Genomic DNA, 109938 nt, shown 5'->3' with positions numbered 1-109938 from the left:
CGCCGAGCAGCGCCTTGGCCGGGTCCGACTCGCTGTAGAAGGTGGTGATCCGAACGTCCGAGGGCGTACCGCCGCAGAAGGGATGGACGCTCTCGTCGAGTCGCGAGTGATCCGCCTCCAGGCCGATCCGCAGCGAGAGGCGGCGGCACAGCTCGCGCTGCTTCTCGATCGGGAAGGGGCCGGGCAGCGGGATGGGCGCGCCGCGGCGCGCCTGGATCTCCTCGGCGCGGGGCAGGGCGTCGCGCAGGGAGGCCTCGTAGGCGTCGAAGACGGGCTCGACCTCGGCGGAGGTGACGCCGCGCTGGTAGCCCTCCATCAGCGAATCATAGGGGGAGAGGCCGGTGACCGCCGAGAGAGCCTGCGCCGTCTCGCGCTGGAGCCGCAGCACCTCCTCCAGATAGGGGCGCACCATGGCGAAGTCCGATTGCGCCTTGGCCTCGCGCCAGACCTTCTCGCAGGCGGAGTTGGCGCGGGTGCTGGCCTCGACCAGCGCGGTGGACAGCGCGGCGGAGCGGGCGTGGCTGCGGCGGATGAGCTCCAGATTGGCCGCGGCCCAGGGCTCTTCGGCGGAAGCCTCCGCGAGGTCCGCTGCCATCCCGGGCGCGGTGAAGAGCTCGTGCGAGAGGCCGGCCAGCGCCGCCAGCTGCTCCCCGCGAGCGGCCCCGCCGCCGCGCGGCATCATGGCACTGGCGTCCCAGTGCAGCATCGCCGCGGCCTCCCCCAGCGCGCCGAGGCGCGACATGCGGTGGGCCAGGCGCTGGTAGGCGGCGTTGCTCATGTCTCGCTCAATCGCTTCCGGGACCAGAGGACGAAGATGGCCACCCAGGCGGCCGCGAGGGCGAACCAGGTGATCGCATAGCCCAGATGGGAATTGGCCGGCTCGGGAAAGGCCGCGGCCGGCTCGGGCAGCGGCCCGCGCGAGGGCGCCGGCGTGGAGCCGAGGCCGGTGGGCGCGGCCGCGACCGCGCGGGGAACGACGACGGTCAGCGCATAGGGCAGGGCGTCCGGAGCCCCGAGCGCAAGCGCGATCGCCCGCGCGTCGAAGGTGTAGAAGCGGCGGCGCGCGGGGTCGTCGGCGGCGGCGAGGGGGTTGTGCTCCGTCGGGCGGGCATAGCCGCTGACGGCGACCTCGCCCTCGGGCCGCTCGACATGGCCGCCCTCCAAGGGCGCCCAGCCCCGGTCGACGAGGAGCGGCGCGGCGCCCGGGCGATCGAGCACGGCGATCAGCCCGGCCCCGAGCACCGTGCCGCGCACTTCCAGCCCGAGCATGGCTTCGGCGCCGGGGCGGAAGCGGCCGGTGGCGGCGATGCGGGCGAAGGGCGGCGTGTCGGCGGCGGGCTCCACGGGCGGCCGCGCCGCGGCGGCCTGCAGCTCGGACAGGATGCTGAGCTTCCATTGCAGCCGCTGGAGCTGCCAGGAGCCCAGGCCGAGCAGGACGGCCAGGATGGGAAGGGCGATGAAGCTCGGCAGGACAATGCGCGGCCAGGGGACGGGACGGCTCACAGGAGGATGTCCGCTGGAAGGGCCGAAGCGCCCTTCGGGTATCCGGCCGCAACGCGGCCGGCGCCGCCCGAACTACGTTTCAGTCCGCGCGACAGCCGCGCGGCGAAGGCAAGGCGGCGGAGCCGCCGCCCGCCGTCTGAGGGCAAGACTAATGCGCCGCGATCTCGCCGACGCCCCACCAGTAGATGGAGACGAAGAGGAAGAGCCACACCACGTCCACGAAATGCCAGTACCAGGCCGCCGCCTCGAGGCCGAAATGCCGCTCCGCCGTGAAGCCGCCGCCCATGGCGCGGAACAGGCAGACCGCCAGGAAGATGGTGCCGACGATCACGTGGAAGCCGTGGAAGCCCGTGGCCAGGAAGAAGGTCGAGGGGTACACGCCGCCGCCGCTGAAGGGGAAGGGCGCGATCGAGTACTCCCAGGCCTGCAGGCTGGTGAAGAGGACGCCCAGGAGCACCGTGAGCGCGAGGCCCTGCACCAGGCCCTTGCGGTTGCCTTCCAGCAGCGAGTGGTGCGCCCAGGTCACCGTGCAGCCCGAGAGCAGCAGGATCATGGTGTTCAGGAAGGGCAGGCTCCAGGGATCGAAGGTGTGGATCCCCGCCGGCGGCCAGATGTTCGCCGTCGAATTGAGAACGTGCTCCGGATAGAGCGCGAAGTGGAAATAGGCCCAGAAGAAGGCGACGAAGAACATCACCTCGGAGGCGATGAAGAGCAGCATGCCGTAGCGCAGGCCGAGGCGCACGACGGGGGTGTGGAAGAAGGGGTTCTTGCTCTCCTTCAGCACGTCGCGCCACCAGCCGAACATGCAGGTGAGCACGCCGAGGACACCGAGGCCCAGGACCCAATGGATGTTGCTATGGGCGAAGAGCACGATGCCGAAAAGCATCGTCCCCGCCGCGAAGGCGGTGATCAGCGGCCAGGGGGAAGGGTCCACCAGGTGGTAGGGGTGCTTGTAAGGGGCGTGCCCCTCGACGTTGCTGGCCATGCTCGATCCTGCGCAGTAGTGGTCCGGCGCGCCTCAGCAGCCGGCGGATTGCGTCGCACCATCCATGGAAACGCCCGGCGAATCAAGGTGCGGGGGCGTGGATATGCGGTCCGGAAGAAGGGCTGGACGCGGTCGCCTCGCGCCCGCTCCGCGGATCTGCCGGGCCCAGGAGCTGGGCCCGGAGGCTGGGCCTATCTCTGGAAGCGCCCGCGTCCCACATGCTCGCCCGCATTGGCCAGCGCGCCCGAGCGCTCCGCGTCGTTCAGGCTGCGGTAGAAGGTGTAGTTGACCGTGATCGTGCGGACCTCCCGCGCCTGCGCGTCGTCCATGATCTTCGGGTCGACCCAGAAGGCGAGCGGCATGTCGACGCGCTGATGCGGCTCCAGCACCTGCTCCTCGAAGCAGAAGCAGGCCGTTTTGTGGAAGTAGCGGCCCACGATCTCGGGCGTGACGTTGTAGGTCGAGACGCCGCTGATCGCCTGCCCGGTCAGGTTCCGCGCCTCGTAGAAGGCCATCCCCTCCTCGCCGAGCCGCAGCTGCATCGACGCCTGCTGCGGGGCGAAGTGCCACGGCAGGGCCGGGTTCGTGTTGGCGTTGAAGCGGATGGTGACGGTGCGCGCCTCGGGCGTCGCGCCGGGGGCCGCCGCGCCCAGCATCGGCTGGCCGCCATAGCCGGTGAGCTGGCAGAACATTGTGTAGAGCGGCACGGCGGCGAAGGAGAGGCCGACCATGAAGGTGACGAAGCCGGCCGCGGCCAGCCCCACGCGCTTGTTTCGCCTTGCCAGGATCGCGGGGTCCGGACGGGGGATCATTGCAGCAGCCTCACCATGGAGACGAGGTAGAACAGCCCGGCGAGCGCGGTGAGCGCGGCCAGGATGGCCCAGTTCCGTCCGCGGCGCCGGCGCTCGAAGACTGCCTTCTCTTCCGGTGTCATGCGAGGAGCAGCCGGTCGGCCGCGAGCGCGCCGAAAAGCAGGAAAAGGTAGAAGATGCTGTACTTGAAGCACTTCCGCGCCGGCGCGTCGCCGGTCAGCGAGACGCCCGCCCCATCCTGCTCGTCGCGCCAGACCAGCCAGGCATGGCGCAGGAAGTTCGCGCCGAGCAGCGCCGCGACGGCGCCGTAGGCGGCCGTGTTGAAGCCCATCCACCAGGGCGCGAGGGTCAGCGGCACCAGCAGGACCGTGTAGATCACCACCTGGCGCCGCGTCTCGCGGGCGCCGGAGATGACCGGCAGCATGGGCACGCCCGCGCGCTCGTAGTCCTGGTGCGCCCAGAGGGACAGGGCCCAGAAATGCGGCGGCGTCCACATGAAGATCATGGCGAAGAGGACCAGCGGCACGGCGTCGATCTGCCCCGTGACGGCGACCCAGCCGATCAGCGGCGGGAAGGCGCCCGCGGCGCCGCCGATGACGATGTTCTGGGGCGTCCGGCGCTTCAGCCACATGGTGTAGATGAAGACGTAGAAGCCGACCGAGCCGGCCAGCACGGCGGCGGCGAGCCAGTTCGTGGCCAGGCCCATCAGCACCACCGAGCCGATGGCGAGCATCACGCCATAGGCCAGCGCCGCGTCGGCGCCGATCCGGCCCATCGGGATGGGCCGCCTCTGCGTGCGCCGCATCACGGCGTCGATGTCGCGGTCGTACCACATGTTGATGGCGCCCGCCGCGCCGGCCGCGATGGTGATGCAGAGGATGGCCGTGGCGGCAAGGATCGGGTGCAGGTGGCCCGGCGCCACCGCCAGCCCGATGATCCCGGTGAAGACGACGAGGGTCAGCACGCGCGGCTTCAGCAGCGTGAACCAGTCCCGCACCTCCGATCCGCCGAACTCCGCGGACGCATCAAAGGGGGCCTGGGCCCCCCCTCCACCGATTGCCGTCATGTCGCTCATATCGGGTTCCGTCAGCCGCCCTGCAATCCGGGGGCGCAATCCGGCGGCACCCTAAAACAGAACGCCCCCGGCGGGAACCGCCGGGGGCGTGGAGCTGCCCTGACCAAAGCTGCAGGATCGGGAGTTACCGGATGCGCGGCAGCTCGTCGAAGGTGTGGAACGGCGGCGGGCTGCTGACCTGCCATTCCAGCGTCGTCGCGCCCTCGCCCCAGTAGTTGGCGCTGGCGGGCACCTTGCGGCGGAAGGTGTCGTACATGACGTAGAAGAAGAACAGGAAGGCCGCGATCGAGATATAGCTGCCCACCGACGCCACCAGATTCCAGCCCCAGAAAGCGTCAGGGTAGTCGGGATAGCGGCGCGGCATGCCCTGGTTGCCCAGGAAGTGCATCGGGAAGAAGGTCAGGTTCACGCCGATGAAGGTGAGCCAGAAATGCAGCTTGCCCAGCTTCTCCGAGTACTGGTAGCCGCTCATCTTGCCGATCCAGTAGTAGATGCCGGCATAGATGCCGAACACCGCGCCCAGGCTCAGCACGTAGTGGAAATGCGCCACGACGTAGTAGGTGTTGTGCAGGATCTGCGTCACGCCGGCATTGGCCAGCACCACGCCCGTCACGCCGCCCACCGTGAAGAGGAAGATGAAGCCGACGGCGAAGAGCATCGGCGTCTCGAGCCGGATGGAGCCGCCCCACATGGTCGCGATCCAGGAGAAGATCTTCACGCCCGTCGGCACGGCGATGACCATCGTCGCGGCCATGAAGTAAGCGCGCGTGTCGACGTCGATGCCCGACTGGTACATGTGGTGCGCCCAGACCACGAAGCCGACCACGCCGATGGCGACCATGGCGTAGGCCATGCCGAGATAGCCGAAGACCGGCTTCTTCGAGAAGGTCGAGATCACGTGGCTGACGATGCCGAAGGCCGGCAGGATCATGATGTACACTTCGGGGTGGCCGAAGAACCAGAACAGGTGCTGGAACAGCACCGGGTCGCCGCCGCCCTCGGGCTTGAAGAAGGCCGTGCCGAAGTTGCGGTCGGTGATCAGCATGGTGATCGCGCCGCCGAGGACGGGCACCGCGAGCAGCAGCAGGAAGGCCGTCACCAGCATCGACCAGACGAAGAGCGGCATCTTATGCAGCGTCATGCCCGGGGCGCGCATGTTGAAGATGGTCGTGATGAAGTTGGCCGCGCCCAGGATCGACGAGGCGCCGGCGAGGTGCAGCGCGAAGAGGGCCATGTCCATCGACATGCCGGGCTGGTACTGGTCGTCCGAGAGCGGCGTGTAGATCGTCCAGCCGGCGCCCGCGCCCTGGCCCACGAACATCGAGCCGCCGAGCAGCAGGAAGGCCGGAACCAGCAGCCAGAAGCTGATGTTGTTCAGGCGGGGGAAGGCCATGTCCGGCGCGCCGATCATGATCGGCACGAACCAGTTGCCGAATCCGCCGATCAGCGCCGGCATGATCACGAAGAACACCATGATCAGGCCGTGGGCCGAGACGTAGACGTTCCACATCTGCCCATCGGAGAAGATCTGCATGCCCGGGCTCTGCAGCTCGAGGCGCATCAGGAAGGAGAGCCCGATGCCGATGATCGCCGCGAAGAGCGAGAAGATGATGTAGAGGGTGCCGATGTCCTTGTGGTTCGTGCTGAAGAACCAGCGGCTCACAAAGCCCGGCGTGTGGTGGTCGTGATCGTCATGCCCATGCGCATCGGCAGAATATGCCATGTCCGGGATTGCCTTTCCTGCTCAGTATCCCGCCCTGGGGACGGGTGAAGCTGATCTGTGTCTGAACCTTGAGGCCGCGCGTCACTGACGCGCGGCGAACTGGACTTCCGTGGGCGCGGCGGCGACGGCGGCGGCGATGGCGGCCGGGGCAGGCGCGGCGCCGGTCGAATCCGCGAAGCGCGTGCGGGCGCTCGCCACCCAGGCGTCGAACTCGGCCTGCGGGACGGCCCGGATCACGATCGGCATATAGGCGTGGTTGGTGCCGCAGATCTGGTTGCACTGGCCGTAGAAGGTGCCGGTGTGGTCGGCGCGCATCCAGGTCTCGATGGTGCGGCCCGGGATGGAATAGCGCTGCACGCCCAGCGAGGGGATGAAGAAGCTGTGGATCACGTCCTGGCCATGCGTCATCACGCGGATCGTGCGGTTAACCGGAATCACCAGCGGCTCGTCGACTTCGAGGTTGCGCAGCTGGCCGGGCTTCAGGTCGGCATCGGCGACCATGCGGCTGTCGAAGTTGAAGTTGCCGTTGTCCGGGAAGGCGTAGTTCCAGTACCACTGCCGTCCGGTCACGTTGATGGTGAGATCGGCGTCGCGGGCGCGATCCTGGTAGTAGATGAGCCGGAAGGACGGGATCGCGATCACCAGCAGGATCAGCACCGGGATGACCGTCCAGGCGATCTCAAGCACGGTGTTGTGGCTGTTCTGCGACGGGACCGGGTTCGCCTTGGCGTTGTACTTCCACAGGCACCAGGCGAGCAGAGCCGCCACGAAGATCGTGATGATCACGATGATCCAGAGCAGCAGATCGTTGAAGTCGTGGATGCGCTCCTTGATGGGGCCGGCCGCGGCCTGCAGGCCGATCCCCCAGTTGTGAGGAGCGCCGACCATGTCCTGCGCCTGAGCCGTCCCCAGCTTGGCGATTCCCAGGCTCGCTGCCGCGAGCATGGCCAATCCGAAATTCCGTCCGATACGCCCGATCACGCCGTCGCACCCTGCCTTCAACTGGAGGCGGCACCCGGGAGGGGCCGCCCGGCAACCCCATTGGCCGCCTTTTTCAAGCGTATCGCGTCCCTTCGCTCCGAGGAAACCCGGGGGGATTCCAGGGGCGAACGGCAGCACGCCGCGCGCGGACCATAGAAGCTCGAAAAAGCGGCCACAAGCCTCGCTGCGCCGCGGAAGCATTGAATTTCCGCGAATTCAGCCCGCCTCGATCAGCTCGCTCTCGCCGCCCTCGGCCACATGGTCGACCATGTCGGTCAGCATGGATCGGATGTGGGGATCGCCGACCATGTAGAACACTTGCCGGCCCCGCCGGTCGGCCTGGAGGAGGCGCGCCGCGCGCAGCAGCCGCAGGTGGTGCGAGACCAGGCTGGGCGAGATGGACAGCATCTCCGCCGTCGCGCCGACCGAAACCGGCTGGTCCAGGCAGGCGAGGATGATCTTCAGCCGCGTGGGGTCGCTCATCAGGCGGAACATCTCCGCGAGCTCCACCACCTCGTCCTCGTCGATGCGCACGCCTGTCGCCATGGCGACAGCTTCGTCCGCGCGGCCGCGCATTACAAGCCTGAACGTAGCAAAGGCTTGATTTGATTAGGGATGAAGAGATGAATACCTGTTCAGGGATCGCTCTATTTCGCCAGCGGCCCCGCGCGCGTGGGCCCGATAACGTCGGGGTCAGCCCGGGTTCTTGACCTCGACGAGCGTGAAGAGCGACAGCGGCCGGCAGGATTCCATCCGCTCGATCGTCACTTCCGAACGGTCGAGCAGGTCGCTCAGCATGAAGTCGGGATGCCAGCCCAGGATCCGCGCCAGCGGAGCGGTGCTGCGCTCCAGCCACCAGCGGAAGCCGGAATCCGCGGCAAAATGATTCACGAAGAGCAGATGCCCGCCCGGCCGCACCACGCGCGACATCTCGGCGAAGAGCTTCTTCGCGTCGGGAACGACGGAGGCGGTGAACATGGCCACCGCGATGTCGAAGCTGCCATCGGCGAAGGCGGTGTTCTCCGCATCCATCTCGAGCAGCCCATGGACCGCCGTCAGGCGATCCTGTGTCACGCGCTCCTGCGCCTTCAGCAGCATCTCGCGGGAAAGGTCGATGCCCACCACGTCGAGGTCGCGGCGGTAATGCGGCAGAGCCAGCCCGGTCCCGACGCCGACCTCGAGCACGCGCCGGCCCGCCGTCTGCGACAGGCGATTGACGGCGGCCACGGCGCTGCGCCGTCCAAAGGCGGAAACACCACCGAAAACAACGTCGTAGACACCTGCCCAGCGGCGGTACGCATCGCGCACGGAAGCCGCGTCCAGCGACGCGCGAGGGTGGGCACGCTCACCCTCCGAAAGGCCGATGATGGAAATGTGACTCGTCCCTCTGGTCCTCGGTTGCCGGGTTACTCCTCGCCCCCCGCACACGCAACCGCTTTGTGTCCGTCAGGTTTCCGTCCCGCTGCCGCGCCGCTGCGGCAAGGCCGTGAGCACGCCGCCCGCCGCGATGATCGCCGCGCCCAGCAGCGTCAGAGCATCCGGCCAGTCGGCGAAGACCAGCACCCCGGCCACGCTCGCCCAGACGAGCTGGGTGTAGGACAGCGGCGCCAGCAGGCTCGCCGGCGCGCGGGCATAGGCCAGCACCAGGAGCCCATGGCCGATGCCGCCCATCACGCCCACGGCCATCAGGGCCGTCCATTCCCAGGCGCTGGGCGCGACGAAGACGAAGGGCTGCATCAGGGAGGTCGCGAGGCTGGCCGCGACGCCGGTGTGCAGGATCGTGACGCGGCTGTCGTCCAGCGCCGCCAGCCTGCGGGTGAGGATCTGGTAGAAGCCGAACAGGGTCGCCGTGCCGAGCGGCAGGAGATAGGCCCAGTGCAGCGGCGCGCCGGTCAGGAAGGGCGGCCGGAGCGCGACCATCACGCCCAGGAACCCGAGCGCCACGCCGCACCAGCGCCGCGCCGAGACGCGCTCGCGGAGGAGGATCGCGGCCAGGGCCACGGTGATCAGCGGCGAGGCGAAGCCCACCGCCGTCGCGTCCACCAGCGGGATATGGGCCAACGCCTCGGTGAAGAGGAGGCTGCAGGCCATCAGGATCAGCGAGCGCAGCGCCTGCAGGCCGGGCGCCCGCGAGCGCCAGGGCAGCCGGCCGGAGGTGACCCGGAGCAGCAGCGCGACGGTGAGGAAGGAGAAGAAGAACCGCGCCCAGATGATCTGCACGACCGAGAACTGGACGGTCATGAGCTTCAGCGTGGTGTCCATCACCACGAAGATCATCAGGGCACAAAGCTGTAGAATCACGCCCTTGAGGGTCATGGGTCGCTCTCAGGCGCAGAGGATCGCGCTCACCTCGGATGGAGCGACCGTAACAAGGCCCGAGGTCGAATGGCAGGCGCGCGGAGCGCGCGCCCGCCGCTCGAGGGCGTGAATTACGCCGCGTCCTCGCGGCGATCCTTCACGCGGACATAGGCCAGCGCCGCGTGCTCGGTGCAGTAGGGCTTGCCGGGCATCGCGCCGGCGCAGCAGAAATGGAAGCCTTCGGTGCCCGGCTCGCCCAGGGGCCAGCAGCAGGTCTTGGCGCTGACGCGGGGAAAAGCCCGCACCACCGCGACCGGCTTCGGCACCGGAGCCACCGCGACGGGCGCCGCCGCGATGACGATCCGGGGCTCCTCTCGCCGGGGCATCGACGGCATGGCTGCGCGCAGCGGCGGCAGGGTCGGCCGCCGGCCGGTCGCGACAGGCCGCGGCGCGGCAGGGTCCCGCCGGATCGGGCTGGGCCGGGCCGGCAGCTGGAGCCGGTGCGCCTTGCCGACCACGGCGTTCTTCGAGACGCCCATCCGGCGCCCGATCTCCGCGGTCGAATGCCCCTCGGCCCAGAGAGCCCGGAGGCGGTCGATCGATTCCGTCGTCCAGTCCATTGCGTTAGTCCCCTGCCTGACACCATATAGAGTATTCAAACTGGGGCTTGACACACAAGCCCTGGATTATGCCGAGTCGCCAGAAACTTGTGGAAAAGCCTTGGCATCAAGCTTTCAAGTCAGCGTCGAGGAATTTGCGCGGGTTATGAATCACTTGGCGCCCGCCGCCCAGTCTTGACGGCGCCCGAACCGCCTCGGCAGAGCGCCCGAAGGTCTCTAGCGGCCCCGGATCAGGACGTAGTTGACCGTCAGGTCGATGACGACATTGGGGTCGGAACCGGGCGGGAAGGTGGGCAGCCGCGCCCCGTTGAAGGGATAGGTCGTCCCGAAGTTCAGCGAGGGCGAGGTGGAGGGCCCCACCAGCTGCACGTTGCGCACCGTGCCGTCCGCCGCGGCCGTGATCCGCACGCGCACCTGCCCGTCCTCGCCCCGCATGATGGCTTGCTGCGAATAATGGATGTTCTGGTCCAGCCAGCGCCGGAAGGCCGCGCGCCAGTCGGCGCCCACATTCGCGCCGGTCACGCGCACGGACGGGTCGCGCGTCGCCCGGCCCTCCATCATCCGCGGATCGACCCGGAGATCGAGCCCGCGCGACTGCTGGCGCCCTGCCGGCGGCGTCTGGGGCCGGCCGAGCTGCACGCCGCCCGGGGCCCAGATGCCCGGAAGGCTGGGTCGGGGCGGCTGCGCCTGCTGCGCGGGCGGCGTCGGGCGCTGCTGGGGCTGGGGCTGGGGCGGGGCCGGCGGCGGGGGAGGCGGCGGCGGCGGCGGCAGGCTCTCGGACAGGCGATCGGGCAGGCGGATCTCGGTCTGCGGGGCGAAGAGCTCCACCGTCCCCTGCATCTGCGGCATGGGCGCCGGCTCCATTGGCGGCAGCGCGGCCGGCGGCAGGGGTACGTCCTGCGGGATCCGCGGCGTTGGCGGGGGAAGCGGCGGCTGCGGCAGGGCCAGCTGCGCCGGGCTGGGCGGCGGCGGCGCGGGCGGCTGCGGCAGCGACGGCTGTGGAGGCGGCGGCAGGCCGGGCTGAGGCGGCGCGTCCGGCGGCGGCGGCACGTCGGCCGTCGAGGGCGGTTCGGGCGGCACGGGCTCGGTCGGCACGCCTTCGGTCGGATCGGCTTCGGCCTGCTGTGGCTGGCCGCCCTCGAAGACGACATCGAAGCTCGGCGGCGGCAGCTGATCCTGCGGCTTGCGCGGATCGGGCCAGAAATAGAGCGCCAGCGCCAGCAGCACATGCCCGAGCACCGAGCCCAGGAACCAGGCGGGGAAGCCGAGGGGGCTGCGCTCCGGCGGCCGGGTGCTCCAGCGCGGCCTTGCGGCGGCCGGGCGCCAGGCCGGCGGCGCCGGCTCCCGCCGCGCCGTCACGCGCCGCCGCGCACCGAAGCGCGTGCGAGGCCGAAGGCGAGGGGGGCTGTGGTTCGGGCGCGTCACGCCACGGGGCCGGACATCCGCCCGCAATATCGCAAATCCGTCTCCCTGCGAATCGCTGTCAGGTGACGAAGTGTTCCCCATGTCCATCGTGTCACCGGGAGCCCGCACCGTGCCGCTGCATCGCCGAAGCCTTTTCGCCGCCCCCCTGCTCGCGCCCGCCCTCGCGCGGGCGCAGGACTTCGAGACCGTCCCGTCCCGGCGCGGCGCCTTCCGGTTCCGCGTCTTCGCCAGCGGGCTGGAGAACCCCTGGGGCGGCGGCTTCCTGCCGGACGGCCGCCTTCTTGTCACCGAGCGCCCCGGCCGCGTGCGGCTGGTCTCGCCGGAGGGGCAGGTCTCGGCGCCGCTGGCCGGCCTGCCGGAGGTGGAGGATTCCGGCCAGGGCGGCCTGCTGGACATCCAACCCGCGCCGGATTTCGCAGCCACCTCCGAGGTCTTCTTCTCGGCCGCGACGCGGGTGCAGGGCGGGGCGCTGACCCGGCTCTACCGCGCCCGGCTCCGGGGAGACCGCCTCACGCAGGTCCTGGCCGTGGTGGACGCGGCGCCGGCCCAGGCGCGCGGGCGCAACCATTTCGGCGGCCGCATCGCCTTCAGCCCGGACGGCGCGCATCTCTTCCTGACCTGCGGGGACCGCTACAACGAGCGCGGGCGCGCGCAGCAGATGGACGACCTGGCCGGGAAGATCCTGCGGCTCACCCGGGACGGCCGCATCCCGCGCGACAACCCCTTCGCGGGGCGGCCCGGCCATCGGGGGGAGATCTGGACCTACGGCCACCGCAATCCGCAGGGCATCGCCTTCCATCCCGCGACCGGCAGCCTCTTCGCCGCCGAATTCGGCCCGCTCGGCGGCGACGAACTGAACCTGCTGCGGCCCGGCGAGCAATATGGCTGGCCAGAGGTCTCCTACGGCCGGGAATATTCCGGCCGGCCGATCGCGAATGGCCGCACCTCGGGCCCGGGCATCACCGAGCCGGTGAAGTACTGGGCTCCCGCCGTCAGCCCCTCCGGCCTCGCCTTCGCGCCTCCCGACGCGCAGCCGATCTGGCGCGGCAGCCTCTTCATGGCCTGCCTGAACACGCCGGGCCTGCTGCGGATGGAGATGGACGGCGACCGCGTGTCCTCGGAGGAGCGGCTGCTCTGGGGCCGCGCGCGGATGCGCCACGTGATCTTCGCCCCCGATGGCGCGCTGCTGCTGCTCACCGACGAGCCGCGCGGCCGGATCCTGCGGCTGGAGGCGGCGTGACCGGCCCGGCCCGTCTTCCCCTTCTTCCGCTCTCGGGCGAGTGTGCGGCCGTAGCCCCGCAGGAGCCGGCATGACCGACACGCATTTCTACGATCCGCGCCAGGGCCACGGCCTGCCGCACGACCCCTTCAAGGCTATCGTCGCGCCGCGCCCGATCGGCTGGATCACCACCGTCGACAAGCTGGGCCGCGTGAACCTCGCGCCCTACAGCTTCTTCAACGCGCTGAGCGGCCGCCCGCCGATCGTCGCCTATTCGAGCGAGAGCTATAAGGACAGCGTCCGCAACGTCGAGGAGACGGGCGAGTTCGTCTGCAGCTTCGTCACCCGCGAGCTGGCCGAGGCGATGAACGAGACCTGCCGCGGCGTGCCGCATGGCGTGAACGAGATGGAGCTCGCGGACCTCGACGCCGCGCCCTCCACCAGCGTGAAGCCGCCCCGAGTCGCCGCCGCGCCGGCCGCGCTGGAGTGCAAGGTGCTGCAGATCCTGCGCATGAAGGACCTGGAGGGGAAGCAGCTCGAAAGCCATGTCGTCATCGGCCAGGTCACCGGGGTGCACATGCGCCGCGAATTCCTGAAGGACGGCATCTTCGACACGGCCGCCGCGCGCCCGATCGCGCGCTGCGGCTATCGCGGCGACTATGCGGAGGTGACGAGCCTCTTCGAGATGATCCGGCCGGCCGACTGAGCGCCCCTGGCAGAAGACTCAGGCGAGCGGCGCCGCCGGCGTCGCTGCCGCCAGCGCCGCGCGCAGCTCCGCCTCCTTCGTCTCGTCGAAGGAGCTGCGCAGGATGGTGCCGCCGGTGCCCTGCAACTCGGCCATCACCTTGTCGGTCGTCATCTTGCGGATCAGCAGGAAGAGCGCGGCATTGCCCGAATGCAGGGTCTTCGCCGCGTCCTTCATGAAGGCGTCGTTGATGCCGAGGTCGGTGAGCTTGCCGCCCAGCGCGCCCGAGGCGGCGCCGAGAGCCGCACCCGCCAGCGGCATCAGGAAGATCAGCCCGATCAGCGAGCCCCAGAGCGCGCCCGAGGCGGCACCGGCGGCGACGGGCTGGAAGAGCTGGTTCAGCTTCACGCTGCCGTCAGCCTGCTTCACCGCGACCACCGCATCGCCCAGCTCGATCAGGTACTCGCGCTGAAGGCCGAACAGCCTGGTGCGGACTTCCTCGGCCTGGGCCTCGGTGGGAAATTCGATGACGAGAAGATCAGCCATGGGATGCCTTCCTGGGTTTCGTACGGCCCAGTTTAGCATCCCACAGCATCATAGTGGTTTGAAGAATCAGCGCGCCGTCGCCGCCAGCCAGCCGCCGCCCGTCACCAGCAGGAGCGCCGCGGCCACGTTCCAGCTCAGCGCCCCGTTGCCGGCCGCGATCAGCAGCAGCGTGGAGGCCACCGGCACCGCATAGGCGAGCGTGCCGAGCAGGCGCGGGTCACCGCGCTTCATCCCGAAATCCCAGAGGAAGAAGGCCGCGCCGACCGGCCCGAGCCCAAGGACCAGCGCGGCGAGGGCCTGGCGCGCATCGGGCATGACGCTCGGCTCCAAGGCCAGATGCGCGGCCGCCGCCAGCACGGCCGAGGCGGCGCAGAAGCCGGCCACCGCCTCGGTCGGTACGGCGGCGAGGCGCTTGGCCGTCACCGAATAGGTGGACCAGGTGAGCGCGCAGCCCGCCGCGCAGAGAAAGCCGAACCAGGCCTCGGCGGGGAAGCGCGCGCCGCCGCCCAGCAGCACGAGACTGCCGAGGAAGCCGAGCGCCACGCCCGCGAGCCGCCGCGGCCCGAGCCGCATCCCGAGGATCGGCGCGGAGAGCAGCACGATCAGCAGCGGCCACAGATAGTTGAGCAGGTTGGCCTCGACCGCCGGCGCATAGGCCAGCGCCGCGAAGTAGAGCGCGTGATAACCGAAGAGCCCGCCCACCCCATGCAGCCAGACGATCGGCGGCTGGCGCAGCACGCCGAGCTGTCCGCGCAAGGCCAGCATGGCGAGGCCGAGCCCCCCCGCGACGCAGAAGCTCATCGCGGTGAGCTGGAGCGGCGGCACCCCCGCCGCCAGCCGCGACAGCAGCGCCAGGAAGGCCCAGAGGATCAGGGCGCCGACGCCGGCGAGCGTGGCGCTCAAAGGAATCATTCCGGGCGGGGCAGGGGCTTGTAGGGCAGGGGGGCGAAGCGTGTGGTGAAGAACTGCATCTTCTGCCAGACGCCTTCCTTCACATAGGGATCCTCAGCCCAGAAGGCGCGCGCCTCCGCCTCGGTCGCGTGCCTGGTGATAGCGATGGAGCCGACCATCTCGCCCTTCGCATTCAGCAGCGCGCCGCCCAAGGTGAGCGTGCCGTCCTTTGCGAGCCCCGAAACCCGGTCGAAATGCGCGCCGCGCGCGGCAATCCGCTTCGCCACCGCGTTCTCGCCATCCTCGGCGATCACGACGCTGTGCGTGGGCTTGTCCGGCATAGGGCCGCCCGGCAGCGGCTGGTATTCGAGAGGCGCGATGCGGAAGGGCCGCGCCTCGTAGCTCTGCCAGACGCCCTCGCGCGCGAAGGGCTCCTCGGAGAGGTACTCCTTCGCGCCCACCTCGTCCTCGTCGAGGAACATGATGGAGCCAGCGATGGAACCATCCGCGCGGAAGGTCGGGAAGCCGAGCTGCAGCCGCCCTGCCTTCGCCCAGCGCGTGATGACCTCGAGGTGCCGGTCGCGCACGGCCATGCGCCGACCGAGCGCATGCTTGTCCGTGCCGTCCCATGCGATGATGACGTAGCCCATGTTCTTCCGCCCTCACTCGCCGGGCGCCGCCTCCGGCGGCTTGGCTTCGCGCCCTGTCGGGGCGCACCCGGCTTCGTTGTTGGTTGCGGCGCGCCGGCCGCTCGTAGCTGGCGCATTCGCCAGCGAGGCGAACACGACGCGGGCGGATACTCCGTCGCCGGCCTCCATTCTGCAATGGCGCGCTACTTCCGCAGCTCCATCTGGATCGGCCCCTCGCGCTCCCCGCGCGCGAACTGGTCCACCATGGCATTGCCCGTGTCGCCGAGCGCGTTCGCCGGACCGGTCCAGACGATGCGGCCCTTGTGGATCATCGCCGCGTCGTCGCCGATGCGGCGCGCACTGGCCATGTCATGCGTGATGGAGAAGGCGGTCGCGCCCAGCTTCTTCACGCAGTCCACGATCAGCCCGTCGATGACGGCGCCCATGATGGGGTCGAGGCCCGTGGTCGGCTCGTCGAAGAAGATGATGTCGGGCTGCGCCGCGATCGCGCGCGCCAGCGCCACGCGCTTCTGCATGCCGCCCGAGAGCTCGGCGGGCGAGAGGTCGCCCACGCTGGCCGCGAGGCCCACCTGCTCCAGCACCTCGGCGGCCTTCTCGCGCGCGGCGGCGCGCGTGATGCGCCGCTGCGCCAGCAGCTTGAAGCAGACATTCTCCCAGACCGGCAGGCTGTCGAAGAGCGCGCCGTTCTGGAACAGCATTCCCGTGCGGTCGAGGATCGCCGCGCGCTCCTCGCGCGACATCTTCGCGACGTCCCGCCCGTCGATCTCGATGAGCCCCTCATCGGGCCGGATGAGGCCGAGGATGCACTTGATCGTGACCGATTTGCCGGAGCCGGAGCCGCCCAGGATGACCATGGAACGGCCCGCGCGCACGTCGAGGTCGACGCCGTCGAGCACCACCTTGTCGCCGAAGCGCTTCTTCAGTCCGCGCAGGCGGATTTTCAACGCATCGCTCATCGGCTGAAGAACGCCTCGGTGATCACGTAGTCCAGCGCCAGGATCAGGATGGAGGAGGCCACCACCGCCCGCGTCGTCGCCTGGCCCACGCCCTGCGCGCCCCCCTTGCTGTTGTAGCCGCACCAGGTGCCCATCAGCGCGATGAGGAAGCCGAAGACCGCGGCCTTCACCAGCCCGCTCACCACATCCATGGTCTGCAGAACGTCGAAGGTCCGCGCGAGGTAGATCTGCGGCACGAAGCCCAGCTTCACCGTGCCGATCAGGAAGCCGCCGAAGACGCCGAGGATATCCGCCACGACCACGAGCAGCGGCATGGCCAGCGTCGCGGCCAGCAGGCGCGGCGCGACGAGATACTTCATCGGATCGGTGCTGAGGGTGGTCAGCGCGTCGATCTGGTCCGTCACGCGCATGGTGCCGATCTCGGCCGCCATGGCCGCGCCGATGCGCCCGGCCACCATCAGCCCCGCCAGCACCGGCCCCAGCTCGCGCGTCACGGAGAGCACGACGACGGAGGCGATGGCGCTCTCGGCATTGAAGCGGGAGAAGCCGGTGAAGCTCTGCAACGCCAGCACCATGCCGGTGAAGAGCGCCGTCAACGCGACCACGGGGAGCGAGAAATAGCCGATCTCGACGAAGTGGCGCCCGAACTGCCGGAAGGGGAAGCCCGGCCGGACCAGATGCGAGGCGCCGGCCAGCGCGAAGAGCGCGACGTCGCCGAGCGTGCGGCAGGCCGAGATGAGCGCGCGTCCGATCAGCGCGAGGAGGTCCAGGAACCTGGTCATGCCGGAAGGTACCGGCGCTCGTAGCGATTGCCCAGCGAGGTCAGGATCTCGTAGCCGATGGTGCCGCAAATCCGGGCCAGCGCATCGGCATCCTGGGCGGGGCCGATGATCTCGACCAGGTCGCCCACCGCCGCCCCGGGCGCGTCGGTCACGTCGAGGGTGATGAGGTCCATCGAGACGCGGCCCACCATCGGCACGGCTTTCCCGCGGATCACGCCCTTCGCCCTGCCGTCGATGGCGCGCGGCAGCCCGTCCGCATAGCCGGCCGCGATGGTGGCGATGCGGCTCGGCCGCGCGGCCATCCAGGTACCGCCATAGCCCACCGTCTGCCCCGCGGCGATCGTCCGGAGCTGCAGCACCGGCACCTCGAGCCGCACGACCGGCTCCATCGGATTGGGCTTCCCCGGCGTCGGGTTGATGCCGTAGAGGGCGCAGCCCGGCCGGGCGAGGTCGCTCGCATAGCGGCCGCCGAGGAAGATGCCGGAGGAATTGGCGAAGCTGCGCCGGGCGCGCGGGAGCTTGAGGCAGGCCTCGGCGAAGCGGTCGGCCTGCACGGCATTCAGCGGATGGCCCGGCTCGTCGGCCGCGGCGAGGTGCGTCATGACATAGAGCAGCTCCGTCCCCTCCAGCGGCGAGGGATCGCGCGCGAGCGATTCCAGCTCCGAGGCGTCGAGCCCGAGGCGCGACATGCCGGTATCGACCTGCAGGATCGCCTGGCCCTGATGCGCGCGCAGCTCCTCGAGGCTGTTCAGCACCGGCGTCAGGCCGTGGCGGCGCGCGCGGGGGAAGCCGCCCAGCACGGCGATCATCGGCTCCGGCCCGAGCACCTTGCGCAGCGCGATCCCCTCGCGCGGCTGAGCCACGAAGAAATGCCGGCAGCCCGCATCGCGCAGCGCCGTGGCGACCGGGCCGGCGCCGAGCCCATAGGCATTGGCCTTCACCACCCCCGCCACCGCGCCCGAGGCGTGGATCGCGCAAAGCTTCCGCCAGTTGCGCACGATCGCGCCGAGATCGATGGTCAGCAGGCCGCGCGACATTCAGTCGCCATAGCTTTGCACATGCTCGGTGTCGAGGTCGCCGAAGCGGGTGAACTCCGCCTCGAAGAAGAGCGGGATCGTCCCGGTGGGGCCGTGGCGCTGCTTGGCGATGATGAGGTCCGCCTTGTTGTGCGCCCGCTCCATGTCCTGCTGCCAGCGCGTCATGGCGTCCTGGAACTTGGAATCGTCGGGGAAGTTCGTGATCTTGGGCTCGCGCTGCTTGAGGTAGTACTCGTCGCGATAGACGAACATCACGCTGTCGGCGTCCTGCTCGATCGAGCCGGATTCGCGCAGGTCCGACAGCTGGGGCCGCTTGTCCTCGCGCTGCTCCACGGCGCGCGAGAGCTGGGACAGCGCGATGACCGGCAGCGAGAGCTCCTTGGCGATCGCCTTCAGCCCCTGGGTGATCATGCTGATCTCCAGCACGCGCGACTCGGGCCGCGTGCCGGCGGCCGGCCGCATGAGCTGGAGATAGTCCACCACCACCAGCCGCAGCCCGCGCGTGCGCTGGATGCGCCGGCAGCGGGTGCGCAGCGCGGAAAGCGTGATGGCCGGCGTGTCGTCGATCAGCAGTGGGAGCTGAGACAGCTCGCGGCTCACGCCCACGAAGTGGTCGAACTCGCGCTGGCTGATCTCGCCGCGGCGGATGCGGTCGCCCTGGATGCGGCTGGCCTCGGACAGAAGGCGGTTTGCCAGCTGGTCCGAGCTCATTTCCAGTGAGAAGATGGCGACCTGGCCGGTGCGCTGGCCGGTCTCCTCGGCCTCCCGCATGAGGGCCTTGGCCGCCCCATAGGCGATCTTGGTGGCGAGGGCGGTCTTGCCCATGGCCGGGCGCCCGGCCAGGATCATGAGGTCCGAGTCGTGCAGCCCGCCCATCTTGGCGTCGAAGTCGCGCAGGCCCGAGGCGAGGCCCGAGACGCCGCCGCCATTCTCCTTGGCCTTGGCCGCGATCTCCACCGCGCGGGTCAGCGCGCGCTCGAAGGTGATGGCGCCGCCCTCGGCCGCCTTCTCGGTCGCGAGGTCGAAGAGGAGCTGTTCCGCCGCCTCGATCTGCTCCTTGCCCTCCAGCTCGGGCTCCGAGCCGAAGGCGCGGTTCACCACCGTCTCGCCCAGGTCGATGAGCTGGCGCCGGATGTAGCAGTCGTGGATGAGGCGGCCGTACTCGCCGGCATTGACGATGCCGACCATGGCCGAGAGCAGCTGCGCCAGATAGGCCGGGCCGCCCACCTCGGCGAGCTCGCCCGTGTGCTCGAACTCGCGGCGCAGCGTCACGGCGTCGGCGAGCTGGCCGTTCTCCACGCGGCGGCGGATGGCGGTGTAGATGCGGCCATGGATGGCGTCGGCGAAATGCTCGGCCTCCAGGAACTCGCTGACGCGCTCATAAGCCTTGTTGTTGGCCAGCAGCGCGCCGAGCAGCGCCTGCTCGGCCTCGAGGCTGGCCGGGGGCAGGCGCGTGCCGAGGCCGAAGAGGCCCTGGCCCTCCGAAGGGGGGATATTGTTCATGCGGCGGGCATCCTACCCGGGATGGGGGCGCCTCCGCCACCGGACCGGGCTGTGGATAGCGGGGGCGGAAGGTCGATGGCTCCCCCCTTGGTCGCCCGGCAGGAATTTCAGCTTCTCGCATGTCCGGGATCTACGCGGCCGGCCGAATTCGAACGGCCAGCGACATTCCCAGCCCGCACAGCACCGCCATGGCGAGGAAGGCATGCCCGCCCACCGCCGCATAAAGCAGCCCGCTCGCCCACATCAGCCCGCCCGAGGCTGCGCTCACGGCCGAGGCGACCAGCGTCTGCGCCCGCGCGCCGACATGCGCGGGCAGGCCCAGCAACGCCTGCATCGTTGCGAGGTGCATGGCCCCGAAGGTCGCGCCGTGCAGGATCTGGATGGGGAGCAGCAGCGCGGGCTCGGTGGTGACGGCGAAGACGCTCCAGCGCAGCAGGCCGGCGCCGGCGGCCAGCATCACCAGCCCGCGCACGCCCAGCCGCAGCACGAAGGGCTTCCCATAAAGAAAGAGCAGCACCTCCGACACCACGCTGAAGCCCCAGAGCACGCCGATGAAGCCCGTGCCCAGCCCCGCCGCCTGCCAGTGCAGCGTCGAGAAGGCATAATACATCGCGTGGCTGCCCTGGATCAGCGCCGCGATGGCGAGGATCCGCACGAAGCCGGGCTCGCGCAGCGGCGCCCAGAGCGAGCCCTTCGCCACCACGCCCGGCCGCCGCGTATCGGGCAGGCGCAGCGCCAGGATCGCGGTGGCCACCAGCGCCCCGGCCAGGATCCAGGCCGCCATGCGCGGCCCGGCCAGCTGCGCCGCCTGGCCCGCCAGCACGGCGCCCAGGATATAGGTGACCGAGCCCGAGGCCCGGACCCGCGCATAGTCGAAGCCGTGTTTACGGACGGCGCCCACCGCCAGCGCATCCGTCAGGGGGACGACCGGCGCCATGGCGATGCTGTGCGCGACCTGCACCGCCGCCAGCAGCGCCAGCCCCGCCGCCAGCCCGAAGCCCGCCGCCCCCGCCGCCGCGACCAGCGCCGCCGCCGCCAGGATCACCCGCGCATCGCCCATACCGTCGGCGATCCGGCCACCCAGCGGGGCCGCCAGCAGGCGCATGATGGAGCCCGCCGCCATGACGCCGCCGACCTGCCCGGAGGTCAGCCCGCCCTCGGCCAGGATGGCCGGCAGGAAGGGCATCATGGCCCCGATGCCCAGGAATTGGGCGCCGTAGATCAGGGCGAAGCTGCGGGGAGGGGACACCGGCGGCAATCTCTCCCCGGACCCGCCAAGTTGCAATCACCCGCGCTTGGTCCATAAGGCTCCGGACTTTTGCTGGAATACGGTCATGTTCGACGCCCGCGTGAAGGCCATTCTCGGCCCGACCAACACCGGAAAGACCCATCTCGCGATGGAGCGCATGCTCGCGCATTCGTCGGGAATCATCGGCTTCCCGCTCCGCCTCCTGGCGCGCGAGAACTATGACCGCATGGTAGCCCAGAAGGGCGAGGCGAATGTCGCGCTCATCACCGGCGAGGAGAAGATCATCCCGCCGGAGGCGAAGTGGTTCGCCTGCACGGTCGAGGCCATGCCGCTGGACCGCAGGGTGGAGTTCCTCGCCGTCGACGAGATCCAGCTCTGCGCCGACCCCGATCGCGGCCATATCTTCACCGACCGCCTGCTGAATGCGCGCGGCCTGGTCGAGACGATGTTCATGGGCGCCGAGACCATCCGCCCGCTGCTGCAGCGCCTCGTGCCGCAGGTCGAGATCGAGACGCGCCCGCGCCTCTCCAAGCTGGCCTATGCCGGCCCCGTGAAGCTCACCCGCCTGCCGGCCCGCAGCGCCGTCGTCGCCTTCTCCGCGCAGGAGGTCTACGCGATCGCCGAGGCCATCCGCCGCCGCCGGGGCGGCTGCGCGGTCGTGATGGGCCGCCTCAGCCCCCGCACGCGCAATGCCCAGGTGACGATGTACCAGGACCGCGAGGTCGATTTCCTCGTGGCGACGGATGCCATCGGCATGGGCCTCAACATGGATGTCGATCACGTCGCCTTCGCCAGCCTGCAGAAGTTCGACGGCAATTCCCCCCGTGCCTTGTCCGCGCAGGAGGCCGCGCAGATCGCCGGCCGCGCCGGGCGCGGCATGCGCGACGGCACCTTCGGCACCACCGCCGAATGCCCGCCCTTGTCCGACGAGATGGTCTCCAAGATCGAGGGACATCATTTCGAGCCGCTGCAGGCGCTGGTCTGGCGCAACAGCGATCTCGACTTCTCCAGCATCGACGCCCTGCTCGACAGCCTGGGCGCACCCTCGCCCCAGCCCGGCCTGACCAAGGGCAACGACGCGACCGACCATATCGTGCTGAGCCAGCTCGGGCGCGAGGACGCCATCCGCAAGCTCGCCGCGTCGCGGGCCCGGGTCGCGCTGCTGTGGGAGGCCTGCCAGATCCCCGATTTCCGCAAGCTGGCGGACGACACCCATATGCGCCTCGTCGGGCGCATCTTCACGCATCTGGCCGAGGACGGCGTGCTGCCGAGCGACTGGATCGCCTCGCAGATCGCCTCCTGCACCAGCACCGAGGGCGACCTCGACACGCTGATGTCGCGCCTCTCCGCCATCCGCGTCTGGGCCTATATCGCCGCCCGCGCCGACTGGGTCCGGGATGCGGCCGTCCAACAGGAGGCGGCCCGCGCCGCCGAGGACGCCGTCAGCGACGCCCTGCACGAGCGCCTCACCGCCCGCTTCGTGGACCGCCGCGCGGCCCATCTGATCCGCAGCCTCGACAACACGCAGGACGAGCTCCTCTCCGCCGTCACCCGCCAGGGCGAGGTGGTGGTCGAGGGCCACAAGGTCGGCCAGGTCGTCGGCTTCGAATTCGTGCCCGAGCTGGGCGAGGGCGGCGACGAGGAGAAGAAGCTCATCCTCCGCGCCGCGCGCCGCGCGCTCGTGCAGGAGATTCCACGCCGGCTTGCCGCGCTGGAGACCGCCAAGGTCGAGAGCCTGGCCCTGACCTCCGAGCACCGCATCACCTGGGACGGCGCCGAGATCGCCCGCCTCAAGATGGGCAGCGAGCCGGGCAAGCCGCTCATCGAGGTCCATGCCTCCGAATTCCTCGACGGTCCGCAGCGCGAGCGCGTGCGGGCGCGGCTGGCCGGCTGGATCGAGGGCGTGCTTTCCAAGGATCTGGCGGCCATCGCGGCGATCGAGGCCAAGGCCGCCGAGGACAACACGCTGCGCGGGCCGGCCTTCCAGCTGCGCGAGACGCTGGGCCTGAAGCCCGGCGACACGCGCAACAACATCGGCCACGAGCTGCGCGCCAAGCTGAAGGCGATCGGCATCCGCGCCGGCCGCTTCGCGCTCTACGTGCCCGAGGCGCTGAAGCCGCGCCCCATGGCGCTCCGCGCGCAGCTCTGGGCGCTGAGCTACGACCTGCCGACGCCGCCGCTGCCGGCACCGGGCCTGGTCTCGATCCCGGCGGACGGCGTGATGGCGCTGTCCTGGCCCGAGGGCTTCGGCCCCATCATGGGCTGGGTGCCCGCCGGCCCCGTGCTGCTGCGCCTGGACGTGGCGGAGCGCGTGGCGGCCGAGCTGGGCTATCTCACCCGCCGCGCGCCCGCCCCGCTGCCGCCCGAAATCCTGGGCCGATTCGGCATCAAGGGCGACATGCTGGAGCCGGTGCTGAGCGCGCTCGGCTTCCGCCTGATCCCCTCCGAGGTGCTGCCCGAGGACATGCAGGGCCCCGTGCTGCCGGCGATGGTGGCCTGGGCGCGCCCCGCCGCGCCGCCGCGCCGGGATCGCCAGCATCAGCCCAATCGCGGCCGTGGGCCGAATCCGAACCAGCGCCGGGAGCAGGCCGGTGCCGCCGAAGGGACCGCGCCCGCCGCCGGCGAGGGCGCGGCTCCGGCCGAAGGATCGGAGGCGCCGCGCCGCCAGGACGGCCCCCGCCGCGACCGCCATCGCGGGCCTTTCCCCGGCAAGGGCGGCCCGCGCCATGGCCAGGGCCAGGGTGGCGCTCCGCGCGAGCCGCGCGCGGATGCGGGCGCGCCGCGTCCGGCCGGCTCGAACGAGGGCACGCCCCGCCCCGAGGGACAGCGCAACGACGGCCCGCGGCGCGAGGGCGGCGGCAACCGCTGGGACGGCCCCCGCCGCGACGGTCCGCGCCGTGACGACCGCCGCGGCGGCCCGCCGCGCGACCGGGACCGCTCGGGCGGTCCCGAGACCCGGACCTTCCACGAGGACCGGCCCTCCACGAGCGCGGAGGACAGCCCCTTCGCCGCGCTGATGAAGCTCAAGCTGAAATAGCGCATGGAGGCAGGGGCGGATTTCCGGCGCCTCGACACCTGGCTCTGGCATGCGCGCCTGGCCAAGTCCAAGCCGCTCTGCGGCGCGCGCGTCGAGGCCGGTGGCTTCCGCCTCAACCGCCAGCCGGTCACCAAGGCCCATGCGCGAATCCGCGTGGGCGACGTGCTCACCTTCGGGTGGGACGGCCCGGGGGGCGTCGAGGTGCGGGTCTGGCGCGTGCTGGCGCTGGGCGACCGGCGCGGGCCGCCCGCCGAGGCCCGGGCGCTGTACGAGGAAGTCCGGGAGGGGGCGGACGTGACCCGGGCACAGCTATGATCCACCGGCGCTTGTCAACGTGACGCCCCGGCGTCATTTCTACCGCGACTGCGAAGATCGGGAGCTGCCTTCGTGACCTATGTCGTCACCGAAAACTGCATCAAGTGTAAGTTCATGGATTGCGTCGAGGTCTGTCCCGTCGACTGCTTCTACGTGGGCGAGAACTTCCTGGTCATCCATCCGGATGAGTGCATCGACTGCGGCGTCTGCGAGCCGGAATGCCCCGCCGAGGCGATCCTGCCGGACAGCGACGACAAGGCGACGCCCTGGCTGGAGCTCAACCGCAACTACGCCAGGACCTGGCCGAACATCACCCGCAAGGGCGAGCCGCCGGCCGACGCGGAAGAGTGGAAGGGCAAGCCCGGCAAGGCCGAACTCCTGAGCCCGGAGCCGGGCACGCCCTGAGACGAGGAGGCCTGGGCGACGCGGCAATGCCTCTCTCTGCGTGACATGGCGCGTTTTTTGTGCTATATGATCGCGACGGAAGCGCAAATCCCCACGGCGATAAGGCAAAGGCGCCAAGGGGTTCAGCGCGTTCGGCTCCCTCCTCACTGGGTTGCAGGAGTCTCGTCGCACATGGCCACGTCGCCTCGGAGTAAGCCCTCGTCCGCGCGTGCCAGAAAGGCCCCGTCCCCCGTCAAGAAGCCGGCCGCCAAGGCCAAGCCCGTGAAGGCCGCCGCCAAGCCGGCCCCGCAGCGGGCCGCGCCCAAAGCGGCATCCAAGCCGCCGGCGACATCCAGGTCAGGCCCATCCAGGCCGGCGGTCCGGGCGGCGGCCAAGCCGGCTGGGAAAGCGGCGAAGCCGGCGGAGCGGAAGGCGGCCCAGGCCCCCCCGGCTCCAACCCGCGCGGCTCCAACCCGTCCGGCGCCGAAGCCCGTCAAGGCGGCGGCACGCAAGCCGGTTCCGAAGACCGTGGTCAAGCCAGCTTCAAAGGCAGCCGCGAAACCGGTTCCGAAACCCAGGCCGGTGGCCAAGACGGCCGCGGCACCCAAAGCCACTCTTACGAAGGCAGCAACCCGTCCAGTGACCAGCAGCAAGGCCTCCCCGGCCACCAAGTCCCCTCCCAAGGCCCCCGCCAAGCCCCTTTCTGCCGCCGCGAAGCCCGTTCCGGAAGAGGCGCCGAAGCCTGTCGCGGTCGAGAGGCCCGAGCCGGCTCCCGCCGCGCCGGCGCCGGTTGCGCCGGCTGCCCCGCGCCCCAACATCATCGTCGCCGCGCCGCCCAACATGCCCATGCGCAGCGGCGGCAATCCGATGTCCCCGCGCCCGCCCATGGGAAGGCCCAACATGCCGCCATCCTTCGCGGTCCGCAGCCCCGGCCGTCCCGGTTTCGCGGAAGCGCAGTCCGGCCCGCCGCGCCCGCCGGCCGCCAAGATCGAGCTCAAGGCGGGCGACCACGTCGTCTATCCGACCCACGGCGTCGGCACCGTGCAGGGCATCGAGATCATCGAGGCCGCGGGCATGGAACTGCACATGATCGTCGTCACCTTCGAGGAGAACCGCATGACGCTGCGCGTTCCCGTCAACAAGGTGCCCACGGCCGGCCTGCGGAAGCTGTTCACGCAGAAGGAGTTCGAGGCCGCGATCGACACGCTGAAGGGCCGCGCGCGCATCAAGCGCACCATGTGGTCGCGCCGCGCGCAGGAATACGAGGCGAAGATCAACAGTGGCGACCCGATCCAGATCGCCGAGGTCGTGCGCGACCTGCAGCGCAATGCCGGCCAGCCCGACCAGTCCTTCAGCGAGCGCCAGATCTACGAGCAGGCGCTGGAGCGCCTAGCGGCGGAATACGCGGCCATCGAGAAGATCGACAAGCTGACCGCCAGCGACCAGCTCGTCGCCTTCGCCAAGGCCAGCTGAGCGGACCATGACCGTCGAAGCGCCCTCCTCCACCATCGAGGAGGTGATCGCCGATCTCGAGGAGGGATTTTCCCTCTTCGACGATTGGGAGGACCGCTACCGGTATCTGATGGACATGGGGCGGGAGCTTCCCGTGCTCACTCCGGAGGAGAAGGTGGAGGCGAACCTTGTGCCGGGCTGCCAGTCGCGCGTGTGGTTCGTCCCGACGCGCGACGGCGACCGGCTCTTCTTCCGCATCAACAGCGACGCCGCGATCGTGCAGGGGCTGATGGCGCTGGTGCTGCGCGTCTTCAACGGCCGCACGGCCGAGGAGATCCGGGAGGCGGATCCCAACTTCCTCCAGCGCCTGGGCCTGGGCGAGCATATCAGCCTCTCGCGCCGCAACGGCGTGGCCTCCGTTCTGGCCCGCATCCAGGCCGCGGCGCGCGGGTGACGGAGCGCCATCGCTGCCGCTGGTGCGAGAGCGACCCGCTGCTGCGCGCGTACCACGACGGCGAATGGGGCGTCCCCGAGCGCGATTCCCGCGCCTTATGGGAGCTGCTGAATCTGGAGGGCGCGCAGGCCGGGCTGGCCTGGATCACGGTGCTGCGCAAGCGCGAGGGCTATCGCCGCGCCTTCGCGGGCTTCGACCCGGAGAAGGTCGCGGCGTTCGGTCCGGCGGATGTGGAGCGGCTGATGGGCGATGCCGGGATCATCCGCGCCAGGGCGAAGATCGAGGCCACCATCGGCAATGCGCGCGCCTACCTCGCCATGCAGGCCGCCGGCGAGGATTTTTCGGACTTCGCCTGGGACATGGTCGGTGGCGGCACGATCCAGGGCGACGGGGCGACCGTGCCGGCGAAGACCGAGCTTTCGGAGCGGATGTCGAAGGCGCTGAAGAAGCGCGGCTTCAAGTTCGTGGGGCCGGTGATCGTCTATTCCTGGATGCAGGCGGCCGGGATGGTGAACGATCACGCGAGGGATTGCTTCCGGCGCTGAGGGCTCCGCCCGCTGGGCGGCGTCGAGATCCGCAAGGCCCGGCCGTGCTCGCCGGGGATGGCTCACCCTCGGCCGATTTCCTCCAGGTCGAAGGGCGTCGTCTGGTAGAGCTCGTTGATCCAATTGCCGAAGAGCAGGTGCGCATGGCTGCGCCAGCGGTTGCCGGGCGGGCGCGAGGGGTCGTCCTCGGGAAAATAGCCGAGCGGCTTGGCGATCTTCTTCCCCGCGGCGAGATCCCGGAAATACTCCTCCGCCAGCGAGCTGGAATCGTATTCGATGTGGTTGAACATGTGCAGCGCGCGGTGCGCCGGGTCTTCCAGCAGGCAGAGGCCCGCCTCCTCGGATTCCATCAGCACGCGCAGCCCGCTGCCGGGCGGGATGTCCTCCCGCCGCACCTCGGTCCAGCGCGAGACGGGAATCGCGAAATCGTCCGAGAAGCCGCGCAGATAGGGCGAGGCCGGCGCGAGGTTCAGGTGCCGGTGCACGCCGAAGGCCTTCTCCGGCAGCGGGTATTTGGGCATGCCGTGGAAGTGGTGCACCGCCGCCTGCGCGCCCCAGCAGACGTGGAAGCTGTGGTGCACATGGGTCTGCGTCCAGTCGAAGACGCGGCGCAGCTCGTCCCAGTAGGTGACCTGCTCGAAGGGCAGGGTCTCGACCGGCGCGCCGGTGACGATGAAGCCGTCGAAGCGCTCGGCGCGGACATCCTGCCAGTCGCGGTAGAAGGAGAGGATATGCTCGCCCGACGTGTTGCGCGCGACGTGGTTGGTCATCTTCACCAGCGTGAGCTCGACCTGCAGCGGGGTTGCGCCCAGCAGCCGCGCGAACTGCGTCTCGGTCCGCACCTTGTCCGGCATGAGGTTGAGCAGCCCGATGCGCATGGGGCGGATGTCCTGCCGCCGGGCGTCCGCCTCGCGCATCACCATGACGCCCTCGGCCTCCAGCGTGGCGCGGGCGGGCAGGTCGTCGGGAATCCTTATCGGCATCGGCGGGAAAATCCTGAAGCCATGTGCGTCCTCCGTGGCATCGGAGCGGAACGGACGCCGTGGCTGGGACCCGTTGGTTGCCGGTTCGGCCACATCCTCCCTTGCGGGAGCGCCACCTTGCCCGGGAGGCAGGTTGGCGTCGGGCGTCGGCCCAACTCCTGATGTGCCGCCATGCGTAATCGGGGCGCCGCGGATTGGCAACCGGGAGCATGGTCCCGGCCGGCTACTCCCAGATCACCGAACGGTCGATCGCCTCCAGGGACGCACAGCCGGTCAGCGCCATGGCGATCTCCAGCTCGGTGCGCAGGATCTTCATCACATGCGCCACGCCCACCCCGCCGCCGACGGCGAGGCCGTAGAGACAGGGCCGGCCGACCAGCACGGCCTTCGCGCCCAGCGCCAGCGCCTTCAGCACGTCGCTCCCGCGGCGGATGCCGCCGTCCATGAGCACGGGGATGCGGCCCGCCACCGCCTCGGCGACGCGCGGCAATGCCTCGATGCTGGCAGGTGCCGTGTCCAGGGCGCGGCCCCCGTGGTTGGAGACGATGATCCCGTCCACCCCCTCCGCGACGGCGCGGGCGGCATCGGCCGGGGACATGATGCCTTTCAGCACCACCGGCAGGTCCGTGACGGAGCGCAGCCAGGCGATGTCCTTCCAGGTGGCCGCGGGGTCGAGCAGGCCGCGGAACACCTCGCTTTCATGCGGCTCCGCCCGCGGGGGAGGGGGCGCGGCCATGCCGCGCAGGTTCACGGCCTGGATTCCCGGCGGCAGCCGGAAGCCGAGGCGCTGCTCCTGGTTGCGCAGCGTCACGGGGGCGTCGACGGTCAGGACGAGGGCGCGGTAGCCGGCATTGGCGGCGCGCTGGACCAGCGACCTCGTGAACTCCCTGTCATGCTGCAGGTAGAGCTGGAACCACAGCGGCGAGGTCGCCTGGCGCGCCACCTCCTCCAGCGGGACGCTGGCCTGGGTGCTGACCACCATGCCGGCCCGGATCGCGCCGGCCCCGAAGGCGGTCGCCAGCTCGCCCTCGGGGTGCACGAGGCGATGGAAGGCCACGGGCGCCAGCAGCATCGGATAGTCGAAGCTGTCGCCGAAGAGGGTGACGCGCGTCTGCGCGCCGGCCATGTCGGCCAGGACGCGCCCCTGCAGGCGCAGCCGCCCGAAAGCCGCGAGATTGGCGCGCAGGGTCAGCTCGTCGGCCGAGCCGGTGGAGATATAGGCCCAGGCGTTCTCGCCCATGCGCTGGCGCGCGACAGGCTCGTAATCGGCGAGGCTGACGATCCCGGGGGGAATCGGCGAGGACTGGGAAATCGGGCATTTCCTTCCGTCGACAGGCCGCGTGACGGCCGCCGGACGCTAGCGGTGAAGGCCGGGCGTCGCAACGGCTGTGGCTTTTGAGCCACGGCCGAGCCGGGATTCACCAAAACGGAACGTAACGTCCGACTGCGAAGATTGATCCCTTGTCGCGCTGAAATTAAGAATTAGTCGCAACAATCCGGAGAGTCGCATGTCCCGTCGTGCCCTGCTGCAGAGCACCGCTTCCCAGGCCGCCATCACCGCCAGCCTCGCCGTCGCCATCTCGGCCGGGCTGCAGGCCCAGGCCATGGCGCAGGCGCCGGCGCCGACGGCGCCTGTCGAGGTCTCGCCTTCCCTCAACCTTCCCGTGATGGACGTGTCGGGGCAGGCGCCCGAGCCCGCCAACACGCTGCAGCGCCCGACCGGCATCTCGCGCCTGCCCGGCACGGTGCAGGACACGCCGCAGACCATCAACGTGATCCCCCGCGCCATCATGGAGCAGCAGGGCGTGACCACCGTCGACCAGGCGCTGCGCAACGTCCCCGGCATCACGACCTCGATCGGCGAGGGCAATGGCGGCGTCAACGGCGACAGCTTCCGCATCCGTGGCTTCTCCGCCCAGAACGACGTCTATGTCGACGGCCTCCGCGACTTCGGCAGCTACACGCGCGACGCCTTCAACCTGGAGAGCGTCTCGGTCCTGAAGGGTCCCTCGGGCACGACCTTCGGCCAGAACACGGTCGGCGGCGCCATCAACCTGCAGACCCGCACGCCGCACCTGGGCAACGCCTATAGCGGCACGCTCACCACCGGCATGGGCCCGATGGGCCGCGGCACCATCGACATCAACCGGCAGATCGGCGAGACCTCGGCCGTCCGGCTGAACATCATGGGCAACCACACCCAGCTGGTGGACCGCAACGGCGTCTCCTCCGGCCGCTGGGGCATCGCGCCCTCCTTCGCCGTCGGCCTGGGCACCGCGACGACCTTTACGCTCGACTACCTGCACATGCAGGACAACCGGGTCCCCGACTTCGGCGTGCCGACCGTGACGGCGCCCGGCTCCGCCATCGCGCGCCCGGTGACGAATTACGGCGTGAACCGCCGCACCTGGTACGGCTGGGGCCTCGACCGCGACGACACGACGGTCGACCGCGTCACCGCCCGGCTGCAGCACCGCGCGACCGACTGGCTCACCATCTACAACGACACGCGCGTGGGCTTCGTGAACCGCAACTTCGCCACCTCCGTGGTGAGCTGCGGCACCGCGCCCAATTGCGTGAACGCCCTGTTTGACAGCAACCCGCGCACTGTGCCGATGGTGCAGGCGGGCGGCGCGGGCAACCCCTTCCACCAGCAGACCTGGGGCATCCAGAACGTCACCACCGCGGTGGCGCGCTTCAACACCGGGCCGATTCGCCATGAGGCGACGGCGGGCCTCGATGTCTGGGTGCAGAACGACCAGCGCACCGGCTACGGCCTCAACCCCGCCACGCGGCCGACCGTGAGCCTCTTCACGGGCCAGTACTCGTCGGCCGGCTACAGCGTGGTGCCGGGCACGGGCGCCAATGTGCGCGAGACGGACCAGCGCTACATCGGCGGCTTCGCCACCAACCGCATGTGGCTGACGCCGCAGATCTCGGTCGTGGGCGGCGTGCGCGTGAGCAACTACGACATCGACTACAAGACCTATGGCGCCGGCGCGGCGACGACGGCGCTCTCCAGCAACCAGACCTTCGTCGATCCGCGCGCCGCGCTGATCTTCGAGCCGACGCCGCAGCAGAGCTACTACTTCTCCTACGGCCGCTCGACGAGCCCGGCCGGCTCCTTCATCACCACCCAGCCCGGCACCTTCAACACGGGCAACCAGAGCCTCGATCCGGAGCGCAACACGGTCTACGAGCTCGGCGCCAAGTTCAGCCTGCTGAACAACCGCCTCGGCCTCTACGGCGCGCTCTTCCGCATCGAGAAGGAGGGCGCCTTCGTCACCGACCCGCTGCTGGGCACCACCACCCAGTCGGGCGACGACCAGCGCAACCAGGGCGTCGAGATCGGCGTGACCGGCCAGATCACCGACGCCTGGGCGATCAACGCCAACTACACCTACATGGACAGCGAGACGACGCGCTCCGCCACCGCGGGCACGGTCGGCCGCCGCGTGCAATTCGTGCCGCGCCATGCAGCGGCGCTCTGGACCACCTATGAGGCCTTCCGCGACACGCCCTACAACGTGACCTTCGGCGGCGGCTTCACCTGGCGCGACCAGGTGTTCCTGAACAACCAGAACACGGCCGAGGTGGGCGCGAACTTCTCGCTCGACGCCGTGGTCTCGCACCGGTTCGGCTCGCGCAACCAGTGGCGGGTGGCGGTGAACGGCTACAACCTGTCCAACGAGACGAACTTCGACCAGCTCTGGGCGAATCGCGTCATCCCCTCTTCGGGGCGGACGGTGCTGTTCAGCCTCTCGGCGGCCTACTAAGAGGATGCGAGGGGCTTTGCCCCTCGCGCTCCCCGCCAGGGCCTTTGGCCCTGGCCCTTTTGCTCACCAAGGTGCAGGAAACCGAGTTTCCTGCCGGGATGCTCGAGGGGCGGAGCCCCTCGAAGACAGAGGAAGTTCCCATGCTCGTCACCATCCCCCAGGTCCTCACCCCGGAGGAGGTCGCGCATTGCCGCGGGGCCCTGGAGGCGGCCGCCTGGGCCGATGGCCGCGCCACCGCCGGCGAGCAGTCCGCCCTCGTCAAGTTCAACCTCCAGATTCCCGAGAGCAGCCCCGTCGCCCGCGAACTCAGCGAGCTGATCCTGCGTGCCCTCGGGCGCAACGCCATGTTCACCTCGGCGGCGCTGCCCTTCCGGGTCTATCCGCCGATGTTCAACCGCTACGATCTGGGCATGAAGTTCGGCGCCCATGTCGACAACGCCATCCGCGTGGTGCCGAATGCCGGGGGCTTCCGCATGCGCGCCGACGTCTCCTCCACGCTCTTCCTCACCGACCCCTCCGAATACGACGGCGGCGAGCTGGTGGTGGAGGACACCTACGGCCACCAGAAGGTGAAGCTGGAGGCGGGCAGCATGGTCGTCTATCCGGCGACCAGCCTGCACCACGTGACCGAGATCACGCGCGGCAGCCGCTGGTCCTCCTTCTTCTGGTCGCAGTCGCTGGTGAAGGACGACGGGCAGCGCGCCTTCCTGCACGAGATGGATCTCGCCATCATCCGCCTGCGCCAGGAACTGCCGGACGACCACCCGAGCGTGCTCTCGCTGACCGGCGGCTACCACAACCTGCTGCGGCGCTGGTCGGAGATGTGACGCGGCGGGGACAGGCGCGGCGGGAACGGGCGCGACGCCACGGCGCGGCGGAATCCTACCCCGGCGCGTCCAGGTCGGCCCTCACCATCTCGGCGACCATCTCGGCCAGGCCGATGCGCGGCGCCCAGCCCAGCCGCTCGTGAGCGCGGGAGGCATCGCCGATCAGCAGCTCGACCTCGGCCGGACGGAAGAAGGCGGGGTCCACGCGCACCAGCACGCGGCCGGTCGCCGCGCAGCGGCCGATCTCCTCCTCGCCTTCGCCCTCCCAGCCCAGCGTCACGCCGGTCTCGCGGAAGGCGAGCTCGGTGAACTCGCGGACCGTGTGGTTGGTGCCGGTGGCGAGCACGTAGTCGTCGGGCCGCTCCTGCTGGAGCATGCGCCACATCCCCTCGACGTAGTCGCGCGCATGGCCCCAGTCGCGCTTGGCCGAGAGATTGCCGAGGCGCAGGCAGTCCAGCTTCCCGCGATGGATCGACGCCACGGCATGGGTGATCTTGCGCGTCACGAAGCCGAGGCCGCGCCGCGGGCTCTCATGGTTGAACAGGATGCCGTTGGAGGCGTGCATGCCATAGGCTTCGCGGTAGTTCACCGTGATCCAGAAGGCGTAGAGCTTGGCCACCGCATAGGGCGAGCGCGGATGGAAGGGCGTGGCTTCGCTCTGCGGCACGGCCCGCGCCTTGCCGTAGAGCTCGCTGGTCGAGGCCTGGTAGAACCGCGTGGCGTCGAGCTTCAGGATGCGCATGGCCTCCAGCAGCCGCACCACGCCCATCGCGTCGCTGTCGGCCGTGTATTCCGGCACCTCGAAGCTCACCGCCACGTCGCTCTGCGCGGCCAGATTGTAGATCTCGTCGGGCGCGATCGCCTGCAGCAGGCGGATCATCGCCGAACCGTCGGTCAGGTCGCCGTGGTGCAGGCGGAAGCCTTCCGCGCCGCGCAGATGGTCGATGCGGCCGGTCCCCGAGGCCCGGCGGTGCATGCCGTGCACGAGATAGCCCTTCTCCAGCAGCAGCTCGGCCAGGTAGGAACCGTCCTGGCCGGCCACGCCGGTGATCAGGGCTGTCGGTCGCGCCATGCAAATCCCTCTTCGTCCAAGACCATTCAGCCCAGGCCCAATGCCCGCAGCTCCGAGATGGCGGCGCGCACGGGCGTGAAATCCGCCACCGCATCCAGCGCCGCGAGGCGCATCCTCCGCCGCTCGCTCTCCGAAAGCGAGAGCAGCCGCCGCAGCGCGGCGTCGACCGAAGCCTCGTCGCTGGTGTCGGCCAGGAAGCCGCTCACTCCGTCCTCCAGGAAATCCACCGTGCCGCCCAGCCGCGGCGCCAGGGGCAGGCAGCCGCAGGCCATGGCCTCGGCCGCGGTGCGGCCGAAGGCCTGAAAGTCCGAGAGGTCGAGGAAGGCGTCGGCCTCGCGCAGCAGCCCGGCGACGCCGGCCTGGCTGAGCCGGCCGGTCAGCGTCACGCCGGCCGGCGGCTCCATGCCGAGCGCGGCCAGTTCCTCGCCGGAGGCGCCGAAGCCGATGGCCTCCACCGGCCCGAACGCGCCGGCAGCGAGGCGGCCCAGCAGGCGCAGCGTGCGAAGCGGCGCGCGGCGCGGCGTGCCCGGCCGCACCATGGCGACGACGCGCAGCGCGGCGCCTTCCGCGCGGCGGGCCGGGCCAAAGAGCCCGTGGTCGATGCTCGGCACCACCAGCGCGGCGGCATGGCCATGGGCCGAATGCACGATCTCGGCCAGCCAGTTCGACCTGGCGATGTAGGTGCAGCCGCGCAGGAGGGAGAAGCTCGCGAGCGCCTTGTCCTGCTCCATGCTGCCCTCCGGATGGAAGAGCGGCTCGTAGTCCTGCACGCAGTAGCCGGTGCGGAAGGCCGGGCCCTGAAGGGTCTCCGCGGCCCTGGCGATGCAGTGGACGGAGGATGCGGTGGTCGCGACCACCGCACCCTCGCCCGCGATCAGACGGCCCAGCTCCTGCGGTCCGTCGAAGACGCCGACGCCGCCGTCCAGCACCCAGTCGAAGCGCGCGTGGTTCTCGCGGAAGCCTTCGGCATTGGCCGCGTTCACCAGGATGCGCGCCTCGACGCCGAGGTCGCGCATCGCCGACACCTCCTGCACGACGGAATGCGCGCTGCCGGCGCCGCCGCGCACCGGCAGCACGAAGGCGAGCCGCGTCACGCGGACTCCCCCTCGGCCAGGAGCTCCGCGATTCCGGCGAGCCGGCCGCGAAGGCGGCCCAGCACGGCGTTCTCCTGCATCATCCGCTCCAGCACGGGGATCACGACTCCGGGATGCTTGTTGGTCATTTCCAGTCCGCCGGCGCGCGTGAGCTCGGTGCGCCCGGCGCCGAAGGAGACGCTCTTGTGGTGGAAGACGAAGCAGTCGTCCGCGACGACGAGGCGGAAGCCGGCGGCGCGCGCCCGCAGACAGAGGTCGGTCTCCTCGCCGTAGCCCATGGGGAAGGCCTCCTCGTCGTAGAGGCCCACGCGATCGAAGACCTCCCGCGAGATCAGCGTGCAGAAGCCGTTGAGCAGCGGGAAGTCGGGATAGGCCCGCTCGGTCGCGGCATCGAGCAGCGCCTGCACCCGGTCCAGGTGCTCCGGCCGGATGGCGTCGTTCGTGGACCAGCTGCCGTCCGGCCGCTTCACGGCGGGCAGGCTCTGCCAGCTCGCGGCGTTCGAGATGGGGCCCACCATGCCGGCGCCCGGCCGTGCCCGCGCGGCGGCGTGCAACCGGTCCAGCCAGCCCCGGGGCACCACCGTGTCGGAGTTCAGCACCACGACCCAGTCGGCGCCGGTGAGCGCCACGCCCTCGTTGATCGACTTGGTGTAGCCGCGGTTCATCTCGCGCCGGTGCAGGACGATGCGCGGGTCGCGCGCCGCCTCCTCGCGCAGCATTTCGGCGGTGAGGTCGCGGCTGCCATCGTCCACGACGACGACCTGCATGGGCCCCGTCGCGGCGGCGCTGAGGGCGCGCAGGCAGGCGCGCACCTCGTCGCTGCCATTGTGCACGGGCAGCACGACCTGCGTGAACGGATGCGCGCCGGCGGGCAGGCGGCGCGCTGGATCGGGCGCTGGCCCTGGCCGGGGCGCCGCCCCGTGGATGCGGGCGAAGGTCTCCGCCCGCCCGAAGGTCGCCTCTAGCCGCCCATCCTCGAAGCGCGGCGAGGCGTGCATCTGCGGGGCGGCGCGCGGCGCCAGCGCGGCGAGGCCCTTGGCCCCGAGCGCCTCGACGGCGAGCCAGGCGCCGGCTCCCGTCTCCGAGGGCTGGAGCTCGACCGGGATCTCCACCGGGCGCCGGAAGGCGCGCGCCCGGCGCAGCACGCGCAGCGGCCGGAAGCCCGGCCCCTCCCGCGCCTGGATGGAGAGCTCCAGCACCGCATGCATGTTCGGCTCGGTGGCCTCCGGCAGCCAGGCGGTCACCACCAGCCGGCCGGCCGGCACCTCGTCCAGCCGAAAGAGCAGCGAGACCCGCGGGGAGGCCGCGTCCAGCAGCAGCCGCACGCCCGGGCCGGAGGATTGCGATTCCGGCACCATCTCGAAGCGCTGCGTGGCGGCCGGGGGCTGGGCGCCGCCCTGCAGCCCCTCGGCCAGCTCCGCCATCGCGGCCGGCAGCACGCCGGCCAGGCCGCCCGGCCAGCGGGAGAGCGGCGGGAAGCCCGCCGCCGCGGCGGGCCGGGGCGGCGCGGGGGCTTCCCCGGCGGAGCCGGCCTCCAGGCGCAGCGGCGAGCCGGCCAGTTCCCGCCCGGTGACGAGGTGGAAGGCGCGGGCCTCGCGCGGGACGCCGTCGCGCAGCGTCGCCGGCAAGGGCCAGTCGATGACGAAGCCGCCGGCGCCGTCGGCCCGCGCCGTCAGCACGCGCGTGCCGAGTCCCTCGATGTCGAGGCCGATCTCTGGAGGGAAGGAGGGATCGGGCGAAAGCGGTGCCGGACGGGCCCAGCCGCGCAGCGACGGCGGGTCGGGATGAAGGCGCAACGCGCCGTCGCCGGCCTCCTGTCCCGTCTCGGTGCTGCCATCCATGCGGTCGCCAATACCTTCCACGGCCTGCATTCGGCTTAGCATCCGGCAGGAGGCCGAGGAAGCCAAGCTTGAGCGCCGGCGGAACGGGCGATAGAGGTAGAGCCCTGTTCCGCCGATCGAAAGGCCCCTTCGCTGGACCTCGACGCGCTTTCCCGGCCCCGCATCCTGGTGGTGGCCGCCCGCCATCCGGCGCTGGGCGGAAGCCCCGCCGATGCCGCGGCGTTCCGGGCCTTCCGCCTGCTGTCGCGCGTGGCGGAGGCCTGGTTCCTGGCCGGCGCCGGCCCCTCGCGGCCGCCGCCGGGCGTGCGGATCTTCCAGCCCTTCGGCCCGGCCGAGTTCCTGGTGGAGGCCGAGGCGGGCTTCGGGTCGATGGACCTCACCCAGCCCGACCTCCATCTGCTGGACCGGCTGGGCGACCTGCTGCGCCGACTGAGGCCGGAGCTGGTGCACCTGCACGACCTCGCGCCCTTCGGGGTGGAGCTCTTCGCGCTCCTTCGGCGCGAATGCCCCCGGGCGCGGATCGTGGTCACGCTGGATGCCGGGCTCGCGCAGCGGATCGGGCTCGTCTCCGGCGCTCCGGAGGAGGAGGAAGAGAAGGTGCCGCGTTTCTTGGCCGCCGCGCTGCTCCGCCGCTTCCTGCGCGAGGCCACGGTCCTGCTGCCGAACGAGGGGCTGCGCGCCGCCTGCAAGGGTTTCGGGCTCGATCCCGCGCGGCTCGTGGTCTCCCCGCCGCTGCCCCCGGAGGCGGAGGCGGGCGAGCCGCCGCCGTCCCGGCACTTCCTGGTCGCGGCCGCCTTCCCGGGCCCGGGGGATGCGGCTTCTCTCGCTGCGGCGGCCGGGCTGCTGGCCAGCCTGCCGCCGCCTGAGGGCCGCAGGCTGCGGATCGAGGTGCACGGCGGCCCGGACGCGATGCTGGAGCATGCGGCCGGGCAGCCCGGCTCGCCGCTGGTCCTCTCCTCCGCAGGCATGGCGGCGGCGCATCTCGTGCTGCTCCCGTCGCGCGATCCGGAGCCGGTCGTCGCGATGGCGGCCGCGCATCGGCGCCCGACCCTCCGCATCGGCTCCGGCGCCGCCCTGGCCGAGTCGCTGATGCGCCTGCTGGAAGCGCCCGGGGAGCTGGCGGCGCTCCAGGCCGCCCTGGCCCCGCCGGCGAGCGAGGCCGGGGCCGCCGCGGCGCTGCTGTCGCTGTATCGCGGGCTGCCGGCATGAGCGCCTTCCTCCGGCCCCCCTTCGCGCAGAGCCTGTCCTTCGCGCCGCGCGCCATGGCGCAGTCGCAAAGCGCCAATTACCACCAGGGCGAGGACATCCGCCTGCACGTCGTCATCCGCGGCGTGCAGGGCGAGCCGCATCTCATCGTGAACGACTTCCTCGACGGGCAATGGGGCGAGGAGCTGCTGTTTCCGCTCTCCGCGACCGAGGCGCAGGCGCCGAGCGTCGGCGTGGCCTTCGCGGCGGACGGCATCCTGGTCACGCCGCCCGGCGGCGCCCCGGCGCCCTTCCGGCCGGCGCGGCCCGTGCCGGCCTCGGTGGTGCTGCGGCTGGGGCCGGACATCGCGCTGGGCGAAAGCGGGGTTCCGGCCCTGCCCGCCGCCCCTCCGGTCCCGGAAGGCGACGGCACGTTCGATGCCTGCGGGCCGCTGCCCGGGACGGGCCATCGTCTGCTGGTCCTGCGCCTCGCCGACGCGACGCCGGAGGCCGCGCTGACCGCCGCGCCGGTGCCGCTGCGGCTGGGCGGCTCGGGCGCCTCCCCTGTGTCCTTGCTGGCCTTCGACGCCGGGGAGGGCCAGCTCGGTCTGATCGCCGCCGTGCCCGAGTCGGAGATGGAGGCCACCGGCGTGGAGATCCTGCCGCCGGGGCTGCCGCCGCTGCGCTTCTCGCCGCCGGCCGGGTCGCGGATCGCGCCGCGCCCGCTGCCGGAGGATCTGCTGGCGCGCCTGCGCCGCCATCTGGCCGAGGCGCGCGGCGCGGGAAAGCCGGAGCTGGAGCGCCTGCTGCAGCGCGCCTTCACCGGCCGCAGCACCGCCGGCTGGCTCTCCAGTCCGGTGCGGATCCAGGTGGCGCGCGTGGTGCCGACCGAGGCGGGCACGCTGCTGCAGGGCAGCTTCTCCGACCCGCACCAGGCCGTCGCCGCCCTGCGCCTGCGCCACGGCGACGCGCGCTTCGACCTCGCCTGGATCGACGTGCCGGCGAACGACGGCCAGGGCTTCACCGCGCGCGCGCCGGCCTCGGCCTGGACGGGCGAGGCCTGGCTGGAGGTGGAGCTGCATTCGGGCGAGACGGGCACGCTGTCGCTGCCCGCGCCCTCCTGGGGCCTGCCGGCGCTGCGCGGCCTGCTGGAGGGGATCGGCGCGATCCCGGCGGAGCGGCTGGACCAGGCCTTCGACGCGGTGCTCGGCGCGCCGCTGGTCGCGCTGAACCGCGCGCGGCTGGCGCAGCCGATGGCGGTGGAGGAGCGCGTCTTCGGGGCCATGCCGGACGCGCCCCGCGCCAGCCTCGTGATCCCCCTGCACGGAAGGCTCGACCTGCTGACCGCGCAGGCGGCGCTGCTCTCCGACCTGCCGGGCGACGAGGTGATCCTGGTCCTGGACGATCCGCCGCGGCGCGAGGCGGCGGTCCCGCTGGTCGCCGCCCTGTCGCGCCGCTTCGGCCTTGCGGCGCGCCTCCTTCTCCCGGCGGAGCAGCGCGGCTTCGGCCCGGCGAGCAACCTCGGCCTGGAGCGCGCGCGGGGCCGCGTGGTCGTCTTCCTCAATGCCGACGCCTTCCCGGAATCGCCGGGCTGGCTCGACCGCCTCGTCGCCGCGCTCGACGATCCGTCGATCGGCGCGGCTGGCGCGCGGCTGCTCTATCCCGATGGCAGCCTCCAGCATGGCGGCATGGTCCCCGAAGCCGCCGCGGACCGGGCGGGCTGGGTCTTTCCCGAGCATCCCGGCAAGGGCCTGCGCCCGCCGGCCGCCGCGCCGGCGCCGCGCGACGTGCCGGCGCTCACCGGCGCCTGCCTGGCGATGCGGCGCGAGGTCGCGCGGCGCTACGGCGGCTTCGATCCGGCCTATGTCATCGGCGATTTCGAGGATGCCGACCTCTGCGCGAAGCTCGCGCGCGACGGGCTGCGCCGCGTGATGGCGGACACCGCCGAGGTCACGCATCTGGAGCGCCAGTCGCAGGGCCGCTTCGCCGCAGGGCAGGGGCGCTGGAACCTGACGCTGCTCAACGCCTGGACCTACAATCGCCGCTGGCATGGCGGCTGACGCGCCCATCGGCGGGCTGGACTCGCTCCAGCACGGCCCCGGCTTCCTGTGCATCGGCGGCTCGGTCGCAGTGCCGCCGGGCCGCGACTGGCCCGTGCTGACGCTCGAGCTGGACGGCCTCACCCACCGCATCGCGCATGCCTTCGCCTTTCCCGGCGGCGGGGAGGCCCGCGCCTTCCGCGAGGACATTCCCTGGCCCGGCGACGCGCCCGGATTCCAGGTCACGCTCTGCGCCGACGGCCTGCCGCTCGCCACCGCGGACGGGGCGCGCTGGGCCGCCTTCACGCCGATGGGCGCGATCGAGTGGTTCTCGCAGGCGCAGCTCTCGGGCTGGGCCTACGACCCCGCGCAATGGCTCGGCGGGCCCGACCTGGCGCTGCACGCCGATGGCGCGAAGGTCTGCGACATCCCGCTGAACGCGACGCGCACGGACCTCCTCTTCGGCGCGCGATTCCGGGGCGAGCGGCTGGGCTTCTTCCTGCCCGCCGCGGTGCTCGGCCCGATGCTGGACGGGATCCAGCCCTTCGGCGACGGCCTGGTCCGGCGCTGGTCGCTGGTCGCGCGCGGGCAGGAGATCGCGGCCCGGGAGGAGGTGCTGCCCGCCCGCGCTCGCGGCGGGCTCGACGTCTGGGAAGGCGGGGCACTGCGCGGCTGGGCCGAGCTGGAGCCGGAACGCCCGCCGGCCGTGATCCTCGCGCTGGACGGGCGCGAGTTTCCGCCGCTGCGCGCCGATGGCGGCCGCTTCGCACTGCCGCTGCCCCATTCGCCCACGGGCCGCCCGACCCTCGCCGTTTCCGCGCGCATCGCCGGGGAGGCGGGGGCGCTGCCCGGCTCTCCCGTCACCCTGCGGCATCTGCCGCTGGCGCCCGGCTTCGGTGCCGGCGCCTTTCGCGCCCTCTCGCGCGGCCGGCCGCGCGTGGCGGTGGTGATCCCGATCCACAATGCCGCGGAGGCGCTGCGGAACTGCCTGGCCAGCGTGATCGCGCATAGCGCGGCCCCCGCGCGGCTCATCCTGGTGGACGACGCCAGCACCGACCCGGCCGTCGCAGAGATTCTCGGCAAGCTGCAAGGCCGCGCGGGCATCGAAATTCTCCGCAACGACCGGAACCTGGGCTTCACCGCGAGCTGTAACCGAGGCATCGCCGCCGCCGGTCGCGACGACGTGATCCTGCTGAATTCCGACACCGAGGTGCCGGCGCGCTGGATCGAAAACCTGATGGCGGCGGCCTGGTCGACGCCGGAGACCGCCTCGGCCACGCCCTTCTCCGACCGGGCCGGCGCCTTCTCCACCCCGCCCGTGCCGGAGGGGATGAGCACGACGGAACTGTCCCGCCTCTGCGCGCAATCCTCGCTCGCCACCCCGCCCGAGGCGCCCACGGGCCATGGCTTCTGCCTCTACCTCCGCCGCGATGCCATCGACCGCGCCGGGCTGCTCGACGCCGAATCCTTCCCGCGCGGCTATGGCGAGGAGAACGAGTGGTCGATGCGCGCGCTGCGCGCCGGGCTGCGCCATGTGGTGGACGACCGCAGCTTCGTGCGCCACCGCGAGGCGGCCAGCTTCGGCGCGGAGCGCGAGGCGCTCCTGCGGGCCGGCCGCGAGGCGGTGGATGCCCGCTTCCCGGAATATCCCGCGCTGGTCCACGCCTTCCTCGCCGACCCGCAGATGGCGGCCGCGCGCTGGCGTATGGGCGGCGCCTTCGCGCGGCCGGCACCGCGCCCGCGAATCCTCTTCGTCCTCGCCCTGGAGGCGGGCGGCACGCCGCTCACCAACCTCGACCTGATGCGCGCGCTGGAGGACCGCTACGAGCCCTTCCTGCTCGGCAGCGACGGCACCGTGCTGACGCTGAAGCGCCTCGAATCCGGCGCGCTGCGGGAGGTGGAGCAGGTGGCGCTCAACCGGCCCATCCGCCTCGCCGAGCATGCCAGCGCCGAATACGACCGCGCCTTCGCGGGCCTGCTCACCCGCCACGCGATCGAGCTCGTGCATCTGCGCCATTTTGCCTGGCACGGGCTCGGCCTGCCGATGGTGGCTCGGGCGCTGGGCATTCCCGTCGTGGCCTCGCTGCATGATTTCTACATGCTCTGCGCCAGCCTCAAGCTGCTCGACGCCACGGGCGAGCCCTGTCCCGGCTGCTGCACCGACGCGCCCGGGCAATGCCGGGCCGAGCTCTGGCCCGAGGCCGAGGTCCCGCATCTGCGCGGCGCCTGGGCACGGCGCTGGCGCGAGCAGACCGGCGCGGCCCTCGCCGCCGCCGACGCGCTGGTCACGACCGCGCCCCATGTCCGTGCGCGCCACGTCGAGACCTTTCCCGGGCTGGCGCAGGCCGACTTCCGCGTGATCCCGCATGGCCGCGACTTTCCCCGGCTCTCCGCCGCGCGCACGGCGAGCCTCGCGGGCCGTCCCTTGCGCGTGCTCCTGCCCGGCCATCTCGACACGGCCAAGGGCCTCGGGTGGATCCGCGCCATGGCCCTGCTGGACGAGGGCCGGACCGTCGAGTTCCACGTCCTGGGGACGGCGCAGGGCACGTTCTCCATGCCCGGCCTGACGATCCATGGCCCCTATCCGCGGGACGAGTTTTCTGCGCGCGCGCGGGACATCGCGCCCGACATCGGCGCCGTGCTCTCGCGCTGGCCGGAGACGCATTCGCACACGCTGACCGAGCTCTGGGCCGCGGGCCTGCCCGTGCTGGGGATCGATCTCGGCGCCGTGGGCGAGCGGCTGCGCGCGCAGGGCGGCGGCTGGCTGGTGCCGCCGGAATCCTCGCCCCAGGCCGTGCTGGACCGCCTGCGCGCGATCGCCCGCGATCCCGCCGGCCTCAGCCGCCGGCGCATCCAGCTGCGCGCCTGGCAGCAGGGCGAGGGCGCGGCCCGCGACACCGCGGCCATGGCCGCCGATTACGACCGCCTCTATCGCGAGCTGCGCGCCCGCCGCCTCGCCTTCGCGCGGCCCGCGCCGGTCGAGGTCTGGCTGCGGCTGGACCTGCGCGAGAGCCCGCGCGCCGAGGGCTGCGCGAACGACGCGGATTCGGCGGTGATCTACCGCCCCGTCCCGGAATCCCGCCTCGCGGCGGCGCTCGCCGGCGATGTCGCGGGCGTCGCGATCCTCTGCGACAGCCTGGCGAGCCCGGCCCTGGCGCGCGTGCTGCCGCGGCTGCGCGACCGCCGCTGCACCCTCCATCCGCAGGCCCGCGCCGGCGAGATCGATCCCGCACCGGGCTGGGAGGTCAGGGCGCCCGCCACTCCAGCCTGACGCCCGGCGCGCTCGCGGCTCCGGCCACCGCCGCCGCGCGGTGCAGCGCCGAGAGCCAGCCGGCCCCGCCCTCCGGCGGGGCCTCCAGCTGCGCGACCCAGCCCCGGACCGGCGGCGCGCCCTCCGCCAGGATGCGGAGGCGCGGATCGGCCACCGGGGATGCCCCCGCCGCGAGGACGCATTCAAAGGGGGCCGAGGTGCCGTCCAGCACCGCGCGCAAGGTTCCGGCCGGCGCGGCCGGCGCGATCTCGATCGTCGTGAAGGGCACCCCGATTTCCGCCGGCATGTCGCGGCGCGGCGCGCGGTGCGGCGGCAGGGCGAGCCGCGCGGCCAGTCCCGGCGTCTCGAAGTCTCCCGGCACTGCCTGAGCCCCGTCGAGCCGCGCGAGCGGCCGTGGCGGATGCACCACCACCGTGCCTGGCCCCTCCAGCCGGAGCACCAACGCGCCCTCTCGCACGGGCGGCAGGTCGAAGCGGAGCAGCCGCGGGCGCGGCTCGGTCCGGGTCTCCAGAAGCAGGCGGTCCGGCTGGCCCGCGCGCCGCAGGAGCAGCGTCGCCGCCATGCCGGGCCCTTGCCCCTGGGACCCCTCCAGCGCGAGCGCCATGCGCAGGCCGGTGGACACCGGCTCCAGCGCGAATTCCGCCTCGGCCGCGCCCTCCGCCACCGCCAGCCGCAGCCCATAGGCCGGCAGCTCGCCCGGCCGGAGCGCGCGCGGCGCCGCGGCCGCGAAGCGCAGCCCCCGGCCCCGCAGCACGAGCCCCGCCGCGACCCGGGCCTCGCCCTCCACCGCGCCCGAGACGGGCCCGTCCCAGGCCCGCAGAGTCGGGTTCACCAGGGGTGAGGCGAGCCCCGCCGGCCCATGGCCGGGCGGCCGCGGCTCCAGCGGGGCGAGCCGTGCCGGCGCGGCCCGGCTGCCGGGCGCGAGCTCGGCGAGGCGGCGCAGATGGGCGCGGGCGGAGCCGGTGGCGCCCAGCGCCTCGGCTGTATCGGCCAGGCTCCGGGCCAGCGCGGGGTCCTCCGGCCTGTGCCGGGCGGCCAGCGCCAGCTCCGCCAGGACCTCGGCCGTTCGGCCGAGCGCGGCGAGATGGCGTGGCCGGCGCTGCAGCCGCTCGCGCCAGGCGCTGTCCCGGGGCGTGATGCCGGACCAATGCGCGGCCGCCTCGGCGTGGCGCCCCTGTGCCCCGGCGAGGCGGGCCAGCAGCATGGTCGGCGCGGCATGGCCGGGCCGGACGGCCCGGGCCTGCCGGGCGGACTCCTCCGCGGCTTCCCATTGCTGGAGGTCGAGCAGGGCCCGCGCGCGCAGCACCAGCAGGTCGAAATCGCCCGGGTGGAGGCGAAGCCCATGCTCCAGGATGCGCGCTGCGGCGGCGGGCTCCTGCCGGGCCTCCGCCTGGCGCGCCTCTTCGAGGAAGTGCTGTCGCGGCCGGGGGCCCTCCTCGCCGCCGGCGGGCACCACGAGGCGTCCGAGCGACCACTCGCCGAATTCCGGGGCGCAGCGCAGCTCCAGCTCTGACCCCACCGGCGCGACGCCGGCCAGGTCGAGCTCGAAGCCATGCGCGCCGCCGCCGATGCCGCCATGCGCCAGCTCCGGGCGGTGGCGGTCGGCCAGCAGGCGCGCCGCGACCCTGCCGTCGTGCCACAGCTCGAGCGCGACGGCGGCCTCGGGGCGCGACTGGTCCCAGGCCCAGCCCCGCAGCCGACCGCGCGGGGCGCCTTCCAGACGCCCGCGCAGCATGTGCAGCCGTCGCGGGATGCGGGGCGTGACGGCGTCGAGCCGGATGGGCTTGTCGTGCCACCAGGCCTCGATCGCGATCTCATGCGGCGCGCCGTCCTGGAAGCGCAGGGGCAGGGCGAATTCCAGACCGTGGCGGCCGTCGCCCAGGCCGGCCTGCTCGAGGTCGGCGCGCGGCCATGCGGCGGTGACGGGGGCCACCATCTCGCCATCCACCACCAGCCGCAGGGTCAGCCGATGGCCGGGCCGGGCCGGATCCCAGGCCCAGCCGCGCAGGATGCCCTCGGAGACGCCGTCGATCCGCCCGCGCAATCCGGTCTCCGTCGTGAGGATGGGCCGACCGGGCCGATCCGTTGATGAAATCCTAGGCCAGGAGCCGCCGAACCGGCGAATCGCTTCCCCGCCAAAGGCCAGGGCGCGATCCGGCGCGGCGGATCATGCCCGGCCCACCGGCTCCGGCCTCGCGACCCGCGCCAGATCGGCGCGGACCATCTCGGAGACCAGCTCCGCCAGGGTCGCGCGCGGGCGCCAGCCCAGGACGCGCCCCGCCTTGGCCGGATCGCCGACAGGCCGGCTTCCCTCCAGCGGCCGGAAGAGCGCGGGGTCCACGCGCACCAGCACGCGGCCCGTCGCGGCGCAACGGCCGATCTCCTCCTCGCCTTCGCCCTCCCAGTCCAGCGCGATGCCCACCTCGCGGAAGGCGAGCTCGGTGAAGGCGCGCACGGTATGGGAGACGCCGGTGGCGAGCACGTAGTCGTCGGGCCGCTCCTGCTGGAGCATGCGCCACATCCCCTCGACGTAGTCGCGCGCATGGCCCCAGTCGCGCGTCGCATCGAGGTTGCCGAGCACCAGCTCGGGCTGCAGGTCATGACGGATCGCGGCAACCGCGCCGGTGATCTTGCGCGTCACGAAGCCGGGGCCGCGCCGCGGGCTCTCATGGTTGAACAGGATGCCGTTGGAGGCGTGCAGGCCATAGGCTTCGCGGTGGTTCACCGTGATCCAGAAGGCATAGAGCTTGGCCGCGCCATAGGGCGAGCGCGGGCGGAAGGGCGTGGCTTCGTCCTGCGGCGTCTCCACTGCCTGGCCGAACATCTCGCTGCTCGAGGCCTGGAAGAAGCGCATGCGGCGCGCGGGGTCGACGCGGCGGATCGCCTCCAGCAGGCGCAGGACGCCCATCCCGTCCACCTCGGCGGTCTGCTCCGGCGCCTGGAAGCTGAGGCCGACATGGCTCTGCGCCGCGAGGTTGTAGACCTCGTCCGGCCGCGTCCGCTCCAGGACGCGCTGGAGGCTCGGGCCGTCGCCCATGTCGCCGTGATGCAAGGTGATCTGCGCGTTGCCGCCGAGCAGGTGGTCGATATGGGCCGTGTCGGGCGAGGAGCAGCGGCGCCGCAGCCCATGCACGACATAGCCCTTCTCCAGCAGGAATTCCGCGAGGTAGGAGCCGTCCTGGCCGTTGATTCCGGTGATCAGCGCGACAGGGGCAGGCATTGCGGCTCCGGCTTGCCGTCCCGGCAGGGAAGGCGGTGGGTCGGTCAGTCGGGCTTTCGGATAGCTTGCCCTTCGCGATCCTGCCATCCCGTTTCATGCGGCGGAAGGCATAAAGCTGCGGCGCAGCAATTCTGCCCGACCGGCCTTTTCTGTCAGCCTTCGATCGTCACGAGCTGGTCGCGGAAGCTGGCCGCGCAGGCGGGCCAGGAGAAGCGCTCGGCCTGGAGGCGGGCGCGCGGCCTCGGCACGTCCAGCGCGGCGAGGCAGGCGCGCTGGAGGTTCTCGTCCAGCACGCCGCCCGGGCCCACCACGTCGCGCGGGCCCATGACGGGATAGGCGGCGACCGGCGTGCCGCAGGCCATGGCCTCCAGCAGCACGAGGCCGAAGGTGTCGGTCCGCGAGGGGAAGACCATCACGTCGGCACCGCGATAGGCCGCGGCCAGATCCTCGCCGTGGCGCCAGCCGGCGAAGTGGGCGGCCGGGTAGCGCGACTGGAGCGCGGCGCGCTGCGGACCGTCGCCAACCACGACCTTCGTGCCTGGCAGGTCGAGCTCCAGGAAGGCGGCGATGTTCTTCTCGACGGCGATGCGGCCGGCATAGAGGAAGATGGGGCCGGGCAACCCCTTCCAGGCGTCGCGCGCGCCGTCCTGGAACAAGGCGAGGTCCACGCCGCGGGTCCAGGGCAGCACGTGGCGGAAGCCGCGCGTCGCCAGCTCGTCCTGCAGGGTCTGCGTCGCGGCGAAGGTGCCCGCGCCGGCATTGTGGAAGCGGCGCAGCAGCGCCCAGACGAGGCGCGGCGGGATGCCCGTGCGCGCCGCGACGTATTCGGCGAAGCGCGTATGGAAGCTCGTGGTGAAGCGCCAGCCCCGCTCGGCGCAGATGGCGCGCGTGGCGAGGCCGAGCGGCCCCTCCGTGGCGATGTGCAGCGCGTCGGGCCGGGCGGCGTCCAGCATGTCGCGGAGCGCGGGACGCGGCCGATAGGCGAGGCGGATGTCGCGATAGCCGGGCATGGCGAAGCTGCGGAAGCGGTCGGGACCGATCACCTCCACGGCGTCGCCCAGCGCCATCAGCTCGCCGGCGACGCGCTCCAGCGTGCGGACCACGCCGTTGACCTGCGGGCGCCAGGCATCCGAGACGATGGTGAGGTGCATCAGGCCGGCATGGCCTCCCGCATCCTCTGGGGCGCGCGCTGCATCGCGGCCCACTCCAGCAGCTCGAACCGGCCGTCGGCATGCTCGACGAGCGCGGTGCAGCTCTCCACCCAGTCGCCGTCGTTCATGTACATGACGCCGTTCACGACGCGCATCTCGGCATGGTGGATATGGCCGCAGATCACGCCGTCCAGGCCGCGGCGGCGGGCCTCGCCGGCCAGCGCGACCTCGAAGCGGTCGATCGCCTTCACCGCCTCCTTCACCTGACGCTTCAGCCACTGCGAGAGCGACCAGTAGGGATAGCCGAACTTCCGGCGGGCCAGGTTGAACCAGCGGTTCAGGACCAGCGCCGTGTCGTAGGCCCAGTCGCCCAGATAGGCGAGGAACTTGGCGTAGCGGATGACGCCGTCGAACTCGTCGCCATGGATGACGAGGAAGCGGCGGCCATCCGCGCCGTGATGGACGGCCTCGCGCATCAGCCTCACGCCGGCGATCTCGAGGCCGAGCCATTCGCGAAACATCTCGTCGTGGTTGCCGGGAATGTAGGTGACCCTGGTGCCGTTCTGGGCGAGGCCGAGCACGACGCGCATCACCTGGTCGAACTCGTCGTGCCAGTACCAGGACTTGCGAAGCCGCCAGCCGTCGATGACGTCGCCGACGAGGTAGAGCTGCTCGCACTGCACCCTGGCAAGGAAGTCGAGCAGCATGTCGGCGCGCGCGCCCCGCGTGCCGATGTGCATGTCGGAGATGAAGATGCTCCGCACGCGCATGGTTCCGGCTTCCGCTCCGACGATGTTACTTGGCGCCATGAGCCCGCTCCGTCTGTGAATACGCCGGGAATGCGTGCGCCTGCCTGGGTTTGCACGTGAATCTTCCATGACCCCCGCGCGGGTGGCATGTCTCGTTCCTGCCGCGGAGGATTCGCTGGGCCGTCACGGCGCGGGTGATAGGCTGCTCGCGTCGGGCCCCTTCGGCGTGGGCGTGAATCAGGCGGGCCCGACCCGGTACCCCGGATCGAGGAGGCTGCGGCCCCGCTGCGGCAGTGGATGACCTAAGCGCGATGATCCATCCGGCGGGCGGCCGTCGCCGCGCCGAAGTGGAACGGCCGGGGCACCGCCCGCTCCAGGCGCGGCGTCCCGGCCTTGCGCGACGCCAGCGCCAGGATGCCTGGCAGGATGCCGAGCGCCGCCATCATCTCCGCCAGGCCGAGCAGTCCCCCGTCGATCGCAGCGAACATCCAAATCTCCTGGCGCCGGTCACCGGCCTGGGCGTTTATGGTCGGCGCGTTTATGGCGGGGGCGCGATGAACCGGCAGTGACCCTCCTGTTCATCCTGAGTTTAGGAGCGGCATCCTAAGGCGATGGCATGAACCGGCGCGACCTGCTCGAAAAAGGCCTTCTTCTCACCGCCCTCGGGCTGATGGTGGCCGGCGAGCCCATGCCCGGCGCCCGGGCCGGGGACGACGACGACGATGACGAGGACAACCGGCGCAGGGCTGCGCGGCTCGCCCGGGAATCCGGCCAGATCATGGGCCTGGCCGAGCTGATGGCGCGGGTAGAGCGGCGCTACGTCGGCCGCATCGTGAAGGTGGAGCTTGATCGCGAGGACGGCCGCTGGGTCTACGAGTTCCGTTTCCTGCCGCCGGACGGCCGGATGTTCGAGGTGGAGCTCTTCGCCGAGAACGGCGAGCTCCGGCGGACCAAGGGCCGCGTCCAGGAAAGGGCGAACTAGTGCGCGCCCTCCTGGTCGAGGACAATGCCACGCTCGCGACGAAGATCCGCGCCGCCCTGCTGGAGGCGCGCTTCGCCGTGGACCACGCGGCGGACGGCGAGGAGGCCCTCTTCCTCGGCGAGACCGAGCCCTATGACGTGGTCGTGCTCGATCTCGGCCTGCCCCGCCTGGACGGGCTGAGCGTTCTGCGCCGCTGGCGCGCCGCCGGGCTCACCGTACCGGTCCTCGTGCTCACCGCCCGGGGCGCCTGGACCGAGAAGGTGGAGGGGCTGAACGCCGGCGCGGACGACTACATGGCCAAGCCCTTCGCCATCGGCGAGCTGGTGGCGCGGATGCAGGCGCTGATCCGCCGCGCCCGGGGCGTCGCCCGGCCCGAGATCAGCCTGGGCCACGGCGGCGAGGTGGCGCTCGACACCGTGTCCGCCGCGGTGAGCCTCCAGGGGACGCCGGTGCGGCTGACCGGGCTGGAATTCCGCCTCCTGGCCTATATGGCCCAGTGCGGGGCCCGGCCGGTCTCCAAGACGGAGCTGACGGAGCACCTCTACGACCAGGACTTCGACCGCGACTCCAACACGATCGAGGTCGTGATCGGGCGCATCCGCCGCAAGCTCGGCGCCGCGATCATCGAGACCGAGCGCGGCCTCGGCTATCGCATCGCCTTGCCCCCGGGGAAGGCCAGCCGCGGCGCATGAGCTTTCCGCTGCGCTCGCTCACGCTGCGCCTGACGCTCATTTCGGCCATCTGGGTGGGCGGCGGGCTTTCGCTCGCGGGATGGCTGGCCTTCACCGTGCTGACCCGGCAGGTCGAGGCCGCCTTCGACAGCCGCCTCGCGGCGCAGCTCGACGCCCTGGTCGCGGCGCTTTCAGTGTCGGCGGATGCGAGGCCCCGCGTCGCGTCGCGCGCGCTGTCGGACCCGGAGTTCCAGCGGCCGCTCTCGGGCCACTACTGGCAGGTGACCGCCGGCGACGGCCGCATGGCCACGTCGCCGTCCCTCTGGGACGCCCGGCTGCCGCCGCCGCCCGCATCGACGGGCCGGCAGGGCCAGGTGCAGGTCTATTCCGCGGCCGGGCCGCGCGGCGAGGAGATGCGCGTCCTCGCCCGCGTCGTGACCCCCAGCGAGGAGACGCGCTCCTCCCTCAACGGCACGGCGCCCCTGCTCGTGCAGGTCGCCTCCACGACGGCGGAAGCGCAGGAGGGCATCGCGCAAACCAGCCGCATCCTCCTGCTCGTCTTCACGATCCTCGGCCTCGGCCTGGTGGCCGGTGCCGTGGGCCAGGTGCTCTGGGCGCTGATGCCGCTGCGGCGTGTGCGCCGGGCGCTGGCCGAGGTGCGCGACGGGTCGCGCGAGACGCTGCAGCCCTTGCAGGCTCCGCTGGAGGTCGCGCCGCTCGTTGTCGAGATCGACGAGCTGGTGGCCCAGAACCGCGCCACGATCGAGCGCGCGCGCACCCATGTCGGCAATCTGGCCCATGCGCTGAAGACGCCCATCGCCGTGCTGCGCGTCTCGCTCCAGCAGGACGAGCCGGACGTGGAGGGCGCGCTGGGGGAGGCGGCGGCCATGGAACGGCTGGTGGACCACCATCTCGCCCGCGCCCGGGTCGGCGCGCTGGCCGGCGCGGCGGCGGTGGACACGCCCGCGCTGGCGGTGGCGGAGGAGATCGCGACCGCCATGGCGCGCCTGCCGGCGGCGGCGCATCTCGAGCTGCGCGCGGTCGGGGATTCCGCGGCGACGGCCCGCGTGGATCGCCAGGACCTGGCCGAGATGATCGGCAACCTTGCCGAGAACGCCTGCAAATGGGCGCGCTCGCGGGTGAGCATCGCGGTGTCGCTGAGCCGCAACCCGGCGCCGGACGGCGAGGCGCGGCCGGTCGTCCTGATCGCCGTCGAGGATGACGGGGCCGGGATGGGCGTCGAGCAGCGCGAGGCTGCGATCGGCCGCGGCACCAAGCTGGACGAGGCGGTGCAGGGATCGGGCCTCGGCCTCTCGATCGTCGCCGACCTCTCGGAGCTGGTGGGCGGCCGGCTGTCGCTGGGCGTCAGCGCGCTGGGCGGGCTCGCCGCCCGGCTGGAGCTGCCGGCGCGCGCCCGCGGGGCCAGGGTACCTTAGCGCAGATCCCGATCCTGCTGCTTCGCATGATCTGGTGAAAATGCTTCGAGGAAACAATAGGTTATAGCTTTGAAGTGAGCCTAATCGAACAGAAAAAGCTCTAGTGCGGCGGCGGTGGACACGCCTCGTGCCGGCGACAATCGTGCCGGACCGATGATACTGCACGCCTTTCCGGCGCGTTGAGGGCAGGGAGGATACCGCTATGACAGCCGTGCCGATCGCCTGCGAAGCCTGCCGGGAGGACCGGCCCCTCTTCCCCATCGCCATGGCCTTCCAGCCGATCGTGGACCTTTTCGATCGTCGCATCGTGGCGCATGAGGCGCTGGTGCGTGGCCCCGCCGGCGAGCCCGCCGCCCAGGTCCTGGCGCAGGTGACCGACGCCAACCGCTACGCCTTCGACCAGGCCTGCCGCGTCACGGCCATCGAGACGGCCGCGCGGCTAGGCATGCGGACGCGGCTGAACATCAACTTCCTGCCCAATGCCGTCTACGAGCCGCGCGCCTGCATCCGCCGCACGCTGGAGGCGGCCGAGCGCACCGGCTTTCCGCTCGACCGCCTGACCTTCGAGTTCATCGAGAACGAGCGCGTGGACGACGCGCATCTCCATTCGATCATCGAGGCCTACCGGCGCCACGGCTTCTCGGTCGCCCTGGACGACTACGGCGTCGGCTATTCGAACCTCGGCCGGCTGGTCGAGATCCGGCCGGACATCATCAAGGTCGACCGCGCGCTGGTACGGGGCTGCGACGAGGACCGGATGCGCCGCGCCATCCTGTCGGGCCTGGTCGGCTTCACGCGCGAGATGGACATCAAGCTCGTGGCCGAGGGGGTCGAACGCGCGGAGGAGGCGCGGGTGCTGCGCGAGATCGGCCTGCGTTTTGCGCAGGGCTTCCTCTTCGCGCGGCCGATGTTCCAGGGGCTCGCGCGCGAGGAGGACATCGCCTGGGGCGATTGAGGCCGTGGGTCTTCCCCAGCGCCGCGGCCCGTGGTGGCATGCCGCCGATTCTGGAGGAACTTCCCATGCCCGTCGGCTTCCGCATCCGCCCCGTCACCACGCGGGTGGACCCGTCCCTCGTCGCCCGCGCCCAAAAGCTGCCCGTCGCGAATATCGGCGACGTGATGAACCGGCTGCAGGCGCTCTCCGGCACCTTCCACTCCTTCGGCGGCCGCAAGCGGCTCTGCGGCCCGGCCTTTCCGGTGAAGGCGCGATCCGGCGACAACCTGATGCTGCACCGCGCGGTCGACATGGCCGAGCCGGGCGACGTCATCGTGGCCGACGGCAATGGCGACCTGACGGTCGGGCTGATGGGCGACCTGATGCTGGGCCACGCGACGAAGCGGAAGCTCGGCGGCGTCATCGTGGACGGGGCCGTGCGCGACATCCCGCAGCTGGCGAAGATGGAGCTCGGCGTCTGGGCGCGCGGCCATACGCCGGCGGGCCCGTTCAAGGATGGGCCCGGCGAGATCGGCTATGCGGTTTCCTGCGGCGGTCAGGTGGTGATGCCCGGCGACCTCATCTGCTGCGACGAGGACGGCGTGGTGGTGGTGCCGCTGGCCGATGCCGAGCGGGTGATCGCCGATGCGGAGAAGCATCAGGCGAAGGAGCTCCAGGCCGAGAAGGAGATCCAGGCCGGGGCCTGGCCGCGCGACTGGGTGCTGGCGAGCCTGAGGGAGAAGGGCTGCGAGGGCGCCTGAAGCATGAGGATCGAAGGCGCGCAGACACCGTAGATCTGCGCGCTTCCGGGGCTGGTCGCGAGGGGCGCCGAAGCGCGGAGGGGGGCCTTCCCGCGTCAGCTCCGCCAGGACAGATCGTTCCTCGGCAGCCGTCCCGAGGGATCGTGGACCGTCACCTTGTGGGGCGGTTCCGGCCCCCAGCGCCACAGCACGAGGTTCGTCATCTCCGGCCGCGCCTGATGGGCGAAAGACGGCGCGAGGATGCCGGAAGCGCCGTCGGCGATCAGGCGCTGGGCAAGGCCCCATGATGCCGGCTTGCGGCCCTCGGCGCGATCCAGGGCCCAGGGACAGGCCATCTCCGCCAGCGTGACGCCGGCCGGCTCGCGCAGGTCGATGATCCCATCCACGTCGACTTCGTAGGAGCAGACGGTCAGGGGATCGAGGCGGTGGGCGAAGCCGTGCCCCATCTCGATCCACATTCCTTCGATGCTCAGCGCCAGATACAGCGCCGGCACGCCGACCGGATTGAAGCGCCCCCCCTTGAGCGCCGCGCCCTCACCCGAGAGCGGCGCCCAGGACCATCGCGGATGATGCGCCCGCCAGGCCGTGCCCTGCCATCTCAAGCAAAGCCGCCGGTGGCAATGTGGTCCAGATAGTCGCGGAGGGGGGCGGCCCGGCCCTCCTTCACCAGCGCCTCGGCGGTGCGGCCACCGAAGGCGGGAAGGGGCTCGGCGCGGTACCAGGCCATGGCCTGCTTCTCGCCGCCGGCCCATTCGGTGATGCGGTAGAGGATCTCCAGCACCTCGCGCGCGCGGGCCTGGGTCTTGGGGGCGTGCAGGCGCGAGGTGCGGTGCACGGCCTCGGGGGTGAGGCCGGCGGTCTCGGCGAATTGCGCGCCGGAGACGCCGAAGGCCTCCGCGAGAGCCGGAATGGCGACATGGCCGAGAGGGTCCATGTAGCGGGCCGGGCCTGCCGGCTCGAAGGCGCTCTGCGCCTCGGAAAAACCCCTGGCCATGAACTGCACCCCAGATGACGGGCCAATGCGTCATTCTATATGCCATTTCGCAGCGCGGGTCCATCAGAAAAGGCCTCCCGCGGATCCCGCGAGAGGCCTTTCCACTCTGGCAAAGGGAGGCGCGGCCTCCCCTGCCTCAGACCTTGAGGTTGACGGCGGCCGTCTTGCCGCGCTCCTCGGTGAGGTCGAACGTCACCGACTGCCCGTCCTTGAGGCCCTGGAGCCCCGCGGCCTGCACGGCGGTGATGTGGACGAAGACGTCCTTGCCGCCGCCGGCCGGCGTGATGAAGCCGAAGCCCTTGGTGGCGTTGAACCATTTCACGGTGCCAGTGGCCATCCGCTGTCTCCTGATCAATGCGTGCGGAGAGTTCCGACGCGAAACGCCTCCTCCGGCCGGACAAACGGTGCGTCCAGCTCTTGGGAGAACGTCTGGGGTCGGCACGGCAAGGAAGGCGCCTTCAGGAAGCGCAGAACGCTGCCGGCAAGTCAAACACCTATGTTAGTCCGCCGCTGCGCGAGCCTAGCATCGGCGGGCAGCGGCGCAAAAAGAAAGGCGGCCCGCGAGGGCCGCCTTCCCATTCGGTGCAGGTTCTGGAGACCCGGACTTAGAAGTCCATGTCGCCCATGCCGCCCATGCCGCCGCCGCCCGGGCCACCGGCCGGAGCAGACTTGGCCGGCTTCTCAGCGACCATCGCCTCGGTGGTGATCAGCAGCGAAGCGACCGAGGCGGCATCCTGCAGCGCCGTGCGCACGACCTTGGTCGGGTCGATGATGCCGGCGGCCACCAGGTCCTTGTACTCGTCGAGCTGGGCGTCGTAGCCGTAGACCCACTCGTCGCTGCGCAGCACTTCGCCCGCGATCACCGCGCCGTCCTTGCCGGCGTTGGAGGCGATCTGCTTGACCGGCGCCTGGATCGCCTTGCGGACGATCTCGATGCCGACCTGCTCGTCGCTGTTCAGGCCCTTGAGGCTGCCCAGGTTGGTCGAGGCGCGCAGAAGCGCCGTGCCACCACCGGGAACGATGCCTTCCTGAACGGCGGCGCGCGTCGCGTGCAGCGCGTCGTCCACGCGGTCCTTGCGCTCCTTCACCTCGACCTCGGTGCTGCCACCGACGCGGATGACGGCCACGCCACCGGCGAGCTTCGCCAGGCGCTCCTGCAGCTTCTCACGGTCGTAGTCCGAGGTGGTCTCCTCGATCTGCGCCTTGATCTGCTCGCAGCGGCCCTGGATCTCCGACTTCTCGCCGGAGCCGTCCACGATCGTGGTGTTCTCCTTCTCGATGCGGATGGTCTTGGCCTTGCCGAGCATCGCCAGCGTGACGGTCTCGAGCTTGATGCCGAGGTCCTCGGAGATCAGCTGACCGCCGGTCAGGATCGCGATGTCCTCGAGCATCGCCTTGCGGCGATCGCCGAAGCCCGGAGCCTTCACGGCCGCGATCTTCAGGCCGCCACGCAGCTTGTTGACCACGAGCGTCGCCAGGGCCTCGCCCTCCACGTCCTCGGCGATGATGACGAGCGGACGGCCGCTCTGCACCACGGCCTCGAGCAGCGGCAGCATCGGCTGGAGCTGGGAGAGCTTCTTCTCGAAGATCAGGATGTAGGGCTGATCCATCTCCGCGATCATCTTCTCCGCATTCGTGATGAAATACGGGGAGACGTAGCCACGGTCGAACTGCATGCCCTCGACGACGTCGAGCTCGGTCTGGATGGACTTGGCTTCCTCGACGGTGATGACACCCTCGTTGCCGACCTTCTCCATCGCGGACGCGATCATCTCGCCGATCTCGGACTCGCCGTTGGCGGAGAGCGTGCCGACCTGCGCAACCTCGGCGGAGGTCGTGATCTTCTTGGTCTTCGCCTCGAGCTCCGCGACGACCACGGCCACGGCCTTGTCGATGCCGCGCTTGAGATCCATCGGGTTCATGCCGGCGGCCACGGCCTTGGCGCCCTCGCGGACGATGGCCTGGGCCAGCACGGTTGCCGTCGTCGTGCCGTCACCGGCCGTGTCGTTGGTCTTCGAGGCCACTTCGCGCACCATCTGGGCGCCCATGTTCTCGAACTTGTCGGCCAGCTCGATTTCCTTGGCGACCGTCACGCCGTCCTTCGTGATGCGCGGGGCACCGAAGGACTTGTCGATCACCACGTTGCGGCCCTTGGGGCCCAGCGTCACCTTCACGGCGTCGGCCAGGATGTCCACGCCACGAATCATACGCTCGCGCGCCGAAGCGCCGAACTTCACGTCCTTAGCAGCCATTATGTCACCTCAATATGTTGTTGGAACGGGAGCCTGTAGGCGCCTGATCAGGCGGCCTTCTTGGCCTCGGCCGACCCTTCGATGATGCCCATGACATCGGATTCCTTCATGATCAGCAGCTCTTCGCCGTCGATCTTGACCTCCGTGCCGGACCACTTGCCGAACAGGATGCGGTCGCCAGCCTTGACGTCGAGCGGGCGGACGGTGCCCTCCTCGCTGACGGTGCCATTGCCGACGGCGAGCACTTCGCCTTCCTGCGGCTTCTCCTTGGCGGTGTCGGGGATGATGATGCCGCCCGCGGTCTTCTCTTCGGCCGTGATGCGGCGGACGAGGACGCGGTCGTGCAAGGGACGGAACTTCATGGGGCTCTTTCCTCCTGAAAAGATCAGGCGATGGGAAGCTCCCCGGGTGGCGCCTGCTGGCACTCACCTGCAGGGAGTGCCAGCGATCTAGGCCGGGCCCTCGGGCGAGTCAAGGCAAATGGCAGCACTCTAAGGCTCGGAGTGCCAATCTGCTGAAATCAAACGAAATTTGTCGCGACGCGCAACGAAGTCATGTCACGCTGCCTTCACAGAGAGGCCCGCGGGCGCCGGCAGGCAAGCCGGCCCAAGGGAGATCATCGTCGGAGGAGTCCAGCGCCCATGCTCGACGTTCTGGTGCCCATGGTGCGACAGCCCGACTGGCGGCTGATGACCGCCGAGATCCTCTACCACATGCCCGACCACCCGGCCGTGCTGCAGACCTTCCTCTGGCAAAAGCACGACCTGGCGCCGGAATTCCCGGAGCTCACCCGCTTCCTGGACTTCTGGCGCCGCGAGATCGACGGCCCCCTGCACTCCGTCCGCGTCGCCAGCGAGGCGCTGATCAAGCCGGCGGAGCTGCGCTACTCGAACGGAGTGTTCCGGCTGCACTGACGCTCCCAGGTGCCGGCTGGCTACTCCGCCGCCATCCTCGCCGGCGCTTTGTCGCGCCGGCGCTTCAGCTCCGGGATGACCTGCTCGCCCAGTGCCGTGATGGTCTTCACGACCTTCCAGTGGGGCATATCCGCCCGATGGACCTGGAAGATGACGCGGCTGGTGCCGGCCTCCTCGGCCCAGGCCTCGACGCGGTCGGCCACGGTCTTGGGGCTGCCGGCCACCACGCGGAACTGCGTCAGGATCTGGTCCCAGTCGAACTTGCCGTGGGTGTCGGGCAGCATCTTGCCGTTGCGCGCGACGAACTGCTCCTCGGAGAGATAGCCCGGCGCGTCGATGAAGCGGCCGGCGCGGGTGAGCGTGTTGAAGAAGAACTTCACGTGCGGAAGCATCTCCTCCATCGCCTGCTCGTCCGTCTCGCCGACATAGGCCATGCAGACCATGGGGATCTGGTCCGGGCGGATGGTGTGGCCGTACTCCTTGGCCCGCTCGCGGAGCCTCGCCTGTGCGGCGAGCTGGCTCTTGATCGGGCTGAAAGTGGACGAGTAGCCGAAGCCACGCTGGGCCGCGAGCTCGATGGTCTCCGGGCTGCCGGAGCCGACCAGGTAGACCGGCGGGTGCGGCTGCTGGAACGGCCGCGGCCAGACGTTCAGGAAGCGGTAGTTGTAGAACTGCCCCTCGTGCCGCAGTGGGCCGGGCTCGGTCCAGGCGCGGATGATGAGGTCCAGTGCCTCCTGCTGGCGCTCGCGCGCGGTCACCGGGCTGACGGCGCCGGCCCAGTATTCCATGGGCGTGCCGAGCGGGAAGGCGACCTCCAGCCGCCCGCCGGACATCACATCCAGCATGGCGTAGGAGGCGGCGAGGCGATGCGGATAATCCAGCCCCGGCGGCGTGCCCATCACGCAGATCTTCGCCCGGCTGGTCTGCGGGATCAGCGCGGCGGCAATCACTGAGGGCACCGGCATCAGACTGTAGGGCGTCGCGTGATGCTCGTTCACGCAGAGCCCGTCGAAGCCCAGCTTCTCTGCCAGCACCAGCTCGGAGATGTAGCGCTGGTAGAGGCGGTGGCCTTCCTCGGGATCGAAATGCGAGTTGGAGAAGTCCACCCAGAGCGAGCCGTGCTGGTCGATGTCCTCGGGCAACTTCGTATAAGGCATGAAGTGCCAGGCGAAGAACTCGGTGTTCGGCAGGATGGGCATGGAGTCTGCTCCTCTCGCACTGGCAGCGATTGCGTTCTAGCCTCGAAGGCTAAGGGCAATCAGCGCCGATGGCGACAGTTGGGAGAGAGACGTGCAGTCAGCGCTTGAACGCGGCAGGGCGACCCTCGAGGGCTTCGAGCGCATCGAGCTCGAGCTCAACGGCATCCGCACGGTCGTCCATGTCCGCGGCACGGGCGAGCCGGTCGTCTTCCTGCATGGCGGCGGCACCTTCACCGGCTTCGACTACCTGCGGGACTGGACGAAGACGCATCGCGTGATCGTTCCCTACCATCCGGGCTTCGGCGAATCGGCCGATGATGCGCGCATCGATTCCATGCAGGACTACGTGCTGCATTACCTCGACCTCTTCGATGCGCTGAAGCTCGGGCGGATGTCGCTCGTCGGCTATTCATTCGGCGGCTGGATGGCGGCCGAGATCGCCCTCGTCCAGCAGGAGCGGCTGGACAAGCTCGTGCTGGTCGCGCCGTCGGGCCTGGTGGTGCGCGACCCGCCCTCGACCGACCTGCTCTCGCTGCATCCGTCCGAGGTGATGGCCCACCTCACCGCGCGGCCGGAGCGGCTGAAGCCCTATCTGCCCGAGGGCCACGACCTGCCCTTCCTCACGCTCCGCTACCGCGAGACCAAGGCGACGGCGCGCATCACCTGGGACCACCCTTCGGGCAATCCCAAGCTGGAGCGCTGGCTGCACCGAATCCGCACGCCGACCCTGCTCGTCTGGGGCAGCGGCGACCGCCTCCGTCCCCTGGCGCATGGCGAGGCCTGGGCCCGCTTGCTGCCGCAGGCGCGGCTCTCGGTCCACGAGGGCGCCGGCCATCTGGTGCTGGAGGAGGAGCCCGCAGCCTCGGCCGAGATCGGCGCCTTCCTCGCCGCCTGAAGCCCCTCGACAGGACACGCCCGCCCATGCAGCGCCGTCATCTCCTCACGACCTCCGCCGCCGCGATCGCTGCGCCGCGCCTGGGTCACGCGCAGCGCGCCCGGCCGCTGCGCTTCGTGCCCTTCGCGGATCTCGCGGTGCTGGACCCCCTCGCCACCACCTCGCTAGTCACGCGGGGCCACGCCTACATGGCCTACGACACCTTATATGGCCTTGACGCGCAGCTCCGGCCCCAGCCCCAGATGGTCGAGGGCGCGGCCACGGAGAACGACGGCAGGCTCTGGCGCCTGACGCTGCGAGAGGGCCTGCGCTTCCATGACGGCGAGCCCGTCCGCGCCCGGGACTGCGTGGCCTCGCTCGCACGCTGGGGGCGCATCGACGCCTACGGCCAGGCGCTCTACGCCGTGGTGGACGAGGTCTCGGCCCCGGAGGACCGGGTGATCCAGTTCCGCCTCAAGCGGCCCTTCCCGCGGCTGCCGGACGCGCTGGCCAAGGTGATCGGCTTCGTCCCCGTCATGATGCCCGAGCGGCTGCTGCAGGGACCGCCCGGCCAGCCAATCCGCGAGGTCGTGGGCTCGGGCCCGCTGCGCTATCTGCCGGGGGAAAGCCTCAGCGGATCGCACTATTCCTACGAAAAATTCGCAGGCTATGTGCCGCGTCCTTCCGGCGGGCCCAGCTTCACCGCCGGGCCCAAGCGTGTCTCGCTGGAGCGCGTGGAGCTTCGCATCATCCCCGATGCCAGCACGGCGGCCAATGCGCTCGCGACCGGCGAGATCGACTGGTACGACCAGATCCAGCCCGACCTGATCGCGCCGCTCCGCCGCAACCGGAACCTGATCGTCGAGCCCTGCGAGAGCAGCGGCTATGTGGGCTTCCTCCAGTTCAACCACCGCCTGCCGCCCTTCGACAATCCGGCCATCCGCCGCGCCGTGCTGGGCGCCGTGGACCAGACGGATTTCTGCATCGCGGTGATGGGGCAGGACCCAACGCTCTGGCGCACGGGCCTCGGCTTCTTCTGCCCGGGCACGCCGCTGGCGAGCGAGGCCGGCCTGGCCGCGCTGGGCAGTCCGCGCGATCTGGAGAGGGCGAAGCGCGACCTCCAGGCCGCAGGCTATGCCGGCGAGAAAGTCACGCTGATCAATGCGAGCGACATCGGCTTCGTCTCCGCCATGAACATGGTCGCGGCCGATCTGCTGCGCCGCCTCGGCATGAATGTGGACGCGCTGGAGATGGATGCGGCGACCATGTTCCAGCGCCGCATGCGGCAGGACGGCTGGAACGTCTATGCCATCGGCGCCGTCGGCCTGCAGACCCTGGACCCGGCGGTGAACGGCTTCCTGCGCGGAAATCGCGGCCCCTTCGGCTGGGCCGACCTGCCGCGGGTCGAGGCGCTGCGCGCTGCCTGGCTCGACGCGCCGGACCTCCCGGCGCAGCAGGAGCAGGCTCGGCGCCTCCAGCTCCAGGCCCTGCAGGACCTGCCCTATGTGCCGATCGGCCAGTACCTCGTGCAGACGGCCTATCGGAACAACATCCGCCGCGGCGTCAAGGAGATGTCCGTCTTCTGGGACCTGGAGCGCCGGTGACCGACCCACGCGCGCCGGCGGGCAGCCGCTTCTGCCTGCTGCCCGACATGGCGCTGGATTGCGGGGCGGTGCTGCCCGCGCCCGTCCTGGCCTATGAGAGCTGGGGCAGGCTGGCGCCTTCCGGCGATAACGCCATCCTCGTCACCCACGGCTTCACCTCCAGCGCGCATGCGGCCGGCGAGGCGGGCGACGGCTGGTGGGACGGGCTGATCGGCCCGGGCCGGGCCATCGACACGGACCGCCACTTCGTCGTCGCGTCCAACATGCTCGGCTCCTGCTGGGGCTCGACGGGGCCGACCAGCCTCGATCCGCGCACCGGCCGCCCTTATGGCCCCGACTTCCCGCTGGTCTCGACACGCGACATGGTGCGCGCCCAGCGCGCCCTGCTGGATTCCCTCGGCGTGACGCGGCTGGTGGCGGTGGCCGGGCCGTCCTTCGGCGGCATCCTGGCCTTTCAATGGGCGGTCGAGTTCCCCGATTTCATGGCGGGCATCATCCCCGTGGTCGGCGCGCCGCGCACGCCGCCGAGCGCGCTGGAGCAGGTCGGAAGCTCCGTCCTCCGCTTCTGGAGCGATCCCAACTGGCATGGCGGCCGCTATGCCGAGCATGGCGGGCTGGAGGCGACCATGGTCTCGCTCTGGGCGGAGACGCTGCGCCTCTATGGTCTGAAGGAGGTCCTGGAGGCCCGCATCCCCGACCCCGCCGCGCGCGAGCCGGCGCTGCTCGCCGCCGCCGAGATGGGCCGCCATTTCGACGCCAATGCCTTCATCCGGCTCGGCCTGGCGGCGTCGCATTTCGACGTGGAGCCGCTGTTCCCGCGCATCCGGGCCAAGGTGCTCTACAGCCTCTGTCCGAGTGACCGGGTGTTCCCGGCGACGCTCGCGCCGGAGGTCATGGGCAGGCTGGCGGCCGCCGGCGTGGACGCGCGCTATTTCGAGCTGGAAAGCGACTTCGGCCATCTCGCCTTCCGCGAGGATGCCTCCAAGTTGGCGGCGCCGGTCTCGGAGTTCCTGCTCGGCCTGGCGGCTGGCGCTAAGGCCCCTTGAAGCTCGCCTGGTCTCCCACGGCGCGCCCCGCGCGGTGGCGCCGCATCAGCCAGACGCCGAGCCCGATGCTGGCGGCCAGCAGCACGCCCGACATCGCGAGCTGCCACAGGCCGTCCACCCGCACGCCCTTGCCGAGCAGGGCGAAGACCACCGTCTGCGGCACGTAGCCGAGCAGCGAGGCCGCGAGGAAGGCCCCCGCCGGGATGCCCGACATGCCCGCGAGGAGGTTCAGCGCCAGGTTGTTGCCCACCGGGAAGAGCCGCAGCGCCAGCGTCGCGCCGAAGGGATTCTCGCGCAGAAGCGCCACGATCGGCCGCAGCTGCGGCCCGAAGCGCCCGTCCAGCCGCCGTTCGGCCCAGCCGCGCCCCACCGCGCCCGCCCAGAAGAAGGCGATCGCGCAGCCCAGGACCTGCGCCGCCAGGGCCAGTCCCACGCCGACGACCGTGCCGAAGGCATAGCCGCCGAGGAAGGCCACCGCCTGCCGCGGCAGGCCGGCCGCCAGCGCCGCGGCGCCGATGAGAACGAAGAGGCTCTCCCCCAGCGCGCCCTGGTCGCGGATATAGAGATCCACCCATTCCGTGCCCGGGGCCGCGCCGAGGAGCCGCAGCAGCAGCCCGCCGAGGGCCAGGCCCCCCGCCATCAGCAGGAAACGGCCGAGGGCGGCGGGCCTCACGGGGCCCCGCTCTCCGGCGGCTCGATGTCCGGCCGCCTCCCCCGCCGCTGCAGCCAGGCCACGCCGATCAGGTCGAGCAGGCTGACCGCCAGCCGGTCGAAGGTGCCGTAGTTGGAGGCCCCGCGCATGCGGGGGCGATGGTTGACCGGCTCGCTCACGACCTTCGCCCCGGCGCGCAGCGCGAGCGCGGGCAGGAAGCGGTGCATGTGGTCGAAATGCGGAAGGCCGAGGAAGAGCGCGCGGGGAAACAGCTTCAGCCCGCAGCCCGTATCCGGCGTGGCGTCGCGCAGCAGGCGGGAGCGGATGGCATTCGCGATGCGCGAGGAGCGCCGCTTCACCCAGGAGTCCTTGCGGCTTACCCGGTGGCCCGCGACCATGACCTCGCCGCCCTCGCGCTCCGCGCGCGCCAGCAGCTTCGGAATGTCGGCCGGATCGTTCTGGCCGTCGCCGTCCAGCGTCGCGATCCAGGTCCCGCGCGCCGCCTTCACGCCGCTGACGATCGCGGCGGATTGCCCGCAGCTGACCCGGTGCCTCAGCCAGCGGAGCGGCGTCCCGCCGGCCGCGATCCGTCGCAGCACAGGGGATGTGTCGTCGGTGGAGCCGTCGTCCACATAGACGATCTCATGCGCCACGCCCTCGAGCGCGGTCTCGATCTCGGCGACGAGCGGGGCGATGTTCGGGGCCTCGTTCCGCACGGGAATGACGACCGAAACCAGCGGTGCGGCGGACATCGCCGCGCGTTACCAGCGCGGCGCGGGCGCCACAAGCCCGGCGGAAACGGCGGGGAGGCGCAATTCCCTTGGGCTGCCAAGCGGAAAGATCGGTATTATAACAGGACCATGCCGTTTGACACTCGCAGCCGACCCGCCCTGCCGCCCGCCGCGCGGGGCGAGGGAACCAAGCAGCGCGCGGTGGCTTACTGGCTGCTCGCCGTCGCCGGGGCGATCTGGCTCATGATCGCGCTCGGCGGCGCCACGCGCCTCACCGGCTCCGGCCTCTCGATCATGGAATGGGCGCCCTTCGGCGGCACGCTGCCGCCGCTTTCCGAGGCCGAATGGCGCCGCCTCTACGACCTCTACCGCACCATTCCCCAATACGAACTGGTGAATGCGGGCTTCGGCATCGAGGGCTTCAAGCGGATCTTCTGGCTGGAATGGGCGCACCGCTTCTGGGGCCGGGTGATCGGCCTCGCCTACCTGCTCCCTTTCCTCTGGTTCTGGTGGCGCGGCGCGATCCCGCGCGGGCTGATGCCGCGGCTCGGCCTGCTCTTCCTGCTGGGCGGCATGCAGGGCGCGATCGGCTGGTTCATGGTCGCCTCGGGCTTCGACGCGGACCGCACGACGGTCTCGCCCTACCGGCTCGTCGTGCACCTCATGCTGGCGCTGGTCCTCTTCGCCGCGATCGTCTGGACGGCGCTCGACCTGCTGCGCGGCCGGCCGGCCGTCGCCGTGCCGGGCACCGGAAAGGTCCGCCGGCAGGTGCTCGCGGCCTTCTGGCTCGCGGCCCTGACCATGCTGGCGGGCGGCTTCGTCGCCGGCCTCCGCGCGGGCTTCACCTACAACACCTTCCCGCTCATGGACGGGCAGCTGGTACCGGAGGGCTATCTGCAGCTCGATCCCGTCTGGCGCAACTTCACCGCCAATATCGCGGCCGTGCAGTTCAATCACCGCCTGCTGGCCACGCTGACCGGGCTGGCCATGATCGGCGCCGCCATCGCCGCATGGCGCCGGCTGCCCGACGGCTTCGCGCGCCGCGCGGTGCTGGTGATGGCCGGCACGGTGGCCGCGCAATACGTGCTCGGCATCGTCACGCTGCTGCATGTGGTGCCGCCGGCCCTGGGCACGGCGCATCAGGCGCTGGCGGCCGGCGTGCTCGCGGCCGGGCTCTGCGCGTGGCACGCATTGCGCGAACCCCCGATGCGCCATTCGACGCCGCGCCGTTCCGGATCGGGCGAGCCGGGCGCATGAGCGCCGGCGAGATCGAGAGCCCCGGCGCCGAGGCGCTGGCCGCCCTCCCGGTCGCGCTGATGGGATTTTCCGGGGAGCGCCGGCTCCTTCTGGCCAATGCGGAGATGCTGGCGCTGCTGGGCCTGGAGGCGGCGAGCCTGCCTCCCGGCGCGGCGGAAGACGAGGTGCTGCGCCGGCTCGCTTTCCACGGCACCTTCGGCCCGGGCGACCCCGAGCAGCGCCTGCGCGAGGTGCTGGAGCTCGATCCGGCGCGCGGCCATCGTCGCCTGCTGCGCGACGTGACGGGCCGGGCGCTCGAGCTGCGGCTCGCGCCGCTGCCCGGCGGCGGCCGGGTGCTGACCATCGTCGACGTCACGGACCACGTGCAGCCGCGGGACGCGGCGGAGTTGCGGTCCCGCGCCGCCGCCGAGGCGCTGTCCCGCCTCGGCACGGGCGTCGCGCAATACGATGCCGACCACCGGCTGTCGCTGAGCAACCCCGCCTATGCCAAGCTCATCGGCCTCGACCCGCGCTCGCTGCGCGAGGGCGCCACGGTGTCCGAGATCGTCCAGCGCCAGCAGGAGGCCGGCGAGTTCGACGCCGAGACGGCCAGGGCCGTGATCGCCCGCATGTCCGCCTATCCCAAGGGCCTCACCTGGCAGATGGAGCGCACCAGGCCCAACGGCCGGACCCTGCGCTTCGAGAACCAGCTCATGCCGGACGGCGGCTGGCTCGCCGAGATCACCGACGTCACGGAGAAGCACGCGGCCGAGCAGGAGGCGCGCCGCCGCATCGCGCTGCACGATGCCCTGATGCAGGCGCTGCCGGTCGGCGTGGCCGTCTATGCGGCGGACCGCACATGCACCATGGTGAACCCGGCCTACAACCGGATCATGGCGCGCAGCCCCATCCAGGTCGGCGAGAACCTGCGCGACATCCTGCTGCGCCGCGCGATCGAGGGCGAGTTCGGCCGAGTCGCCGATCCGGAGGAGGAGGTGCGCCGCCGCCTCACCCTCGTCGCCGCGCCCTACAGCTTCGAGCAGCGCCTGGCCGGCGTCTCCACGGTGCACCGCAGCGTGCCGCTGCCCGATGGCGGTCACGCCATGGTGGTGGCCGACATCACCGCGCTGGAGGCCGCCCAGGCCGAGCTGCGCCAGCGCGCCGAGCTCTTCCGGACCATGATCGAGAGCACGCGCCACGGCATCGCGATGTTCGACGCCTCGACGCGCGTCGTCGTCGCCAACCGCCTGGCCGCGCATCTCTGCGGCGTGCCGCCGGAGAAGTTCGTCCCCGGCATCACGCTCGAGCAGCTGCGCGAGCTGCAGATCGCCTATGGCGTCCATGGCGGCCGCGAGATGACGGAGAGGTTCCTCGCGGGCCGGCGCGGCCGCGAGCTCCACGGGCCCGACCGCTACCGCCGCCGCAGCAACAACGGCGCCACGATCGAGGTCGTCACCGACCGGCTGCCGGATGGGGGCTTCGTCCGCAGCTACACCGATGTTACGGCGCAGGTCGCGGCCGAGGCCGAGGCGACGAGCCGCGCGGCCACGTTGCAGACCGTCCTCGACAACATGCGCCACGGCATCGCGCTCTTCGATGCCGACCATCGGCTGCTCGCGGCCAATGCCCTCTGCGGCGCGGTAATGGGCATCGGCGACGCCCTGCGGCCCGGCATGCGGCACGAGGAGATCATGCGGTTGCAGGCCGCGACCGGGGAGTTCGGCACGGACGAGCAGGCCGAGCGCTACATCGAGGAATCCGTCAACGCGGACTGGGCGCGGGCGCGGCACGTGCGCCGCCGGCGACCGGACGGCACCGAGCTGGAGGTGTTGACGAGCCCGGTGCCCGGCGGCGGCTTCGTCCTGACGCTCACCGACATCACCGCCCGCGTCGTCGCCGAGCGCGAGGTGGAGCGCCGCGCCGAGGTGCTGGCCACCACGCTGAACGCCGCGCGCCAGGGCATCACGCTCTTCGACGCCGGGGGCAGGGTGGTCGCCGCCAACGACATCGCGGCCCATCTGGGCGGCTTCCCGGACGGCCTCTCCATGGTCGGCCTGACGCATGCGGAGGTGGTCGCGCGGCAGCGCCGTCTCGAAGGCGTCTCGCCCGAGGAGGAGGCGCGGCGCGCGGCGCTCTTCGAGACTCAGGACCGCACGAAGCCCATCCGCTACCAGCGCCGCCGCGCGGACGGCACGGTGATGGACATCATGTCCGACCCGACAGCGGATGGCGGCTACGTCGTCTCGCTCTCGGACGTGACCGAGCTGGTGCTGGCCCGCGAGCAGGCCCAGGCCCAGGCGGCCGCGCTCACCGCCACGCTCGACGCCTCGCGCCACACCATCATCCTCTACGGCCCCGACCGCCGCGTCGTCGCCACCAACCGCATCAACCTGGAACTCACCGGCTTCGCCTCCGTCGAGGAGATGGTCGGCAAGACCTATGAGGAGGTCATCACCAGCCAGGCGCGCAAGGATTTCGGCGACGACCACGCGTGGTTCGTGCAGGAGATGCTGGCCGTCGACCGCACGAAGTCGATCCGCTACCAGCGCCGCCTCGCGGATGGCCGCGTGCGCGACATCGCCTCCGATCCGACCCCCGATGGCGGCTTCGTCATCTCCGTCTCGGACGTGACGGAGATGGTGGATGCGCGGGAGGAGGCGCAGCGCCGCGCCGGCATCCTGCAGGTCATGCTGGACAACAGCCGGCAGGGCATCGCGCTCTATGACAGCGAGCAGCGGCTGGTCGCCGCGAACGCCCTCGCCGGCGAGCTGATGGGCCTGCCGGGCATGGTGGTCCCCGGCATCACGCAGCGTGAGCTCCTGGCCGCCCAGCGCCAGCGCGGGATGTTCGACGGGCCGGACCAGGACGGCGAGACCTGGGAGCGGTTCTTCGTCGAGCTGGACCGCAGCCTGCCGCACCGCATCCAGCGCAACCTGCCGGACGGCCGGCGGCTCGACATCTCCTCCGACCCGACGCCGGATGGCGGCCATGTCGTCTCGATCGCCGACGTGACGTCGCTGGTCCGCGCCGAGGAGGCGGCCGAGCAGCGCGCCGGCGTGCTCAAGACCATGCTCGAGAACAACACCTCGGGCATCATGCTCTACGACGCGGAGCGCAGGCTGGTCGCCTTCAACGCGCTCGCCGCCGAGCTGACGGAGGTGCCGGACCTCGAATCCCGCATCGGGCACACGCTGGAGGAGAACCTCGCCGTCCAGGCGAGGACCGGCACTTTCGGCGCCGGCGAGGAGGGGCTGCGCAACATGCGGCGGCTGGCCGAGATGGACCGCCGGCAGTCGCACCGCAGCCAGCGCATGGCCGCGGATGGCCGCGTCCTCATCGTCAACACGGACCCGACGCCGGATGGCGGCTTCGTCATCTCGCTGACGGACGTCACCGCGGTCGTGCGGGCCGAGGCGGAGGCCGCGCGCCGCGCCGAGATCCTCGGTGTCATGCTGGGAAATATCCGCCACGGCATCGTGCTGTTCGACAGCACCGGCCATGTCGTCGCCTCCAATGCCAAGCTGCACGAGATTCTGGAGCTGCCGCAAAGCCTGCTCATGCCCGGCACGAGCCACGACGCCATGGTCGAGACCCTCCACCGGCGGCACGAATACGGCACGGACCAAGGGGCGCTGGCGCGCACCGAGCGAATCAAGCGGCAGGACCGCACCGTCTCCCTGCAGTCGATCCGCACGCGGCCCAACGGCAGCATCCTGGAGGTCGTCTCCGACCCCACGCCGGACGGCGGCTGGGTGGTCACCTACACCGACGTCACCGAGGACCGGCGCGTGCGCGCGGAGCTGGAGGCGGCGCGCGTGCAGGCCGAGGCGGCGAGCCGCGCCAAGTCGCGCTTCCTCGCCACCATGAGCCACGAGCTGCGCACGCCGCTGAACGCGGTCATCGGCTTCTCCGAGGTGCTGCACGGCCGCAGCTCGCCCGAGGAGGTGGAGGAATTCGCCGCGGCCATCCAGGAGGCGGGGCGGCACCTGCTCTCGCTGATCGACGACATCCTCGACATCACCCGCGCCGAGAGCGGCAGCCTGCCGGTGGTGCTGGAGAACGTCTCGCCGGTCCCGCTGCTGGAGGGCGCGGCGCGGATGGTCGGCGCTTCGGCGGCGAGCGGGAAGCTGCTTCTCGCGACCGACCTGCCGGCCTCGCTGCCGCTGCTGCGCGCCGATGGGCGGCGGCTGCGCCAGGTGGTGCTGAACCTGCTCAGCAACGCGACCAAGTTCACGCCGGCGGGCGGGGAGATCACGCTGCGGGCCCGGGCCGATGCGGGCGGCTTCGTCGTGGAGGTGCGCGACACCGGCATCGGCATCGAGGCCAGGGACCTGGAACGCGTCTTCGAGCCCTTCACGCAGATCGACAGCGCGCTGGCCCGCCGCTTCCCGGGATCGGGCCTGGGGCTGCACCTGTGCCGCGCGCTGACCGAGGCGCAGGGCGGCACGCTGGAGCTGGAGAGCGTTCCGGGGGTCGGCACCACCGCGCGCATCGCCTTTCCGGCGAGCGCGATCGTCCAATCGGACCAGGCGGGCCCGGCGGAGCCCCTTGCGTGACGGCTCCGCACTGAACACCTATCGTGGCTGAGGCGCGTCCCATGTTTCCCTGCGCCGCGTGATCGGAAGTTCCATGCCGCTCGACACCCCGCTCGCCGTCACCGACCGCCTCTTCTATGCGGAGCTCGATCCCGAGGCCGCGCGCCGCCGCCTGCGCGACGCCACCCAGGGCGCCGAGGACGGCGAGCTGTTCTTCGAATATCGCGAGAGCGAGGCGATCAGCCTGGAGGACGGCCGCATCCGCTCCGCCAGCTACGACACCGCGCGCGGCTTTGGCCTGCGTGCGGTGCAGGGCGAGGCGGCGGGCTACGCGCATTCGGGCGAGATCACCGATGCGGCGCTGGCGCGCGCGGCCTCGACCGTCGGCGCGGTGCGGCAGGGGCGCAGCGGCACGCTCGACGTCGGACCGCGGGCGACCAACACGCAGCTCTACGAGGCGGCGAACCCGCTGAACGCCATGGGCTTCGCGGAGAAGACCGCGCTGCTGCTGGAGCTGGACGCCTATGCCCGCGCGCTGGACCCGCGCGTGACGCAGGTAATGGCCTCGCTCAGCGGCGAGTGGCAGGCGGTGCAGATCCTGCGCCCCGACGGGCTGCGCGTGGCCGACCTGCGCCCGCTGATCCGCTTCAACGTGAGCGTCGTGGTCGAGCAGGACGGGCGCCGCGAGACCGGCAGCTTCGGCACGGGCGGCCGCTTCGCCTATGCGCGCGTGCTGGACGATGGCGGCTGGCAGCGCGGCGTGAAGGAGGCGCTGCGCCAGGCGCTGGTGAACCTTGAGAGCGTGGCGAGCCCGGCTGGCGAGACCGAGGTGGTGCTCGGCCCGGGCTGGCCCGGCATCCTGCTGCACGAGGCGATCGGCCACGGGCTGGAGGGCGACTTCAACCGCAAGAAGACCTCGGCCTTCGCGGGGCTGCTGGGCCGGCGGATCGCGGCGCCGGGCGTGACCGTGGTGGATGACGGCACCATCGCCGACCGCCGCGGCAGCCTCACCGTGGACGACGAGGGCACGCCCTCCGGCCGCACCGTGATGATCGAGGACGGCATCCTGCGCGGCTTCATCCAGGACCGGCAGAACGCGCGGCTGATGGGCGTGCAGCCGACCGGCAACGGGCGGCGCCAGAGCTACGCGCACAGCCCCATGCCGCGCATGACCAACACGATCATGCTGGGCGGCGAGGCCTCGCCCGAGGAGATCATCGGCAGCGTGAAGAAGGGCATCTACGCCGTGAACTTCGGCGGCGGCCAGGTGGACATCACTTCCGGAAAATTCGTCTTCTCGATGAGCGAGGCCTATCTCATCGAGGACGGCAGGATCGGCGCGCCGGTGAAGGGCGCGACGCTCATCGGCAACGGCCCGGACGCGATGACGAAGGTGTCCATGATCGGCAACGACAGCGCCATGGACCCTGGCATCGGCACCTGCGGCAAGCAGGGGCAGGGCGTGCCGGTGGGCGTCGGCCAGCCGACGCTGAAGATGACCGGGCTGACGGTGGGCGGGACGAAGATCTGAGGGCGCGCCCTCAGACCCCTCGCGTGATGCCCTCGTCCACGCGCGGATCCGCCTGGTGATATAGCCGCGGCCTTCGAAGAGCGGCGGGGCCGATCCGCCCCCCCGGCCACGTCTCAGACTTGCATCCCGCGCCCCGCCGTGCGACCCGCGCAGGCACAAAGATGCCTGACAGAACCGCATGCTGCGCCGGCTGACGCGCCACCCCACCTTCCAGGCTGGCGCCGCGCATCTGCTGGGGCTCTACCTCGCCCTGGTCTATCGCACGACGCGCTGGCGCCTTCTCGGCGGCGAGCACATCGACGCCGCCTTCGCCGCGCATGGCACCGTCATCGCCGCCTTCTGGCATGAGAACCTGCCCGTCATGCCGCAGCTCTGGAAGCTGGGCCAGGCGCGCGCCGGCCTCGGCACCGGCCACGTCCTCGTCTCCCGCCACCGGGACGGCCGCTTCATCGGCGCCGTGGTGAAGCGCTTCGACCTCACCATGGTCCACGCCTCCTCCTCGAAGGGCGGCGCGGCAGGGATGCTCGCGCTGATGCGGCTGCTGCGCGGCGGCGCCTTCGTCGGCATCACGCCCGACGGGCCGCGCGGCCCGCGCCGCCAGGCCGCCCCCGGCGTTGCCCAGCTCGCGGCGATGAGCGGCAAGCCCGTGCTCCCCGTCGCCGGCCGCTCCGCGCGCGGCATCCAGCTGCGGAGCTGGGACCGGATGGTCGTCCCGCTGCCCTTCGCCCGCGGCGTGCTGGTCGTGGGCGCGCCCATCCTCGTCCCGCGCGGCGGCGCCGAGGCCCTGTTGCCGGCCATCGTGGCCGGCCTCGACGCCGCCTGTGACGCCGCCGACGCCGCCGTCGGACGGCCGCGCCCATGAGGGGCAGGTCGTGAGCCGGATCTGGCACCTCGCCGCCACCCTCGCGGTCCCGGCGCTGCGCTGGAACCTCCGGCGCCGCGTCCGCCTGGGCAAGGAGGAGGCGGCCCGCCTGCCCGAGCGCGAGGGCCACGGCGCCGCCCGGCCGGAGGGCCGCCTCCTCTGGCTCCACGCGGCCAGCGTCGGCGAGACGCTGGCCATCCTGCCCCTGCTCGACGCGCTCCTCGCCCGCGACCCGGCGCTGAGCTTCCTCGTCACCACCGGCACCGCGACCTCGGCGCAGCTGCTCCCCCAGCGCCTGTCCGGGGAGCTCGGCGCGCGCGTCATCCACCGCTACGTGCCGCTGGACGTTCCCCCCTGGGTGGCCCGCTTCCTCGACGGCTGGCGGCCCGACGCGGCCTGCCTCGTGGAGAGCGAGCTCTGGCCCAACCTGCTCGGCGCCTGCGCCGCGCGGGGGATCCCGACGGCGCTGCTCAATGCCCGCATCTCGGGCCGCTCCTTCCGCCGCTGGCGCAATTTCGGCCCGGGCCTGATCCGCCGGCTGCTGGGCGGCTTCTCGCTGATCGTGCCGCGCTCGGCCGAGGATGCCGCGCGGCTGACCGCCCTCGGCGCGCGGCGCCTGGCCCCGGCGGGCGACCTCAAGCTCGCCGCCGATCCCCTGCCGGCGGATCCCGGGAAGCTGGCGGAGCTTCGCGCCGCGATCGGCGCCCGCCCCGTCCTGCTGGCCGCCAGCACGCATCCCGGGGAGGAGGAGCTGGTCCTCGCCGCCGCGCGCGAGCTGGCGCCCCGCGTCCCGGACCTTCTCACCATAATCGTCCCCCGCCATCCCGAGCGCGGATCCGAGATCGCCGCGGCGGCCGGCGCCCCCCGGCGCGGCGCGGGCCTGCCGCCCGGAGAGGGGCCGGCCTATATCGCGGACACGCTGGGCGAGCTCGGGCTCTTCTACCGCCTGGCCTCGGTGGCGCTGGTCGGCGGCAGCCTGATCCGCCATGGCGGCCAGAATCCGCTGGAGGCCGCGCGGCTGGGCTGCCCCATGATCCTCGGCCCGCACATGGAGAACTTCGCGGACGCCACTGCCGCGCTTCTCGCCGCGGGGGGCGCCCGCCAGCTGCCCGACGCGGCCGCGCTGGCGGGGGTCGTTGCGGATATGCTATCCCACCCGGAGAGGGCGGCCGGCCTCGTGGCCGGTGCGACCCGCGTTGTTTCCGCCGCCTCCGACCTGCCGGGCCGGCTGGCGGTGGCGCTCCTGGACCTGCTGCCGGGTAAGGCCGCGGGGAAAGCTTAGAGAAGAGGACGTCAGCATCAGCATCAAAGCGCCCGATTTCTGGGGACGCCGGGGGGGAATCATGCCCCTGCTGCTCTCGCCTTTCGCCGCGGTCTATGCCGGCGCGACCGCGCGGCGCATGGCGCGGCCCGGCTGGCGCGCCCCGGTCCCGGTGATCTGCTGCGGCTCCGTCACCGCGGGCGGAGCGGGCAAGACCACGCTGACCATCGACCTCGGCCGCCGGCTCGCCGCGCGCGGCGTCGCCAGCCACTTCCTGCTCCGCGGCTATGGCGGCAGCGTGAAGGGCCCCGTCCGCGTCGAGCCGGCGAAGCATGGCAGCGAGGCCGTGGGCGACGAGGCCCTGCTGCTCGCGGCCCTGGCGCCGACCTGGGTGAGCGCCGACCGCGCCGAGGGCGCGAGATGCGCCGTGGACGCCGGTGCCGGCGTCATCGTGATGGATGACGGGCTGCAGAACCCGACGCTTGAGAAGACGCTCTCCCTGCTGACCATCGACGGCAGCGCCGGCTTCGGCAATGGCCGGGTGATCCCGGCCGGCCCGCTGCGCGAGAGCGTCGCCGCCGGGGCCGCGCGCTGCGTCGCGGCCGTGCTCATCGGGCAGGACGAGACCGGCGCGCTGGCGCTGCTCCCGCCGGAGATGCCGGTGCTGCGCGCCGACCTGGTCTCCGGGCCCGAGATGGCGGAGCTCTCCGGCCAGAACGTCTTTGCCTTCTGCGGCATCGGCAATCCGCGAAAGTTCTTCACCACGCTGCGGCTCGGCGGCGCCGTGGTGGCGGGCAGCGAGGCCTTCGCCGACCACTATCCCTTCGACGCCGGCGACATGCGCGCGCTGCTGGCCCAGGCCGAGCGGCTGGGCGCCGTCCCGGTCACGACGCGCAAGGACTGGGTGCGCATCCCGCCCGAGTTCCAGACCAAGGTGCGCGTGGTGAGCGTCACGCTGCGATGGGAGGACCCGGCCCGGATCGACGCGCTGCTGGACCGCGCCCTGGCCACGGAGGCCGCGGCGGCCTGAGCCTCGGCCGGGCCCGGCCGTGCCCGGCCCGTGACCCCGGAGGCGTCACGGGCAAGGGCGCAGCGAGCGCCCTTCCGGCTTCAGCGCGAGAGTCGCTGCGCCGCCATGGGCAGCACCACATTGCCCTCCGTGCAGGCGTTCACCCGGCGGCGCTCCTCGGCGACGCCACCCTGGTAGACCACCCGGATGTCGTACATGCAATCGCCCGGCGGCAGCTGGAACTCGCGGTTCCCGCCGGCCTGGATCACCTCGTTCGCGCCCAGCCGGTCATTGCCCCAGCTGTTCTGCGAGGTCAGCGACGCATAGACGTTGTTCACGATGTTGGAGGTGCTGTTCTCCAGCCGGATCGCCGGGGCTCCGCCTGGCGCCGGGGCCTGGCCGCCAGGGGCGGTCTTCTGGGCGAAAGCCGGCGTGGCGGCTGCCAGGGCCAGGCAAACGGCAAGCGTCGTGCGGCGAAACATCTGGATCTCCTCGCGAAATATTTGCTGGAGCATACAGAATCGATCCGCCGACGGGAAGTTGTCGGGCCAAGGCGTCAGGCCGGCATGCGAAAGGTGAAGACGGTCTCCTCCGGCGTCGAACGGACCTCGATCGTGCCGTCATGCGCGCGCGCGATCTCGGCCGCGATGTAGAGGCCCAGACCCAGCCCGCCTTCGGCCGCGCTGCCGCGGAAGAAGGGCTGGAACAGCCTGGCCTGCTTCTCCGCCGGGATGGGCGTCCCGCCATTGGCCACCGAGAGTTCCAGCATGCCTCCGGCCATGCGCGCCTCCGCACGAACCGGCGTGTCCTCCGCGCCATGGGTCAGGGCATTGCCGAGCAGGTTGGAGAAGAGCTGCGCGATCCGCCGCGAATCGCCGTGCAGGCGCTCGGGCAGGTCGATCCGCGCCTCGATGACGCGCTCGGGCTGGGCCGTGCGCATCTCGGCGAGGACCTGGAGCAGGAGCGGGGCCACCGGTTCGTCGGTCCGGCGCGTGAGGGCGATGCCGCCGCCGAGCCGGCCGCGCGCGAAGTCCAGCACGTTCTCGATCAGCCCGGTCATCCGCGTGACGCTGGCCTGCATCATGCCGATGATCTGGACGGAGAACTCGTCCGGCGCGCGGCTCAGCAGCAGCCGCGTGCCGGAGGCGATGGCCGCCAGCGGATTGCGCAGGTCGTGGCCCAGGACGGCGATGAACTGTTCGCGCAGCTCGGCCGTCTCGCGCTCCCCGGCCAGCGCGGCCTCGCTTTCCGCCACGCGGCGATGCGCGTCGAGATGGAAGGCGATCAACTCGGCGAAGAGCCTGAACATCCCGATCACCTCCGGCGTCCGGAGCCGGGCCGGGCGCGGATCGACCGCGCAGAGCGTGCCGAAGAATCGCCCGTCGGGCAGGATGATGGGCATCGAGATGTAGCTCTGGAAGCCGTATTGCCGCGGCGTGGGATGGTCCCGGTAGGCCGGATCCTCGGCGACGTGGTCGATGACCACCGCCTCCGGCAGGGCGCGGATCTCGTGGCAGATCGTGGTCTCGACCACGAGCTCGCTGCCCGGCTTGAGGCCGAAGGCGATCTCGTCCCGGACGGCGCAGGCGATCCAGCGGTCCTCCGTCACCCGCGCCACGGCGGCGAAGCCCATGCCGGTGGTGCGGCAGATCACTTCCAGGATCGTGGGAACGGCAGGGATTGCCTCGATGGCGCTGATATCCCGGTCGAAATCATGATCCATGGTTCGGGATTAGGGGCCGTCGGCAGGGATTGTCACCCTCCTGTGATAGGAAGGCGGCTGAAATTTTGTGAACCGTCCGGCCGGTATAGTTGCCTTGACAAACCGTCCGGACGGTCTAGTTCATGGCCATGCCCGATACGATCCCCCACGCCCCGGCCCCAGCCGATGCCCGCACCCGCATCCTGGATTCCGCGGAACGCATCGTGCAGGTAAAAGGCGTCGCCGGCCTGACGCTCGACGCGGCCGCCCGCGAGGCTGGGGTCTCCAAGGGCGGGCTGCTCTATCATTTCGCCTCGAAGCAGGCGCTGCTCATCGGGCTGCTGACGCGGCTGTCCGCCTCCATCGAGGCCCATTTCGAGGCCGTCTTGGCGCTGCAACCCCCCGGACGGGGTCGCGTTACCCGCGCCATGCTGGCCTGGACCTTCGATCATCCCGATTCGGTCTGCGAGCAGCACGAGCGCGCCGCCGGCGTCTTCCTCGCCTCCTTCCACCAGGATCCCGTTCTTCTGGACCCCATCCGCGAGGTCTTCGCCCGCATCCGCGCGAAGCTGCGCGAGGATGGGCTGCCGCCGGGCCACGCCATGGCGGTCATGGCCGCATGCGACGGGCTCTTCATGTCGCGCGTCTTCGAGATGTACCGGCTCTCCGACGAGGAGCAGCGGGCGCTGCGCGCCGCGCTCGCCACCCTGATCGGAGACCTCGCATGAGGCGCTGGCTCCTGGCCGCCGCCGCGCTGGCCGTGCTCGGCGCTGGCGGATGGTATGTGCTCGCCGGGAAGGCGCCCCAGCCCGCGCCGGTCGCCGCCGCGCCCGCGCCGCCGCAGGGCGTCGGCGCGCTGGGCCGCGTCGAGCCCGCCTCCCGCATCAGGAAGCTCAACCAGCCGGGCGGTATGGCGGTGACGCGGCTGGAGCGGCTGCTGGTCCAGGAGGGCGACGACGTGCGTGCCGGCCAGGTGGTCGCCGAATTCGCCGATGCCGCGCTGAAGGACGCGACCGTCGCGCAGAACCGCGCCGCCGTGGCCGAGCAGCGCACTGCGCTGCAGCGCACGCGCGAGGCGGGCCGCGCCAGCGAGATCCAGGCCCAGCGCGCCCGCATCGCCGGCCTCGCCGCGCAGGAGGAGATCGCGCGGCGCGACGCCAGCCGCACGAACCGCCTGGTACCCTCGGGCGCCGGCTCCGAGGCGGCCGCCGAGCGCAACCGCTTCGCCGTCACGCGCCTGGAGGCCGAGCGCATGCAGGCGGAGGCGGATCTCGTCACCCTCTCCACCGCCCGTCCGGAGGACGTCCAACTCGCCGAGGCGCGGGTCGCCGCCGCCGAGGCCGCGCTGGCCAAGGCGGAGGCGGATGCGCGGCTCTCGCGCGTGACGGCGCCGGTCGACGGCACCATCCTGCGCATCTTCGCCCGCCCCGGCGATCAGGTCGGCAGCGACGGGCTGATGGAGATGGCAGACCTGACGCGGCTGGACGTGGTCGCGGATGTCTTCGAGACCGACCTGCCGCGCCTGCGCGTGGGCGCCGCGGCCGAGGTGGTGATCCCCGGCGAGAACCGCCGCGTCGGCGCCACGGTGCGCGAGATCGGATGGCAGGTCCGGCGCACGACGCAGGCCGGGACGGATCCCGTCGCGGCCGTGGATTCGCGGACGGTGGAGGTGCGGCTCACGCTCTCCGACGAGGGCGTCGCGCTGCTGCGGCGGCGGACCAACATGCAGGTGCAGGTCGCCATACGCGCGGGGGGCAGCAGCTCCGACGTGCCGGTGGCGGCCCGATGAACGAGATCGCTGCCCTCCCGAAGCTGCTGCCCTGGGCACCGGAGCGCAACGGCGGCGCGCCGCCGGAAACGCCGGCGGCCGCGAAGCCCTCGCCGGGCCTGGCCGACCTCGTCCTCCTGCCGCTGCGCCTCGCCTGGCGCCAGCTGCGCGCGGAGAAGTCGCGGCTCCTCGCGGCGATGGCGGGGGTGATGTTCGCCTGCGTGCTGGTCTTCATGCAGCTCGGCTTCCGCGGCGCGCTCTTCGACAGCGCGACCAACCTGCTCGGCGCCATGCGCGCCGACATCTTCCTTGTCCACCCCATGACGGATGCCAGCTTCCGGCCCGAGCCGCTGCCACGCGCCCGCGCCTTCCAGGCGCTGGCCGACCCGGATGTCGAGATCGCCGTGCCCATCTATCTCTCGCAGAGCACCTGGCGGAACCCGGAGACCGGGCGGCGCCGCGCGGTGCAGCTCATCGGCCTCGATGCCGGCGCGGGCGCGGTGACCTTTCCGGGCCTCGAGGGCATCGCGGAGGCGCTGAAGCGGCCGGACACGGTGGCCTTCGACAGCCGCTCGCGCCCGGAATTCGGGCCCATCGGCCAGCTCTTCGCGGAGCGGGGGGCCTTCGACGTGCAGCTCGGCACGCGGCGGGTGGAGCTGGTCGGCATCGTCGAGATCGGGCCGAGCTTCGGCGCGGACGGCAATGTCGTGATGAGCGAGACCAACTTTCAGCGCATCACGCAGCGGGCCGCGTCGAACACCGACCTCGTCGCGCTGAAGCTGCGCGAGGGCGCCGACCCCGCCGCGGTGCGCGGCCGGCTGCGCGCCCTGCTGCCGGGCGACGTGGAGATCATGACGCATGCCGAGCTCGTGGCGCATGAGCGCGCCTACTGGGAGAACGGCACGCCGATCGGCTTCATCTTCGTCTTCGGGAGCCTGATGGGCCTCGTGGTCGGCATGGTGATCGTCTACCAGATCCTCTTCTCCGACATCGCGAGCCACATCGCCGAATACGCGACGCTCAAGGCGATGGGCTATTCCAACTTCTATCTCACGCGCGTCGTGATGGGCTCGGCGATGATCCTCGCCGTCATCGGCTTCATCCCGGGCTTCGGCCTCTCCTGGTTCCTCTACGACCTGGTGGGCAAGGCGACCTTCCTGCCGCTCCACATGCAGCCGGAGCGCGCGCTGACGGTGTTCCTGATGATCTTCTCCATGTGCGCGATCGCCGGCATCTTCGCCGTGCGCAAGCTGCGCGACGCCAATCCGGCGGACATGTTCTGATGAAGAAGCCGCCCGTCGAGCTGCGCGACATCACCTTCGCCTATGGCGCGGGCGAGCTGCGGCGCGTCGTGCTGCGCGAGGTGGACCTCTCCATCGCGCCCGGCGAGATCGTGCTCCTCACGGGCCCGTCCGGCTCGGGCAAGACGACCCTGCTCACGCTCATCGGCGCCCTGCGCGCCATGCAGCAGGGCACGGCGCGGGTGCTGGGGCAGGAGCTGGCCGGCGCCTCGGAGGCCGAGCGGGTGCGGCTGCGCCGGCGCATCGGCTTCATCTTCCAGAACCACAACCTGCTCGGCTTCCTGACGGCGCGGCAGAACGTCGCCATGTCGATGGAGCTGGACGGCGGCATGACCGAGGCGCAGCGGCTTCGGCGGGCGGGCGAGATGCTGGATGCCGTGGGGCTGAGCGGCCATGCTGAGAAGCCGCCCGCGCAGCTCTCGGGCGGGCAGCGGCAGCGCGTGGCGGTGGCGCGGGCGCTGGCCGGCGATCCCGGCCTGATCCTGGCCGACGAGCCGACGGCGGCGCTCGACAAGGTGAGCGGGCAGGAGGTGGTGCATCTGCTGCGCGACCTGGCGAGGGGCCGCGGCGTGCCCATCCTGCTGGTGACGCACGACCCGCGCATCCTGGACATCGCCGACCGGATCGTCGCGATGGAGGACGGGCGGATCGTCCAGGCGGAGACGGCGACGGCCGGCTGACGGGTGGGCGGAGCTGCCCGGACTCCATTCCGCGCTTGATCCGAATCCGGCGGCGGCGCAGCCTCCGGGACCTGGACGCGCCGGCCATCCGGCCTCCGGGAATTGGGAGACGAACCGACATGCTGAAATCCTGGCTGCGCGCGCCGCTCGCGGCGCTCGCCCTCTGTGTCGCCTCGGCGGGCGCCATGGCGCAGTCCACCCTGACCTCGCCGACGCTGAACCAGATCCGCCAGCGCGGCACGCTGGTCTGCGGCGTGAACGCCAATACGCCGGGCTTCACCACCATCGACAGCCGCGGCGAGTATCGCGGCATGGTGGCCGACCTGTGCCGGGGCCTCGCCGCCTCCATCTTCGCCGACGCCACCAAGGTGCGCTTCGTGCCGCTCTCCTTCGCCACGCGCTTCACCGCGCTCAGCGCCGGCGAGGTGGACCTGCTCTTCCTCACCAGCACCATGACGGTGATGCGCGACACCACGCTCGGCCTGCGCTTCGTCGAGCCTTATTTCTACGACGGCCACGGCTTCATGGCCCGCCGCGACGCCAATGTGCAGAACGTCCGCGGGCTGGCGGGCGCGACCATCTGCCTCAACCCCGGCACGACCAACGAGCAGATCACGGCCGAGTACTTCCGCGCCCAGAACCTGACCTTCAGGCCCGTGCTGCTGGAGCAGAACGAGCAGGTGCTCGCCGCCCTTTCCGCCGGGCGCTGCGACGCCTTCGGCTTCGACGCCTCGGGGCTGGCCGCCATGCGCTCGTCACTGCCCAGCCCGAACGACTGGGTGATCCTGCCCGAGCGGTTCAGCAAGGAGCCCTATACGGCGGTGATCCGGCGCGGCGACGAGCGCTGGTTCGAGATCCTGCGCTGGTTCACCTATGCGATCATCGAGGCGGAGGAGCAGGGCATCACGGCCGCCAATGCCGAGGAGATGCGACGCAGCTCGCGGGACGCCAACATCCGCCGGCTGCTGGGCGCGGTGCCCGAGGTCGGCCAGGCGCTGGGGCTCGACCCGGCCTGGGCCTATAACGCGATCCGCGCGATCGGCAATTACGGCGAGCTCTACGACCGCAGCCTCGGCCCGAACACGCCGCTCGCCATGCCGCGCGCGCAGAACGAGATCTGGACGCGCGGCGGCCTGCTCTACGCGCCGCCCTTCCGGTGACGACGGCCGCCCCGTAGGCGCGGCTGCCCAAATTCGCGGCGCGCGGCTCCGGCCGCGCGCAGAAATCCGCCGCGGCCCACCAGGGCGGCGGCGTTTTCATCTTGGGATTGCCGCATCTCTTCGTTGACTTGGGGCGGCGCGTCCATCGACCATCCCGGTCACTAAAAACAGGGATCGGGAAGATCAACATGACATGGGACAAGCCCATCCGCGCCGCTCTGGCCGCGGGTTTCCTCGCCTTGACCGGCGCCGCCGCCCAGGCCGGCCCGATCATGGATCAGATCCGGGCGCGCGGTCAGCTGAACTGCGGCATCAACACCGGCGTTGCCGGCTTCGCGCTGCCGGACAGCCGGGGCGTCTGGCAGGGGCTCGACGTCGATCTCTGCCGCGGCCTTGCGGCGGCGATCTTCAACGACGTCTCGAAGGTGCGCTTCATCCCGCTCTCCTCCTCCACGCGCTTCACCGCGCTGGGCTCGGGCGAGGTCGACGTGCTCTTCCGCACCAGCACGCAGACCATGCTGCGCGACACCACGCTCGGCCTCCGCCACGCCGTCACCTACTTCTACGACGGCCACGGCTTCATCGTGCGCAGCAGCGCGGGCGTGCAGCGCGTGCGCGACATGGCCGGCGCGACGATCTGCCTGATCCAGGGCACGACCAACGAGCAGGTCACGGCCGACTACTTCCGCAGCGTCAACGTCCAGTTCCGCCCGGTGGTCTTCGAGCGCACCGACCAGGCGGCCGCCGCGCTGCAGGCCGGCCGCTGCGACACCTTCGGCACCGACGCCTCGCAGCTCGCCGCCGTGCGCTCCACCATGCAGACGCCGTCCGACTGGACCATCCTGCCGGAGCGCTTCAGCAAGGAGCCCTACGGCGCCTATGTCCGCCGCGGCGACGACGAGTGGTTCGACGTGGTGCGCTGGTACACCACGGCGGTCATCGAGGCGGAGGAGCTGGGCGTCACCTCCCAGAACGCCGAGGAGATGCGCCGCACCAGCACCAACGCCAATGTGCGCCGCCTGCTGGGCGCGACGCCGGAGCTCGGCCAGTCGCTGAAGCTGGACGCGGCCTGGGCCTACAACGCGATCCGCGCGATCGGAAATTACGGCGAGCTCTACGAGCGAACCATGGGCGAGCGGACCCCGGTCGCGCTGCCGCGCGGGCCGAACCGGCTCTGGACGGATGGCGGGCTGATGTACGCCCTGCCCATGCGCTGAGCACGCCGCGCGGCAGAGGCCCCGGCACTGCGCCGGGGGCTCTGCCGCGCACCTTCGCAGCGCAGCACATGCGATGATTGACTTCGCCACGGCCCGCGCGGACCATTCTGCCCGCTGCCACAGGGACCAGGGACGTCAATCATGAAATGGAACGAACTCCTCCGCGCCACGCTGGCCGCGGCGCTCGTCGGCGTGCTCGGCACCGCCGCCCAGGCCGGTCCCACCCTGGATCAGGTGCGCCAGCGCGGCACGCTCGCCTGCGGCGTCCACACCGGCAATGCCGGCATGTCGCTGCCCGACAGCCGCGGCGTCTATCAGGGCCTCGAGGTCGATCTCTGCCGCGGCCTCGCGGTCGCGATCTTCAACGACATCACCAAGGTGCGCTTCATCCCGCTGACGGCCTCCATGCGCTTCACCGCGCTGGGCTCGGGCGAGATCGACGTGCTGATCCGCGGCAGCACGCAGACCATGCTGCGCGACACCACGCTCGGCCTGCGCCACGCGGTCACCTATTTCTACGACGGCCACGGCTTCATGGTCCGCAACAGCCTGGGCGTGCAGCGCGTGCGCGACCTCAGCGGCGCGACGATCTGCCTGATCCAGGGCACGACGAACGAGCAGGTCACGGCCGACTACTTCCGCAGCGTCAACGTGCCCTTCACGCCGGTGGTCTTCGAGCGGACCGACCAGGCGGCCGCCGCGCTGCAGGCCGGCCGCTGCGACGCCTTCGGCACCGATGCCTCGCAGCTCGCCGCGACGCGCTCCACCATGCAGAATCCGCGCGACTGGACGGTGCTGCCGGAGCGGTTCTCGAAGGAGCCCTATGCCGCCTATATCCGCCGCGGCGACGACGAATGGTTCGACCTTGTGCGCTGGTACACCTATGCGCTCCTCGAGGCCGAGGAGCTGGGCGTGACCGCCGCCACTGCGGAGGAGATGCGCCGCAGCAGCACCAACGCCAATGTCCGCCGCCTGCTGGGCGCCACGCCCGAGCTCGGCCAGTCGCTGAAGCTGGACCCGGCCTGGGCCTATAACGCGATCCGCGCGATCGGGAATTACGGCGAGCTCTACGAGCGGACCATGGGCGAGCGGACCCCGGTGGGCCTGCCGCGCGCGCAGAACAATCTCTGGACCAATGGCGGGCTGATGTACGCGCTGCCGATGCGGTGACACGGCAGCGACCGGCGCGGCGTTGCGCGCCTGTCCTATCCGCCCTCCGGCAGAGCCCTGCCGGAGGGCTTTTTCGTTGGTGCCCTCGGCGATTGACGGCGTCATAATTTCCATTATTCTGGAGATATGGAGAAGTCATCGGCCATCGCCGCGCTTGCCGCCCTCGCGCAGGAAACCCGTCTCGATATCTTCCGCCTGCTCGTCCAGGCCGGGCCCGAGGGTCTCTCGGCCGGCCGCATCGGCGAGGCGCTGGACCTCCCGTCGCCAACGCTTTCCTTCCACCTGACGCAGCTTCGCCGGGCCGGCCTCTCGACCTTCCGCCGGGAGGGCCGCTCGCTGATCTACGTCGCGGAATTCGAGGCGATGAACTCCCTCGTCGGCTTCCTCACCGAGAACTGCTGCGGCGGCAACGTCGCGGCCTGCCTCCCGGTCGCCGGCGCCTGCCCACCCCTCCCCAAGAGGAGCTCGACATGACAAAGGCCGGCTTTCCCGTGGCCGTGATCGGCGCCGGTCCCGTGGGGCTGGCCGCGGCGGCGCAGCTCCTGGCGCGCGGCGAGGTGCCGCTGATCCTCGAGGCCGGCCCCGCCGTCGCGCAGAGCGTGCGGCAGTGGGCGCATGTGCGGATGTTCACGCCCTGGCGCTACTGCGTGGACACGGCAGCCGGCGCGCTGCTGGCCGCCGCCGGCTGGACCCATCCGCCGATGGACCAGGTGCCGACCGGCGGCGAGCTGGTCGCCGGCTACCTGGAGCCGCTGGCAGCCCTGCCGACGCTCGCGCCGCACATCCAACTGGACAGCCGCGTCGTCGCGGTGACGCGCAAGGGCTGCGACAAGCTCCGCACGGATGGCCGCGATGCACTCCCCTTCGTGCTCCGCACGCAAGGTCCGGGCGGCCGGCTGCGCAGCTTCGAGGCGCGCGCGGTGATCGACGCCTCCGGCACTTGGTCGACGCCCAACCCGTCCGGTGCCGACGGGCTACCCGCGATGGGCGAGGACGCCGCCGCCGACCGGGTCGCCACCGGCATCCCCGAGGTGCTCGGGGCGGCGCGCGCGCGCCATGCCGGCCGGACCACGGCCGTCGTCGGCGGCGGGCATTCCGCGCTCAATGCGCTGATCGATCTCGCCGCCCTGCGGCAGCAGGAGCCCGCGACGCGGATCCTCTGGATCATGCGCAAGCCGCGCCTCGAGGCGGCCTTCGGCGGGGAGGACCTGGACGGGCTGCCCGCGCGAGGCGCGCTCGGCAGCCAGGCCCGGCATCTGGTCGAAAGCTGCGCCGTCGAGGTGCTCACGCCCTTCCGCATCGCCGGGATCCGGCGCGATGGCGCCGCTCTGCGCGTGATCGGCGACCATGGCGGGCGGCCATCCTCCTTCACCGCGGACGAGCTGATCGTCGCGACTGGCTTCCGGCCCGACCTTTCGATGCTGCGCGAGGTCCGGCTGAGGCTCGATCCCGGGCTCGAATGCGCGGAAGCCCTCGGCCCGCTGATCGATCCCAACCTGCACAGCTGCGGCACGGTGCGTCCGCATGGCGCGCGCGAGCTCGCGCAGCCGGAGAAGGACTTCTTCATCGCCGGGATGAAGAGCTACGGGCGCGCGCCGACCTTTCTCCTGGCCACCGGCCACGAACAGGTGCGCTCCATCGCGGCGGCGCTGACGGGCGACATGGAGGCCGCGGCGCGCGTGGAGCTGGAGCTGCCGGAGACCGGCGTGTGCAGCACGCGCCCGGCCGCAGCGGCGCCCTCCTCCTGCTGCACCCCCCAGGGAAGTCCACGCATGACCGTCACGATCTACCACAACCCGGATTGCGGCACCTCGCGCAACGTCCTCGGCCTGATCCGCAACAGCGGCGAGGAGCCGCGGATCATCGAGTACCTGAAGGCGCCGCCGACGCGCGACGAGCTCATGGCGCTCATCGCCCGCATGGGCATCTCCGTGCGCGGCCTGCTGCGCGAGAAGGGCACGCCCTATGCCGGGCTCGGCCTCGACGATCCCGCGCTCACGGATGAGCAGCTTGTGGACGCGATGATGGCGCATCCCATCCTCATCAACCGTCCGATCGTGGTGACGCGGCTCGGCGTGAAGCTTTGCCGCCCGTCCGAAACGGTGCTCGACATCCTGCCCGGCGCGCAGCGCGCGGCCTTCGCGAAGGAGGACGGCGAGGCGGTGGTGGACGCGCAGGGGCGGCGCCTCGCATGAGCGCGACAGCCCTTTCGGCCAGGCCGCCGGCGATGAACCTGTTCGAGCGCTTCCTGACGCTCTGGGTCGCGCTCTGCATCGTCGTGGGCGTGCTGCTGGGCCAGCTGGTTCCCGGCGCCTTCCATGCGCTGGGCGCCGCGACGGTGGCGGAGGTGAACCTGCCCGTCGCCGTGCTGGTCTGGCTGATGATCATCCCCATGCTGCTGAAGATCGACCTCGCCGCGCTTGGCCAGCTCGGCGCGCATTGGCGCGGCATCGCCGTCACCGTCGGCATCAACTGGCTGGTGAAGCCCTTCTCCATGGCGCTGCTGGGCTGGCTGTTCCTCGGCACGCTGTTCCGCGCCTGGCTGCCGGCGGACCAGATCGACAGCTACATGGCAGGGCTGATCCTGCTGGCGGCGGCGCCCTGCACGGCGATGGTCTTCGTCTGGTCGAACCTCGTGGAGGGCGAGCCGCATTTCACCCTGGGCCAGGTGGCGCTGAACGACATGATCATGGTGGTGGCCTTCGCCCCGGTGGTGGGGCTGCTGCTCGGCCTCTCCGCGATCATGGTCCCGTGGGATACGCTGCTGCTCTCGGTCGTGCTCTACATTGTCGTGCCGGTGGTGGTGGCGCAGCTCTGGCGGCGAGCCCTGCTGGCGCGCGGCGCGCTGGACCGCACGCTGCGCGTGCTCGGCCCCTGGTCGCTGACGGCGCTGCTGGCGACGCTGGTGCTGCTGTTCGGCCTCCAGGGCGAGCAGATCCTCCGCCAGCCTCTGGTGATCGCGCTGCTCGCGGTGCCGATCCTGATCCAGGTCTACTTCAACGCGGGCCTTGCCTATTGGCTGAACCGCAAGCTCGGCGTGGCGTGGTGCGTCGCCGGTCCTTCCGCCCTCATTGGCGCCAGCAACTTCTTCGAGCTGGCGGTCGCAACGGCGATCGCGCTCTTCGGCTTCCAGTCCGGCGCGGCGCTGGCGACGGTGGTGGGCGTGCTGATCGAGGTGCCGGTGATGCTGTCCGTGGTGCACATCGTCCGGCGTTCGCGCGGCTGGTACGAGCGCGGCTGAACGGGCCGCGCTCGAGGCCGGTCAGAACAGCAGGCCCTTCTTCAGCAGCCCGTGCACGCCCTTCTCGCCGTTCACGGTCTGCGTCACGTGGAAGTCGACCGCCAGCGAGCAGAACTGGTAGGCATCCGCCGGGCTGAGATTCGTCCGGCTGGTGATGAAGCCGATCATCTCGCGCAGCGATTTCTTCATCGCCTCGTCGAGATCCTCGTGCATGCCCATGGTGATGAAGTGCGTCGGCGTCTCGGCGCGCGGATAGGCGAGCTTCTCGTCCTTCAGCAGCGTGAAGCGGAAATGGCCCGTCAGGCACATCTCCAGCGCGTTGATGCAGACCTCGCCGTCGCCCTGCACGCCATGCCCATCGCCCGCGGAGAAGTTCGCGCCCGGGACATGCACCGGCAGGAACAGCGTCGCCCCCTCGCCGATCTCCTTGTTGTCCAGGTTGCCGCCATGCGCGCGCGGCTCCTTGGTCGAGATGCCGCCCCATTCGGCCGGCGGCGCCACGCCCATCACGCCGAAGAAGGGCGCGAGCGGCAGGGTGATGCCGGGCCCGATCGGCACATGGCCCGTGCGCTTCTCGTGGTCGACCAGGATGTGGAGCATCTTCCGGTAGGGGAAGTCCTCCGGCAGCGTGCCGCCGAGCGGCCGGAAGCCGCAATAGCCCCACTCCGCGCCGAGATCGATCTTCTCGATGTCCACGCGCAGCGTGTCGCCCGGCATGGCGCCCTTCACGGCCACGGGCCCGGTCAGCATATGCGGCCCGAGGCGTGGCGGCTTGCTGGCGTGATAGGCGACGAGCTCGGGCCGGATGTCGAGGCCGAGCTCCTTCGCCTCGGCCAGCACGTCCGGCGGTCCGGAGATGCACTGCATCACCACCAGGTCGCCGCTCTCCACTTCGAGCACGGGCTTGAAGCTGGCGTCGAAGGTGCCCCAATGGATGGTCTCGGGCGTCGCGGCGACGTGATGGGTGGCGGCCATGGGCTTCTCCTGCTGCGGCGCGATGGAAGCCGTGGGGAAGCTCCGAGGTCAAGGAGGGCCGCTATCGTCTTGCGATGACGCGCGCCGCCGCGTCCGGCCCTTGCCAGCCCCTGCGCTCGAGTTCCGGCGTGTCGTCCTCGGCGTCCGGATAGCCGATGCACAGATAGGCGACGAGGCTCCAGCCCTCCGGCACCGCCAGGATCTCCGCCAGCCGATCGGCCCGCAGGATCGAGACCCATCCCACGCCGATCCCCCGCGCGCGGGCCGCGAGCCAGAGCGCGAAGACCGCGCCCATGGCCGAGGCGCGCAGCGTCTCCGGCATGGTCGCGCGCCCGAGTCCGTGGCCCGCTTCCGTCGTCTCGTCGCAGAAGACGGCGAGATGCACCGGCGCCTCGACGAGCCCCGCGAGCTTCAGCGCGGCATAGGCCTCCGCGCGCTCCGCCGGCTGCGATGTCAGCGCCGCGGCGTTGCAGGCCTCGAACTCCGCGCGGATGGCGGCGCGGCGCTCCGGCGATTCCACCGCGACGAAGCGCCACGGCTGCGAGTTCCCGACCGAAGGCGCGAGGCAGGCGCGTTCCACCAGCGCTTCCAGCGTGCCTTCGGGCAGGGGATCGGACCGGAACTGGCGCACGTCGCGCCGCCAGCGCAGCAGCAGGTCGAGCTGCGCGCCGAATGCGGCGTCGAAGCTTACAGCCATCCCTTCCGCTTGAAGTACCAGACCGGCACCACCGCGGTCGTGATCATCAGCGCCAGCGCGAGCGGATAACCGGCCGTCCATTCGAGTTCCGGCATGTGCTGGAAGTTCATGCCGTAGATGCTGGCGATCAGCGTCGGCGGCATCAGCGCGACGCTCACCACGGTGAAGGTCTTGATGATGTTCGTCTGCTCGATGTTGATGATGCCGAGCACCGCGTCCAGCAGGAAGGTCGCCTTGTTGTTGAGGAAGTTCGCGTGCTCGACCAGCGAGCGCACGTCCCGCACCAGGGTCTTGATGCTGCCCTGGTTCTCCTTGCGGATCGCCATCGCCTTCTCCGCGCCGACGAAGGTCAGGATGCGGTTCAGCCCGAGCAGCGTCTCCGAGGCGCGGGTCGTCACCTCGCCGACCTGGCCCAGCGTCAGCAGCACCTCCTTCAGGTCGTTCTGGCCGAGCGTGGGCTCGCCCGGCTTGCCGCGGCGGAAGGCGCCCTGGCTCGCGCGGTCCATGTCGGCGCCGATGCGCTCCAGGATGTCGGCGAGGCGGTCCACGATCTGCTCGAAGAGATGCAGCATCACCGCGTCGCCGCTGGTCAGCAGCGCCGGCGACTTGGCGCAGCGCGCCGCGAAGACCGGGAAGGCCTTGGGCGTCGCATAGCGCACCGTCACCAGCGAATTGCCGGCCAGCACGAAGGAGATCGGCGTCGAGCTGAACTCGCCCGTCTCGACGCCGTAGAGGAAGTTGGCGGTCAGGACGAGCGTGTCCTCCTCGCGGTAGAGGCGCGAGGAGCTTTCGATCTCCTGCATCTCCTCGCGCGTCGGGACCTCGATGTGCAGCGCGTCCTGCACCGCGTGCTCCTCCTCGCGGGAGGGCTGCAGCAGGTCGATCCAGACGGCGCGGCGCAGAGCCTCGGCTTCGCGCACGCCCTCGCGCATCGCGAGATGGCCGTTCTCGACGGTATAGGTCGTCAGCATGTGCGGCGGCTCTCCGCGATGGCGGTGAAGTCGGTTCTAGCTGCGCGGCAAAGCCCTGTCACGCCGGCAGCAGCGCTGTCACTTCCTGGAAATCGGCGGCCTCGGGATGCCGGCCCGAAGCTTTGGTCCCGTCCTCGGCGCGGACGAGCTGGCAGGTGGCGAGGCCGGCCTCGCGGGCGGCGTCCAGCTCCTCGGCGACGTCGGAGAGGAACAGGATGTTCTCCGGCGCCGCGCCCCAGGCCCGGGCGATGGCCGCGTAGCTGGCGGCCTCGCGCTTCATGCCCAGGCGCGTGTCGAAGAAGCCGTCGAAGATCGGCTCCAGGTCGCCCGCCTCGGAGTGGCGCACCAGCAGGCGCTGCGCCTCCTCGCTGCCCGAGGAATAGATCGCCAGATGCAGCCCCCGCGCGCGCCAGCCGCGCAGCGCGGCCGGCACATCCGGCCAGAGGTGGCCCTTCAGCGCGCCGGCCTCATAGCCCTCGCGCCAGATCAGGCCCTGCAGCGCCTTCAGCGGCGTGACCTTGGCGTCGGCCGCCATCCAGGCGCGCAGCTGCGCGAGCTTGTCCTCGCCCGGCACTTCCGCGAGCACCGCCGCCACCTCCGCCTCGCCGCCGTGCCGCGCCAAAAACTCCTCCAGCGCGGAGGCCGCGTAGGGGAAGAGGCTGCGGTGGACGAAGGCGATGGCGGTGGTGGTCCCTTCGATGTCCGTCAGGACATGCGTGATTCCACCGCTCACGCTACCCGACCACGACCGGGAATTTCGCGGCGATGTCCGTGCCGGTGTAGTGCGGCGTCCAGCCCGTGGTGTCGGTGAAGATGCGCAGCGCCGTGACGTGCGGGATCTCGCCGGCGTCGAACCAGTGCCTGGTGTTCGCCGGCACCGAGATCAGGTCGCCCCGGACGCAATGGGCGTCATAGACCTTGCCGTCCACATGCATGACGAAATTGCCCGCGCCCTCGTGGAAGAAGCGGACCTCGTCCTCCGTGTGGATGTGCTCCGACAGGAACTTCTGGCGAATGGCATCCCGCTGCGGATTGTCGGCGGTCAGGCGGATGACGTCGGCCGTGCCGGCCTTCGTCTCCTTCAGGAGCTCGTCGAGATGCGGCTTGTAGGCCGCGAGCACCGCATCGGCCTCCGCGCCCTCGGGCAGCGGCGCCACGGGCCATCGCTCGAAGCGCACGCCGATGGGCTTCAGCGCCTCGGCGATCTCCGCGGGCTCCTCCGTCCGGAGGAGTTCCTTCTGCGTTTCGGCATCCCAGACGGTCAGGCGGCTCATGGGCGCAGTCTCCGTGTCTCCAGCTCGCAGGCGAGCATGAATTCCAACGCCTCCAGGCGCAGCAGCGCGCCCGGCATGTCGTCGGCCCAGACATATAGTCCATGGCCGCGGATGAGGTAGCCCGGGGGCGCATCGGGGTCGGCATCCCAGGCCTGCGTCACGCGGGCCTGGAGGCGGCCGATATCCTGGTCGTTGTCGAGAACGGGCAGCCGGATCGCCGCCTCATGCGTCGGCAGGCCGGGAAATGCCTTCAGCAATTCATATCCGGCGAGGGGGATCGAGGCGCCCGCCAGCCGCGACAGCACCGTCGCCGGCACGGAATGCCCGTGCAGCGCGGCGCCGGCCCTGGGGAAGCGGCGGTAGATGCCGCAATGCAGCCCGGTCTCGGCGGAAGGGCGCAGGCTGCCGTCCTCCGCGCGGCCGTCGAGATCCACCGCCATCACCCCGTCCTCCGGGATGAAGCCCTTGTGGAAGCCCGAGCGCGTGATGGCCACGCGGTCGCCGGGCAGGCGGAGGGAGATGTTGCCGGCGGTGGCCGGCACCCAGCCGAGCGCGTCCATCCGCCGGCCGGCGGCGCGGATCGCCTCGGTCGCGGGTTCGGGGATGGAAACCATGGCCAAGCCGCCGGGGGTCAAGCCGCCGCCGGGCGCGAACCGGCGGCCGTCGCTCAGGCCGCGGGGCGGCCGGTGGTCGTGGTGGTCGCCGTCGGATGGGCCGTGGTGGCGGCCGGGCCGGGGAGGGTGCCGGCGGGCGGCGCGCTCTCGGCGGTCATGGAGGCGTCACCCTCCTTCTCATCTTCCTTGATGTTCGCCTTGAAGGACTTGATGCCCTTGGCAACGTCGCCCATGAGGCCGCTGATCTTGCCGCTCCCGAAGAGCAGCAGAACAACCGCCAACACGATCAACCAATGCCAGATGCTGAAGGAACCCATCGTCGCGCCTCGATCCCGTGGTGCTTATGAAGGACGGAACCCTACCGCATCCCGGCTCCGAACAGAAGCCGCCATGCCTTTCGGGTTCCGGCCGGAACGATCCACCCCTGTGGAGACGTTCCGCGGCGGCGCATCCGCTCGAGGCGAAGGCCTTCCGCCGCGCCTTCCATGTGGGGAGCGCGAGGGGCGGGCGCAATGCCGGATGGCCGGCATCGCGACCGCGCGTCAGCGGCAGACCCGCTGCGTCACCTGGCGGAATCGGACCCGGCCCCAGCGGTCGCGGTAGCGGACGTTGCGGGTCTCGTTCCAGCAGCGCGGGCCGCGGCGATAGCGGCCCGAGCTGCGGTATTGGGCGAGCTGCACCCCGTCCTCGTCCGACTCCGCCTCGGCGGCCTGACGGGAGGCCAGGGCCTCGGCCTCGGCGCTCGGCATGGGGCCGCGCGCAAGGCCCGTGGTATCGCCCAGGATGCCGGCCTGCGCGGTGGCGGCGAGGCCGAGCGTGGCGGTCAGCGCGCTCGCGAGACCCATGAACATCAAACGACGGCGTTCCATTTCTCTTCTCCTCAAGTCCGTGACCGCAAGACACCATCGGATTCGGGCGCCAGAAGGTCCGAGCCGTGGCAAACGCGCCCTCAGTGCAACGCTGCGCAACCGAACGTTCCAAACTCGTTCCGGGTTTCCTTCGACCAAAGGCAGTTCGGGCGATGGCGGCATGTAACCTTCCGCGCCGCGGCGGCGTTCACCCGGTCATCCTTCACATCAAAGGAAGCCCGAGATGAACCGCTATCTCGTCATGATTCCCATGCTCGCACTGAGCCTCGGCCTCGCGGCCTGCGACGATCCGCCGGGCCCCGCCGAGCAGGCCGGCCGCCAGATCGACCGCGCCGGCGAGCGCCTCCGCGACGCCGTGGACCCGCCCCGCGGGCCGGTGGAGCGCGCCGGCCGGGCCATCGACCGGGCGGTGGACTGACGCGGTGCCGAAGCCCGCGCGCCAGAGAGGCGCGAATTCCGGAGGGTATTCTTAAAATATCGAAAGGATTGCTCCGAAACTATCGAAAGTAATATAGGTATTGAGCCCGCCTGTCAGGGCCGTCAGTATCGTGCCCGGGTTCGGGTCGAGGTGGATAGATGGTCAACATCGCCGTGCTCGGATGCGGATTCGTGGCCGACTTCTATATGGCGACGCTCCATCGGCATCCGACGTTTCGGGCCACCAGCTGTTATGACATCCGGCCCGGCAGGCTCCAGGCCTTCGCCACGAGGCATCGTCTCCGCCCGGCCGCCGGTCTCGACGCCATCCTAGCGGATTCGTCGATCGACATGGTGTTCAACCTCACCAATCCCCGCAGCCATCTGGCCGTGACGAAGGCCTGCATCGAGGGCGGCAAGGCGGTCTACTCCGAAAAGCCGCTGGGGATGACCTTTGCCGAGGCTTCGGAACTTCTGCGCCTCACCCGGCTGCACGGCGTGCCGCTGGCCTGTGCGCCGAGCAGCCTGCTGGGCGTGGCCGCCCAGACCGCCGGGAGGGCCCTGAGGGAGGGGGCGATCGGCAAGGTCCGCCTCGTCTATGCAAATTTCGACGACGGAATGGTCCACCGCCTCGATCCCGGTCGCTGGCGCAGCGCCTCAGGTGCCCCTTGGCCGGCCCGGGACGAGTTCGAAACGGGCTGCACCTTCCAGCATGCCGGCTACCTGCTGACCTGGCTGGCCGCCTTCTTCGGCCCGGCCCGGCACGTCCAGGCCTTTGCCAGCTGCCGGATCCCGGACAAGGGCATCGCGGTCGATGCCATGGCGCCCGACTTCTCCGTGGGATGCATCGAATACGACGACGACGTGGTCGCCCGCGTGACGTGCAGCATCGTCGCGCCCGCGGACAAATCCCTGGTCGTGATCGGCGACGAGGGGATCCTCAGCATCCGGAACGTGCGGGACGACAACGCCCCCGTCTATCTCCAGCGCACGCCGCGGAACCGTGTCATGGCGAGGCTGGGACACGGTTGGAACGGGTTCCAGGATAGGGTGGAGAGCGTCCTGCGCCTGCCGTTCTCGCTCCGCTTCCAGGTCTCGCGCCGCTACCCGCCCGTGCGGCGGCCGGAGTTCCGGAACTCCGGCGGCAACAAGCCCATCGATTTCCTGCGGGGGCCGGAGGAATTCGCCGAGGCGATCCGCGAGGACAGGCCGTGCCGCCTCTCGCCCGAGCTCGGCCTGCACATCACCGAGCTGGTCGAGGCGCTTCAGCACCCCGAACGCAGCGAGGGCGGAGGCCGCCGGCGGATCGTCTCGAGCTTCGATCCCATCGCGCCCATGCCCTGGGCGGTCTGATCGACCGCGGGACAATTCGGCCGCGATCCTTCGCGCCTCTTCCTGGGATCAGCTCTCCGGCCGGATTCCCAGCCGCCGCACGATCGGTCCCCAATGGGCCACCTCGTCGCGGATGAGCGTCGCCAGCGCGGCCGGCGGCGTGCCCAACGGCTCGAAGCCCGCCGCCTCCAGCGCGCGGCCCGTCTCGGGGTTGGACAGCGCGCGGCCGGCCTCCAGGCCCAGCCGCGCCAGGCGGTCGGCCGGCGTGCCCCGAGGGGCGAAGAGGCCGATCCAGGCATAGACGCCCGCCGCCGGCTCGCCCTGCGCGGCCAGCATGGGCACGTCGGGGAGCTGCGCCATCCGCGCGTCGCCCGAGACGCCGAGCGCCCGCACCTGGCCTGCCCGCACCTGGCCGAGCACCGAGCCGGCGGCGGCCGCCATGAGCTGGATGCGCCCGGCCACGATCTCCGTCACGGATTGCGGCACCGAGCGGAAGGGGACATGGGTCATCTCCATGCCGAGCCGGGCGGCCATCTCCGCCACCACCAGGTGTCCCGTGCTGCCGGCCCCGACCGAGCCGTAGTTCAGCTTCCCGGGATTGGCCTTCGCATAGGCCACCAGCTCGGCCACGTCGTTCACCGGCACGCCCGGATTCACCGCCAGCACGAAGGGCATGCGCGCCAGCAGCGAGACGGGAACCAGCTCCGTCACCGGATCGTAGGGCAGCTGCGGGTTGAGGATCTTCGCGATCGAGCCCGGCCCGCCGATGGTCACGCCGAGCGTGTGGCCGTCCGTCGCCTTGGCGGTCGCGTCGGCGCCGATCGTGCCGCCGCCGCCGGCGCGGTTGTCGATGACGAAGGGCTGGCGGAAGGCCTGGGCGAGGTGGTTGCTGACCGCGCGGGCCGCGATGTCCGGCGTGGAGCCGCCGGGGAAGCTCACGATGACGCGCACCGGCCGGTCCGGCCAGGCGGGCTGGGCGAGCGCGGGCGTCGCGAGAGCGGGAAGCGCGAGCAGGGCGCGGCGTGTGGCTGACATTCTCGATCCTCCGTCGTCCGGGAACTTATGCCCTCAACGCCCCGCGAGATCGAGCCGGCGCGAAGCACGATGGGGCGCGATGAAGCCATGCGCGGCGAAGACGGTGTTGCCGTAGTCGCCGACGCGGGGGAACCAGACGCGCACCTCGCTCCAGTCGTTGCGCGGCGAGACGTCGAGCACCGGCTGGTCGCGCGCCACGCGGCCCCGACCCGAGCCGCTCGCCCAATTGGCGTGGTCCACGCGGATCTCGCGCGGGGAGACGACGCGCGCCACGACCGCCACATGCCCGGAGGGCAGCCGCGACGTGCGGGCGAGCACGATCACGCTGCCCGGCGCGGGCCGGCCGCCGCGGAGGTAGCGGCCCTCCGCGGCGGCCCACCATTGCCAGGCGTCGCCGCGCAGATCGATGCCGGAGCGGGCGCGGGCATAGGGCACGCAGGAGAGGTCGAGATTGGCGCCGGGATCCGGCACGCCGGCGATGGTCGGCCTGCGGACATGGCTCGAGCCGCAGCCCGCGAGCGCCGACAGCAGGCCGAGAAGGAGCACGCCCCGCCGCATCGACGGGAAGCACGCGATCGCCACTGGAAAGAACCCCCTGGGCGCTTCCCCCGAAGCGCTGGACCGATATTGCCAGGATCGCCGCCGGATGGCGAGGACGACGTGGCGCTAAGGCTCGAAATCCAGGCTGAGCGGCCCCATCCCCGGCCCCACCCATTGCTCGGCGAAGCCCACCTGGCCGGTCTCGGCGCTGGCCCAGAAGCGGTTCGTCACGGGCGGGAATCCGCGCACGCGGCAGCGCTCCTCCACCAGGATCATGCCCTCCTCGGTGCGCGCCGCGCGCAGGCGGCAATCGAAGGCGACGCCGAAGCGCATCGTCTCCGGGCTGCGCGAGGCGCCGGAGACATCGACGAGCCGCCGTACCTCGGCGCCGCGCTCCAGCAGGGCGCGCGGATCGTCCAGCGGATCGGGCCCGTCGAAGCGCGTGGCCATGACGATCTGCGGCAGCCCCGCCGTCGCCACCACGCGCGGCCCGTCGGTCGCGACCACCACGCCGCCCGGCGCGCGCCACATGCGGCGCTCGCCCTGCTGCTGGATGAGCACGGCATTGGCGGCGCGGCGGCCCAGCGCGAACCGGACCTGCGGGCCTTCGCCATCCTCCTCGCTCTCGGCCTCGGCGATGGCGAGGCGGTCGGGCTCGCTCTCGCCGCCCTGGAAGAGGCGCGTCAGCTCGGCCAGGGGCGAGCTTCGGCCGCAGGCCGACAGCGGAACCAGCAGGAGAAGGAGCAGCAGTCGCATCGCCGCAGACTAGAAAGGCGAATGGCATGTAACGAGGGGGTGTCTTGCCCCCGCCGGTCAAAACCCCCACAGACGCGCCGCCATGTCCCCGCTCGCCCCCTTTTCTCTCGCCCAGGCCAGACGCATCGTCGTCAAGATCGGCTCTGCCCTCCTGGTGGAGAAGGCGGAGCCGCGCGTCGGCTGGCTCGATTCCGTGGCGGCCGACATCGCCGCCCTGCGGACGCGCGGCGTCGAGGTGGTGGTCGTCTCCTCGGGCGCGGTGGCGCTGGCGCGCGGCACGCTCGGCCTGACGCGCAAGGTGTTGCGGCTGGAGGAGAAGCAGGCCGCCGCCGCGGTTGGCCAGATCCGGCTGGCCGGCGCCTGGGACCATGCGCTCTCGGCGCATGGCCTGCGGGCCGCGCAGCTGCTGCTCACGCTGGAGGACAGCGAGGACCGCCGCCGCTATCTCAATGCCCGCGCCACGCTGGCGACGCTGGCCGAGCTGGGCTGCGTGCCGGTCATCAACGAGAACGACACGGTGGCCACGGCCGAGATCCGCTTCGGCGACAACGACCGCCTCGCCGCCCGCGTGGCCGAGATGATCTCGGCCGACGCGCTGATCCTGCTCTCGGACATCGACGGGCTCTACACCGCCGATCCGCGCAAGGATCCGGCCGCCGCGCATCTGCCGGTCGTGGAGCGCCTGACCGACGAGATCATGGCCATGGGCGGCGATCCGCCTCCCGGCTACTCCTCCGGCGGCATGCGCACCAAGCTGATCGCGGCGCGCATCGCCACGGGCGCGGGCTGCGCCATGGCGATCGCGCTGGGCCATGCGCCGCACCCGCTGGCGCGGCTGGAATCCGGCGAGCGCTGCACCTGGTTCCTGGCCTTGCCCGAGGGCCGCACGGCGCGCAAGCGCTGGATCGGCGGCTCCTTGCAGCCGCACGGCGCGCTGGTGGTCGATGCCGGCGCGGGCAGGGCGCTGCTGCGCGGCGGCTCGCTGCTGCCGGCCGGGGTGCGCGCGGTGACGGGCGATTTCTCGCGCGGCGATGCGGTGAGCGTGCGGGACGAGGCGGGGCGCGAGCTGGCCCGCGGCCTCTCCGCCTATGACGCCGCGGATGCTGCCCGCATCGCCGGCCATCGCAGCGCCGAGATCGATGCGCTGCTGGGCTGGCGTGGCCGCGACGAGCTCGTCCACCGCGACGATCTGGTCCTCGCCTCCGATCGGCCGGGCGAAGCCGGCCGTGGATCGGCGGCGCAGCCCGCCTCCGATCAGCCGGGCGAAGCCGGCCGTGAATCGGTCGCGCAGCCCGCCTCCGATCGGCCGGGCGAAGCCGGCCGTGAATCGGTCGCGCAGCCCGCGTCCGATCGGTCCGGCGAAGCCGGCCGTGAATCGGCCGCGCAGCCCGCGTCCGATCGGTCCGGCGAAGCCGGCCGTGAATCGGCGGCGCAGCCCGTCTCCGATCGGCCGGGCGAAGCCGGCCGTGAATCGGCCGCGCACAAGCAACAAAGGTAGAGAATGTTCGACGCATTCCTGATGGGCCTCATCGAGGGCCTCACCGAGTTCCTGCCCATCTCCTCCACCGGCCATCTGATCCTGCTGGGCGAGCTGCTCGGCTTCCAGGGCCCGCCGGGCAAGGTCTTCGAGATCTCCATCCAGCTCGGCGCCATCCTCGCGGTGGTCGTGGTCTTCTGGCCGAAGCTGCTGGACGTGCTGCGGCACATGTGGCGCCCACGCACGCCGCAGCGCTACTTCGCCATCAACATCCTCCTCGCCTTCCTGCCCGCGATGGTCATCGGCGCGACGCTGCACGGCACGATCACCGCGCTGCTCTTCAACCCCTATGTGGTCTGCGTGGCGCTGATCCTGGGCGGCATCGCCATCATCGCGATCGAGCGGAAGATGCCGGAACCGAGCATCCATTCCGTCCCCGAGATCGGCCCGCTGGCCGCCGTGCTGATCGGCTTCGGCCAGGCGCTGGCGATGATCCCGGGCACCTCGCGCTCCGGCGCCACCATCATCACGGCGCTGCTCTGCGGCGTGGACCGCAGGACGGCGGCCGAGTTCAGCTTCGTCCTCGCCATCCCGACCATGCTCGCGGCCACGGCCTATTCGCTGCTGAAGGCGCGGCACGAGCTGTCCATGGACGGGATGTCGCTGATCGCCGTGGGCTTCGTGACGGCCTTCGTGGTGGCGCTGGCGACGGTGAAGGCGGTTCTGGCCGTGATCGGGCGGATCGGCTTCACGCCCTTCGGCTGGTACCGCATCGCCCTCGGCGTGGTGATGCTGGCGGTGCTGCTGCTGGGGTAGGCTCGCGGCGGGGGGTGGCAGGCGGGCAACCTGCCCTGGCCCCAGGCGTTCATCGCGCATCCGCTCCCTAGGGGCGGAGGACGTGCCGGCCACGGCGCGCCCCTTTCCGGTCTGCGACCGGCTCCCCCACGACCCGGGCAAGGCGACGCGCCCGGGCAGCGATCTCCGAGGAGACCCACATGCGCAAAAGCACCTGGCTCACCGCCGCCTTCGGCACCGTCCTGCTCGCCGCCCCCGCTTTGGCGCAGATGCAGCCATACGGGGCGCCCGGCCGCAGCGACTCGCTCACCGAGATGGAGCGCGAGCGTCGCAATTCCGGCCCGCCCTCCGTCCCCATGCAGAACCGCGACGGCGCCGTCGCCGACGACATCGACGCGCGGGGCGTGCAGGATTGGCTGATGCAGGCCAAGGCCGCCATCGGCCGGGGCAATCTCGGCCAGGCCAACGAGTTCCTGGAGCGGGCCGAGACCCGCCTGCTGAGCCGGAGCACCGAGCCGTCGCGGGCCGGCACCCCGGCGGCGGGGCCGCGCATCAGTTCCATCTCCAGCGCCCGCGAGGCGCTGCGCAAGCGCGACCGCCAGGAGGCCATGCGGCAGATCGAGATGGCGCTCCGCGGCGCCTGATCCAGGCTGGACGGCCCGAAGGCCGGGGAGGGCGCCGCCCTCCCCGGCTTTTTTGCGCCTCGCCGGCAGACGGCCCGGTGTTGTAGAAGGGGCGGGCAGGAGAAGACCCTGATGGAAACGGTTCGGACCTCCGGTCCGACGCCCGAGATCTACATCACCGAGGAGCTGGAGCGCCGGCCGCCGAGGCGCGACGATCCGCTGCGCGAGAAGCGCGCCCTCCAGGAGCTGGCCGGGCTGATGGCGGAGCAGCCGGAGCGGGTGCTGCCGCGCTTCGTCGATCTTGCCATGGAGATGACCGGCGGCGTCTCCGCCGGCCTCAGCCTCCTCCAGGAGACGCCCGCGCCGGGCCTCTTCCGCTGGCGCCACCTGCGCGGCCTGCTCGCGCCCTTCGAGGATTCGGCGACGCCGGGCGACAGCAGCCCCTCCGCCGTCACCCTCGCCCGGGGCGCGCCGGTTCTGGCGCGGCATCCGGAGCGGCTCTACGGCTGGATCGCCGAGGGCGGATTCGAGCTGCCCGAGATCCTGCTGATCCCGCTGAACCTCGGCGGCGAGACCCCCCTCGGCACGCTCTGGATCGTCGCCGGGGCCGAAGGGCATTTCGACGGCGGGGATGCCCGGGCGATGACGGAGCTGGCCGGCTTCGTGGGCATCGCCATGCGGATGGTGCGGACGGAAGGTCGGCTGCAGCGCGCGCTGGCCGACCAGGAGACGCTGGCGCGCGAGATCAGCCACCGGCTGAGGAACCTGTTCTCCGTCGTTGACGGCATGGTCCGGCTCAGCGCCCGCACGGCGGGCACGAAGGAAGATCTGGCGGAGAAGATCTCGGGCCGCATGCGGGCCCTCGCCATGGCGCATGCGCTGGTCCGCCGCGGATCGCGCGACGCCGCCAGCCCCACCTCGGACCTGCGTGTGCTGGTGGAGCAGATCGTTCGGCCGCACGAGGATCCGGCACCCGGCGCGCCGCACCGCTTCACCTGGTCCGGCCCGCCGGTGCGCTGCGGCGAGCAGGCGGTGGCCGGCCTCGCGCTGGTGCTGCACGAGCTCGCGGCGAATGCCGCCCAGTATGGCGGGCTGGCGACCCGGGAGGGCCGCGTGGAGATCTCCTGGCGGTTCCTGGGCGGGCAGTTCGTCCTGAACTGGGCGGAGCAGGGCGGCCCTCCGGTGGCGGCGCCGCCGGAAGCGCGGGGCTTCGGCGCGACGATGGTGGAGGACATCGTGGTCCAGCGCCTCATGGGCGGTCTGGACCTCGACTGGCGGCCGCAGGGGCTGGTCGTGACGATCACGCTGTCGCCGGCCAACCTGGCGATCTGAGACGGATACCCGGAAGCCGGCGCCGGGCTGGCCTTCGAAAAGATTCGGTTTCGCCGCGGCGTTAGCCGGCCGTTAACCGGCCCCGGTCCATGTCCATGGCGACACAGGACCGGACCCGCAGGATGCAGGACACCTCACTGGCCGCGAAGGGCGTATCGCCCGGCGGACCGGCGCGCTGGATTCAGATCCACGGCGCCTTCCCATCTTCGATCATCACGCCCGAGGCCCCGGCCGCGCGCCCGCCATCCCCTGGGGCCTCCGCGCGCAGGCGCTGATTCGCACGACCCGACCACATACCGCGCCGCCCGGCGGGCGCCGACAGACGAGGAAAAACACCCATGTCGCTCAACTCCGTGAACACAAATATGGGCGCGATGGTCGCGCTCCAGTCGCTGAACCGGACCAGCGCCGAGATGGAGGCGACGCAGAAGCGCATCTCCACCGGCTTCCGCGTCTCCGACGCGCGGGACGACGGCGCGGCCTATGCGGTGGCCGAGCGCATCCGTGGCGACCTCGCCTCCACCACCTCGGCCAACCAGCAGCTCGGCGGCATCAAGGGGCTGCTCGACACCACGCGCACCGGCCTCGAGAACATCTCGACCGTGCTGAAGGACGTGAAGTCCACCGTGGTGGCCCTTTCGGACGCGAACATCACGCCCGCCCAGCGCAGCCAGTACATCGCCTCGCTGAAGGAGAAGTTCAGCCAGATCTCCAACTTCGTGACGGACACGACCTATAACGGCCAGTCCATGCTGAACACGACGGCGACGGTGGGCGACACCGGCACGACGCTCGGCGAGATCAAGACGGTCCGCAACGGCGAGGGCGCGACCTATTCCTTCGCGCGCATCGCCACCCAGGGCGTCAACGGCCAGGCCGGATTCACCGCGCTGACCAATCTCGGCATGACGACCGCCGGCGTGGCGGCCGGCACCACGCTCGCCAATGCCATCAGCAGCTTCGCGGACGCGCTGACCACGGGCGGGGCGGTGAACGTCGCGATCAACAACACGCTGACGGCGCTGAACAACCTCGGCAGCTATAGCCGCTACGTCGACACGCAGATCAACTTCAACAAGGCGAAGATGGACGCGCAGGAGGCGGGCATGGGCGCGCTGATCGACGCGGACCTGGCGAAGGAATCGGCGCGGCTGCAGTCGCTGCAGATCCGCCAGCAGCTGGGCAGCCAGGCGCTGGGCATCGCCAACCAGGCACCGCAGATGCTGCTGTCGCTGTTCAAGGGGTGAGGGGCGGGGCGGCCCCCGGGGCAATGACAGGCGCCGCCCCGGACGTGATCAGTCGCGCTGGAGGCACATGGCCACGCCCATGCCGCCGCCGATGCACAGCGTGGCGAGGCCCTTCTTCGCGTCGCGGCGCTGCATCTCGTAAAGCAGCGTCGTCAGCACGCGCGCGCCGCTGGCGCCGATCGGATGGCCCAGCGCGATCGCGCCGCCGTTCACGTTCACCTTGGACGTGTCCCAGCCGAGATCCTTGTTCACCGCGCAGGCCTGCGCCGCGAAGGCCTCGTTGGCCTCGATCAGGTCGAGGTCGCCGATCGTCCAGCCGGCCTTTTCCAGCGCCTTGCGGCTCGCCGGGATGGGGCCCGTGCCCATGATCGAGGGGTCCACGCCCGCCGTCGCCCAGCTCTTGATGGTCGCGAGCGGCTTGATCCCGCGCCGCCTCGCCTCCTCGGCCGACATCACCACCAGCGCTGCCGCGCCGTCGTTGATGCCCGAGGCATTGCCGGCGGTCACCGTGCCGTCCTTCGCGAAGGCCGGGCGCAGCTTGGCGAGGACTTCGGCGGTGGTGTCGGGCTTCGGATACTCGTCGTCGGAGACGACCGTGTCGCCCTTGCGGCCCTTCACCGTCACCGGCGCGATCTCGTCCCTGAAGCGGCCGGCCTTCATGGCCTCGCCCGCCTTGCGCTGGGAGTTCGCCGCGAACTCGTCCTGCTCGCCGCGCGTGAGCTGGTACTTCTGCGCGACGTTCTCGGCCGTGCTGCCCATGTGGTAGCCGTGAAAGGCGTCCCACAGCCCGTCCTTCAGCATCGTGTCGGTGAGTTCGAGGGCGCCCATCTTCTGCCCGCCGCGCAGGTTCTGCGCATGCGGCGCCTGGCTCATGCTCTCCTGGCCGCCGGCGACGACGATCTTGGCGTCGCCGGTCGCGATCTGCTGCGCGGCCAGCGCCACCGCCCGCAGGCCCGAGCCGCAGAGCTGGTTGATGCCGAAGGCCGTCCGCTCGACCGGGATTCCGGCGTTCACCGCGGCCTGCCGGGCCGGGTTCTGGCCGGCATTGGCGGTGAGAATCTGGCCGAGGATCACCTCGTCCACCTCCTCGGGGGACACGCCCGCGCGGCTCAGCGCCGCCTCGATTGCGACCTTGCCGAGCTCATGGGCGGGAAGGGAGGCGAGCGCGCCGTTGAAGCTGCCGACGGGCGTGCGTGCGGCGGAAGCGATGACGATGTCGGTCATGGGTTCTCTCCCAGGGTTGGGCGTCACTCTGCATCTGGGGGCGGCCAGCGTCCAGTTGGAGGGGGCGCGCCCTCGTCTCGGGGACGGCGATGCGACAGGAACCTACAGCGCCGCCAGCCAGTCCCCCAGCGGCCGCCACAGCGCAGCCTCGGCGCCCTGGCCGGCGACCATGCCGATATGCCCGGCCTGCGCGACATGGGTCACCGCCCCCGGGATCGCCGCGGCCAGCGGCAGGGCCGAGCCCGGCGGCACGATGCGGTCGCGCGCCGGGATCGCGACGAAGGCGGGGCCGCGCCAGTCGCGCGGGAGCACCGGCAGGCCGGCCACCGCCCATGCGCCGCGGGCTGGCGCGTTCTCGCCGTACCAGCCGCCGAGCGTCTCGCGCGCCACGGGCGCGGGGAGCGGCACGCCGTCGTTCAGCCAGTCCTCCAGCGCGACGAAGCGCCGGGCGCGGTCGCCGGCGGGGTCGAGCCGCGAGAAGGCGCGGAACTTCTCCGGGATGGCGTAGGGGTCGAGCATGGCGAAGAGGCTCTGCAGCATGTCGACGCCGAGCGCGCCGGCCGGTTCCATCAGCGGCTCCAGCCCCGGCAGCAGGCGCGCGAGGCCGCCCGCCTGCGGGTCGGCGGAGAAGTCCCAGGGCGTGGCGAGCAGGGCGAGCGCCGCCACGCGGTCGGGCCGGCGGAGCGCGGCGGCCAGCGCCAGCAGCCCGCCCATGCAGTAGCCGGCCAGCACCAGCCCCGCCGGCGCCGCCGTCAGCGCGCGCTCCAGCCGGCCGGCGATGTGGTCGGTGAGGGTGAAGCGCCGCTCGACCGGCCCGGGCCAGCCCCAGTCCAGCAGCAGCGGCCGGAAGCCGCGCCCCGCGAGGTGCCGCATGAGCGAGGCGCCCTCGTCGAGGTCCAGAACGTAATGCCGGTTCACCAGCGAGGGTACGAAGAGCACCGGCCGCCCTTTGCCGCCGTAATCCAGCAGCCGCGCCGAGCCCTCGCTCCACAGCACCGGCGGATCGGACAGGGCGCGGAGATGCGGGTGGCGGCGATAGGCGGCGAGGCCCCTCAGCAGCGCGGCGTCCTGTCGCCAGAGCCGCCGCAGAACGGCGGCCCGGAAGGCCTCAGGGCTTGGGGCGCCGGGCTCGAGGCTGGCGAGGGCGCGGGCGATCCGCGCCGCCTCCGCCTGGCCCGCCTTCGAGCGCGGCCAGCCGCCGTTCCAACTCGGCCAGCCGGGCGCGAAGGGCGGCATCCCCGGGAGCGGCCCCCCCGGGGATGGCGCCCCCGGGGATGGCTCCCCCGGCGATGGCTCCAGGGGCGAGCTCGTCAGCGCGGCCAGGCCCCGCGCCGCGCCCAGCATCAGGTGCAGCGGAAGGGGCCGCGGGCCGCGGCGGCTCCGGGCCGAAGGTGAAGGGGGAAGGCTCATGCGGCCACTTCGCCGCCGCCATCCGGGCCGACATGTACGACGCCTGGGCCCGCCAGAAGGCCGACATCAGCGCGACGGACGAGGCCCAGGCCTCGGCCAGCTCCGCGTCCCGGCCGAGCGCCGCCAGCTCGCTCTCCCACAGGGCGATCCAGTCGGCGGCCAGTCGATCGAGATCCTCGGGTCGGTCCATCCATGCCCATGACTAAGCTTGAAATTCCAGCCATGCGAAGGTTGCTCGCATCCCTTGGTGCACGTGCTACGCTCGCGCGGGAACAAATGCCAGACCACAACGCCTGACCACTGAACGCCTGACCACCGAACGCCTGACTGGGGGAACGCCGCATGCCCGACCAACCGGCAGACATCAAACCCGCGACGCCTCCTGTCGTCGTGAAGAAGTACGCCAACCGCCGCCTCTACAACACGGAAAGCAGCAGCTACGTCACGCTCGAGGATCTGGCCCAGATGGTGCGGCTGGGGCGCGATTTCGTGGTCTACGACGCCAAGTCGGGCGACGACATCACCCGCTCGGTCCTGACACAGATCATCGTCGAGGAGGAGTCCAAGGGCAGCCACCTCCTGCCCGAGAGCTTCCTCCGCCAGCTGATCGGCTTCTACGGCGACAGCCTGCAAGGCGTGCTGCCGCGCTACCTGGAGGCCACCATGTCCGGCTTCGCGCGCCAGCAGGAGGAAATCCGGCGCGGCATGGAGCAGGCGCTGAAGCCCTTCTCCATCGAGGAGATCAGCCAGCGCAACATGGCGATGCTGGAGCGCGCCATGGGGCTCTTCACGCCGTTCCAGGCGGGCGGCGCCCGCAGCGAGCTCGAGACGCTCAAGGCGGAGAACGCGGCGCTCAAGGCCGAGCTGGCGGCGCAGAAGGGGCGCTAGCCCTCAGATCGGATCGCCGGAACGCCAGCCTGCCCACCCGGCACGCAGGAGCTTCGGCCCGGGATCAGAGCCGCGGTCCCGGCCCGTCGTCGCCGGGCGGGGCGCATTCCTCGATCGGCTTGCCGATCGCCGCCACCCGGTCGCCTTCGCGGAAGCAGCCGGCGCGCCAGTTGCCGCGGAACCAGCCGCCCTCCACGCTGTAGAACTCGCCGGGCCCGTCGGGCAGCCCCTCGCGGAACTCGCCGCGGAAGAGGTTGCCGTTGATCCAGAACATCACGCCGCGCCCGTGGCGCCGGCCCTGCCGCCACTCGCCGTCGTAGCGGCCCGTGGGGAAGACGCGCAGGCCGCGCCCCTGCTCCCGGCCTTCCTGGAACTCGCCCTGGTAGATCTCGCCGGTGGATTCGAGATAGGTGCCGATGCCGTGCATCCGGCCGCGCGCCATGGTGCCGACGTAGCGCTCGCTGCCCGGCTCGCCCTCGCGCTTGTAGTTCCAGCCGAGCACGCCCTCGCCCTGGGCCGGGCCCTCGGGGCAGGTGCCGGTCCAGCGGACGGTCTCCTCCTGCTGAGGGTTGGGGTTCCAGACCCAGCAGCCGTTTTCCGCGTCCACGGTCCAGCCGGGATGGCCCGGCGAGGCGATGGCATCCGCCGCGGGCGGCGCCGGGCGCGGCCGCGCCGGCGGGCTGGTCTGGGCCGCGGCGGCGCCCGTCACGGCCAGGAAGAGAAGACACCAACGCATCGCCAGACTCCTTGTCATCCGCAACCGGTCATCCGCCTCGGCGGAGCGCCGCCACACTGAGCGCCAATCCGCCGCCGAGCGCCACCGCTGCCAGGGCGACGGGCAGGCCCCAGCCCGGCACCGATTCCAGCAGCAGCCCGCCGAGCGGCGCACCCAGGGCGCCGCCCAGCAGATAGGCCGTGTTCAGCCCCGCCATGCCCAACGCGCGAGCGGGGCCCGCGAAGCGCTGCACCGCGCGGACCATCCCCAGCGTATAGATCGAGCCCGCCGCGCCGCCCCAGACGGCCAGAACCGGCCAGATCCCCCAGCCCGGCGCCAGCCAGGGCCAGAGCAGCGAGCCTACCGCCACCACCACGGCGCAGCCGAGCAGGGCGCGATGCGTGCCCAGCCGGTCGGCCATCATGCCCACCGGGTACTGCGCCAGCATATTGCCGAATCCCGTCGCCACCACGACCGAGGCCGCGGCCGCGGCGGCCATCCCCAGCGCCAGCCCCTGCACCGGGAAGACCGCGCCCGCCGAGCCTTCCAGCGCGCCGCAGAGCATCGCGGCCCCCGAGGGCGCGATCATCATCAGCGCCACCGGCCTGAGCCGGAGGAAGGTGAGCCGCATGCGGCGCGGCACCGCGCCCGGCGGCTCGCACAGGGCGAGCGTCAGCGCCAGGCCCAGGCCCATGATCAGCGCCGAGCCTAAGAAGGCCTCGTTGCGGACGCCGAAGAACCACAGTGCAGCCGGCCCGCCGCCGATCGCGGCCGAGACGAAGGTCTGGTAGATGCCGAGGAACTGCCCCTCACGTCCCACGGGCGCCATGGCGCCCGCGATGGCGTCCGAGCTGGTCCAGGTCAGGCAGGAGGCCACGCCCAGCACGGAGCCCAGCACGAACCAGAGCGGGATCGCGGGGTTGGTGCCAAGCCCGGCCAGGGCCAGCATCGAGAGCACCACCGCCAGCTGGTGCATCCGCAGCGCGCCGCCCACCCGCCCGGCGAGCCAGGGCGAGAGGGGTGCGGCCAGCAGCGCGGCGACCCAGACGGAGGCGGCATAGAGCCCGACCAGCGCCGGCGAGGCGCCGCGCTCGGTCAGCAGCACGGAGGCGAGCGGCACGCTCATCCAGACGCCGGCGAAGGCGCAGGTAGCGGCCGCCACGAAGACGGGAAACTGGATGCCGCGCGGAATGGGCGCGGCCCCCGTTCCGGACAGGGGGGTGACGGACATGGAATGCTCGGCGCCTTGGGGCGCCTCCTCGGTCATGGGTTGCGGGTCGGCAGGCGCGGCCTCAGCCGCGTTTCAGCCCGCATGGTCCGGCGGCGAGCGGCGTCGCCCGCCACGTGGGGAGAGCCGCACGCGAAAGGAGGCGAGATGAGCGCATGCCCGGGATGTGCCCGAGCGCGTCGCGGCAAGTCAAATGCGGCAGGGCTGCCACCCGCGCGGCGCATGGCCCTCGGGGGGCTCGCTCTGCGCGCGGCCGCCCGGCCGGGAGTCCCAATGTCAGCCCGGATGGGTGAGGCTGGTCCAAAGCGCGACAAAGCCGGTCAGCGCCTCCTCCGGCGTCTCCGGCAGCAGCGCCGCATAGAGGCCGCGCCCGCGCCCGGCCGTCGGATGGTCGCGATGGAAGATGCGGTCGAAGCCCAGCTCCCGCAGCATGTGCTTCACGGCCTCGGGATTAGGCGCCCAACCGGCCACCGCGGCGCCATAGGCCGTCGGCAGGGTATGCGCCATCATGACGGGCCGGTTCTCCTCCATCCCGTCCTGGATGGTCTCGATCAGCAGCAGTCGCGAGGTGATGGCGCGCAGCCCCTTCAGCGCGGCGATCGGGTTGAAGAGCTGCGTGAAGAACTCCGTCGCCACGACGACGTGGAACTGGCCGAAGGACGGCTCGAAGCCGCGCGGATCCATGACCCGGGTCTCGATGCCCAGGCCGGTCTCGCGGGCGGCGAACTCGGTCGCCGCCTGGGCGACCGAGCCGGGCAGGGTCCAGGCCAGATGGTCCGTGGCCACCACGCGCGCCGCGCCGCGGCGCTTCGCGGCGAGGCTGAAGGCGCCGTTCCAGGCGCCGACCTCGATCACCTCGGCCCCCGCGAGGTTGATCGGCCCGAACAGCGCCTCTTCCAGCCGCGCGAGCTCGGCCTCGGTCTGGAGCCCGGGCGTCACGAGGTCCGGACCGAGGCGGATGCTCTGCAGCCAGCGGTAGGACGCCACGCCGCTCATCGCCGCACCTCGGCGGCCAGGGCGGCGACCATCCCCGGCGCATCCAGCTCCCGCCATTCGGGGCCGAGGCGCTCGACGAGGGCGAGATCGGCCTCCGGTGTCAGGCAGGCATAGATCCCGCGGGTCATCGGCGTCCCGGGCGGGTGGGGATAGTGGCGGTAGAGGAGGCGGGCGAAGCCCAGCGACTGGAGCAGGTGCAGCATCAAGGCGGGATTCGGCCCCCACCAGTTGGTGGGGTCGTTGTTCAGGATGGTGCCCGGGTAGAAGACCATGCCCGGCTGGGTCCGGTCCGCCAGGTCCTGATGGGTCTCGATCAGGAGGAGCTGGCCCGTGACCGCGCGCATGCGCTGCAGCACGTCGATCGGGTCGAACAGGTGGTAGAAGACGCCGAGGAAGAGCACGATGTCGAAGGTGCCGATCGCGGGCGTGATCTGCGTCGGGTCGATCAGCAGGGAATCGATGTCGAGGCCGAGCTCGTCGCGCGCCAGCTCGAAGGTCTCCTGGCCGCGGTAGTACCGATGGGTCCAGGTGAAGCTGTCGGTCGCGAGCACCCGGGCGGCCCCGTGGCGCTTGGCGGAGAAGCTGAAATAGCCGTTCCAGGCACCCACATCGAGGACCGTCCGGCCCTGGAAGTCGATGCCGGAGATGAGCGCCCGCTCTTCCTGCTCCAGGATCTGCTCGGTCTTCGCCCCGTAGGTGGTGATGCCCGGGCGCAGCGGGATCGAGTGGAACCAGTGGTACTGCTTGATGCGGTTCAGCAGGGCGCTGTTGCTCAGGGGAGTCTTGGGCAGGTCCATGCGCGATCCCGGGTTCGTCCGCCCTCCCTAGCACGGGCCGCGAGGCCCTGCCATTGACGCATGCCGCATCTGGGAAGCAGAGAGGCCGGATGCGCGTCCTGATCCTCGGCGCCGGCGTGACCGGCCTCGCCGCCGCCTATGTCCTCGCCCGCGAGGGCCATGCCGTGACCGTGCTCGACGCCGAGCCGGAGGTCGCGCGCGGCGCCAGCCACGCCAATGGCGGGCAGCTCTCCTACAGCTACGTGGCGCCGCTGGCGGGACCGGGCGTGATCGGCAAGGTGCCGGGCTGGCTCCTGGACCCGGACGGCCCCCTGCGCTTCCGCCCGCGGATGGATCCGGGGCAATGGGCCTGGCTGCTGGGCTTCCTGCGCGCCTGCAACGCCGCGACCTCCGAGCGGACGACGCGAAGGCTGCTGCGGCTCGCCTATCTCTCGCGCGACCTGACGCGCGAGCTGGCGGCGCGGCGGGAATTCGCCTTCGATTTCGCGCCCGCCGGCAAGCTCGTGCTACTGCCGGACGCCGCGGCGGTGGAAGGCGCCCGGCGGCAGGTCGCGCTCCAGGCCGAGTGGGGCAGCGAGCAGCGCGTCCTCGGCCGCGACGACTGCCTGGCGCTGGAGCCGGCGCTGGCCGGCATCGCCCACCGCATCGCGGGCGGCGTCCATACGGCCAGCGAGGATGCCGGCGATTGCCGGCTCTTCTGCGAGGGGATCGCGGCCGTGCTGGCCTCCTCGAATCACGCGGTCGACTTCCGGCTCGGCACCCGCGTCCACCAGATCATCCGGGCGGAAGGTCGCGTGCGCGGCGTGCGGACGGGCGCCGGCGTGATCGAGGCGGATGCGGTGGTGGTGGCCCTCGGCACCGGGGCGCGGGCGCTGCTGCGGCCCCTGGGGCTCCGCCTGCCGGTCGCGCCGCTGAAGGGCTATTCGCTGACCCTGCCCATCACGCGCGAGGAGGCCGCGCCGCGGATCAGCGTGACCGACAGCGCGGCCAAGGTGGTCTATGCGCGGCTGGGCGGCCGCCTTCGCGTCGCCGGTATGGCGGATCTCGTGGGGGAGGACCGGGGCTTCGACGAGAGGCGGCTGTCGACGCTGCTGCGCCAGGCGCGGGAGGCCTTCCCGGAAGCGGCCGACTGGACGGAGCTCAACCCCTGGACCGGCCTGAGACCCGTCACGCCGACCGGCCTGCCCTTGCTGGGCCGGGTTCCGGGCACGGAAGGGCTCTTCCTCAACCTCGGACAGGGCGGGCTCGGCTTCACCCTGGCGATGGGCAGCGCGGCGGTGGTGGCGGCGGCGATCGAGGGCCGGCCGGCGCCGATTCCCCTCGACGGGCTCGGATTATGATGCGCCGCAGCACGGATTGACGGCTTCCCAGGCCACTGCCAAACAACCTCCGCTCGCGCGACGCGGGCCAGCCTGACCGGGGTGTCCGGTCGCCCAAGGGATGGCTCTTGGGCGGATTCCCACCCATCCATCCTCCACCAGCGACAAGAGGCCGAACCAAGCCATGCGCGATACGGGCGAGTATCTGTTCACCTCGGAGAGCGTCTCCGAAGGCCACCCCGACAAGGTCGCGGATCGCATCAGCGATACCGTGCTCGACACCTTCCTCGAACAGGATCCGTATGCCCGCGTGGCCTGCGAGACGCTGGTCACCACCAATCGCATCGTC

General features: G+C 71.5%; 106 protein-coding genes, 2 pseudogenes and 1 riboswitch (2 of these 109 cut by a window edge). Of the genes and pseudogenes, 49 read left to right on the top strand and 59 right to left on the bottom strand.

Annotated features, from left to right (window positions below; translation table 11 throughout):
* The 13 genes from EJV46_RS19615 to EJV46_RS23100 all read right to left on the bottom strand — a co-directional run.
* On the bottom strand, positions 1 to 778 hold the 5' portion of the coding sequence (locus EJV46_RS19615; protein ID WP_131550400.1) for a carboxypeptidase M32. Its footprint begins 713 nt before the window's first position; the window shows 778 of its 1491 coding nt (coding positions 1–778); it begins with the start codon at positions 776 to 778; its stop codon lies off the left edge, out of view.
* A complete protein-coding gene (locus EJV46_RS19610; protein WP_131550399.1) occupies positions 775 to 1503 on the bottom strand; it encodes an SURF1 family protein in 729 nt (242 codons plus the stop codon). Before EJV46_RS19610 ends, EJV46_RS19615 begins: the two co-directional genes overlap by 4 nt.
* Positions 1504 to 1651: 148 nt before the next feature.
* Positions 1652 to 2488, bottom strand: a complete 837-nt coding sequence (locus tag EJV46_RS19605; RefSeq protein WP_131550398.1) for a cytochrome c oxidase subunit 3 — start codon at positions 2486 to 2488, stop codon at positions 1652 to 1654.
* A 191-nt stretch (positions 2489 to 2679) separates the two neighbouring features.
* The gene (locus EJV46_RS19600; RefSeq protein ID WP_240782659.1) at positions 2680 to 3300 is read right to left on the bottom strand and encodes a cytochrome c oxidase assembly protein; all 621 of its coding nucleotides are present in this window, start codon (positions 3298 to 3300) and stop codon (positions 2680 to 2682) included.
* Positions 3297 to 3422 carry a hypothetical protein gene (locus tag EJV46_RS23440; protein WP_255466113.1) on the bottom strand — a complete coding sequence of 42 codons (126 nt, stop codon included), beginning with the start codon at positions 3420 to 3422 and terminating at the stop codon, positions 3297 to 3299. The genes EJV46_RS19600 and EJV46_RS23440 overlap by 4 nt, the downstream gene beginning before the upstream one ends.
* A complete protein-coding gene (locus EJV46_RS19595) occupies positions 3419 to 4366 on the bottom strand; it encodes a heme o synthase (RefSeq protein ID WP_240782671.1) in 948 nt (315 codons plus the stop codon). Before EJV46_RS19595 ends, EJV46_RS23440 begins: the two co-directional genes overlap by 4 nt.
* A gap of 133 nt (positions 4367 to 4499) precedes the next feature.
* A complete protein-coding gene (gene ctaD, locus EJV46_RS19590) occupies positions 4500 to 6098 on the bottom strand; it encodes a cytochrome c oxidase subunit I (protein ID WP_131550396.1) in 1599 nt (532 codons plus the stop codon).
* Positions 6099 to 6179: 81 nt separating this feature from the next.
* A complete protein-coding gene (coxB, locus tag EJV46_RS19585; RefSeq protein WP_131550497.1) occupies positions 6180 to 7043 on the bottom strand; it encodes a cytochrome c oxidase subunit II in 864 nt (287 codons plus the stop codon).
* 252 nt (positions 7044 to 7295) lie between these two features.
* Entirely contained in the window at positions 7296 to 7625 is a 330-nt protein-coding gene (locus EJV46_RS19580) for a helix-turn-helix transcriptional regulator (RefSeq protein ID WP_131550496.1), read from the bottom strand.
* Between the two features lie 147 nt (positions 7626 to 7772).
* On the bottom strand, positions 7773 to 8306 hold the full coding sequence (locus EJV46_RS19575) for a class I SAM-dependent methyltransferase (RefSeq protein ID WP_240782658.1): 534 nt from the start codon (positions 8304 to 8306) through the stop codon (positions 7773 to 7775).
* Between the two features lie 219 nt (positions 8307 to 8525).
* The gene (locus EJV46_RS19570; protein ID WP_131550395.1) at positions 8526 to 9395 is read right to left on the bottom strand and encodes a DMT family transporter; all 870 of its coding nucleotides are present in this window, start codon (positions 9393 to 9395) and stop codon (positions 8526 to 8528) included.
* Between the two features lie 113 nt (positions 9396 to 9508).
* Complete coding sequence (locus tag EJV46_RS19565; protein WP_131550394.1) at positions 9509 to 9997, bottom strand: GcrA family cell cycle regulator; 489 nt, start codon at positions 9995 to 9997, stop codon at positions 9509 to 9511.
* A 216-nt stretch (positions 9998 to 10213) separates the two neighbouring features.
* Complete coding sequence (locus EJV46_RS23100) at positions 10214 to 11422, bottom strand: TonB family protein (RefSeq protein WP_206020880.1); 1209 nt, start codon at positions 11420 to 11422, stop codon at positions 10214 to 10216.
* Between the two features lie 79 nt (positions 11423 to 11501).
* On the opposite strand from EJV46_RS23100, the gene EJV46_RS19555 reads away from it, so the two are divergent.
* Both EJV46_RS19555 and EJV46_RS19550 read left to right on the top strand, forming a co-directional pair.
* A complete protein-coding gene (locus EJV46_RS19555) occupies positions 11502 to 12662 on the top strand; it encodes a PQQ-dependent sugar dehydrogenase (RefSeq protein ID WP_131550392.1) in 1161 nt (386 codons plus the stop codon).
* Positions 12663 to 12732: 70 nt separating this feature from the next.
* Positions 12733 to 13347, top strand: a complete 615-nt coding sequence (locus EJV46_RS19550) for a flavin reductase family protein (protein ID WP_131550391.1) — start codon at positions 12733 to 12735, stop codon at positions 13345 to 13347.
* Between the two features lie 18 nt (positions 13348 to 13365).
* Here EJV46_RS19550 and EJV46_RS19545 read toward each other — a convergent pair whose 3' ends face one another.
* The 8 genes from EJV46_RS19545 to EJV46_RS19510 all read right to left on the bottom strand — a co-directional run bounded on the left by EJV46_RS19545 (position 13366) and on the right by EJV46_RS19510 (position 20940).
* A complete protein-coding gene (locus EJV46_RS19545; RefSeq protein ID WP_131550390.1) occupies positions 13366 to 13872 on the bottom strand; it encodes a DUF1269 domain-containing protein in 507 nt (168 codons plus the stop codon).
* Between the two features lie 66 nt (positions 13873 to 13938).
* Positions 13939 to 14784, bottom strand: coding sequence for a DMT family transporter (locus EJV46_RS19540; RefSeq protein WP_131550389.1), 846 nt, complete (start codon positions 14782 to 14784; stop codon positions 13939 to 13941).
* Positions 14781 to 15413 (bottom strand): YciI family protein, encoded by a 633-nt coding sequence (locus EJV46_RS19535; RefSeq protein WP_131550388.1) that lies wholly within the window; start codon positions 15411 to 15413, stop codon positions 14781 to 14783. The genes EJV46_RS19540 and EJV46_RS19535 overlap by 4 nt, the downstream gene beginning before the upstream one ends.
* A gap of 182 nt (positions 15414 to 15595) precedes the next feature.
* Positions 15596 to 16369, bottom strand: a complete 774-nt coding sequence (locus EJV46_RS19530) for an ABC transporter ATP-binding protein (protein WP_131550387.1) — start codon at positions 16367 to 16369, stop codon at positions 15596 to 15598.
* Positions 16366 to 17151, bottom strand: a complete 786-nt coding sequence (locus EJV46_RS19525) for an ABC transporter permease (RefSeq protein ID WP_131550386.1) — start codon at positions 17149 to 17151, stop codon at positions 16366 to 16368. Before EJV46_RS19525 ends, EJV46_RS19530 begins: the two co-directional genes overlap by 4 nt.
* On the bottom strand, positions 17148 to 18188 hold the full coding sequence (alr, locus tag EJV46_RS19520; protein WP_131550385.1) for an alanine racemase: 1041 nt from the start codon (positions 18186 to 18188) through the stop codon (positions 17148 to 17150). The genes EJV46_RS19525 and alr overlap by 4 nt, the downstream gene beginning before the upstream one ends.
* A complete protein-coding gene (locus tag EJV46_RS19515) occupies positions 18189 to 19691 on the bottom strand; it encodes a replicative DNA helicase (protein WP_131550384.1) in 1503 nt (500 codons plus the stop codon). It abuts the gene before it with no gap.
* Between the two features lie 130 nt (positions 19692 to 19821).
* Positions 19822 to 20940, bottom strand: coding sequence for an MFS transporter (locus tag EJV46_RS19510; RefSeq protein WP_131550383.1), 1119 nt, complete (start codon positions 20938 to 20940; stop codon positions 19822 to 19824).
* Positions 20941 to 21025: 85 nt separating this feature from the next.
* Here EJV46_RS19510 and EJV46_RS19505 point away from each other — a divergent pair, with 85 nt between their 5' ends.
* From EJV46_RS19505 to fdxA, 3 genes are all read left to right on the top strand, one after another.
* A complete protein-coding gene (locus EJV46_RS19505; RefSeq protein ID WP_131550382.1) occupies positions 21026 to 23977 on the top strand; it encodes a helicase-related protein in 2952 nt (983 codons plus the stop codon).
* 3 nt (positions 23978 to 23980) lie between these two features.
* Positions 23981 to 24292, top strand: a complete 312-nt coding sequence (locus EJV46_RS19500) for a S4 domain-containing protein (protein ID WP_131550381.1) — start codon at positions 23981 to 23983, stop codon at positions 24290 to 24292.
* 72 nt (positions 24293 to 24364) lie between these two features.
* The gene (gene fdxA / locus EJV46_RS19495; RefSeq protein WP_131550380.1) at positions 24365 to 24697 is read left to right on the top strand and encodes a ferredoxin FdxA; all 333 of its coding nucleotides are present in this window, start codon (positions 24365 to 24367) and stop codon (positions 24695 to 24697) included.
* 143 nt (positions 24698 to 24840) lie between these two features.
* On the opposite strand, the gene EJV46_RS19490 is transcribed toward fdxA, so the two are convergent.
* Positions 24841 to 25578 carry a hypothetical protein gene (locus EJV46_RS19490; RefSeq protein WP_165585603.1) on the bottom strand — a complete coding sequence of 246 codons (738 nt, stop codon included), beginning with the start codon at positions 25576 to 25578 and terminating at the stop codon, positions 24841 to 24843.
* Between EJV46_RS19490 and EJV46_RS19485 the strand changes: the two genes are divergently transcribed.
* The 3 genes from EJV46_RS19485 to EJV46_RS19475 are packed head-to-tail and all read left to right on the top strand — an operon-like array spanning position 25577 to position 27127.
* Entirely contained in the window at positions 25577 to 26149 is a 573-nt protein-coding gene (locus tag EJV46_RS19485; RefSeq protein WP_240782657.1) for a CarD family transcriptional regulator, read from the top strand. The two genes, EJV46_RS19490 and EJV46_RS19485, sit on opposite strands and share 2 nt — an antisense overlap.
* Before the next feature lie 7 nt (positions 26150 to 26156).
* Positions 26157 to 26582, top strand: a complete 426-nt coding sequence (locus EJV46_RS19480) for a SufE family protein (RefSeq protein WP_131550377.1) — start codon at positions 26157 to 26159, stop codon at positions 26580 to 26582.
* Complete coding sequence (locus EJV46_RS19475) at positions 26579 to 27127, top strand: DNA-3-methyladenine glycosylase I (protein ID WP_131550376.1); 549 nt, start codon at positions 26579 to 26581, stop codon at positions 27125 to 27127. Before EJV46_RS19480 ends, EJV46_RS19475 begins: the two co-directional genes overlap by 4 nt.
* Positions 27128 to 27189: 62 nt before the next feature.
* Here the strand turns inward: EJV46_RS19475 and metA are convergent, their stop codons facing one another.
* Both metA and EJV46_RS19465 read right to left on the bottom strand, forming a co-directional pair.
* Positions 27190 to 28110, bottom strand: a complete 921-nt coding sequence (gene metA, locus EJV46_RS19470) for a homoserine O-succinyltransferase (protein WP_131550375.1) — start codon at positions 28108 to 28110, stop codon at positions 27190 to 27192.
* Between the two features lie 63 nt (positions 28111 to 28173).
* Positions 28174 to 28280, bottom strand: a riboswitch (SAM-I-IV-variant riboswitch).
* Positions 28281 to 28333: 53 nt separating this feature from the next.
* Positions 28334 to 29350, bottom strand: coding sequence for an alpha-hydroxy acid oxidase (locus EJV46_RS19465; protein ID WP_131550374.1), 1017 nt, complete (start codon positions 29348 to 29350; stop codon positions 28334 to 28336).
* Between the two features lie 268 nt (positions 29351 to 29618).
* On the opposite strand from EJV46_RS19465, the gene EJV46_RS19460 reads away from it, so the two are divergent.
* Both EJV46_RS19460 and EJV46_RS19455 read left to right on the top strand, forming a co-directional pair.
* On the top strand, positions 29619 to 31886 hold the full coding sequence (locus tag EJV46_RS19460; RefSeq protein ID WP_131550373.1) for a TonB-dependent siderophore receptor: 2268 nt from the start codon (positions 29619 to 29621) through the stop codon (positions 31884 to 31886).
* 140 nt (positions 31887 to 32026) lie between these two features.
* Positions 32027 to 32713, top strand: coding sequence for a Fe2+-dependent dioxygenase (locus EJV46_RS19455; RefSeq protein WP_131550372.1), 687 nt, complete (start codon positions 32027 to 32029; stop codon positions 32711 to 32713).
* 55 nt (positions 32714 to 32768) lie between these two features.
* Here the strand turns inward: EJV46_RS19455 and gmd (EJV46_RS19450) are convergent, their stop codons facing one another.
* The 3 genes from gmd (EJV46_RS19450) to EJV46_RS19440 are packed head-to-tail and all read right to left on the bottom strand — an operon-like array spanning position 32769 to position 36720.
* The gene (gene gmd, locus EJV46_RS19450) at positions 32769 to 33785 is read right to left on the bottom strand and encodes a GDP-mannose 4,6-dehydratase (RefSeq protein WP_131550371.1); all 1017 of its coding nucleotides are present in this window, start codon (positions 33783 to 33785) and stop codon (positions 32769 to 32771) included.
* Between the two features lie 26 nt (positions 33786 to 33811).
* Entirely contained in the window at positions 33812 to 34879 is a 1068-nt protein-coding gene (locus tag EJV46_RS19445) for a glycosyltransferase family 4 protein (RefSeq protein WP_131550370.1), read from the bottom strand.
* Positions 34876 to 36720 (bottom strand): glycosyltransferase family 2 protein, encoded by a 1845-nt coding sequence (locus tag EJV46_RS19440; RefSeq protein ID WP_131550369.1) that lies wholly within the window; start codon positions 36718 to 36720, stop codon positions 34876 to 34878. Before EJV46_RS19440 ends, EJV46_RS19445 begins: the two co-directional genes overlap by 4 nt.
* A 171-nt stretch (positions 36721 to 36891) precedes the next feature.
* Here EJV46_RS19440 and EJV46_RS19435 point away from each other — a divergent pair, with 171 nt between their 5' ends.
* The 3 genes from EJV46_RS19435 to EJV46_RS19425 are packed head-to-tail and all read left to right on the top strand — an operon-like array spanning position 36892 to position 43215.
* On the top strand, positions 36892 to 37929 hold the full coding sequence (locus EJV46_RS19435; protein WP_131550368.1) for a glycosyltransferase: 1038 nt from the start codon (positions 36892 to 36894) through the stop codon (positions 37927 to 37929).
* Positions 37926 to 39965, top strand: coding sequence for a glycosyltransferase family 2 protein (locus EJV46_RS19430; protein WP_131550367.1), 2040 nt, complete (start codon positions 37926 to 37928; stop codon positions 39963 to 39965). Before EJV46_RS19435 ends, EJV46_RS19430 begins: the two co-directional genes overlap by 4 nt.
* Positions 39955 to 43215, top strand: a complete 3261-nt coding sequence (locus tag EJV46_RS19425) for a glycosyltransferase (protein ID WP_131550366.1) — start codon at positions 39955 to 39957, stop codon at positions 43213 to 43215. Before EJV46_RS19430 ends, EJV46_RS19425 begins: the two co-directional genes overlap by 11 nt.
* Here the strand turns inward: EJV46_RS19425 and EJV46_RS19420 are convergent.
* From EJV46_RS19420 to EJV46_RS19400, 5 genes are all read right to left on the bottom strand, one after another.
* On the bottom strand, positions 43190 to 45259 hold the full coding sequence (locus tag EJV46_RS19420; RefSeq protein WP_131550365.1) for a tetratricopeptide repeat protein: 2070 nt from the start codon (positions 45257 to 45259) through the stop codon (positions 43190 to 43192). The two genes, EJV46_RS19425 and EJV46_RS19420, sit on opposite strands and share 26 nt — an antisense overlap.
* A gap of 123 nt (positions 45260 to 45382) precedes the next feature.
* Complete coding sequence (gene gmd, locus EJV46_RS19415) at positions 45383 to 46435, bottom strand: GDP-mannose 4,6-dehydratase (RefSeq protein ID WP_131550364.1); 1053 nt, start codon at positions 46433 to 46435, stop codon at positions 45383 to 45385.
* Between the two features lie 152 nt (positions 46436 to 46587).
* On the bottom strand, positions 46588 to 47586 hold the full coding sequence (locus tag EJV46_RS19410; protein WP_131550363.1) for a glycosyltransferase family 1 protein: 999 nt from the start codon (positions 47584 to 47586) through the stop codon (positions 46588 to 46590).
* Complete coding sequence (locus tag EJV46_RS19405; protein WP_131550362.1) at positions 47586 to 48356, bottom strand: UDP-2,3-diacylglucosamine diphosphatase; 771 nt, start codon at positions 48354 to 48356, stop codon at positions 47586 to 47588. The genes EJV46_RS19410 and EJV46_RS19405 overlap by 1 nt, the downstream gene beginning before the upstream one ends.
* Positions 48357 to 48637: 281 nt before the next feature.
* A complete protein-coding gene (locus EJV46_RS19400) occupies positions 48638 to 48823 on the bottom strand; it encodes a hypothetical protein (protein WP_131550361.1) in 186 nt (61 codons plus the stop codon).
* Positions 48824 to 48951: 128 nt separating this feature from the next.
* Here EJV46_RS19400 and EJV46_RS19395 point away from each other — a divergent pair, with 128 nt between their 5' ends.
* The 5 genes from EJV46_RS19395 (at position 48952) to EJV46_RS19375 (ending at position 53119) form a co-directional block, all read left to right on the top strand.
* Positions 48952 to 49317: a PepSY domain-containing protein gene (locus EJV46_RS19395; protein ID WP_131550360.1), complete on the top strand. Its 366-nt coding sequence runs from the start codon at positions 48952 to 48954 to the stop codon at positions 49315 to 49317.
* Complete coding sequence (locus EJV46_RS19390) at positions 49317 to 50009, top strand: response regulator transcription factor (RefSeq protein ID WP_131550359.1); 693 nt, start codon at positions 49317 to 49319, stop codon at positions 50007 to 50009. Before EJV46_RS19395 ends, EJV46_RS19390 begins: the two co-directional genes overlap by 1 nt.
* Complete coding sequence (locus EJV46_RS19385) at positions 50006 to 51424, top strand: sensor histidine kinase (protein ID WP_131550358.1); 1419 nt, start codon at positions 50006 to 50008, stop codon at positions 51422 to 51424. Before EJV46_RS19390 ends, EJV46_RS19385 begins: the two co-directional genes overlap by 4 nt.
* 202 nt (positions 51425 to 51626) lie before the next feature.
* Complete coding sequence (locus tag EJV46_RS19380) at positions 51627 to 52379, top strand: EAL domain-containing protein (protein ID WP_131550357.1); 753 nt, start codon at positions 51627 to 51629, stop codon at positions 52377 to 52379.
* Between the two features lie 65 nt (positions 52380 to 52444).
* Positions 52445 to 53119 carry an RraA family protein gene (locus EJV46_RS19375; protein ID WP_165585622.1) on the top strand — a complete coding sequence of 225 codons (675 nt, stop codon included), beginning with the start codon at positions 52445 to 52447 and terminating at the stop codon, positions 53117 to 53119.
* Between the two features lie 95 nt (positions 53120 to 53214).
* On the opposite strand, the gene EJV46_RS19370 is transcribed toward EJV46_RS19375, so the two are convergent.
* The 5 genes from EJV46_RS19370 to groES all read right to left on the bottom strand — a co-directional run bounded on the left by EJV46_RS19370 (position 53215) and on the right by groES (position 56727).
* Positions 53215 to 53721: an RES family NAD+ phosphorylase gene (locus EJV46_RS19370; RefSeq protein WP_131550355.1), complete on the bottom strand. Its 507-nt coding sequence runs from the start codon at positions 53719 to 53721 to the stop codon at positions 53215 to 53217.
* Entirely contained in the window at positions 53718 to 54113 is a 396-nt protein-coding gene (locus EJV46_RS23350) for an antitoxin Xre/MbcA/ParS toxin-binding domain-containing protein (protein WP_131550354.1), read from the bottom strand. The genes EJV46_RS19370 and EJV46_RS23350 overlap by 4 nt, the downstream gene beginning before the upstream one ends.
* Positions 54114 to 54249: 136 nt before the next feature.
* On the bottom strand, positions 54250 to 54450 hold the full coding sequence (locus EJV46_RS19360) for a cold-shock protein (protein ID WP_131550353.1): 201 nt from the start codon (positions 54448 to 54450) through the stop codon (positions 54250 to 54252).
* A 268-nt stretch (positions 54451 to 54718) separates the two neighbouring features.
* Entirely contained in the window at positions 54719 to 56365 is a 1647-nt protein-coding gene (groL, locus tag EJV46_RS19355; RefSeq protein ID WP_131550352.1) for a chaperonin GroEL, read from the bottom strand.
* A 47-nt stretch (positions 56366 to 56412) separates the two neighbouring features.
* On the bottom strand, positions 56413 to 56727 hold the full coding sequence (gene groES / locus EJV46_RS19350; protein WP_131550351.1) for a co-chaperone GroES: 315 nt from the start codon (positions 56725 to 56727) through the stop codon (positions 56413 to 56415).
* Positions 56728 to 57006: 279 nt separating this feature from the next.
* Between groES and EJV46_RS19345 the strand changes: the two genes are divergently transcribed.
* Complete coding sequence (locus EJV46_RS19345) at positions 57007 to 57279, top strand: usg protein (protein ID WP_131550350.1); 273 nt, start codon at positions 57007 to 57009, stop codon at positions 57277 to 57279.
* 20 nt (positions 57280 to 57299) lie between these two features.
* On the opposite strand, the gene EJV46_RS19340 is transcribed toward EJV46_RS19345, so the two are convergent.
* Complete coding sequence (locus EJV46_RS19340; protein ID WP_131550349.1) at positions 57300 to 58478, bottom strand: LLM class flavin-dependent oxidoreductase; 1179 nt, start codon at positions 58476 to 58478, stop codon at positions 57300 to 57302.
* Positions 58479 to 58569: 91 nt separating this feature from the next.
* Between EJV46_RS19340 and EJV46_RS19335 the strand changes: the two genes are divergently transcribed.
* Genes EJV46_RS19335 through EJV46_RS19325 form a run of 3 tightly spaced genes read left to right on the top strand, consistent with a single transcriptional unit; the run spans position 58570 to position 62002 of the window.
* Entirely contained in the window at positions 58570 to 59373 is an 804-nt protein-coding gene (locus tag EJV46_RS19335; RefSeq protein ID WP_165585621.1) for an alpha/beta fold hydrolase, read from the top strand.
* 26 nt (positions 59374 to 59399) lie between these two features.
* Positions 59400 to 60956, top strand: coding sequence for an ABC transporter substrate-binding protein (locus tag EJV46_RS19330; RefSeq protein WP_131550347.1), 1557 nt, complete (start codon positions 59400 to 59402; stop codon positions 60954 to 60956).
* On the top strand, positions 60953 to 62002 hold the full coding sequence (locus tag EJV46_RS19325) for an alpha/beta fold hydrolase family protein (RefSeq protein WP_131550346.1): 1050 nt from the start codon (positions 60953 to 60955) through the stop codon (positions 62000 to 62002). The genes EJV46_RS19330 and EJV46_RS19325 overlap by 4 nt, the downstream gene beginning before the upstream one ends.
* Here EJV46_RS19325 and EJV46_RS19320 read toward each other — a convergent pair.
* Together EJV46_RS19320 and EJV46_RS19315 are read right to left on the bottom strand one after the other, a co-directional pair.
* Positions 61989 to 62675 carry a TVP38/TMEM64 family protein gene (locus EJV46_RS19320; protein ID WP_240782656.1) on the bottom strand — a complete coding sequence of 229 codons (687 nt, stop codon included), beginning with the start codon at positions 62673 to 62675 and terminating at the stop codon, positions 61989 to 61991. The genes EJV46_RS19325 and EJV46_RS19320 overlap by 14 nt on opposite strands.
* On the bottom strand, positions 62672 to 63406 hold the full coding sequence (locus EJV46_RS19315) for a glycosyltransferase family 2 protein (protein ID WP_131550345.1): 735 nt from the start codon (positions 63404 to 63406) through the stop codon (positions 62672 to 62674). Before EJV46_RS19315 ends, EJV46_RS19320 begins: the two co-directional genes overlap by 4 nt.
* Before the next feature lie 108 nt (positions 63407 to 63514).
* Between EJV46_RS19315 and EJV46_RS19310 the strand changes: the two genes are divergently transcribed.
* The 6 genes from EJV46_RS19310 (at position 63515) to lpxK (ending at position 73840) form a co-directional block, all read left to right on the top strand.
* A complete protein-coding gene (locus EJV46_RS19310) occupies positions 63515 to 64642 on the top strand; it encodes a COX15/CtaA family protein (protein WP_131550344.1) in 1128 nt (375 codons plus the stop codon).
* On the top strand, positions 64639 to 69177 hold the full coding sequence (locus EJV46_RS19305) for a PAS-domain containing protein (RefSeq protein ID WP_131550343.1): 4539 nt from the start codon (positions 64639 to 64641) through the stop codon (positions 69175 to 69177). Before EJV46_RS19310 ends, EJV46_RS19305 begins: the two co-directional genes overlap by 4 nt.
* Before the next feature lie 73 nt (positions 69178 to 69250).
* A complete protein-coding gene (tldD, locus tag EJV46_RS19300; protein ID WP_131550342.1) occupies positions 69251 to 70687 on the top strand; it encodes a metalloprotease TldD in 1437 nt (478 codons plus the stop codon).
* Positions 70688 to 70865: 178 nt separating this feature from the next.
* Positions 70866 to 71549 (top strand): lysophospholipid acyltransferase family protein, encoded by a 684-nt coding sequence (locus EJV46_RS19295; RefSeq protein WP_131550341.1) that lies wholly within the window; start codon positions 70866 to 70868, stop codon positions 71547 to 71549.
* A gap of 10 nt (positions 71550 to 71559) precedes the next feature.
* Entirely contained in the window at positions 71560 to 72831 is a 1272-nt protein-coding gene (locus tag EJV46_RS19290; RefSeq protein ID WP_131550340.1) for a 3-deoxy-D-manno-octulosonic acid transferase, read from the top strand.
* A 22-nt stretch (positions 72832 to 72853) separates the two neighbouring features.
* The gene (gene lpxK, locus EJV46_RS19285; protein WP_131550493.1) at positions 72854 to 73840 is read left to right on the top strand and encodes a tetraacyldisaccharide 4'-kinase; all 987 of its coding nucleotides are present in this window, start codon (positions 72854 to 72856) and stop codon (positions 73838 to 73840) included.
* 80 nt (positions 73841 to 73920) lie between these two features.
* On the opposite strand, the gene EJV46_RS19280 is transcribed toward lpxK, so the two are convergent.
* Both EJV46_RS19280 and EJV46_RS19275 read right to left on the bottom strand, forming a co-directional pair.
* Complete coding sequence (locus tag EJV46_RS19280) at positions 73921 to 74301, bottom strand: hypothetical protein (protein WP_131550339.1); 381 nt, start codon at positions 74299 to 74301, stop codon at positions 73921 to 73923.
* 74 nt (positions 74302 to 74375) lie between these two features.
* Positions 74376 to 75542, bottom strand: coding sequence for a GAF domain-containing sensor histidine kinase (locus EJV46_RS19275; RefSeq protein ID WP_131550338.1), 1167 nt, complete (start codon positions 75540 to 75542; stop codon positions 74376 to 74378).
* 122 nt (positions 75543 to 75664) lie between these two features.
* Between EJV46_RS19275 and EJV46_RS19270 the strand changes: the two genes are divergently transcribed.
* The 11 genes and pseudogenes from EJV46_RS19270 (at position 75665) to arsB (ending at position 86058) form a co-directional block, all read left to right on the top strand.
* Complete coding sequence (locus EJV46_RS19270; RefSeq protein ID WP_131550337.1) at positions 75665 to 76249, top strand: TetR/AcrR family transcriptional regulator; 585 nt, start codon at positions 75665 to 75667, stop codon at positions 76247 to 76249.
* Positions 76246 to 77310 carry an efflux RND transporter periplasmic adaptor subunit gene (locus tag EJV46_RS19265; RefSeq protein WP_165585619.1) on the top strand — a complete coding sequence of 355 codons (1065 nt, stop codon included), beginning with the start codon at positions 76246 to 76248 and terminating at the stop codon, positions 77308 to 77310. Before EJV46_RS19270 ends, EJV46_RS19265 begins: the two co-directional genes overlap by 4 nt.
* Complete coding sequence (gene devC / locus EJV46_RS19260) at positions 77307 to 78572, top strand: ABC transporter permease DevC (RefSeq protein WP_131550335.1); 1266 nt, start codon at positions 77307 to 77309, stop codon at positions 78570 to 78572. The genes EJV46_RS19265 and devC overlap by 4 nt, the downstream gene beginning before the upstream one ends.
* Entirely contained in the window at positions 78572 to 79270 is a 699-nt protein-coding gene (locus EJV46_RS19255; protein WP_131550334.1) for an ATP-binding cassette domain-containing protein, read from the top strand. Before devC ends, EJV46_RS19255 begins: the two co-directional genes overlap by 1 nt.
* 119 nt (positions 79271 to 79389) lie before the next feature.
* Positions 79390 to 80430, top strand: coding sequence for an amino acid ABC transporter substrate-binding protein (locus EJV46_RS19250; protein ID WP_240782655.1), 1041 nt, complete (start codon positions 79390 to 79392; stop codon positions 80428 to 80430).
* 188 nt (positions 80431 to 80618) lie between these two features.
* Positions 80619 to 81647, top strand: coding sequence for an amino acid ABC transporter substrate-binding protein (locus EJV46_RS19245; protein WP_131550333.1), 1029 nt, complete (start codon positions 80619 to 80621; stop codon positions 81645 to 81647).
* Positions 81648 to 81788: 141 nt separating this feature from the next.
* Complete coding sequence (locus EJV46_RS19240) at positions 81789 to 82817, top strand: amino acid ABC transporter substrate-binding protein (protein WP_131550332.1); 1029 nt, start codon at positions 81789 to 81791, stop codon at positions 82815 to 82817.
* A 126-nt stretch (positions 82818 to 82943) separates the two neighbouring features.
* Positions 82944 to 83291: a helix-turn-helix transcriptional regulator gene (locus EJV46_RS19235; protein ID WP_131550331.1), complete on the top strand. Its 348-nt coding sequence runs from the start codon at positions 82944 to 82946 to the stop codon at positions 83289 to 83291.
* A pseudogene (locus EJV46_RS19230) lies at positions 83288 to 84259 on the top strand (NAD(P)-binding domain-containing protein); the annotation flags it as partial. The gene EJV46_RS19235 and the pseudogene EJV46_RS19230, both read left to right, overlap by 4 nt.
* 330 nt (positions 84260 to 84589) lie before the next feature.
* The gene (arsC, locus tag EJV46_RS22940; protein WP_165585630.1) at positions 84590 to 85012 is read left to right on the top strand and encodes an arsenate reductase (glutaredoxin); all 423 of its coding nucleotides are present in this window, start codon (positions 84590 to 84592) and stop codon (positions 85010 to 85012) included.
* Positions 85009 to 86058 carry an ACR3 family arsenite efflux transporter gene (arsB, locus tag EJV46_RS19225; RefSeq protein WP_206020879.1) on the top strand — a complete coding sequence of 350 codons (1050 nt, stop codon included), beginning with the start codon at positions 85009 to 85011 and terminating at the stop codon, positions 86056 to 86058. The genes arsC and arsB overlap by 4 nt, the downstream gene beginning before the upstream one ends.
* Before the next feature lie 21 nt (positions 86059 to 86079).
* Here arsB and EJV46_RS19220 read toward each other — a convergent pair whose 3' ends face one another.
* The 8 genes from EJV46_RS19220 to EJV46_RS19185 form a co-directional block, all read right to left on the bottom strand.
* Positions 86080 to 87033 carry an acetamidase/formamidase family protein gene (locus EJV46_RS19220; RefSeq protein ID WP_131550329.1) on the bottom strand — a complete coding sequence of 318 codons (954 nt, stop codon included), beginning with the start codon at positions 87031 to 87033 and terminating at the stop codon, positions 86080 to 86082.
* 61 nt (positions 87034 to 87094) lie between these two features.
* On the bottom strand, positions 87095 to 87730 hold the full coding sequence (gene bluB / locus EJV46_RS19215) for a 5,6-dimethylbenzimidazole synthase (RefSeq protein ID WP_131550328.1): 636 nt from the start codon (positions 87728 to 87730) through the stop codon (positions 87095 to 87097).
* A complete protein-coding gene (gene corA / locus EJV46_RS19210; protein ID WP_131550327.1) occupies positions 87721 to 88701 on the bottom strand; it encodes a magnesium/cobalt transporter CorA in 981 nt (326 codons plus the stop codon). Before corA ends, bluB begins: the two co-directional genes overlap by 10 nt.
* Positions 88702 to 88759: 58 nt before the next feature.
* Complete coding sequence (gene mtnC, locus EJV46_RS19205) at positions 88760 to 89434, bottom strand: acireductone synthase (protein WP_131550326.1); 675 nt, start codon at positions 89432 to 89434, stop codon at positions 88760 to 88762.
* A gap of 1 nt (position 89435) precedes the next feature.
* Positions 89436 to 89975 (bottom strand): acireductone dioxygenase, encoded by a 540-nt coding sequence (locus tag EJV46_RS19200; protein ID WP_131550325.1) that lies wholly within the window; start codon positions 89973 to 89975, stop codon positions 89436 to 89438.
* On the bottom strand, positions 89972 to 90589 hold the full coding sequence (locus tag EJV46_RS19195; RefSeq protein WP_131550324.1) for a methylthioribulose 1-phosphate dehydratase: 618 nt from the start codon (positions 90587 to 90589) through the stop codon (positions 89972 to 89974). Before EJV46_RS19195 ends, EJV46_RS19200 begins: the two co-directional genes overlap by 4 nt.
* Positions 90590 to 90642: 53 nt before the next feature.
* Positions 90643 to 90906 carry a twin-arginine translocase TatA/TatE family subunit gene (locus tag EJV46_RS19190; protein WP_131550323.1) on the bottom strand — a complete coding sequence of 88 codons (264 nt, stop codon included), beginning with the start codon at positions 90904 to 90906 and terminating at the stop codon, positions 90643 to 90645.
* A gap of 225 nt (positions 90907 to 91131) precedes the next feature.
* Complete coding sequence (locus EJV46_RS19185; protein ID WP_131550322.1) at positions 91132 to 91458, bottom strand: hypothetical protein; 327 nt, start codon at positions 91456 to 91458, stop codon at positions 91132 to 91134.
* Positions 91459 to 91681: 223 nt separating this feature from the next.
* Here EJV46_RS19185 and EJV46_RS19180 point away from each other — a divergent pair, with 223 nt between their 5' ends.
* Positions 91682 to 91876 carry a hypothetical protein gene (locus EJV46_RS19180; protein ID WP_131550321.1) on the top strand — a complete coding sequence of 65 codons (195 nt, stop codon included), beginning with the start codon at positions 91682 to 91684 and terminating at the stop codon, positions 91874 to 91876.
* A 158-nt stretch (positions 91877 to 92034) separates the two neighbouring features.
* Positions 92035 to 93228, top strand: coding sequence for a Gfo/Idh/MocA family protein (locus tag EJV46_RS19175; RefSeq protein ID WP_131550320.1), 1194 nt, complete (start codon positions 92035 to 92037; stop codon positions 93226 to 93228).
* A gap of 48 nt (positions 93229 to 93276) precedes the next feature.
* On the opposite strand, the gene EJV46_RS19170 is transcribed toward EJV46_RS19175, so the two are convergent.
* From EJV46_RS19170 to EJV46_RS19160, 3 genes are all read right to left on the bottom strand, one after another.
* On the bottom strand, positions 93277 to 94242 hold the full coding sequence (locus tag EJV46_RS19170) for a tripartite tricarboxylate transporter substrate binding protein (RefSeq protein WP_131550319.1): 966 nt from the start codon (positions 94240 to 94242) through the stop codon (positions 93277 to 93279).
* Between the two features lie 33 nt (positions 94243 to 94275).
* The gene (locus tag EJV46_RS19165; protein WP_240782654.1) at positions 94276 to 94788 is read right to left on the bottom strand and encodes a CHAP domain-containing protein; all 513 of its coding nucleotides are present in this window, start codon (positions 94786 to 94788) and stop codon (positions 94276 to 94278) included.
* 120 nt (positions 94789 to 94908) lie between these two features.
* Positions 94909 to 95538, bottom strand: coding sequence for a YjbF family lipoprotein (locus EJV46_RS19160; RefSeq protein ID WP_131550318.1), 630 nt, complete (start codon positions 95536 to 95538; stop codon positions 94909 to 94911).
* A gap of 82 nt (positions 95539 to 95620) precedes the next feature.
* Here EJV46_RS19160 and proB point away from each other — a divergent pair.
* The 5 genes and pseudogenes from proB to EJV46_RS19135 all read left to right on the top strand — a co-directional run.
* Positions 95621 to 96736, top strand: a pseudogene (gene proB / locus EJV46_RS19155) (glutamate 5-kinase); the annotation flags it as partial.
* A gap of 303 nt (positions 96737 to 97039) precedes the next feature.
* Positions 97040 to 97831 (top strand): undecaprenyl-diphosphate phosphatase, encoded by a 792-nt coding sequence (locus EJV46_RS19150; protein WP_131550317.1) that lies wholly within the window; start codon positions 97040 to 97042, stop codon positions 97829 to 97831.
* Between the two features lie 179 nt (positions 97832 to 98010).
* Complete coding sequence (locus EJV46_RS19145; RefSeq protein WP_131550316.1) at positions 98011 to 98454, top strand: hypothetical protein; 444 nt, start codon at positions 98011 to 98013, stop codon at positions 98452 to 98454.
* A gap of 111 nt (positions 98455 to 98565) precedes the next feature.
* Positions 98566 to 99765 (top strand): HWE histidine kinase domain-containing protein, encoded by a 1200-nt coding sequence (locus EJV46_RS19140; protein WP_131550315.1) that lies wholly within the window; start codon positions 98566 to 98568, stop codon positions 99763 to 99765.
* A gap of 338 nt (positions 99766 to 100103) precedes the next feature.
* Positions 100104 to 101012 (top strand): flagellin, encoded by a 909-nt coding sequence (locus EJV46_RS19135; RefSeq protein ID WP_131550314.1) that lies wholly within the window; start codon positions 100104 to 100106, stop codon positions 101010 to 101012.
* Positions 101013 to 101060: 48 nt separating this feature from the next.
* Here EJV46_RS19135 and EJV46_RS19130 read toward each other — a convergent pair whose 3' ends face one another.
* Both EJV46_RS19130 and EJV46_RS19125 read right to left on the bottom strand, forming a co-directional pair.
* The gene (locus EJV46_RS19130) at positions 101061 to 102236 is read right to left on the bottom strand and encodes an acetyl-CoA C-acetyltransferase (protein WP_131550313.1); all 1176 of its coding nucleotides are present in this window, start codon (positions 102234 to 102236) and stop codon (positions 101061 to 101063) included.
* Between the two features lie 102 nt (positions 102237 to 102338).
* Positions 102339 to 103472 carry an alpha/beta fold hydrolase gene (locus EJV46_RS19125; RefSeq protein WP_240782653.1) on the bottom strand — a complete coding sequence of 378 codons (1134 nt, stop codon included), beginning with the start codon at positions 103470 to 103472 and terminating at the stop codon, positions 102339 to 102341.
* Between the two features lie 516 nt (positions 103473 to 103988).
* Here EJV46_RS19125 and phaR point away from each other — a divergent pair.
* Positions 103989 to 104534: a polyhydroxyalkanoate synthesis repressor PhaR gene (gene phaR / locus EJV46_RS19120; protein WP_131550312.1), complete on the top strand. Its 546-nt coding sequence runs from the start codon at positions 103989 to 103991 to the stop codon at positions 104532 to 104534.
* A gap of 64 nt (positions 104535 to 104598) precedes the next feature.
* Here the strand turns inward: phaR and EJV46_RS19115 are convergent, their stop codons facing one another.
* The 4 genes from EJV46_RS19115 to EJV46_RS19100 form a co-directional block, all read right to left on the bottom strand.
* Entirely contained in the window at positions 104599 to 105270 is a 672-nt protein-coding gene (locus tag EJV46_RS19115; RefSeq protein ID WP_165585618.1) for a hypothetical protein, read from the bottom strand.
* Between the two features lie 28 nt (positions 105271 to 105298).
* Entirely contained in the window at positions 105299 to 106480 is a 1182-nt protein-coding gene (locus EJV46_RS19110) for an MFS transporter (protein WP_165585617.1), read from the bottom strand.
* A gap of 273 nt (positions 106481 to 106753) precedes the next feature.
* Positions 106754 to 107473 (bottom strand): bifunctional 2-polyprenyl-6-hydroxyphenol methylase/3-demethylubiquinol 3-O-methyltransferase UbiG, encoded by a 720-nt coding sequence (locus tag EJV46_RS19105; RefSeq protein ID WP_131550309.1) that lies wholly within the window; start codon positions 107471 to 107473, stop codon positions 106754 to 106756.
* Positions 107470 to 108270: a bifunctional 2-polyprenyl-6-hydroxyphenol methylase/3-demethylubiquinol 3-O-methyltransferase UbiG gene (locus EJV46_RS19100; RefSeq protein WP_131550308.1), complete on the bottom strand. Its 801-nt coding sequence runs from the start codon at positions 108268 to 108270 to the stop codon at positions 107470 to 107472. Before EJV46_RS19100 ends, EJV46_RS19105 begins: the two co-directional genes overlap by 4 nt.
* A gap of 89 nt (positions 108271 to 108359) precedes the next feature.
* On the opposite strand from EJV46_RS19100, the gene EJV46_RS19095 reads away from it, so the two are divergent.
* Positions 108360 to 109610: a D-amino acid dehydrogenase gene (locus EJV46_RS19095; protein ID WP_131550307.1), complete on the top strand. Its 1251-nt coding sequence runs from the start codon at positions 108360 to 108362 to the stop codon at positions 109608 to 109610.
* 163 nt (positions 109611 to 109773) lie between these two features.
* Positions 109774 to 109938, top strand: the 5' portion of a protein-coding gene (metK, locus tag EJV46_RS19090; protein ID WP_131550306.1) for a methionine adenosyltransferase. The gene runs 1023 nt beyond the window's last position; 165 of the gene's 1188 nt are visible here — the first part of the coding sequence; the start codon lies at positions 109774 to 109776; its stop codon lies beyond the right edge, outside the window.

It is taken from the genome of Roseococcus sp. SYP-B2431, from assembly GCF_004336745.1.
In the GTDB taxonomy this organism is placed as follows: domain Bacteria; phylum Pseudomonadota; class Alphaproteobacteria; order Acetobacterales; family Acetobacteraceae; genus Roseococcus.
Note: the sequence above shows the minus strand (reverse complement) of the source record. Positions and strands in the feature narration are given on the sequence as shown.

Bases quoted from the DNA above. Each gene is read 5' to 3' on its own strand.
- EJV46_RS19425 (WP_131550366.1), top strand. From the start codon at position 39,955: ATGGCGGCTGACGCGCCCATCGGCGGGCTGGACTCGCTCCAGCACGGC.
- EJV46_RS19505 (WP_131550382.1), top strand. From the start codon at position 21,026: ATGTTCGACGCCCGCGTGAAGGCCATTCTCGGCCCGACCAACACCGGA.
- EJV46_RS19275 (WP_131550338.1), bottom strand. From the start codon at position 75,542: ATGGATCATGATTTCGACCGGGATATCAGCGCCATCGAGGCAATCCCT.
- EJV46_RS19280 (WP_131550339.1), bottom strand. From the start codon at position 74,301: ATGTTTCGCCGCACGACGCTTGCCGTTTGCCTGGCCCTGGCAGCCGCC.
- groES (WP_131550351.1), bottom strand. From the start codon at position 56,727: ATGAAGTTCCGTCCCTTGCACGACCGCGTCCTCGTCCGCCGCATCACG.
- EJV46_RS19200 (WP_131550325.1), bottom strand. From the start codon at position 89,975: ATGAGCCGCCTGACCGTCTGGGATGCCGAAACGCAGAAGGAACTCCTC.
- EJV46_RS19310 (WP_131550344.1), top strand. From the start codon at position 63,515: ATGCCGTTTGACACTCGCAGCCGACCCGCCCTGCCGCCCGCCGCGCGG.
- EJV46_RS19430 (WP_131550367.1), top strand. From the start codon at position 37,926: ATGAGCGCCTTCCTCCGGCCCCCCTTCGCGCAGAGCCTGTCCTTCGCG.
- metA (WP_131550375.1), bottom strand. From the start codon at position 28,110: ATGCCGATAAGGATTCCCGACGACCTGCCCGCCCGCGCCACGCTGGAG.
- gmd (WP_131550371.1), bottom strand. From the start codon at position 33,785: ATGGCGCGACCGACAGCCCTGATCACCGGCGTGGCCGGCCAGGACGGT.
- ctaD (WP_131550396.1), bottom strand. From the start codon at position 6,098: ATGGCATATTCTGCCGATGCGCATGGGCATGACGATCACGACCACCAC.
- EJV46_RS19360 (WP_131550353.1), bottom strand. From the start codon at position 54,450: ATGGCCACTGGCACCGTGAAATGGTTCAACGCCACCAAGGGCTTCGGC.
- groL (WP_131550352.1), bottom strand. From the start codon at position 56,365: ATGGCTGCTAAGGACGTGAAGTTCGGCGCTTCGGCGCGCGAGCGTATG.
- gmd (WP_131550364.1), bottom strand. From the start codon at position 46,435: ATGCCTGCCCCTGTCGCGCTGATCACCGGAATCAACGGCCAGGACGGC.
- EJV46_RS19140 (WP_131550315.1), top strand. From the start codon at position 98,566: ATGGAAACGGTTCGGACCTCCGGTCCGACGCCCGAGATCTACATCACC.
- EJV46_RS19565 (WP_131550394.1), bottom strand. From the start codon at position 9,997: ATGGACTGGACGACGGAATCGATCGACCGCCTCCGGGCTCTCTGGGCC.
- EJV46_RS19550 (WP_131550391.1), top strand. From the start codon at position 12,733: ATGACCGACACGCATTTCTACGATCCGCGCCAGGGCCACGGCCTGCCG.
- EJV46_RS19125 (WP_240782653.1), bottom strand. From the start codon at position 103,472: ATGCCGCCCTTCGCGCCCGGCTGGCCGAGTTGGAACGGCGGCTGGCCG.
- EJV46_RS19395 (WP_131550360.1), top strand. From the start codon at position 48,952: ATGAACCGGCGCGACCTGCTCGAAAAAGGCCTTCTTCTCACCGCCCTC.
- EJV46_RS19240 (WP_131550332.1), top strand. From the start codon at position 81,789: ATGAAATGGAACGAACTCCTCCGCGCCACGCTGGCCGCGGCGCTCGTC.
- EJV46_RS19405 (WP_131550362.1), bottom strand. From the start codon at position 48,356: ATGCGCGTGCGGAGCATCTTCATCTCCGACATGCACATCGGCACGCGG.
- EJV46_RS19175 (WP_131550320.1), top strand. From the start codon at position 92,035: ATGGTCAACATCGCCGTGCTCGGATGCGGATTCGTGGCCGACTTCTAT.
- EJV46_RS19400 (WP_131550361.1), bottom strand. From the start codon at position 48,823: ATGTTCGCTGCGATCGACGGGGGACTGCTCGGCCTGGCGGAGATGATG.
- EJV46_RS19595 (WP_240782671.1), bottom strand. From the start codon at position 4,366: ATGACGGCAATCGGTGGAGGGGGGGCCCAGGCCCCCTTTGATGCGTCC.
- coxB (WP_131550497.1), bottom strand. From the start codon at position 7,043: ATGCTCGCGGCAGCGAGCCTGGGAATCGCCAAGCTGGGGACGGCTCAG.
- EJV46_RS19100 (WP_131550308.1), bottom strand. From the start codon at position 108,270: ATGGACCTGCCCAAGACTCCCCTGAGCAACAGCGCCCTGCTGAACCGC.
- EJV46_RS19295 (WP_131550341.1), top strand. From the start codon at position 70,866: ATGCTGCGCCGGCTGACGCGCCACCCCACCTTCCAGGCTGGCGCCGCG.
- EJV46_RS19500 (WP_131550381.1), top strand. From the start codon at position 23,981: ATGGAGGCAGGGGCGGATTTCCGGCGCCTCGACACCTGGCTCTGGCAT.
- EJV46_RS19345 (WP_131550350.1), top strand. From the start codon at position 57,007: ATGCTCGACGTTCTGGTGCCCATGGTGCGACAGCCCGACTGGCGGCTG.
- EJV46_RS19600 (WP_240782659.1), bottom strand. From the start codon at position 3,300: ATGATCCCCCGTCCGGACCCCGCGATCCTGGCAAGGCGAAACAAGCGC.
- EJV46_RS19160 (WP_131550318.1), bottom strand. From the start codon at position 95,538: ATGCGACTGCTGCTCCTTCTCCTGCTGGTTCCGCTGTCGGCCTGCGGC.
- EJV46_RS19480 (WP_131550377.1), top strand. From the start codon at position 26,157: ATGACCGTCGAAGCGCCCTCCTCCACCATCGAGGAGGTGATCGCCGAT.
- EJV46_RS19170 (WP_131550319.1), bottom strand. From the start codon at position 94,242: ATGTCAGCCACACGCCGCGCCCTGCTCGCGCTTCCCGCTCTCGCGACG.
- EJV46_RS19440 (WP_131550369.1), bottom strand. From the start codon at position 36,720: ATGGATGGCAGCACCGAGACGGGACAGGAGGCCGGCGACGGCGCGTTG.
- EJV46_RS19255 (WP_131550334.1), top strand. From the start codon at position 78,572: ATGAAGAAGCCGCCCGTCGAGCTGCGCGACATCACCTTCGCCTATGGC.
- EJV46_RS19095 (WP_131550307.1), top strand. From the start codon at position 108,360: ATGCGCGTCCTGATCCTCGGCGCCGGCGTGACCGGCCTCGCCGCCGCC.
- EJV46_RS19195 (WP_131550324.1), bottom strand. From the start codon at position 90,589: ATGGTTTCCATCCCCGAACCCGCGACCGAGGCGATCCGCGCCGCCGGC.
- EJV46_RS19530 (WP_131550387.1), bottom strand. From the start codon at position 16,369: ATGAGCGATGCGTTGAAAATCCGCCTGCGCGGACTGAAGAAGCGCTTC.
- EJV46_RS19605 (WP_131550398.1), bottom strand. From the start codon at position 2,488: ATGGCCAGCAACGTCGAGGGGCACGCCCCTTACAAGCACCCCTACCAC.
- EJV46_RS19265 (WP_165585619.1), top strand. From the start codon at position 76,246: ATGAGGCGCTGGCTCCTGGCCGCCGCCGCGCTGGCCGTGCTCGGCGCT.
- EJV46_RS19380 (WP_131550357.1), top strand. From the start codon at position 51,627: ATGACAGCCGTGCCGATCGCCTGCGAAGCCTGCCGGGAGGACCGGCCC.
- EJV46_RS19375 (WP_165585622.1), top strand. From the start codon at position 52,445: ATGCCCGTCGGCTTCCGCATCCGCCCCGTCACCACGCGGGTGGACCCG.
- EJV46_RS19545 (WP_131550390.1), bottom strand. From the start codon at position 13,872: ATGGCTGATCTTCTCGTCATCGAATTTCCCACCGAGGCCCAGGCCGAG.
- EJV46_RS19455 (WP_131550372.1), top strand. From the start codon at position 32,027: ATGCTCGTCACCATCCCCCAGGTCCTCACCCCGGAGGAGGTCGCGCAT.
- EJV46_RS19115 (WP_165585618.1), bottom strand. From the start codon at position 105,270: ATGCGTTGGTGTCTTCTCTTCCTGGCCGTGACGGGCGCCGCCGCGGCC.
- EJV46_RS19135 (WP_131550314.1), top strand. From the start codon at position 100,104: ATGTCGCTCAACTCCGTGAACACAAATATGGGCGCGATGGTCGCGCTC.
- EJV46_RS19315 (WP_131550345.1), bottom strand. From the start codon at position 63,406: ATGTCCGCCGCACCGCTGGTTTCGGTCGTCATTCCCGTGCGGAACGAG.
- EJV46_RS19220 (WP_131550329.1), bottom strand. From the start codon at position 87,033: ATGGCCGCCACCCATCACGTCGCCGCGACGCCCGAGACCATCCATTGG.
- corA (WP_131550327.1), bottom strand. From the start codon at position 88,701: ATGCTGACGACCTATACCGTCGAGAACGGCCATCTCGCGATGCGCGAG.
- EJV46_RS19270 (WP_131550337.1), top strand. From the start codon at position 75,665: ATGGCCATGCCCGATACGATCCCCCACGCCCCGGCCCCAGCCGATGCC.
- EJV46_RS19235 (WP_131550331.1), top strand. From the start codon at position 82,944: ATGGAGAAGTCATCGGCCATCGCCGCGCTTGCCGCCCTCGCGCAGGAA.
- EJV46_RS19465 (WP_131550374.1), bottom strand. From the start codon at position 29,350: ATGGGCGAGAACGCCTGGGCCTATATCTCCACCGGCTCGGCCGACGAG.
- EJV46_RS19145 (WP_131550316.1), top strand. From the start codon at position 98,011: ATGCGCAAAAGCACCTGGCTCACCGCCGCCTTCGGCACCGTCCTGCTC.
- EJV46_RS19555 (WP_131550392.1), top strand. From the start codon at position 11,502: ATGTCCATCGTGTCACCGGGAGCCCGCACCGTGCCGCTGCATCGCCGA.
- arsB (WP_206020879.1), top strand. From the start codon at position 85,009: ATGAGCGCGACAGCCCTTTCGGCCAGGCCGCCGGCGATGAACCTGTTC.
- arsC (WP_165585630.1), top strand. From the start codon at position 84,590: ATGACCGTCACGATCTACCACAACCCGGATTGCGGCACCTCGCGCAAC.
- EJV46_RS19410 (WP_131550363.1), bottom strand. From the start codon at position 47,586: ATGCACCTCACCATCGTCTCGGATGCCTGGCGCCCGCAGGTCAACGGC.
- EJV46_RS19580 (WP_131550496.1), bottom strand. From the start codon at position 7,625: ATGGCGACAGGCGTGCGCATCGACGAGGACGAGGTGGTGGAGCTCGCG.
- EJV46_RS19490 (WP_165585603.1), bottom strand. From the start codon at position 25,578: ATGTTGGGCCTTCCCATGGGCGGGCGCGGGGACATCGGATTGCCGCCG.
- EJV46_RS19540 (WP_131550389.1), bottom strand. From the start codon at position 14,784: ATGATTCCTTTGAGCGCCACGCTCGCCGGCGTCGGCGCCCTGATCCTC.
- EJV46_RS19535 (WP_131550388.1), bottom strand. From the start codon at position 15,413: ATGGGCTACGTCATCATCGCATGGGACGGCACGGACAAGCATGCGCTC.
- EJV46_RS19150 (WP_131550317.1), top strand. From the start codon at position 97,040: ATGTTCGACGCATTCCTGATGGGCCTCATCGAGGGCCTCACCGAGTTC.
- EJV46_RS19460 (WP_131550373.1), top strand. From the start codon at position 29,619: ATGTCCCGTCGTGCCCTGCTGCAGAGCACCGCTTCCCAGGCCGCCATC.
- EJV46_RS19105 (WP_131550309.1), bottom strand. From the start codon at position 107,473: ATGAGCGGCGTGGCGTCCTACCGCTGGCTGCAGAGCATCCGCCTCGGT.
- EJV46_RS19570 (WP_131550395.1), bottom strand. From the start codon at position 9,395: ATGACCCTCAAGGGCGTGATTCTACAGCTTTGTGCCCTGATGATCTTC.
- EJV46_RS19385 (WP_131550358.1), top strand. From the start codon at position 50,006: ATGAGCTTTCCGCTGCGCTCGCTCACGCTGCGCCTGACGCTCATTTCG.
- EJV46_RS23350 (WP_131550354.1), bottom strand. From the start codon at position 54,113: ATGGCCAGGGGTTTTTCCGAGGCGCAGAGCGCCTTCGAGCCGGCAGGC.
- EJV46_RS19340 (WP_131550349.1), bottom strand. From the start codon at position 58,478: ATGCCCATCCTGCCGAACACCGAGTTCTTCGCCTGGCACTTCATGCCT.
- EJV46_RS19245 (WP_131550333.1), top strand. From the start codon at position 80,619: ATGACATGGGACAAGCCCATCCGCGCCGCTCTGGCCGCGGGTTTCCTC.
- alr (WP_131550385.1), bottom strand. From the start codon at position 18,188: ATGTCGCGCGGCCTGCTGACCATCGATCTCGGCGCGATCGTGCGCAAC.
- EJV46_RS19330 (WP_131550347.1), top strand. From the start codon at position 59,400: ATGCAGCGCCGTCATCTCCTCACGACCTCCGCCGCCGCGATCGCTGCG.
- EJV46_RS19250 (WP_240782655.1), top strand. From the start codon at position 79,390: ATGCTGAAATCCTGGCTGCGCGCGCCGCTCGCGGCGCTCGCCCTCTGT.
- EJV46_RS19305 (WP_131550343.1), top strand. From the start codon at position 64,639: ATGAGCGCCGGCGAGATCGAGAGCCCCGGCGCCGAGGCGCTGGCCGCC.
- EJV46_RS23440 (WP_255466113.1), bottom strand. From the start codon at position 3,422: ATGACACCGGAAGAGAAGGCAGTCTTCGAGCGCCGGCGCCGCGGACGG.
- EJV46_RS19130 (WP_131550313.1), bottom strand. From the start codon at position 102,236: ATGACCGACATCGTCATCGCTTCCGCCGCACGCACGCCCGTCGGCAGC.
- bluB (WP_131550328.1), bottom strand. From the start codon at position 87,730: ATGGCTGTAAGCTTCGACGCCGCATTCGGCGCGCAGCTCGACCTGCTG.
- EJV46_RS19525 (WP_131550386.1), bottom strand. From the start codon at position 17,151: ATGACCAGGTTCCTGGACCTCCTCGCGCTGATCGGACGCGCGCTCATC.
- EJV46_RS19485 (WP_240782657.1), top strand. From the start codon at position 25,577: ATGCCGCCATCCTTCGCGGTCCGCAGCCCCGGCCGTCCCGGTTTCGCG.
- devC (WP_131550335.1), top strand. From the start codon at position 77,307: ATGAACGAGATCGCTGCCCTCCCGAAGCTGCTGCCCTGGGCACCGGAG.
- phaR (WP_131550312.1), top strand. From the start codon at position 103,989: ATGCCCGACCAACCGGCAGACATCAAACCCGCGACGCCTCCTGTCGTC.
- EJV46_RS19515 (WP_131550384.1), bottom strand. From the start codon at position 19,691: ATGAACAATATCCCCCCTTCGGAGGGCCAGGGCCTCTTCGGCCTCGGC.
- EJV46_RS19185 (WP_131550322.1), bottom strand. From the start codon at position 91,458: ATGGAACGCCGTCGTTTGATGTTCATGGGTCTCGCGAGCGCGCTGACC.
- EJV46_RS19190 (WP_131550323.1), bottom strand. From the start codon at position 90,906: ATGGGTTCCTTCAGCATCTGGCATTGGTTGATCGTGTTGGCGGTTGTT.
- EJV46_RS19110 (WP_165585617.1), bottom strand. From the start codon at position 106,480: ATGTCCGTCACCCCCCTGTCCGGAACGGGGGCCGCGCCCATTCCGCGC.
- EJV46_RS19180 (WP_131550321.1), top strand. From the start codon at position 91,682: ATGAACCGCTATCTCGTCATGATTCCCATGCTCGCACTGAGCCTCGGC.
- tldD (WP_131550342.1), top strand. From the start codon at position 69,251: ATGCCGCTCGACACCCCGCTCGCCGTCACCGACCGCCTCTTCTATGCG.